This window comes from Klebsiella sp. MISC125 (genome assembly GCF_051131775.1).
In the GTDB taxonomy this organism is placed as follows: Bacteria; Pseudomonadota; Gammaproteobacteria; order Enterobacterales; family Enterobacteriaceae; genus Klebsiella.
In genome coordinates this window covers 1-112,333 of the sequence record NZ_CP180448.1, presented here as the reverse complement: position 1 = coordinate 112,333, position 112,333 = coordinate 1, and the positions used below count along the sequence as shown (strand labels likewise).

106 protein-coding genes, 2 pseudogenes and 1 other annotated feature are annotated in these 112,333 nt (G+C 55.0%); of the genes and pseudogenes, 35 read left to right on the top strand and 73 right to left on the bottom strand.

All coding sequences use genetic code 11. From position 1 onward, the window contains the following. Positions 1–43: 43 nt before the first annotated feature. The 3 genes from ACMYSL_RS00540 to ACMYSL_RS00530 form a co-directional block, all read right to left on the bottom strand. On the bottom strand, positions 44–625 hold the full coding sequence (locus ACMYSL_RS00540) for a shikimate kinase (RefSeq protein ID WP_434661091.1): 582 nt from the start codon (positions 623–625) through the stop codon (positions 44–46). A gap of 83 nt (positions 626–708) precedes the next feature. After that, positions 709–1,950, bottom strand: coding sequence for an O-antigen ligase family protein (locus ACMYSL_RS00535; protein WP_434661089.1), 1,242 nt, complete (start codon positions 1,948–1,950; stop codon positions 709–711). Then, positions 1,938–2,843 carry a glycosyltransferase family 2 protein gene (locus ACMYSL_RS00530; RefSeq protein ID WP_434661087.1) on the bottom strand — a complete coding sequence of 302 codons (906 nt, stop codon included), beginning with the start codon at positions 2,841–2,843 and terminating at the stop codon, positions 1,938–1,940. The genes ACMYSL_RS00535 and ACMYSL_RS00530 overlap by 13 nt, the downstream gene beginning before the upstream one ends. Before the next feature lie 775 nt (positions 2,844–3,618). Between ACMYSL_RS00530 and ACMYSL_RS00525 the strand changes: the two genes are divergently transcribed. Next, complete coding sequence (locus ACMYSL_RS00525) at positions 3,619–4,668, top strand: NAD(P)-dependent alcohol dehydrogenase (protein WP_434661086.1); 1,050 nt, start codon at positions 3,619–3,621, stop codon at positions 4,666–4,668. On the opposite strand, the gene ACMYSL_RS00520 is transcribed toward ACMYSL_RS00525, so the two are convergent. After that, a complete protein-coding gene (locus tag ACMYSL_RS00520) occupies positions 4,665–5,618 on the bottom strand; it encodes a GlxA family transcriptional regulator (RefSeq protein WP_434661085.1) in 954 nt (317 codons plus the stop codon). The two genes, ACMYSL_RS00525 and ACMYSL_RS00520, sit on opposite strands and share 4 nt — an antisense overlap. Positions 5,619–5,632: 14 nt before the next feature. Continuing rightward, complete coding sequence (locus tag ACMYSL_RS00515) at positions 5,633–6,412, bottom strand: MBL fold metallo-hydrolase (protein ID WP_434661084.1); 780 nt, start codon at positions 6,410–6,412, stop codon at positions 5,633–5,635. Positions 6,413–6,581: 169 nt separating this feature from the next. Here ACMYSL_RS00515 and ACMYSL_RS00510 point away from each other — a divergent pair, with 169 nt between their 5' ends. Next, entirely contained in the window at positions 6,582–7,136 is a 555-nt protein-coding gene (locus ACMYSL_RS00510) for an NUDIX hydrolase (RefSeq protein WP_434664326.1), read from the top strand. On the opposite strand, the gene ACMYSL_RS00505 is transcribed toward ACMYSL_RS00510, so the two are convergent. The 4 genes from ACMYSL_RS00505 to ACMYSL_RS00490 all read right to left on the bottom strand — a co-directional run bounded on the left by ACMYSL_RS00505 (position 7,128) and on the right by ACMYSL_RS00490 (position 10,159). After that, positions 7,128–7,988, bottom strand: coding sequence for a DMT family transporter (locus ACMYSL_RS00505; RefSeq protein WP_182235349.1), 861 nt, complete (start codon positions 7,986–7,988; stop codon positions 7,128–7,130). The genes ACMYSL_RS00510 and ACMYSL_RS00505 overlap by 9 nt on opposite strands. A gap of 24 nt (positions 7,989–8,012) precedes the next feature. Then, positions 8,013–8,822 carry a lipoprotein NlpA gene (gene nlpA / locus ACMYSL_RS00500; RefSeq protein ID WP_434661083.1) on the bottom strand — a complete coding sequence of 270 codons (810 nt, stop codon included), beginning with the start codon at positions 8,820–8,822 and terminating at the stop codon, positions 8,013–8,015. 240 nt (positions 8,823–9,062) lie between these two features. Beyond that, positions 9,063–9,533, bottom strand: coding sequence for a DUF1348 family protein (locus ACMYSL_RS00495; RefSeq protein ID WP_110275929.1), 471 nt, complete (start codon positions 9,531–9,533; stop codon positions 9,063–9,065). Further along, the gene (locus tag ACMYSL_RS00490) at positions 9,533–10,159 is read right to left on the bottom strand and encodes a pyridoxamine 5'-phosphate oxidase family protein (RefSeq protein ID WP_434661081.1); all 627 of its coding nucleotides are present in this window, start codon (positions 10,157–10,159) and stop codon (positions 9,533–9,535) included. Before ACMYSL_RS00490 ends, ACMYSL_RS00495 begins: the two co-directional genes overlap by 1 nt. Positions 10,160–10,261: 102 nt before the next feature. Here ACMYSL_RS00490 and ACMYSL_RS00485 point away from each other — a divergent pair, with 102 nt between their 5' ends. Then, positions 10,262–11,176, top strand: coding sequence for a LysR family transcriptional regulator (locus ACMYSL_RS00485; protein WP_434661079.1), 915 nt, complete (start codon positions 10,262–10,264; stop codon positions 11,174–11,176). Here the strand turns inward: ACMYSL_RS00485 and ACMYSL_RS00480 are convergent. After that, positions 11,173–12,669 carry an MDR family MFS transporter gene (locus ACMYSL_RS00480; protein ID WP_182235353.1) on the bottom strand — a complete coding sequence of 499 codons (1,497 nt, stop codon included), beginning with the start codon at positions 12,667–12,669 and terminating at the stop codon, positions 11,173–11,175. The two genes, ACMYSL_RS00485 and ACMYSL_RS00480, sit on opposite strands and share 4 nt — an antisense overlap. An 80-nt stretch (positions 12,670–12,749) precedes the next feature. On the opposite strand from ACMYSL_RS00480, the gene ACMYSL_RS00475 reads away from it, so the two are divergent. Beyond that, a complete protein-coding gene (locus ACMYSL_RS00475) occupies positions 12,750–13,397 on the top strand; it encodes a TetR/AcrR family transcriptional regulator (protein ID WP_182235354.1) in 648 nt (215 codons plus the stop codon). A 62-nt stretch (positions 13,398–13,459) separates the two neighbouring features. Here the strand turns inward: ACMYSL_RS00475 and emrD are convergent, their stop codons facing one another. From emrD to tisB, 4 genes are all read right to left on the bottom strand, one after another. Further along, positions 13,460–14,644, bottom strand: coding sequence for a multidrug efflux MFS transporter EmrD (emrD, locus tag ACMYSL_RS00470; RefSeq protein WP_182235355.1), 1,185 nt, complete (start codon positions 14,642–14,644; stop codon positions 13,460–13,462). A gap of 177 nt (positions 14,645–14,821) precedes the next feature. Then, positions 14,822–15,655 carry an EamA family transporter gene (locus ACMYSL_RS00465; protein ID WP_434661077.1) on the bottom strand — a complete coding sequence of 278 codons (834 nt, stop codon included), beginning with the start codon at positions 15,653–15,655 and terminating at the stop codon, positions 14,822–14,824. Between the two features lie 70 nt (positions 15,656–15,725). Further along, complete coding sequence (locus ACMYSL_RS00460) at positions 15,726–16,172, bottom strand: GNAT family N-acetyltransferase (RefSeq protein ID WP_434664323.1); 447 nt, start codon at positions 16,170–16,172, stop codon at positions 15,726–15,728. Positions 16,173–16,242: 70 nt separating this feature from the next. Continuing rightward, positions 16,243–16,332 carry a type I toxin-antitoxin system toxin TisB gene (gene tisB / locus ACMYSL_RS00455; RefSeq protein ID WP_182235358.1) on the bottom strand — a complete coding sequence of 30 codons (90 nt, stop codon included), beginning with the start codon at positions 16,330–16,332 and terminating at the stop codon, positions 16,243–16,245. A 583-nt stretch (positions 16,333–16,915) separates the two neighbouring features. Here tisB and ivbL point away from each other — a divergent pair. The 4 genes from ivbL to ACMYSL_RS00435 all read left to right on the top strand — a co-directional run bounded on the left by ivbL (position 16,916) and on the right by ACMYSL_RS00435 (position 19,707). Beyond that, positions 16,916–17,011: an ilvB operon leader peptide IvbL gene (gene ivbL, locus ACMYSL_RS00450; protein WP_112216085.1), complete on the top strand. Its 96-nt coding sequence runs from the start codon at positions 16,916–16,918 to the stop codon at positions 17,009–17,011. Between the two features lie 228 nt (positions 17,012–17,239). Continuing rightward, positions 17,240–18,928, top strand: coding sequence for an acetolactate synthase large subunit (gene ilvB / locus ACMYSL_RS00445; protein WP_434661074.1), 1,689 nt, complete (start codon positions 17,240–17,242; stop codon positions 18,926–18,928). 3 nt (positions 18,929–18,931) lie between these two features. Continuing rightward, a complete protein-coding gene (gene ilvN / locus ACMYSL_RS00440; protein WP_110275937.1) occupies positions 18,932–19,222 on the top strand; it encodes an acetolactate synthase small subunit in 291 nt (96 codons plus the stop codon). Between the two features lie 44 nt (positions 19,223–19,266). Beyond that, positions 19,267–19,707 (top strand): SMI1/KNR4 family protein, encoded by a 441-nt coding sequence (locus tag ACMYSL_RS00435; protein WP_434661073.1) that lies wholly within the window; start codon positions 19,267–19,269, stop codon positions 19,705–19,707. A 12-nt stretch (positions 19,708–19,719) separates the two neighbouring features. Here the strand turns inward: ACMYSL_RS00435 and ACMYSL_RS00430 are convergent, their stop codons facing one another. Together ACMYSL_RS00430 and ACMYSL_RS00425 are read right to left on the bottom strand one after the other, a co-directional pair. Beyond that, positions 19,720–20,589, bottom strand: a complete 870-nt coding sequence (locus ACMYSL_RS00430; RefSeq protein WP_434661071.1) for a DUF6708 domain-containing protein — start codon at positions 20,587–20,589, stop codon at positions 19,720–19,722. A gap of 64 nt (positions 20,590–20,653) precedes the next feature. Further along, entirely contained in the window at positions 20,654–20,947 is a 294-nt protein-coding gene (locus ACMYSL_RS00425; RefSeq protein ID WP_434661069.1) for a hypothetical protein, read from the bottom strand. Here ACMYSL_RS00425 and uhpA point away from each other — a divergent pair. The 4 genes from uhpA (at position 20,918) to uhpT (ending at position 25,873) form a co-directional block, all read left to right on the top strand. Further along, positions 20,918–21,511, top strand: coding sequence for a transcriptional regulator UhpA (uhpA, locus tag ACMYSL_RS00420; RefSeq protein WP_142464207.1), 594 nt, complete (start codon positions 20,918–20,920; stop codon positions 21,509–21,511). The genes ACMYSL_RS00425 and uhpA overlap by 30 nt on opposite strands. Positions 21,512–21,528: 17 nt before the next feature. After that, positions 21,529–23,010, top strand: coding sequence for a signal transduction histidine-protein kinase/phosphatase UhpB (gene uhpB / locus ACMYSL_RS00415; protein ID WP_304261159.1), 1,482 nt, complete (start codon positions 21,529–21,531; stop codon positions 23,008–23,010). Between the two features lie 9 nt (positions 23,011–23,019). Beyond that, on the top strand, positions 23,020–24,339 hold the full coding sequence (locus ACMYSL_RS00410) for an MFS transporter (RefSeq protein ID WP_434661068.1): 1,320 nt from the start codon (positions 23,020–23,022) through the stop codon (positions 24,337–24,339). A 142-nt stretch (positions 24,340–24,481) separates the two neighbouring features. Further along, entirely contained in the window at positions 24,482–25,873 is a 1,392-nt protein-coding gene (gene uhpT, locus ACMYSL_RS00405; protein WP_110275942.1) for a hexose-6-phosphate:phosphate antiporter, read from the top strand. Positions 25,874–25,919: 46 nt separating this feature from the next. Here the strand turns inward: uhpT and ACMYSL_RS00400 are convergent, their stop codons facing one another. Beyond that, positions 25,920–26,825 (bottom strand): LysR family transcriptional regulator, encoded by a 906-nt coding sequence (locus ACMYSL_RS00400; RefSeq protein WP_434661067.1) that lies wholly within the window; start codon positions 26,823–26,825, stop codon positions 25,920–25,922. 105 nt (positions 26,826–26,930) lie between these two features. Here ACMYSL_RS00400 and ACMYSL_RS00395 point away from each other — a divergent pair, with 105 nt between their 5' ends. Together ACMYSL_RS00395 and ACMYSL_RS00390 are read left to right on the top strand one after the other, a co-directional pair. Further along, positions 26,931–27,383 (top strand): DUF1198 domain-containing protein, encoded by a 453-nt coding sequence (locus ACMYSL_RS00395; protein ID WP_112216093.1) that lies wholly within the window; start codon positions 26,931–26,933, stop codon positions 27,381–27,383. A gap of 102 nt (positions 27,384–27,485) precedes the next feature. Continuing rightward, positions 27,486–28,013 (top strand): SRPBCC domain-containing protein, encoded by a 528-nt coding sequence (locus tag ACMYSL_RS00390; RefSeq protein WP_434661066.1) that lies wholly within the window; start codon positions 27,486–27,488, stop codon positions 28,011–28,013. Positions 28,014–28,037: 24 nt separating this feature from the next. Here the strand turns inward: ACMYSL_RS00390 and ACMYSL_RS00385 are convergent, their stop codons facing one another. After that, on the bottom strand, positions 28,038–28,361 hold the full coding sequence (locus tag ACMYSL_RS00385) for a helix-turn-helix domain-containing protein (protein WP_434661064.1): 324 nt from the start codon (positions 28,359–28,361) through the stop codon (positions 28,038–28,040). After that, positions 28,345–28,704 carry a type II toxin-antitoxin system RelE/ParE family toxin gene (locus ACMYSL_RS00380; RefSeq protein WP_181484380.1) on the bottom strand — a complete coding sequence of 120 codons (360 nt, stop codon included), beginning with the start codon at positions 28,702–28,704 and terminating at the stop codon, positions 28,345–28,347. Before ACMYSL_RS00380 ends, ACMYSL_RS00385 begins: the two co-directional genes overlap by 17 nt. A gap of 212 nt (positions 28,705–28,916) precedes the next feature. On the opposite strand from ACMYSL_RS00380, the gene nepI reads away from it, so the two are divergent. Then, complete coding sequence (gene nepI, locus ACMYSL_RS00375) at positions 28,917–30,104, top strand: purine ribonucleoside efflux pump NepI (protein ID WP_434661063.1); 1,188 nt, start codon at positions 28,917–28,919, stop codon at positions 30,102–30,104. Positions 30,105–30,147: 43 nt separating this feature from the next. Here nepI and ACMYSL_RS00370 read toward each other — a convergent pair whose 3' ends face one another. The 5 genes from ACMYSL_RS00370 to phnW all read right to left on the bottom strand — a co-directional run bounded on the left by ACMYSL_RS00370 (position 30,148) and on the right by phnW (position 36,803). Then, positions 30,148–31,464 (bottom strand): MFS transporter, encoded by a 1,317-nt coding sequence (locus ACMYSL_RS00370; RefSeq protein WP_182235364.1) that lies wholly within the window; start codon positions 31,462–31,464, stop codon positions 30,148–30,150. Between the two features lie 231 nt (positions 31,465–31,695). Beyond that, positions 31,696–32,553, bottom strand: coding sequence for an arabinose operon transcriptional regulator AraC (gene araC / locus ACMYSL_RS00365; protein WP_181484377.1), 858 nt, complete (start codon positions 32,551–32,553; stop codon positions 31,696–31,698). Between the two features lie 17 nt (positions 32,554–32,570). After that, a complete protein-coding gene (locus ACMYSL_RS00360) occupies positions 32,571–34,610 on the bottom strand; it encodes a beta-galactosidase (protein WP_434661061.1) in 2,040 nt (679 codons plus the stop codon). Between the two features lie 270 nt (positions 34,611–34,880). Then, on the bottom strand, positions 34,881–35,690 hold the full coding sequence (phnX, locus tag ACMYSL_RS00355; protein WP_434661059.1) for a phosphonoacetaldehyde hydrolase: 810 nt from the start codon (positions 35,688–35,690) through the stop codon (positions 34,881–34,883). Between the two features lie 9 nt (positions 35,691–35,699). Further along, entirely contained in the window at positions 35,700–36,803 is a 1,104-nt protein-coding gene (gene phnW, locus ACMYSL_RS00350; protein ID WP_434661058.1) for a 2-aminoethylphosphonate--pyruvate transaminase, read from the bottom strand. Between the two features lie 139 nt (positions 36,804–36,942). Here phnW and phnR point away from each other — a divergent pair, with 139 nt between their 5' ends. The 6 genes and pseudogenes from phnR to phnV all read left to right on the top strand — a co-directional run bounded on the left by phnR (position 36,943) and on the right by phnV (position 42,450). Continuing rightward, positions 36,943–37,662 carry a phosphonate utilization transcriptional regulator PhnR gene (phnR, locus tag ACMYSL_RS00345; RefSeq protein WP_434661057.1) on the top strand — a complete coding sequence of 240 codons (720 nt, stop codon included), beginning with the start codon at positions 36,943–36,945 and terminating at the stop codon, positions 37,660–37,662. 5 nt (positions 37,663–37,667) lie between these two features. Continuing rightward, positions 37,668–37,874 (top strand): hypothetical protein, encoded by a 207-nt coding sequence (locus tag ACMYSL_RS00340; protein ID WP_434661056.1) that lies wholly within the window; start codon positions 37,668–37,670, stop codon positions 37,872–37,874. Between the two features lie 784 nt (positions 37,875–38,658). Beyond that, positions 38,659–39,672, top strand: a pseudogene (gene phnS, locus ACMYSL_RS00335) (2-aminoethylphosphonate ABC transporter substrate-binding protein). A gap of 5 nt (positions 39,673–39,677) precedes the next feature. Further along, the gene (gene phnT, locus ACMYSL_RS00330) at positions 39,678–40,787 is read left to right on the top strand and encodes a 2-aminoethylphosphonate ABC transport system ATP-binding subunit PhnT (protein ID WP_434661055.1); all 1,110 of its coding nucleotides are present in this window, start codon (positions 39,678–39,680) and stop codon (positions 40,785–40,787) included. A 2-nt stretch (positions 40,788–40,789) separates the two neighbouring features. Next, entirely contained in the window at positions 40,790–41,650 is an 861-nt protein-coding gene (gene phnU, locus ACMYSL_RS00325; protein ID WP_434664321.1) for a 2-aminoethylphosphonate ABC transporter permease subunit, read from the top strand. A 2-nt stretch (positions 41,651–41,652) separates the two neighbouring features. Then, complete coding sequence (phnV, locus tag ACMYSL_RS00320; protein WP_434661054.1) at positions 41,653–42,450, top strand: 2-aminoethylphosphonate ABC transport system, membrane component PhnV; 798 nt, start codon at positions 41,653–41,655, stop codon at positions 42,448–42,450. Between the two features lie 110 nt (positions 42,451–42,560). On the opposite strand, the gene selB is transcribed toward phnV, so the two are convergent. From selB to ACMYSL_RS00270, 10 genes are all read right to left on the bottom strand, one after another. Continuing rightward, complete coding sequence (gene selB / locus ACMYSL_RS00315; RefSeq protein ID WP_434661053.1) at positions 42,561–44,402, bottom strand: selenocysteine-specific translation elongation factor; 1,842 nt, start codon at positions 44,400–44,402, stop codon at positions 42,561–42,563. Further along, positions 44,399–45,787, bottom strand: a complete 1,389-nt coding sequence (selA, locus tag ACMYSL_RS00310) for an L-seryl-tRNA(Sec) selenium transferase (RefSeq protein ID WP_434661052.1) — start codon at positions 45,785–45,787, stop codon at positions 44,399–44,401. Before selA ends, selB begins: the two co-directional genes overlap by 4 nt. 106 nt (positions 45,788–45,893) lie before the next feature. Next, on the bottom strand, positions 45,894–46,502 hold the full coding sequence (locus ACMYSL_RS00305) for a glutathione S-transferase (RefSeq protein WP_304254356.1): 609 nt from the start codon (positions 46,500–46,502) through the stop codon (positions 45,894–45,896). Positions 46,503–46,679: 177 nt separating this feature from the next. Further along, entirely contained in the window at positions 46,680–48,767 is a 2,088-nt protein-coding gene (locus ACMYSL_RS00300) for a TonB-dependent receptor domain-containing protein (protein WP_434661051.1), read from the bottom strand. 261 nt (positions 48,768–49,028) lie between these two features. Beyond that, positions 49,029–49,910 carry a MurR/RpiR family transcriptional regulator gene (locus tag ACMYSL_RS00295; protein WP_110275961.1) on the bottom strand — a complete coding sequence of 294 codons (882 nt, stop codon included), beginning with the start codon at positions 49,908–49,910 and terminating at the stop codon, positions 49,029–49,031. A 36-nt stretch (positions 49,911–49,946) separates the two neighbouring features. Next, the gene (locus tag ACMYSL_RS00290) at positions 49,947–50,819 is read right to left on the bottom strand and encodes an aldose 1-epimerase family protein (RefSeq protein ID WP_434661050.1); all 873 of its coding nucleotides are present in this window, start codon (positions 50,817–50,819) and stop codon (positions 49,947–49,949) included. 9 nt (positions 50,820–50,828) lie between these two features. Beyond that, complete coding sequence (locus ACMYSL_RS00285; protein WP_434661049.1) at positions 50,829–52,556, bottom strand: sulfatase; 1,728 nt, start codon at positions 52,554–52,556, stop codon at positions 50,829–50,831. A gap of 13 nt (positions 52,557–52,569) precedes the next feature. Next, positions 52,570–54,108: a PTS transporter subunit EIIC gene (locus ACMYSL_RS00280; protein ID WP_434661048.1), complete on the bottom strand. Its 1,539-nt coding sequence runs from the start codon at positions 54,106–54,108 to the stop codon at positions 52,570–52,572. 409 nt (positions 54,109–54,517) lie between these two features. After that, positions 54,518–55,654, bottom strand: coding sequence for an HlyD family secretion protein (locus ACMYSL_RS00275; protein WP_112215661.1), 1,137 nt, complete (start codon positions 55,652–55,654; stop codon positions 54,518–54,520). Between the two features lie 3 nt (positions 55,655–55,657). Next, positions 55,658–56,029 (bottom strand): DUF3302 domain-containing protein, encoded by a 372-nt coding sequence (locus ACMYSL_RS00270; protein WP_181484361.1) that lies wholly within the window; start codon positions 56,027–56,029, stop codon positions 55,658–55,660. A gap of 535 nt (positions 56,030–56,564) precedes the next feature. Here ACMYSL_RS00270 and ACMYSL_RS00265 point away from each other — a divergent pair. The 3 genes from ACMYSL_RS00265 to mtlR all read left to right on the top strand — a co-directional run bounded on the left by ACMYSL_RS00265 (position 56,565) and on the right by mtlR (position 60,360). After that, positions 56,565–58,475, top strand: a complete 1,911-nt coding sequence (locus tag ACMYSL_RS00265) for a PTS mannitol transporter subunit IICBA (protein WP_434661047.1) — start codon at positions 56,565–56,567, stop codon at positions 58,473–58,475. A gap of 140 nt (positions 58,476–58,615) precedes the next feature. After that, entirely contained in the window at positions 58,616–59,764 is a 1,149-nt protein-coding gene (gene mtlD / locus ACMYSL_RS00260) for a mannitol-1-phosphate 5-dehydrogenase (protein WP_182235378.1), read from the top strand. Then, complete coding sequence (mtlR, locus tag ACMYSL_RS00255; RefSeq protein WP_181484358.1) at positions 59,761–60,360, top strand: mannitol operon repressor MtlR; 600 nt, start codon at positions 59,761–59,763, stop codon at positions 60,358–60,360. The genes mtlD and mtlR overlap by 4 nt, the downstream gene beginning before the upstream one ends. On the opposite strand, the gene ACMYSL_RS00250 is transcribed toward mtlR, so the two are convergent. Continuing rightward, positions 60,349–60,573, bottom strand: coding sequence for a hypothetical protein (locus ACMYSL_RS00250; RefSeq protein WP_181484357.1), 225 nt, complete (start codon positions 60,571–60,573; stop codon positions 60,349–60,351). The genes mtlR and ACMYSL_RS00250 overlap by 12 nt on opposite strands. A gap of 275 nt (positions 60,574–60,848) precedes the next feature. Here ACMYSL_RS00250 and ACMYSL_RS00245 point away from each other — a divergent pair, with 275 nt between their 5' ends. Then, positions 60,849–61,211 (top strand): YibL family ribosome-associated protein, encoded by a 363-nt coding sequence (locus ACMYSL_RS00245; protein WP_434661046.1) that lies wholly within the window; start codon positions 60,849–60,851, stop codon positions 61,209–61,211. A gap of 285 nt (positions 61,212–61,496) precedes the next feature. On the opposite strand, the gene ACMYSL_RS00240 is transcribed toward ACMYSL_RS00245, so the two are convergent. The 4 genes from ACMYSL_RS00240 to ACMYSL_RS00225 form a co-directional block, all read right to left on the bottom strand. Beyond that, positions 61,497–62,882, bottom strand: coding sequence for a carbohydrate porin (locus ACMYSL_RS00240; protein WP_434661045.1), 1,386 nt, complete (start codon positions 62,880–62,882; stop codon positions 61,497–61,499). 95 nt (positions 62,883–62,977) lie between these two features. Then, complete coding sequence (locus ACMYSL_RS00235; RefSeq protein WP_434661044.1) at positions 62,978–63,280, bottom strand: PTS lactose/cellobiose transporter subunit IIA; 303 nt, start codon at positions 63,278–63,280, stop codon at positions 62,978–62,980. 102 nt (positions 63,281–63,382) lie between these two features. Next, positions 63,383–64,705, bottom strand: a complete 1,323-nt coding sequence (locus ACMYSL_RS00230) for a PTS sugar transporter subunit IIC (protein WP_434661043.1) — start codon at positions 64,703–64,705, stop codon at positions 63,383–63,385. Between the two features lie 11 nt (positions 64,706–64,716). After that, on the bottom strand, positions 64,717–65,031 hold the full coding sequence (locus tag ACMYSL_RS00225) for a PTS sugar transporter subunit IIB (RefSeq protein ID WP_085045337.1): 315 nt from the start codon (positions 65,029–65,031) through the stop codon (positions 64,717–64,719). 294 nt (positions 65,032–65,325) lie between these two features. On the opposite strand from ACMYSL_RS00225, the gene ACMYSL_RS00220 reads away from it, so the two are divergent. After that, positions 65,326–66,267 (top strand): LacI family DNA-binding transcriptional regulator, encoded by a 942-nt coding sequence (locus tag ACMYSL_RS00220; RefSeq protein WP_182240580.1) that lies wholly within the window; start codon positions 65,326–65,328, stop codon positions 66,265–66,267. A 22-nt stretch (positions 66,268–66,289) separates the two neighbouring features. Here the strand turns inward: ACMYSL_RS00220 and ACMYSL_RS00215 are convergent, their stop codons facing one another. After that, the gene (locus ACMYSL_RS00215) at positions 66,290–66,586 is read right to left on the bottom strand and encodes a YicS family protein (RefSeq protein WP_304254392.1); all 297 of its coding nucleotides are present in this window, start codon (positions 66,584–66,586) and stop codon (positions 66,290–66,292) included. 210 nt (positions 66,587–66,796) lie between these two features. Between ACMYSL_RS00215 and ACMYSL_RS00210 the strand changes: the two genes are divergently transcribed. Together ACMYSL_RS00210 and ACMYSL_RS00205 are read left to right on the top strand one after the other, a co-directional pair. After that, complete coding sequence (locus ACMYSL_RS00210; protein ID WP_434664319.1) at positions 66,797–67,759, top strand: Rpn family recombination-promoting nuclease/putative transposase; 963 nt, start codon at positions 66,797–66,799, stop codon at positions 67,757–67,759. After that, entirely contained in the window at positions 67,759–68,016 is a 258-nt protein-coding gene (locus ACMYSL_RS00205) for a hypothetical protein (RefSeq protein WP_434661042.1), read from the top strand. Before ACMYSL_RS00210 ends, ACMYSL_RS00205 begins: the two co-directional genes overlap by 1 nt. 3 nt (positions 68,017–68,019) lie before the next feature. Here ACMYSL_RS00205 and ACMYSL_RS00200 read toward each other — a convergent pair whose 3' ends face one another. The 9 genes from ACMYSL_RS00200 to ACMYSL_RS00160 all read right to left on the bottom strand — a co-directional run bounded on the left by ACMYSL_RS00200 (position 68,020) and on the right by ACMYSL_RS00160 (position 79,076). Further along, positions 68,020–68,922, bottom strand: coding sequence for a carboxylate/amino acid/amine transporter (locus tag ACMYSL_RS00200; RefSeq protein WP_181484352.1), 903 nt, complete (start codon positions 68,920–68,922; stop codon positions 68,020–68,022). 160 nt (positions 68,923–69,082) lie between these two features. Further along, positions 69,083–69,391, bottom strand: a complete 309-nt coding sequence (locus ACMYSL_RS00195) for a CcdB family protein (RefSeq protein ID WP_139538430.1) — start codon at positions 69,389–69,391, stop codon at positions 69,083–69,085. A 2-nt stretch (positions 69,392–69,393) separates the two neighbouring features. Continuing rightward, positions 69,394–69,630 carry a type II toxin-antitoxin system CcdA family antitoxin gene (locus tag ACMYSL_RS00190; protein ID WP_139538429.1) on the bottom strand — a complete coding sequence of 79 codons (237 nt, stop codon included), beginning with the start codon at positions 69,628–69,630 and terminating at the stop codon, positions 69,394–69,396. A 104-nt stretch (positions 69,631–69,734) separates the two neighbouring features. Further along, positions 69,735–71,168 carry a PTS N-acetylmuramic acid transporter subunit IIBC gene (murP, locus tag ACMYSL_RS00185; protein ID WP_434661041.1) on the bottom strand — a complete coding sequence of 478 codons (1,434 nt, stop codon included), beginning with the start codon at positions 71,166–71,168 and terminating at the stop codon, positions 69,735–69,737. 24 nt (positions 71,169–71,192) lie between these two features. Further along, on the bottom strand, positions 71,193–72,095 hold the full coding sequence (gene murQ / locus ACMYSL_RS00180; RefSeq protein WP_434661040.1) for an N-acetylmuramic acid 6-phosphate etherase: 903 nt from the start codon (positions 72,093–72,095) through the stop codon (positions 71,193–71,195). A 161-nt stretch (positions 72,096–72,256) separates the two neighbouring features. Then, complete coding sequence (locus tag ACMYSL_RS00175) at positions 72,257–73,423, bottom strand: multidrug effflux MFS transporter (RefSeq protein WP_434661039.1); 1,167 nt, start codon at positions 73,421–73,423, stop codon at positions 72,257–72,259. 50 nt (positions 73,424–73,473) lie between these two features. Next, positions 73,474–74,838 carry an efflux transporter outer membrane subunit gene (locus tag ACMYSL_RS00170; RefSeq protein ID WP_434661038.1) on the bottom strand — a complete coding sequence of 455 codons (1,365 nt, stop codon included), beginning with the start codon at positions 74,836–74,838 and terminating at the stop codon, positions 73,474–73,476. 3 nt (positions 74,839–74,841) lie between these two features. Further along, entirely contained in the window at positions 74,842–77,949 is a 3,108-nt protein-coding gene (gene eefB / locus ACMYSL_RS00165) for a multidrug efflux RND transporter permease subunit EefB (RefSeq protein ID WP_434661037.1), read from the bottom strand. Next, complete coding sequence (locus ACMYSL_RS00160) at positions 77,949–79,076, bottom strand: efflux RND transporter periplasmic adaptor subunit (RefSeq protein ID WP_434661036.1); 1,128 nt, start codon at positions 79,074–79,076, stop codon at positions 77,949–77,951. The genes eefB and ACMYSL_RS00160 overlap by 1 nt, the downstream gene beginning before the upstream one ends. Positions 79,077–79,529: 453 nt before the next feature. Here ACMYSL_RS00160 and ACMYSL_RS00155 point away from each other — a divergent pair, with 453 nt between their 5' ends. Further along, positions 79,530–79,946 (top strand): GNAT family N-acetyltransferase, encoded by a 417-nt coding sequence (locus ACMYSL_RS00155; protein WP_434661035.1) that lies wholly within the window; start codon positions 79,530–79,532, stop codon positions 79,944–79,946. 113 nt (positions 79,947–80,059) lie between these two features. On the opposite strand, the gene dsdC is transcribed toward ACMYSL_RS00155, so the two are convergent. Beyond that, complete coding sequence (gene dsdC, locus ACMYSL_RS00150) at positions 80,060–80,989, bottom strand: DNA-binding transcriptional regulator DsdC (protein ID WP_434661034.1); 930 nt, start codon at positions 80,987–80,989, stop codon at positions 80,060–80,062. A gap of 223 nt (positions 80,990–81,212) precedes the next feature. On the opposite strand from dsdC, the gene dsdX reads away from it, so the two are divergent. Next, positions 81,213–82,550, top strand: a complete 1,338-nt coding sequence (gene dsdX / locus ACMYSL_RS00145) for a D-serine transporter DsdX (protein WP_110275985.1) — start codon at positions 81,213–81,215, stop codon at positions 82,548–82,550. Positions 82,551–82,566: 16 nt separating this feature from the next. Further along, complete coding sequence (gene dsdA, locus ACMYSL_RS00140; protein ID WP_434661033.1) at positions 82,567–83,895, top strand: D-serine ammonia-lyase; 1,329 nt, start codon at positions 82,567–82,569, stop codon at positions 83,893–83,895. A 55-nt stretch (positions 83,896–83,950) separates the two neighbouring features. On the opposite strand, the gene ACMYSL_RS00135 is transcribed toward dsdA, so the two are convergent. From ACMYSL_RS00135 to ACMYSL_RS00125, 3 genes are read right to left on the bottom strand one after another with little or no spacing between them, the layout of a single operon-like run. Then, positions 83,951–84,481 carry a radical SAM protein gene (locus ACMYSL_RS00135; protein WP_434661032.1) on the bottom strand — a complete coding sequence of 177 codons (531 nt, stop codon included), beginning with the start codon at positions 84,479–84,481 and terminating at the stop codon, positions 83,951–83,953. Beyond that, on the bottom strand, positions 84,478–84,840 hold the full coding sequence (locus ACMYSL_RS00130; RefSeq protein WP_181484341.1) for a DUF202 domain-containing protein: 363 nt from the start codon (positions 84,838–84,840) through the stop codon (positions 84,478–84,480). Before ACMYSL_RS00130 ends, ACMYSL_RS00135 begins: the two co-directional genes overlap by 4 nt. Beyond that, positions 84,830–85,177: a YidH family protein gene (locus ACMYSL_RS00125; RefSeq protein ID WP_004107145.1), complete on the bottom strand. Its 348-nt coding sequence runs from the start codon at positions 85,175–85,177 to the stop codon at positions 84,830–84,832. Before ACMYSL_RS00125 ends, ACMYSL_RS00130 begins: the two co-directional genes overlap by 11 nt. A 109-nt stretch (positions 85,178–85,286) precedes the next feature. On the opposite strand from ACMYSL_RS00125, the gene ACMYSL_RS00120 reads away from it, so the two are divergent. Then, on the top strand, positions 85,287–85,736 hold the full coding sequence (locus ACMYSL_RS00120) for a hypothetical protein (RefSeq protein ID WP_434661031.1): 450 nt from the start codon (positions 85,287–85,289) through the stop codon (positions 85,734–85,736). 50 nt (positions 85,737–85,786) lie between these two features. On the opposite strand, the gene ACMYSL_RS00115 is transcribed toward ACMYSL_RS00120, so the two are convergent. Then, entirely contained in the window at positions 85,787–87,280 is a 1,494-nt protein-coding gene (locus ACMYSL_RS00115; protein WP_434661030.1) for a sulfatase-like hydrolase/transferase, read from the bottom strand. Then, the gene (locus ACMYSL_RS00110) at positions 87,277–88,992 is read right to left on the bottom strand and encodes a solute:sodium symporter family transporter (RefSeq protein ID WP_182235399.1); all 1,716 of its coding nucleotides are present in this window, start codon (positions 88,990–88,992) and stop codon (positions 87,277–87,279) included. Before ACMYSL_RS00110 ends, ACMYSL_RS00115 begins: the two co-directional genes overlap by 4 nt. Positions 88,993–89,159: 167 nt before the next feature. Between ACMYSL_RS00110 and ACMYSL_RS00105 the strand changes: the two genes are divergently transcribed. Beyond that, on the top strand, positions 89,160–90,053 hold the full coding sequence (locus ACMYSL_RS00105) for an AraC family transcriptional regulator (RefSeq protein ID WP_434661029.1): 894 nt from the start codon (positions 89,160–89,162) through the stop codon (positions 90,051–90,053). On the opposite strand, the gene ACMYSL_RS00100 is transcribed toward ACMYSL_RS00105, so the two are convergent. Then, positions 90,050–91,372: a 6-phospho-alpha-glucosidase gene (locus tag ACMYSL_RS00100; RefSeq protein WP_182235401.1), complete on the bottom strand. Its 1,323-nt coding sequence runs from the start codon at positions 91,370–91,372 to the stop codon at positions 90,050–90,052. The two genes, ACMYSL_RS00105 and ACMYSL_RS00100, sit on opposite strands and share 4 nt — an antisense overlap. Further along, positions 91,369–92,991 carry an alpha-glucoside-specific PTS transporter subunit IIBC gene (locus tag ACMYSL_RS00095; RefSeq protein ID WP_110275994.1) on the bottom strand — a complete coding sequence of 541 codons (1,623 nt, stop codon included), beginning with the start codon at positions 92,989–92,991 and terminating at the stop codon, positions 91,369–91,371. The genes ACMYSL_RS00100 and ACMYSL_RS00095 overlap by 4 nt, the downstream gene beginning before the upstream one ends. A 341-nt stretch (positions 92,992–93,332) precedes the next feature. Between ACMYSL_RS00095 and ACMYSL_RS00090 the strand changes: the two genes are divergently transcribed. Further along, positions 93,333–94,079 carry a GntR family transcriptional regulator gene (locus tag ACMYSL_RS00090; RefSeq protein ID WP_304254432.1) on the top strand — a complete coding sequence of 249 codons (747 nt, stop codon included), beginning with the start codon at positions 93,333–93,335 and terminating at the stop codon, positions 94,077–94,079. Here ACMYSL_RS00090 and ACMYSL_RS00085 read toward each other — a convergent pair. The 4 genes and pseudogenes from ACMYSL_RS00085 to ibpA form a co-directional block, all read right to left on the bottom strand. Beyond that, positions 94,047–95,708 carry a putative transporter gene (locus tag ACMYSL_RS00085; RefSeq protein WP_304254435.1) on the bottom strand — a complete coding sequence of 554 codons (1,662 nt, stop codon included), beginning with the start codon at positions 95,706–95,708 and terminating at the stop codon, positions 94,047–94,049. The two genes, ACMYSL_RS00090 and ACMYSL_RS00085, sit on opposite strands and share 33 nt — an antisense overlap. Positions 95,709–95,809: 101 nt before the next feature. Next, positions 95,810–96,239: pseudogene (locus tag ACMYSL_RS00080) on the bottom strand (BRO family protein). Between the two features lie 137 nt (positions 96,240–96,376). Then, positions 96,377–96,805 carry a small heat shock chaperone IbpB gene (gene ibpB / locus ACMYSL_RS00075; RefSeq protein ID WP_182235406.1) on the bottom strand — a complete coding sequence of 143 codons (429 nt, stop codon included), beginning with the start codon at positions 96,803–96,805 and terminating at the stop codon, positions 96,377–96,379. 119 nt (positions 96,806–96,924) lie between these two features. Beyond that, positions 96,925–97,338 carry a small heat shock chaperone IbpA gene (gene ibpA, locus ACMYSL_RS00070; RefSeq protein WP_181484335.1) on the bottom strand — a complete coding sequence of 138 codons (414 nt, stop codon included), beginning with the start codon at positions 97,336–97,338 and terminating at the stop codon, positions 96,925–96,927. Further along, positions 97,332–97,407 (bottom strand) — a sequence feature (ROSE (Repression Of Heat Shock gene Expression) occurs in the 5'-region of heat shock genes and acts as an RNA thermometer to modulate expression.). Its footprint overlaps the gene before it by 7 nt. A gap of 240 nt (positions 97,408–97,647) precedes the next feature. Between ibpA and ACMYSL_RS00065 the strand changes: the two genes are divergently transcribed. Next, complete coding sequence (locus tag ACMYSL_RS00065; RefSeq protein ID WP_110275999.1) at positions 97,648–97,980, top strand: YceK/YidQ family lipoprotein; 333 nt, start codon at positions 97,648–97,650, stop codon at positions 97,978–97,980. 1 nt (position 97,981) lies between these two features. Here ACMYSL_RS00065 and ACMYSL_RS00060 read toward each other — a convergent pair whose 3' ends face one another. The 12 genes from ACMYSL_RS00060 to dnaA form a co-directional block, all read right to left on the bottom strand. Continuing rightward, positions 97,982–99,208: a DUF3748 domain-containing protein gene (locus tag ACMYSL_RS00060; protein WP_434661028.1), complete on the bottom strand. Its 1,227-nt coding sequence runs from the start codon at positions 99,206–99,208 to the stop codon at positions 97,982–97,984. A gap of 60 nt (positions 99,209–99,268) precedes the next feature. After that, entirely contained in the window at positions 99,269–100,213 is a 945-nt protein-coding gene (locus tag ACMYSL_RS00055; protein ID WP_434661027.1) for a 2-hydroxyacid dehydrogenase, read from the bottom strand. A 14-nt stretch (positions 100,214–100,227) separates the two neighbouring features. Continuing rightward, positions 100,228–101,538, bottom strand: coding sequence for an MFS transporter (locus ACMYSL_RS00050; RefSeq protein ID WP_434661026.1), 1,311 nt, complete (start codon positions 101,536–101,538; stop codon positions 100,228–100,230). Between the two features lie 93 nt (positions 101,539–101,631). Further along, a complete protein-coding gene (gene dgoD / locus ACMYSL_RS00045; RefSeq protein WP_434661025.1) occupies positions 101,632–102,780 on the bottom strand; it encodes a galactonate dehydratase in 1,149 nt (382 codons plus the stop codon). Further along, positions 102,777–103,394: a 2-dehydro-3-deoxy-6-phosphogalactonate aldolase gene (locus ACMYSL_RS00040; RefSeq protein ID WP_434661024.1), complete on the bottom strand. Its 618-nt coding sequence runs from the start codon at positions 103,392–103,394 to the stop codon at positions 102,777–102,779. The genes dgoD and ACMYSL_RS00040 overlap by 4 nt, the downstream gene beginning before the upstream one ends. Continuing rightward, complete coding sequence (locus ACMYSL_RS00035) at positions 103,378–104,256, bottom strand: 2-dehydro-3-deoxygalactonokinase (RefSeq protein WP_434661023.1); 879 nt, start codon at positions 104,254–104,256, stop codon at positions 103,378–103,380. Before ACMYSL_RS00035 ends, ACMYSL_RS00040 begins: the two co-directional genes overlap by 17 nt. Beyond that, a complete protein-coding gene (dgoR, locus tag ACMYSL_RS00030) occupies positions 104,253–104,942 on the bottom strand; it encodes a D-galactonate utilization transcriptional regulator DgoR (RefSeq protein ID WP_434661022.1) in 690 nt (229 codons plus the stop codon). The genes ACMYSL_RS00035 and dgoR overlap by 4 nt, the downstream gene beginning before the upstream one ends. Before the next feature lie 245 nt (positions 104,943–105,187). Then, positions 105,188–106,000, bottom strand: coding sequence for a sugar-phosphatase (yidA, locus tag ACMYSL_RS00025; protein WP_434661021.1), 813 nt, complete (start codon positions 105,998–106,000; stop codon positions 105,188–105,190). Between the two features lie 172 nt (positions 106,001–106,172). Continuing rightward, positions 106,173–108,587 carry a DNA topoisomerase (ATP-hydrolyzing) subunit B gene (gyrB, locus tag ACMYSL_RS00020; RefSeq protein ID WP_110276009.1) on the bottom strand — a complete coding sequence of 805 codons (2,415 nt, stop codon included), beginning with the start codon at positions 108,585–108,587 and terminating at the stop codon, positions 106,173–106,175. 28 nt (positions 108,588–108,615) lie between these two features. Beyond that, positions 108,616–109,689, bottom strand: coding sequence for a DNA replication/repair protein RecF (gene recF / locus ACMYSL_RS00015; protein ID WP_182235413.1), 1,074 nt, complete (start codon positions 109,687–109,689; stop codon positions 108,616–108,618). Positions 109,690–109,827: 138 nt separating this feature from the next. Next, complete coding sequence (gene dnaN / locus ACMYSL_RS00010) at positions 109,828–110,928, bottom strand: DNA polymerase III subunit beta (protein ID WP_181484326.1); 1,101 nt, start codon at positions 110,926–110,928, stop codon at positions 109,828–109,830. 4 nt (positions 110,929–110,932) lie between these two features. Further along, entirely contained in the window at positions 110,933–112,333 is a 1,401-nt protein-coding gene (dnaA, locus tag ACMYSL_RS00005) for a chromosomal replication initiator protein DnaA (RefSeq protein WP_110276012.1), read from the bottom strand.

Here is a 112,333-nt window from a genome sequence, read left to right as displayed (position 1 = left end):
AACCTGTTTTATCCATTGTGCTCGCATTTCTGCCGGGCGGCGGCTAGCGCCTTGCCCGGTCTACGCGATCTGAGATTATCTGTAGGCCTGTGCAATCCGCAACCACTTTCTCTCCCACCCGCTCCGCGACCCTCTCCGGCTCCTCAGACGAAACCACCCAGCAATCGGCTAATCCACAATACTCCTTAAAACGCTGGCGGAACTTCGCCTCTTCTTTTTCTCTGACCAGGCCAAAACCGCGTGCCAGCTGGCGTTCAACCACAATGCGCATAGCGATATCGATATCTTCTGAAGGCAGCAGCAGTATGGAATACCCGGCCTGTCGCACAAGCTGCCGATTACTGGCAACAATCTCCGGGCAGACGTCAGTAGCAAGAAATCCCGAAGACAGCACCACCACTCGTTTTTCATCTGGGTTATCTGCCAGCAGGCGAGCGCATAGCGCGGCGTTCTCACGCACATAGCTTTCGTATCCATCACGCTGAATATATTCGCGGATATTTAAAATCTGCTCGCAAAACTGACTATCAAGATCGATAAGCCGATAACCCAGCGCCTGTGCCAGCAGCGCCCCAACAGTGCTTTTTCCCACCCCGCCGGGGCCAATCAGAAATAGCGTATTCATCTTTGGTTTCTCGCGTCCTTGTGACATTGTTTTTTCACCAGAATACGGCGATAGTAGCCGTTTTTTTGCGCAAGCCCAACTCTTCAGGCACGCTTCCCCGACTGCCCCACACAGGCCGGAGCAGTATTGTCCTCTGTGATAACAGTACTGAACGCCACCAGGATAATAAAGAAAGCGACAAATTCAGCGCTGATCAACAATACGTCCGTCAAGCCATAAACGAACATCGACAGCATAATAAAAAGCAGCAGCAGATTATTACGCCGAACGGCAAGCAGCGCGCCGCCGATATAAAACCCCAAAATCAGCGCCAGTCCAATCACGCCCTGTAGCGAAAAGGTATCGATTATCTCGTTATGCAGATGGACGTTAATGTACATCATCGCGGTTTTATTCTCCGGATGATCCTGCACATAATCGGCGCTCAAGCGTTCGCGGCTCTCCATTGATTGCCCCAACGGTTTATGAACGCCGTTATAAATGCCTACCGTCCACATTGAGAAACGCGCGCCCAGTGACGTATCGTCATTACCGGTCTGGTAAGTCGAGATTTCATGTACCGTTTGGGTGATTTTCGGTTTGATATGGGCGTTAAAGTTGATGCCCACAATACAGAGAACCACCACCGCCACGCCCAGCATCGGCTTGAGCTGAATCTTTTTGAAATTAAACAGCGTGAGCAGGAAGATCAGCACTGGATACAGCCCCATCGCCGCGCGCGTACCGGTGAAGATAATATTCAGGTACGAGATAAGCATCACCGCAACAGCCAGTATATAGGCCGGTCTTTTGCGTAGCTGAAACAGCGCATAGATAAACGCCAGCGACAGCGTTGAATAGATATAGGCGGCAACCGTAGGCCGATTAATCGCCATCTCAACCCGCGAAATACCCTGCCATTCCTGGATAAAACCATATACGGTTGCCAGGAGCAGGCTAATACCCACAACGATGAGGAAAATTTTCTTCAGGGTGTTGCGGTGAAGATGATGTTTAAAGCTATCCAGATACAGCACCAGGATGCTGCCAAGCAGCAGCTTTTTACCACCGAGAAAGTGATCGTTATAGTGATTGATATGACCGTGCTTCACCTCGTAAAAGAGAAACCATAGCATCTCCATCGCCCCAACGATCAGCGGTAGAAAGGCGACCTTCAGGCGTATTTCGCCAAAGTTTTTCCTCTCCAGAAATAGTCCCAGCACACTGGCATATATCGCCAGATAGAAAAACACTCGCTGCTGGGCAGAGTTCAGCAGCAGGAAGAATAGCGATATTGCCGCCAGTATTATTGTTAGCGTATAGATATTGCGGTTTATCTTTTCCATAATGCCTGAATAGCCTTTTTCTTATAACTTAATCTCACGTCAGGAGACATAAAAAACCCCGGAGATAAGGTTGATTTTATTTTTTCTTCAACAATACTGATTTGTTCATGAGTTAACAACTGAGCATGTTTCAGATAAATATCCAGCCAATGGCAACATACCAGCCAATGAAATGAAGAGGGAAACACTCTCTCCATTCTTTTTGTGCAGTTAATTAAATGGCGGATTTTTGTTTTATCCAGCACGCTGGAGAGGCTATTCGCCCGTTTGACGTAGTGATAATGCCCTTCTTTCTGAAACCAGATATTCTGCGAATGCATCAGAAAAGCAGGAAAAACGGCAAAGTCTTCATAGCAGGTCATTGATGGAATCGGCGCGCAGAGGTAAATATCCTTGCGAATAAACTGGCCGATTAAATGCGCCTGAAAGTCTTTATGGATCAGAAAACGACGCACGGCCTCATTCTGCGGTAGCTTAATCGGCGAAAAGCCCGCCCAGTTGCTATTGATAGCGCTGAGGTTGCGGGTTTCAATCAGGTGCGTCAGCAGCAAATCGGGCCGATGCTGTTTAAGAAATACCACCGCATCGCGCAAGCTTCGCGGCTTAAGCAGATCGTCACCATCAACCATGGTGATATATTCACCACGGGCCATCTGCACCGCAATATTTCTGACTCTACCGACATTTTTCAGCTGAACTTCTCTTATCTGAACCGAAGAAAACGTCTCTGCATAACGCTCAATAATTTGCTGCGTCTTGTCATAAGAGCTGTCATTAAGCACAATGACTTCAACATCCTTTTCAAAATCAATGGCCTTTTTCACACTTTCCAGCGTCTCAGCAAGCGTTAGCTCACAATTATGCGCTGTAATAATAATGCTCAAAAAGGGCATGGGCACTCCCGTTGAATAGTCTGGCTTTATCGTTTTTGAGGGAAGCGGAGAAATATAGCTTAGAAATAAGCGACCGATTCTATTCTTACTACCAATGATTCAACGCAGAAAGGAGTAACAAAGCGTAAAAAGAAGGATAAAAAACCGTGAGAAAACAACAATCATTCATAACAAATTATAAAAGCATGAATATACAACAACATAACAAACCAATACATTCACGCCACAAATCAATAAATAAAAATCAATCAACCTCAACAATTTGTTATACTGTAAAAGCGTTTTTTTAAATATTAATTAAGCGCTACACCACTTCTATTTATGGGCAATAAAAAAGTCCACAAGCCTTCAGGCAAACAGGTCTTGCGTATTTTCTCATTTGGAATAATGATAATTATTTCTTTTTATCAATAACGAAACTCTTTACCAAAAGACACGATTCGTTACTTATTGCAGATCTGATTAAGTTTAAAAATCAGCCCGTACTATACCCTAAATAATTCGAGTGGCAGGAAGGCGGCGACGCAGTGAGTCCCCAGGAGCTTACTGAAGTAAGTGACTGGGGCGAGCGAGGAAAGCCAACGCACATGCAACTTGAAGTATGACGGGTATATATTAATAACTAACGAAATCCCCTCTCGCCTCAGCAGCTCTTTAACCCTTTGAGCTTTCCCCCTCCCATCCCGCTTCAACCAGGCTACGCTTAACGCTACCGCGCAAAAAACGCTCTCCCCCTCCGTTTTATTCAACTCCGTTACACAGAAGAGGTTTTGCTATGCAGATCAACGCTATTGGTACGAATGCCGCCAGCCAGCCGCTGGGCGCTATGGCCATCACCCGCCGTGAACCGGGGCCGGATGATGTGCAGATCGCCATTGATTATTGCGGCGTCTGCCACTCCGATTTACACCAGGCGCGCTCCGAATGGGCCGGAACGCTCTACCCCTGCGTGCCGGGCCATGAAATCGTTGGCCGGGTGACCGCCGTGGGCAACCGGGTCTCCGGCTATGCCGTTGGCGATCTGGTGGGCGTCGGCTGCATGGTCGATAGCTGTAAACAGTGCGAGGAGTGCCAGGACGGGCTGGAAAACTACTGTGACCACATGGTGCTCACCTACAACGGCCCAACGCAGGATGACCCCGGCCACACCCTGGGGGGTTACTCCCAGCAAATCCTCGTCCATCAGCGCTACGTGCTGCGCGTGCGCCATCCTAAAGAGCAACTGGCCGCTGTCGCACCGCTGCTGTGCGCGGGTATCACCACCTACTCGCCGCTGCGCCACTGGAACGTCGGACCGGGCAAAAAAGTGGGCGTTGTCGGGATCGGCGGGCTGGGGCATATGGGGATCAAGTTGGCCCACGCCATGGGTGCCCACGTGGTGGCATTCACCACCTCAGAATCCAAGCGTGATGCGGCGCGAGAGCTGGGCGCGGATGAGGTCGTAGTGTCGCGCAACGAGGACGAAATGGCGGCGCACGTGAAAAGCTTCGACTTTATTCTCAATACCGTGGCGGCACCGCACAATCTCGATGCCTTTACCACGCTGCTTAAACGCGACGGCACGCTAACCCTGGTGGGCGCGCCCGCCACGCCGCATCCGTCTCCGGAAGTGTTTAACCTGATCTTCCGCCGCCGGTCGATTGCCGGGTCGATGATCGGCGGCATTCCTGAAACCCAGGAGATGCTCGACTTTTGCGCCGAGCACGGTATCGTCGCCGATATTGAGCTGATTCGCGGCGATCAGATCAACGAAGCCTGGGAGAGAATGGTCAAAGGCGACGTGAAATACCGCTTCGTGATCGACAGCGCCACTCTCGGGGGCTAAGCGCCACGGCGAAAGGTACGCCGCCACTCCGCCGGGCTGACGCCAAAACGCGATTTAAACTGCTGGCGATAAGTCACGGCGGAGAGATAGCCCACTTCCTCTGCCACCTGTTCGATAGGTAAATCCCCGGCCTCCAACAGAAGCTGGCTGCGTCGCAGGCGTTCGGCGGAAAGCCAGTCGGCGATACTCATACCGGTCGCTTTGGCGAAATGGCGGGTCAGGGTGCGGCGGCTCATTGCCGCCACCTGCGCCAGCGAATCAAGATTATGTGGTTCGCGGATATGCTGCTGGAGATACTCAAGCAGGCCGTTAATCCGCGCGTCGCGGGTGTTTTTCGGCACCGGCTGAGCAATAAACTGCGCCTGGCCGCCCTCGCGGTGCGGCGGGACGATCATCCGCCTGGCAATCTGATTGGCGACAAGGCTGCCGAAACGCTGGCGGATGATATACAGGCAGCAGTCGAGCGCTGCCGCGGTGCCCGCCGAGGTAATAATGCGCTGGTCATCGACGTACAGTGCATTGATATCCAGCTGCACCTGCGGAAACAGGCGCTGAAAATCCTGCTCGAACTCCCAGTGGGTCGCAGCCCGCTTACCGTCCAGCAGCCCGGCGTAGCCCAGCACAAATGCCCCGAGGCACAGGCCGACGATTTCAGCGCCGTTATTACGCGCTCGTACAAGGCTGTCGAGCAGCGACTGCACAGGTCGTTGGTTCACCGCGCCCCAGTAAGGCACTACCACAATATCTGCCTGTTCAAGGGTCGCAAAGTCGCCGCTGGCGTTCAGCGCAAAGCCGTCGCGAGCGGTCAATAGCCCCGGTCGTTCGGCGCAAATATGCAGGTTAAAGCGTTTGGTTTCCGAGACCGTATCGCCAAACAGCATACAGGGCACCGAGTAGTGGAACGGGCTAAACCCGTCCACCGCCACAATCGCCACTTCCGTGAGTTTCATCGCCCGCTCCGGCATTAAAAGACCAACGTTTCCCCATCCTGCGGGATGCTGACCACATCGGCAATCTGATTATCAGCCACGTACTGACGCAGCTCATCGCGGCTCAGCAGGCAGTGGTTTACCGCTTCCATATGACTTGCGACAATTTTGGCTTCCGGCAGGGTGAAATGCGCCTTCAGCACATCTTCTTTGCCCATAATAATCGGCCCAAAACCGATAACATGGGCATATCCGGCATTCAGCACCACCACGTCCGGCTGTAGTCTGACCATATCGGCTTCTACTTCATCGCGCCAGATGGTATCCCCCACCAGCCACAGGGTTTTCTCCTGTGGATGACGCAGCACCACGCCGCAGGCTTCGCCCAGGCGTTCGGCCATCGCCGCAACCGCATAAGTGCGGTCGCTACCGTGCTGCCCAGAAGTGGTTTTCACCAGGGCAACATCGGCAAACGCGCTGTCCTCAGAGAGCAGACGAATATCACTGAACCCTTGTCCGCGCAGCAACTGAGCATCGGCCTCATGCTGAATATAGATCGGCAGCGTTTTGGGGATCGCGGCGATCGCCGCCTCGTCCCAGTGATCTTCATGGGTGTGGGTGACGATAACGGCATCAACATCAACAATCTTTTCAACAGAGAAAGGTAGCGCCACCAGCGGGTTGCGCAACTCGCTGCGCGCGGTTCCGGCGAAGCCTGCCCAGGCACCTTTGTCAGAAAGCATGGGGTCAATAAGAAATTTTTTACCAGCATATTCAATAATCTGCGTGGCATTACGGATGTGGGTTATTTTCATGATGCTCATTCCTCTTCGCGGTTATCTGGCGAACATCGTACGTGCCACAAGCCTGGCGCAATATGGGCGTTTGGGCAATGATCGATGGGATTGGGCCAATCTACAGTGGTTGCCATCCGCTCCCGGCTATGGTGTGCTGAACGCTCAATTTTCAGGAAGAGTGGCTACGATGAAGAAGAAGTTAACCGCCGCCGATATGCACGACGCCGAGGTTATGGCGGACACCCCGTGGTTCAGCATGCGCAAGGTCGGCATTGATATGGCCCCCGGCGATCGGCGGGATTTTTACTCCATCCACTACCCGCGACCCGCTGTGGGGATTGTGGCGATGCAGGATGACAAAGTGCTGCTAATCCGCCACTACCGTTATCTAATAGACCAGGTGGTGTGGGCCGTTCCTTCGGGCGGCGTTGATGAAGGGGAAGATCCGCGCGAGACGGCCCTGCGTGAACTACGGGAAGAAACCGGCTGGCAGGCGAAAAATGCCGAAGAAATCATCCGCTATAACCCTTCCTATGGCAGCAGTGACCAGCTGTTTATCACCTGGCTTGCCAGTGATTTAACCTGGGTGGGGATGGATGAAGATCAGGATGAGGTGATGGAAACCGGCTGGTTTACCCTCGAAGAGATTGGCCAGCTGATAGCCCGCGGCGAGATGCCGGACGGGCTATCGCTGGTGCCGCTGCTGCATCTGATGGCGCAGCGGCGGACCGGTTTAGCGTAGCGGTTTCAGCATCCGCCAGCGAAACCACAGCTGGGCGACGAGGATCAGCACGCCGCCGATAATCTTCTGCAACGGCAGCTGTTCGCCGTACCACAGCGCGGCGGCAATCACCGTCAACAGCGGCTCAAGCACCATAATGATTGCCGCGCTGGCGACCGCTGCGTACTTCTGCCCCTTCATTTGCAGGCCGAAGCGCAGGCTGGTCGCGATGACAATGCTGGCGAGCAGCCAGCCGAAGGTCGGCAGGGTAAACGGCTGATCCCAGGTCTCGACGGCGGCGGAAATCCCCAGTCCGACAATCCCGGTGATGCCTAGCTGCACGGTAGTTAGCGGGATCAGCGGCACCTCGCGGGCGCAGTTGCTGGTGTAGCAAAACCAGATTGATTGCACCAGCGCGGTCAGCAGAAACCAGCCCTGACTGGGGTGAAACTCAATCGGCATATGCAGGCTGAGCAAACCGAGGCCGACAATGGCAATCGGCAGGCACTCCCAGTAGGCCCGCGCCGGACGCGCCTTCATCATCGCCCACGCGGTAAGCGGCACGAACAGCATCGACAGGCTCATAATAAACGCCCCTTCGCCCAGCGACGGAGTTGTCGATACCGAGTAGATCCACAGGCACAGGTTTAACGCAAACCACAGGCCGCTGATAATAATGCGCGGCCAGTACTGCTTGTCGACGCGAAACCCGCGACAGAACGGCAGCAACAGCAGCGCGGCGAAGAAAAAGCGCAGGCCGAGGAAGGCGAAAACCGGCATGCCGGCAATCGCTTCACGGGAAAAAATCCATCCGCAGGCGGCGATAACCGTCGCGGCTATTAGCAGCAAATCTGCCTGGCGTTGCCGGGTCATCGCCACATCTCCTTGTGTCAATAATTACCAGCCGGGAACCGCGCCGCCGTTGAAGATAGTCTCTGCCGCCTTTGCCACTTCCGGCGACTGGTAGGACTGCATAAACTCTTTTACGTTTTCCGCGTCTTTGTTGTCTTCGCGGGTCACGATAATGTTCACATACGGCGAGTTTTTGTCTTCGATAAAGATGCCGTCGCGCACCGGCGTTAACCCGGTCTGTTGGAGGTAAGTCGTGCTGATGATCGCCACATCGACTTGCGGGTCGTCAATCACGCGCGGTAGCTGCGCCCCTTCCAGCTCCATGATTTTCAGGTTATGCGGGTTGTCGGTGATATCGACCGCCGTCGGCAGCAGGCCGGTGCCCGCCTTGAGCGTAATCAGCTTCTCCTGCTGGAGCAGAAGCAGCGCGCGGCCCAGGTTGGTCGGGTCGTTAGGAATGGCGATGGTCGCGCCGTCTTTCAGCTCGGCGACGGATTTAACTTTGCGCGAATAGCCCGCCATCGGGAAGACGAAGGTATTGCCGACCGCCACCAGGCGATAGTTGTGGGCTTTGTTATCCTGGGCGAGGAACGGACGGTGCTGGAAGACGTTCGCGTCCAGATCCCCGGCGTTAGTGGATTCGTTGGGCAGCAGCGAGCCGCTAAAGCCCACCAGCTCAACGTCGAGGCCATATTTCTCTTTGGCTACTTTCTTCGCCACTTCTGCTACATCCTGTTCCGCGCCGTTAATCACGCCAACTTTAATGTGTTTGGCATCGCTGCCCTTCTGGTCGCAGCCCGCCAGCAGCAGGCCCGCCAGCACCACGGCGGCGGCTGTCCGTAAACGCAATTTCATTGTTATTACCCCGTCAGTCCATAGAGAATCGTTATTATTTTTTCGTCTGAAACTATAACGACTTTGGGGTGAGGTTTTAAACGCAAAAACGGCAACTGGAAATAAAATCATCTTCCCCCTTTCTCCCGGGGGCAGCGCGATGCGCCTGCCCGGGCTACGGGTTCACCGTCGGCTGCGATCGAGTAGCCCGGACAGGTGCGCAGCGCCGCCTCCGGGGATCTCTAGAGCGGGGGACGCACCTTACAGCCCCAGCTCACTCAACCCCGGGTGATCGTCCGGGCGACGGCCCTGGGGCCAGTGGAACAGGCGCTCGCTCTCGGCGATCGGCAGGTCGTTGATGCAGGCGTAGCGCGTGTGCATCAGACCGCGTTCATCAAACTCCCAGTTCTCATTGCCGTAGGAGCGAAACCAGTTGCCGCTGTCATCGTGCCACTCATAGGCGAAGCGCACCGCAATACGATTGTCGCTCCACGCCCACAGCTCCTTAATCAGACGGTATTCCTGCTCTTTACGCCATTTTCGCTGCAAAAAGTCGATAATTTGCGTCCTGCCGTGCACAAACTCGCTGCGATTACGCCATTCGCTATCGACGGTGTAGGCCAGCGCGACCTTTCCGGCATCACGGCTGTTCCAGCCATCTTCGGCGGCCCGCACTTTTTGCGCGGCGCTCTCGCGGGTAAACGGCGGCAGCGGTGGGCGTTGTTCGGTCATCATTGTTCTCCTGTATGAATAAGCTGTTGCAGGCGCTGGTTTTCCCGCTCCAGATCGTCAATACGCTGTTGCAGCGTCTGGCTATACTCCGCCACCTGCTGGGCGGTGTAGCGCGGGGTAATATGCTGAGGGCAGTTCCAGTCAAAAGCCTGTAAATGAAAGCGAAAAATGCGCTCGATTCTGGCCCGATAGTTCTCCGGCGTGACCCGCGCCAATAATTCCGGGTCGCTCTCCGCCGCCACGACTTCTACGGTGGCGTAGATTTTCAGCCTGGCACGGCGCGGGTAATCCATCAAAAACAGACACGCCCGGTCGCTACCGCGCAGGTTGCCGGTGGTGATGTACTGGCGATTTCCAGAGAAATCCGCCATCGCCAGAGTGGTCTCATCCAGCAGATGCAGGAAACCCACCGGGCCGCCGCGATGCTGAATATAGGGCCAGCCGGTTTGCGAAATCGTCGCCAGGTAGAAGCTATCGCGGGTGACGATCATCCCCTCTTCGCTGTCGCTGAAGCGCTCTCCTCTACGCGGGCGATGCGGCGACTGCCACATCCCATCGCTGCCCATCTCATGCTGAACATCCATCACGTTAGGGGTCATGGCGATATCAAGAAAGTCTACTGACATAATTTCTCCGAAGGCGATGTGGCATGACTCATCATGGACTGTGTCGACAAAAAAGATAATAGTGGGGATCTGGCAATCATATTTCCGAAAAACGGGATAATTATGGACCGACTCAGCGCCATGGCGCTGCTGGTGAAAGTGACTGAACTCGGCAGTATGTCGGCAGCGGCGCGGGCGCTAAATACGCCGCTGACCACCGTCAGCCGCAATATTGCCGAGCTGGAAAATGCGCTCGGCGTGCGCCTGCTCATCCGTACGACCCGCAAGCTAACGCTGACCGACGCCGGAGCCGATTATGTCGCCGCCGCGCGACGGATCCTCGAAGAGGTGGAGAACGCCGAGCGCCAGGCGGTGGGCGAATATCAGGAACCAAAAGGCGAGCTGACGATCTCCGCGCCTATCATGTTTGGTCGTTTGCACGTTTTACCGGTAATCACGGAATTTCTTGCCCGTTACCCGCAGATTCGCGTCCGTTTACTGCTTAGCGATCGCAACGCCAACCTGGTGGACGAGCATGTTGATTTAGCGGTACGTATCGGTGCCTTGCCGGATAGCGGGATGGTGGCGACCCGCCTTGGTGAGATGCGCATCGTCACCTGTGCGCATCCGGGCTTGCTGGAAAAACACGGCACGCCAGAACGCCCGCGCGATCTGACCATGCTGCCGATGATTCACATTGAGTCGCCGATGCCCTACAGCGGCTGGCGATTTAATACCACAGAAGCGCAAGACCGGCTGGTCGCGCTCGCTCCGATGCTTTCGGTGACCACCCCGGAGAGCGCCGCCGATGCCGCCCGACTGGGGGCTGGCGTGGCGCGCCTGCTGCATTACCAGGCTATCGATGGCCTGGTGTGCGGCGAACTGAAGCTAATTTTTCAAACGATGGAGCCGGAACCCGCGCCGGTGCATCTGCTCTCTAACGCCCGGGACCTGGCCCCGCTCAAGCTGCGTAAATTTATCGATTTCGCCGCGCCCGCCCTGCGTCGGGCGCTGCTGCGTATTGCCGCCACCGCCTAGCGGGCGGTCGTTTTCAGCGGTGCTTCTTTCAGTAGCCAGGAGAGCACAAACGCCACCGCCATAATGCAGGCCGCCATCAGGAACGCCGCGTGGATAGCGGCCCCGAAGGAGTCGAGGTAATCCAGACGAATCTCCGCAGGCAAATTCTGTACCGCCGCCGGATTCAGCGCCCGCGGCAGCTGCGCACCTTCCGGCAGCAGGTGTTGCAGGTTATTTTGCAATACATGAGTGAATACCGCGCCAAACAGCGCCACGCCGATAGAGCCGCCAATCGAGCGGAACAGCGTCACGCCGGAGGTTGCCACGCCGTACATTTGCGCAGGCATCGCGTTCTGCACTGCCAGTATTAGCACCTGCATCACCAGTCCCAGACCCGCTCCCAGCACGCTGGTGAAAAGATACAGCTGCCACATCGGCGAGTGGATGGTTATGCGCGTCAGCAGCACCATTCCCACCACGCCCAGCAGGGTGCCGATAATCGGAAACACCCGGTACTTACCGGTATGGCTGATAACGCGTCCGCTGATGATCGAGGTCAGCAGCAGACCACCCATCAGCGGGATTAGCTGTAGCCCCGCCTCGGTCGGCGTCGCCGCTTTTACCACCTGCAAATAGAGCGGCAGGAAGGTCACCGAACCAAACAACGACATCCCAACAACAAAGCCAATCAGGCTGCAAAGCAGAAAGCTGCGGTTGCGGAACAATGAGAGCGGAATAATCGGCTCTGCGGCCAGTCGTTCTTCATGAATAAAACCGATAATCCCCACCACGCCAAAGGCCAGAATGCACCACAGCTGCGGGTCGCTCCACGCGCGAACGCTGCCACCCTCGGAGGTAAACAAGATGATGCACAGCAGCGCCATGCTGAGGTAAATTGCCCCCAGCCAGTCGATCTGGTGCTGGCTGCGCTTGTTGCTGCTGTGAAAAACCGCGCCGATCACCAGCAGCGCGAACAGGCCCAGCGGCAGGTTGATGTAGAAAATCCAGCGCCAGGAGGCGTGCTGCACCAGGAAGCCGCCGATTAACGGCCCAATCACCGTCGCCAGGCCAAAAACACCACCGAATAACCCCTGATAGCGACCGCGATTAGCAGGCGGGATCACATCGGCCACTGCCGCCATGCTGATCACCATCAGGCCACCGCCGCCCAACCCTTGCAGGGCGCGCATCAGCACCAGTTGGGTCATGTTCTGCGCCAGCCCGCACAGGGCGGAACCGGCAAGGAACAGCACGATCGCCACCTGCAGGACGATTTTCCGCCCGAACAGGTCGCCAAATTTGCCGTACAGCGGCACCGCGATGGTCGAACTGAGGATATAGGCGGTCACTACCCACGAGAGTTTATCCAGCCCGCCGAGTTCGCCGACGATGGTCGGCAGCGCGGTTGAGACAATAGTCTGGTCCAGCGCTGATAGCAGCATGACCAGCAGTAGAGCGCTGAAGAGCAGGCGGATTGAGGGTACCGCCGGTTGGCTCGCGACTTCAGATGTCATAGCATCACTCGCTTGAAATTAATTAAATACATAATTAATATTTAGGGAAATGATGAATCAGGTCAAGGGATCGCCATACGATGTCAGCACAAAAAGACAATGAAGCCCCACGTCGCCCCGGTCGCCCGCGCGGGCAGAAATCCGGCTCCGCCAACCGCGAACAGTTGATGGATATTGCCCTGGCGCTGTTTGCCCGCCACGGGATCGCGCGAATTTCACTGAACGCCATCGCCAAAGAAGCGGGGGTGACGCCCGCGATGCTGCACTACTATTTCAGTTCGCGGGAGGCGCTGGTGGAAAAGCTGGTTGAAGAGCGCTTTATGCCGCTGCGCAACGACATCGGCCTAATTTTTGTAGAACATAGCGATGAGCCGGTGACCGCTTTTACCCTGCTTATTGAAACCCTGGCGGCGATGGCGGAGAAAAATGCATGGTTCGCACCGCTGTGGATGCAGGAGATCATCGGCGAGATGCCGGTACTGCGTCAGCATATGCACGCGCGTTTTGGCGATGAGAAATACCACAAAATGCTGGCGACGGTGCGCCGCTGGCAGCAGGAGGGCAAACTCAACCCGGCGCTGTCGCCGGAGCTGCTGTTTACCACCTTAATAAGCCTGGTACTGGTGCCGTTTTCCCGTACCCATACCGATGTGCGGTTGCAATCAGTGAACAAGCAGATGATTGTCAGCCACGCGCTGGCACTGATTAGCCACGGAATTGGCGGCTGATTCCCCCTACAGGTTCACCGCCATCTGCGGGCCGGTAGCCCGCGTCGCGAACCGGCGAAGCTTTAAACCGGCTGCTGGTGGCGGCTAAACCGCGATGCCAGCGGCAGCCAGCACAGCAGAATCAGCAAGCCCATCAGCATCATTAACAGGCCCAGGCTGCCCTGACCGGTCTGCGGCATCATCGCCGACAACCACGCCAGCACGCCGGAGCCAATGTTTTGCAGCCCGCCCACCAGCGCCCCGGCGGTTCCGGCGAGGAACGGAAATGGCTCCATCGCGCCGCTGGTCGCCAGCGGGAACAGCATCCCCGCGCCAAAAAAGAACAGCGCGGCAGGTGCCAGCAGGGTCCAGACGGTCATTATGCCCAGCAAGCCCGGGATCCACATCATCACCCCCGCCAGCAGGCAGCAAATCACCGATTGCCACATCAACGTCGGGAAGCGTTTATTCGGGCGTCCGGCAAACCACGCACCAAAGAACGCCGCCGGAATTGGCAGAATAAACAGAATGCTCACCGACAGGCTGCTCAAGCCCAGCACCGCGCCCATCAGCACGCCGGAACAGGCTTCGAACACAGCAATACCCGCCAGGCCGCCGATTAGCATCAGCAGATAGCAGTTAAACGCGCTGGTGCCGAACAGCGTTTTGTAATTGGTGATAAGCCGGGTACGCGGTGCGCCGGTTGGTCGGGTTTCCGGCATCCAGCGCGCCATGCTGAAGGTCACGCCAGCACAAAGCACCAGCAGGAAGACGTAGCAGGCCCGCCAGTTCCACAGGGTATCGAGAATGCCGCCGATCAGCGGCGCGAGCAGCGGACTGACCAGAATACCCATATTCAACAGACTGTTAGCGTGCCTTAGCTGTGCGCCTTCATACAGATCGCGCGGCAGAGTTCGCGCCATCACGCCACCGACCCCGGTGCCCATCCCCTGCATTGCGCTGGCGGCGATCAGCACCGGCAGGCTATGGGTAGTGATGGCAACCAGCGTCGCCAGCATAAAAATAGACATTCCCACGAGGATCACCGGGCGACGACCAACACGATCCGATAGCGGGCCGTAGAATAGCTGCGATACGCCGTAGGTCAGCAGATAAGCGGCCATCACGCTCTGCACCGCGCCCTCACGGACGTTGAGCGATACCGCCATATCAGCAATCGCCGGGATATATATGGTCTGCGCCATCTGGCCGACGGCCACCAGCAGTACCAGCATCAACAACAAATTGAAGTTCTTATGCCGTTTCATGTCGATGAATACTTTGTGAAATATGGAAGATAAAGAATATGTGACTAACACACCCGCAAAACGATGGAGGAATCTACCACATAAAAATGACAGAACAACCCTGAGCGGAGGGATTATCGGGGTATTTCAGGCAGGTTTTGTAAACGAAAATCGGCAACTAATGTTGCCATATCCAGATTAAGACAGCCGTAGCAGAATCGCCCCGGCGGCGATACCGCAAGCTGCAACAATGCGCAGTGGAACGACCTTTTCTTTCAACAGGATAAAAGCGATAACTGCGCCGAACAGAATCGACGTCTCACGTAGCGCGGCGACGACCGCCAGCGGTGCCTGAGTCATTGCCCACAGCGCCAGACCGTAAGAGCCCATGGTACCGACACCGCCGACCATTCCCTTCTTCCAGTGCTGGCGTAAATAGCGGCTGGCCTGCGGGCGTCGGGCGATCATCGCCCAGCTCAGCAGACAAAAACCGTTCATAAAAAAAGTCCACAGCGTATAGCCCAGCGCGGTTTCTGAAAGCCGCACCCCGGTTCCGTCCACCAGCGTGTAACCGGCAATAAAACAGGCGTTAATCAGCGCCAGTACGATGCCGGTACTTGAACTGGATCGACCGTTAAAGGCCATCGCCAGAATCGCCAGGCAGATTACGCCAATCCCCAGCCACGCCAGCGGCGAGAGATGGTCGCCAAGGAAAGTGACGCTGATTATCGCCACCAGCAGCGGCGCGGTTCCGCGCATCAGCGGATAGGTCTGGCTCATATCCGAGACCTGGTAGGTTTTCGCCACCAGCACGGTGTACACCACCTGTAACGCGCAGGAGACGGCAAGAAACGGCACGCTGGCGAGTGTGGGTTGTGGGGCAAAGGGGAGTAAAGCGAGGGCGATTAATGCGGCTGAACCGCTAACGCCGATTGCCGCATACATCTTATCGCCGCTCGCTTTAACGATAGCGTTCCAGCTGGCGTGAAGCAGAGCAGCGAACAGCAAAATACAGAATACGGTGATGGTCATTACGGCCCGGATATGGGGAATAAATCGTCACTGGACTGTAACATGCGCTCTCCCCGGCAGCCAGCGATGACTAGAGCGAACAGAACAGACGATGTGTGACCTGGGGTTCATCGAACACCGGGCGAAATCCCAGATTTTCATAAAACGACCAGGCCGTTGACGGCGCATGGGTGTTGAGGAAATCAAAGCTGGTGCCTGAGTGGGTAATAACCGAGACCAGTAGCTGATGCCCGATCCCCTGCCGGCGGTGGCTCTCACCAATGTATAAATGGCGGATGCGTCCGGCCCGCATCTGCTGGCTAAAAGGGTCGATATTCAGTCCGCAAACGCCGACCAGCTGCCCATGCGCAAAGGCCCCCAGCAGCTTTTCTCCAGGTGCGTCAAAGCGGTTTTTCCCACTCTGCCAGTTCTCCGCCAGGCGGCGAAGCATATTCAGATTTTGCGCCAGGCTTTCGACTCGCAGCGCCGTAAAACCTGGGTCATCTGGGGTTACTGCGGCAATCAACAGCGGTGCCATGGTTTTCTCCATCGGGTTAGCCTGTAGAGGGGCGGTTTCCCGCCCCTCCCAGGTGCGACTTGAACCTGAATCAGCGGAACTGCTTCAGGACTGCATCAAGCAGTTGCAACACAGCAACTATGAGTTTCAGGATCAGAACAACGATATCCACTCCGCCCATACGCGTCTCCTCTGGTTCAGGAGCACGACCGGCTGGCGTACCTTTCCGCCGCCTGTTGCCAGCCAGGGTATACCCGTCATATTTCAGGCGCGGCCTGTCGGCTACAGCCCAAGTTATTCAGGGTATTTGTTGACGTAACACAGTGTGCTCTTCTGGGGTTAAGGCACTGACGGCACCACCCGTTTCAGCCAGGACTTCATTGCGCCGGTAAAAGTGCGGCCCCCAGATGTCACTCTGCGTACCCCATCAGTATAGAATGATTACTGTATAAATGAACAGTATATTTTGGACAAATCTGCGAGTGCGATCCATACTCTAGATCAGCAAAAACCGTCGTGAAATTGCGCCTTCTTCGTCGATCGCGTATACTTTTGTCGTTGACGTAATACAGTGTATTCGCGACTACCAACCGCAAAGACACCATTCAAAAGACCTCGCCGTGCGCGGGGTTTTTTGTTTTATCCCTCCGCAAATTAATGTGATCCTTCACGCAGTTTCTCGTGGTTGAAAATAAATCCGTTGTGAAATGGCAAAAGCTGTGTTTGTATAAATTCATTCACTTTTTTAAGACAACAGGTCCCTAATGAACGCATCCATCCTGACTTCGACTCTACTACTAACCGCGCCTGCCGCGGTGGTCGTCGTGTCTGTGGTGGTCGTCGTCGGCAACGCGCCGTAGGGTCCGGAACAACACGAATTCCAAACCCCGCCGGCGCAAACCGAGCGGGGTTTTTCGTTTAAGAGCCCCGCCCGGATACGCTAAGTAATTCGGGTTGCAGGAAGGCGGCAAGTGAGCGAATCCCCAGGAGCGTACATAGGTACGTGACTGGGGTGACCAAGCGCAGCCAACGCACCAGCAACGTGAAGTACGACGCGTAAAGTCGGCCCAGAATAAAAGGACTGGAGCATGGCAAGTTCGGGCACAACATCACAAAAAATGCGCTTCACTGGCGCACAGTTAGTCGTTCATTTACTGGAGCGTCAGGGGATCACCACGGTCAGCGGCATTCCGGGCGGCTCCATTCTTCCCATTTACGATGCATTAAGCCAAAGCACGCAGATCCGCCATATTCTGGCGCGTCACGAGCAGGGGGCGGGGTTTATCGCCCAGGGCATGGCGCGCACTGAGGGCAAACCGGCGGTGTGTATGGCCTGTAGCGGCCCGGGGGCCACCAACCTGATCACCGCGATCGCCGACGCCCGCCTGGATTCGATTCCGCTGGTTTGCATTACCGGCCAGGTTCCGGCTTCGATGATCGGCACCGACGCCTTCCAGGAAGTCGACACCTACGGTATTTCTATCCCCATCACTAAGCACAACTACCTGGTGCGCAATATCGCTGAACTGCCTCAGGTGATGAGCGACGCGTTTCGCATCGCGCAGTCCGGACGACCGGGGCCGGTGTGGATAGATATTCCTAAGGATGTGCAGGCGGCGACCATTGAGCTGGATGTCCTGCCGGAACCCGGAACCCGCATGGCGGCCCCGGAGTTCGACAGCGCCAGCGTGCGCGAAGCGGCGGCGATGATTAACGCCGCACAGCGTCCGGTACTCTATCTGGGCGGCGGGGTCATCAACGCTCCTGAGCAGATTCGCCAGCTGGCGGAGAAAGCCAACCTGCCGACCACCCTGACCTTAATGGCGCTGGGGATGCTGCCGAAAGCGCACCCGCTGTCGCTGGGCATGCTGGGGATGCACGGCGCGCGCAGTACCAACTTTATTCTTCAAGAGGCTGATTTACTGATTGTTTTAGGTGCGCGTTTTGATGACCGGGCGATTGGTAAAACCGAGCAGTTCTGCCCGAACGCGAAGATTATTCATGTTGATATCGACCGCTCAGAGCTGGGTAAAATCAAGCAGCCGCACGTGGCGATCCAGGGCGACGTTGCCGAGGTGCTGGCTCAGTTGATCCCACAAGTCGAGGCGCAGCCGCGCAGCGAATGGCTGCAGCTGGTGGCGGATTTGCAGCGTGAATTCCCCTGCAACATCCCGCAGGAGAAAGACCCGCTCAGCCATTATGGTTTGATTAACGCCGTGGCCGCCTGCGTTGACGATGAAGCGATCGTGACCACTGATGTGGGCCAGCATCAAATGTGGACCGCTCAGGCTTATCCGCTGAACCGTCCGCGCCAGTGGCTGACCTCCGGCGGGTTGGGTACGATGGGCTTTGGTCTGCCCGCGGCGGTTGGCGCGGCGCTGGCGAACCCGCAGCGCAAGGTTATCTGCTTCTCTGGCGACGGCAGCCTGATGATGAATATCCAGGAGATGGCGACGGCGGCGGAAAATCAGCTGGATGTGAAAATCATCCTGATGAATAACGAAGCCCTGGGGCTGGTTCATCAGCAGCAGAGCATGTTCTATAAGCAGGGCGTGTTTGCCGCCACCTACCCGGGAATGATCAACTTTATGCAGATCGCCGCCGGCTTCGGCCTGCAAACCTGTGATTTAAATAACGAAGCCGACCCGCAGGCGGCGCTGCAGGCGATTATCGACCGCCCAGGCCCGGCGCTGATCCATGTGCGTATCGATGCTGAAGAAAAAGTGTATCCGATGGTACCGCCGGGTGCGGCCAATACTGAAATGGTGGGGGAATAAGCCATGCAACAACCAACTCATGAAAACGTTATTCTACAGCTCACCGTGCGCAACCATCCTGGCGTGATGACCCACGTTTGCGGCCTGTTCGCCCGCCGCGCCTTCAACGTGGAAGGCATTCTTTGCCTGCCGATTCAGGACAGCAATCAGAGCCGCATCTGGCTACTGGTCAACGACGATCAGCGCCTCGGGCAGATGATTAGCCAGATCGAAAAGCTGGAAGACGTTGAGAAAGTGGTGCGCAACCAGTCCGACCCATCCATGTTCAGCAAAATTGCGGTGTTCTTTGAGTAATTGATATCATCGTCCGGACAGGACGCTCCCGTCCGGACGATGATATGGATGACGTAATGCTTGAACGTTTTGAATATATTTACCTGCAGTTTCCCGGGGCAACAGTAGTTGAATTACAAACATTAATGGCGCAATTGCATCTACTTGAATTCCCCATAGACGTTTTACCTGCTGCTTATCTTTCATTACTGTCAGAAAGCAATGGTGGCGGATTTATGTGCGGTAAAAGGGAGTATCAGCTATTTTCTACAACAGAGGTTATTCAAAATTATGCTGGTTATCGCTTCGCAACCTATATGCCTTTTGCATTACCTTTCGCGCTAGATGGTTGTGGGAATTTTTATCTTTTTGACCTCAGAACTGGTAATGATGAAAGAATATATTATACGGCTGCCGGGAATATGGGCTGGCAGGAGGATGAGGTATTTTTTATCGCAGATAATTTTGTTGAGCTGCTGAAACAGAAAATACCTCTGTGGGGATAGCAACTTTCCGAGCTAGTTGGATATCTTATTATATTCATCCAAAGATGAAGCTTTAGATTTTTTATCCATCTTATCAGGCCACTTTACTTCACGGCCATAAATGCCCACTTTCGTATTAACGGACATATCTAATAACGCATCGTTGAAATTCATATAGTTACTAATCCATAGCCACAGCTTGTAATTATGCATAAATAGCGCGTCCGTACCTGCATCGGTCGATATCAGGTTAAAGGAATCGATCATAGTGGTGCTGACGCTGGAGTCATAAACGATGCAGCGAATGGTAGAATATGATGAGTGCTTATTGCGTGAATATATACTGATGGCTTGTATCTGGCTCCAGTCATACTCTTTGCATTCGGGTTTAGTTCGCTTATAAAAAGGACGATGCCACCAGAAGGTATAGGTTAATTTATAAGTAATACTGTACAAAACATAATCGTAAACATAGACCTTGCCGGTCTTTCTGTTAAAGCGAACCGGATAGTGTCGGGGAGCGAAGATAAAATAATTTACGACAGCCGCGAAAACAAACGTCATGAAAAGTATAATAAAAAATGCAAAATGCAGTAAAAGCTGATCGTCTGCTCTGGACTCCCAGGTTTCAACATATCGCTCAAAATTGGATGCTGTGTCATATAAGAGAAACAACACTACACCAAAGCATAAAATAATCACAGGTAAGAAAAACACAACACCCAGAATATTCATCCCATAAAATGAAGTGTAGTTACGCGTTATCTCGCAGTAGTCATCATTGACATAAGCTAACTTCCCGCTGTGCGATAGCTTATCCGTTTTACTCTGTGTTGTTTTATTTATCTTATTGAGCTGGTGCTCATCGATCGTTTGTTTTGCTAAGTGAGGTCGTTGATGCATATATATTCCCTTGCTGATTCTTTAGGGACAATATCACGCAGACCACGCTCTGTACATAATATACTCAGTGAGCTTTGGCAGAAATAACCGTGATATATTTCACGTGTGAATAATTTTCAGATTTATATTGCGATTGTGCCAATAAGACATAAAAATTAAATATCTCTCCCGCCGTTTTGAATGACATGTTGGCTACGCAAGCCGGCGTGTCGTCAAGGCGGCATCCCCAGTCGCTACCTAAGTAAGCAACTGGGGGAGCAGAGGCAGCTTGAAGGATGAAGTTTATATCGTTAAGGTAAGCGCGTTTTTTAACCCGCCAGGAAACGCCATGACCACTATCGCCCTTATCGACGATCACCTTATCGTCCGCTCCGGCTTTGCCCAACTGCTGGGGCTGGAGGCGGATTTTCAGGTCGTCGCCGAATTTGGTTCCGGTCGCGAGGCGCTGGCGGGGCTGCCCGGTCGCGGGGTGCAGGTTTGTATCTGCGATATCTCGATGCCGGATATCTCCGGGCTTGAGCTGCTGAGCCAATTACCGAAAGGGATGGCTGTCGTCATGCTGTCGGTCCACGACAGCCCGGCGCTGGTGGAACAGGCGCTTAACGCAGGGGCACGCGGCTTTCTCTCTAAGCGATGCAGCCCGGATGAACTGATCGCCGCCGTACGCACGGTGGCGACAGGCGGCTGCTACCTGACGCCGGATATCGCCATAAAGCTGGCGGCCGGGCGGCGGGACCCGCTCACCAAACGCGAACGCGAAGTGGCGGAAAAGCTGGCGCAGGGGATGGCGGTAAAAGAGATTGCTGCTGAACTGGGGCTGTCGCCGAAAACCGTTCACGTCCATCGCGCTAATCTGCTGGAAAAACTCGGCGTCAGCAACGACGTTGAGCTGGCGCGCCGGATGTTCGATAGCTGGCAATGAAAGCGATTCTCTCCCAACTGCTCTCGGTAATCGGCTGTTTCTTTATCTTCTCCGCCGCCTGGTTCTGCCTGTGGAGCATCAGCCTGCATCTGGTGGAGCGTCCCGACCTTGCGGTATTGCTATTTCCCTTCGGCCTGCGTCTTGGCCTGATGCTGCAATGCCCGCGCGGCTACTGGCCGGTATTGCTGGGCGCGGAGTGGCTGCTTCTCTTCTGGCTGGCGCAGGAAGTGGAACTGGCGCACCCGATAATATTGATGACCGGAAGCCTGCTGACCCTGCTGCCGGTGGCGCTGATCTCGCGCTATCGCCACCAGCGTGACTGGCTGACCTTGTTGCGCCAGGGCGCAGCGCTTATCGCCGCCGCGCTGCTGCAATCGCTGCCGTGGCTGGCGGAAGGCAAAGAGGGGCTGAATGCGCTGCTGCTGACCCTGACCGGCGGCCTGACGCTGGCCCCGACCTGCCTGGTTATCTGGCACTATCTCACCAGTACAGTCTGGCGGCCGCTGGGGCCATCGCTGGTTTCGCAGCCGGTGAACTGGCGCGGGCGGCACCTTATCTGGTATCTGCTGCTGTTTACCATCAGCCTCTGGTTACAGCTCGGGCTGCCTGCCGAACTCTCGCGTTTTACCCCCTTCTGCCTGGCACTGCCGATCATCGCTCTCGCCTGGCACTACGGCTGGCAGGGCGCGCTGATTGCGACATTGATGAACGCCATCGCGCTGATTGCCAGCCAGACCTGGCACGATCATCCGGTTGATTTACTGCTTTCGCTGCTGGCGCAAAGCCTGATGGGGCTGCTATTGGGGGCCGGAATTCAGCGGCTACGCGAGTTGAATCAATCTCTGCAAAGTGAGCTGGTGCGCAACCAGCGTCTGGCAGAGCGCCTGCTGGAAACCGAAGAGAGCGTGCGCCGCGAGGTGGCCCGCGAGCTGCACGATGATATCGGCCAGACCATCACCGCGATTCGCACCCAGGCAGGGATCGTTCAGCGTCTTGCTCCCAACAACGCCAGCGTTCGGCAGAGCGGCCAGCTGATTGAGCAACTTTCGCTCGGCGTCTACGACTCGGTGCGCCGCCTGCTGGGCCGCCTGCGTCCTCGTCAGCTGGATGACCTCACTCTTGAACAGGCGGTACGTTCGCTGATGCGTGAAATGGAGCTGGAGGATCGCGGTATGGTCAGCCACCTGGAGTGGCGCATTGATGAATCGCTACTGAGTGAAAACCAGCGCGTCACCCTGTTCCGCGTCTGTCAGGAGGGGCTGAATAATATCGTCAAGCATGCTTGCGCCAGCGCCGTCACGTTACAGGGCTGGCAGCAGGAGCAGCGGCTGATGCTGGTTCTGGAGGATGACGGCTGCGGCCTGCCCCCAGGCTCCGGCCAGCAGGGCTTCGGCCTTACCGGCATGCGCGAGCGCGTGACGGCGCTGGGCGGTAGCTTAACCATCTCCTGCACCCACGGCACCCGCGTCTGCGTTAGCCTGCCGTTGCGTTACGCCTAAGGAATGATGATGTTTGCCTTTTTAAAATCCCCGCCGGACGCTCAACCGATAGCCGATAAACAGGCGCTGGACGAGCGCTATCGCTACTGGCGTCGGCATATTTTGCTGACCATCTGGCTGGGCTACGCGCTGTTTTACTTCACCCGTAAAAGCTTTAACGCCGCCGTACCGGAAATCCTCGCCAGCAACGTGCTGACGCGCAGCGACATCGGCCTGCTGGCAACGCTGTTTTACATCACCTACGGCTTGTCGAAATTTTTCTCCGGTATCGTCAGCGACCGCTCTAACGCTCGCTATTTTATGGGCATCGGCCTGGTCGCCACCGGCGCCGTGAATATCCTGTTTGGGTTTTCCACTTCACTGTGGGCCTTCGCGCTGCTGTGGGCGCTGAACGCCTTTTTTCAGGGCTGGGGATCGCCGGTCTGCGCCCGCCTGTTGACGGCATGGTATTCGCGCACCGAACGCGGCGGCTGGTGGGCGCTGTGGAATACGGCGCATAACGTTGGCGGAGCGCTGATCCCGATGGTGGTTGGCGCGGCGGCGCTGCACTACGGCTGGCGAACGGGGATGATGATTGCCGGGATGCTGGCGATCTTCGCCGGACTGTTCCTCTGCTGGCGGCTGCGCGATCGGCCGCAGGCAGTAGGGCTACCCGCGGTGGGCGACTGGCGGCACGATGAGCTGGAGATTGCCCAGCAGCAGGAAGGCGCGGGGCTGACCCGCAAGGAGATCCTCACCAAATACGTGCTGCTGAACCCCTATATCTGGCTGCTCTCCCTGTGCTACGTGCTGGTGTACGTGGTGCGGGCGGCGATTAACGACTGGGGCAACCTGTATATGTCGGAGACCCTCGGCGTCGATCTGGTGACTGCCAACTCAGCGGTGACCATGTTCGAGTTGGGGGGATTTATCGGCGCGCTGGTGGCTGGCTGGGGCTCAGATAAGCTGTTTAACGGCAATCGCGGGCCGATGAACCTGATTTTCGCCGCCGGAATTTTACTCTCCGTCGGCGGTCTGTGGCTGATGCCATTTGCCAGTTACGTAATGCAGGCAGCCTGCTTCTTTACTACCGGCTTCTTCGTTTTTGGCCCGCAGATGCTGATCGGCATGGCGGCAGCGGAGTGCTCGCACAAAGAGGCGGCGGGGGCGGCAACCGGCTTTGTTGGTCTGTTTGCCTATCTGGGGGCATCGCTCTCCGGCTGGCCGCTGGCGCAGGTGATGGAGATCTGGCACTGGACCGGATTCTTTGTGGTGATTGCCATTGCGGCAGGTATTTCTGCCCTGCTGTTGCTGCCGTTTTTAAACGCCCAGGCACCGCGCGAAGCGTGACCGACTTCACCTTTCTCAGTCGAATGGCGTAAAACTAAGAAATTTTCCCGGTTTCGCCTGGACGCTGTCTCAGGCGTGTCTCCTGGCTGATTTTTACAATGCCTGCCATTCGCAGGTATAAAAATTAGCTCGGGAGTGTCAAATGCTGGCCTTTCTAAACCAGGTGCGCAAGCCGACCCTGGATCTGCCGCTCGAAGCGCGGCGCAAAATGTGGTTCAAACCGTTCATGCAGTCGTACCTGGTGGTTTTCATCGGCTACCTGACCATGTACCTGATCCGTAAGAACTTTAACATCGCGCAGAACGACATGATCTCCACCTACGGGTTGAGCATGACGCAGTTGGGGATGATTGGCCTCGGCTTCTCCATCACCTACGGCGTGGGTAAAACGCTGGTCTCCTACTACGCCGACGGCAAGAACACCAAGCAGTTCCTGCCGTTTATGCTGATCCTCTCCGCCATCTGTATGCTCGGCTTCAGCGCCAGCATGGGCGCGGGGTCGACCAGCCTGTTCCTGATGATTGCTTTCTACGCCCTGAGCGGCTTCTTCCAGAGCACCGGCGGTTCGTGCAGCTATTCGACCATTACCAAGTGGACGCCTCGGCGTAAGCGCGGCACCTTCCTTGGCTTCTGGAATATCTCCCACAACCTCGGCGGCGCGGGCGCGGCGGGCGTGGCGCTGTTTGGCGCCAACTACCTGTTCGACGGCCACGTCATCGGTATGTTTATCTTCCCGTCAATCATCGCGCTGATTGTGGGCTTTATCGGCCTGCGCTTTGGTAGCGACTCCCCGGAATCCTACGGCCTCGGCAACGCTGAAGAGCTGTTTGGCGAAGAGATCAGCGAAGAAGACAAAGAGACAGAAGAGAACGCCATGACCAAGTGGCAGATCTTCGTCGAGTACGTGCTGAAGAACAAAGTTATCTGGCTGCTGTGCTTCTCTAATATCTTCCTGTACGTGGTGCGCATCGGTATTGACCAGTGGTCTACCGTCTACGCTTTCCAGGAGCTGAAGCTTTCTAAAGAAGTGGCGATTCAGGGCTTTACCCTGTTTGAGGTGGGCGCACTGGTCGGCACGCTGCTGTGGGGTTGGTTGTCGGATCTGGCGAACGGACGTCGCGCGCTGGTGGCCTGCGTTGCGCTGGCGCTGATTATCGCCACGCTTGGCGTTTATCAGCACGCCAGCAACCAGTACGTTTACCTGGCATCGCTGTTTGCGCTTGGCTTCCTGGTGTTTGGCCCGCAGCTACTAATCGGCGTTGCCGCCGTGGGCTTTGTGCCGAAAAAAGCCATTGGCGCTGCCGATGGGATTAAAGGCACCTTCGCCTATCTGATCGGCGACAGCTTTGCCAAACTGGGCCTCGGGATGATTGCCGACGGTACGCCGATTTTCGGCCTCACCGGCTGGGCGGGCACCTTTGCCGCTCTGGATGCGGCGGCGATTGCTTGTATCTGCCTGATGGCTATCGTCGCGGTCTTTGAAGAACGTAAAATCCGCCGCCAGAAAAAGACACAAACTTTGCAGACTGCCTGAGTCATTGGGTGTGAGTCACTTTGCCCGGCCTTTGCGCCGGGCTTTTTTATGCTTCCTGCTGGGCCGTCTGGTGCAACAGCTCCCGCAGCCACTGCTGCGCCGGGTCGCGATGGCTGCGTTCGTGCCAGGCCATGCTTTTGGTAAAACCTGGAACAGGCAGCGGCGGCGGCGAGATTTTCATCCCTGATGCCATCTTCGCCAGCCGACGCGGCACCACGGCTATCATATCGCTGACCGCCAGCACCTCCGGCAGGACCAGAAAACTGCTCACCGACAGCCCAACTCGCCGGGAACAACCCAGCGTCGCCAGCGCATCATCGGTGACGCCGCGAAAACTATCGCCCTGCCAGGAGACCAGCACATGTTCCAGCTCGCAGAATAAATCCAGGGTCAGCGGCGCGGCAGCCTGCGGGTGATCCGCGCGCATCAGGCACACGTACTCTTCCTGATACAGCGCCCGGCTGTGCAGATCCGGCGGCGTAGAGTGCGGAGTCAGCAGCGCGATATCCACTTCGCCGCGCTCAGTCTGGGCGAACAGCGTGGTAGGCGATTCCGGAATAATGCGCACGCGGATGCCCGGAGCCAGCGGCTTCAGAGCCGCGATAAACGGCACGATCACCGCTTTCAGCGCATAGTCGGTGGCGGCGATAGTCCAGGTGAAATCGGCATTGAGCGGTTCGAAAACGGCGGGCTGCAGCAGGGCTTCGGCATCGGTCAGCAGCTGTTTGACCGGTGAGGCCAGCGCCTGAGCGCGCAGGGTCGGCACCATCCCGTGCGGGGCGCGAATAAACAGCGGGTCGTTAAAGGCTTCGCGCAGCCGGGTCAGCATACCGCTCACCGCCGGTTGGGTGAGCGAAAGCCGCGTCGCCGCTCGGGTGACGCTGCGTTCATCGAGCAGCGCGTCCAGCGTTTTCAGCAGGTTAAGATCGAGGTTTCTGATATCAGATTTCATGATAGCTATCCGCAGCCGCGATAAGTCACATTATGGTACGTCCGACAGTCGACAGCAGGCAAATTCCCATTATGATAGTGGGGCTGCGATTAAGTGAGAGGATGCATGATCTGGTTAGGACTGGCCACGCTGATAGTGGTATTTGTTGTGGGATTTCGGGTGCTTACCTCTGATTCACGCCGTGCAATTCGCCGTCTGAGCGAACGATTAGGGATTACGCCGGTGCCGCTGGAATCGATGATCGATCAGCTGGGAAAAACCGCCGGTCACGAGTATCTGCGCTACCTTGAGCGGCCTAATGAAGCGCATTTGCAAAATGCCGCTCAGGTGCTGCTTATCTGGCAGGTGGGGATCGTTGATGGCAGCGAGCAGAACCTGCACTACTGGTATCGGTTGATGCAAAAGGCCCGCCTTGCGGCACCGATTACCGAAGCGCAAATCCGCCTCGCGCAAGGTTTCCTTCGCGAGCTGGAGCCGGAAATCAGCGAGCTGCATGCTCTGCAAGAACGCTATAACACGCTGTTTTTACCGGAAGATGGCGTCCACTGGCTGCACTGATATCACTATCTGTAATGATGTTTATAAAAGATGGTGATTCGATTTATATCACTCTCCGGCGCATAGTTGACCTCGTTAAAACACACACTGACGAGGTCCACCATGCAACAGCCATCGCAACAAAGCGCCATCATCTGGCCGCAAGATTACCTGCCGGGCACCACCGATAACTTCGCTTCCAACGAAATCATCGTTAGCGGCCTGACGGCGGCACAAATCTGGGCGCAGCTTGACGATACTACCCTGTGGCCGGGCTACTACAGCAACGTCGCCGATATCCGTTTTCACGACGGCAGCGGCCCGAAGCTGAGCGCCAACGCCCGCTTTCGTTTCTCCACTTTCGGCTTCCCGATTGAAGCACAGGTCACCGAGTACGTTCCACCGGTCGCCGGACAAGCAGCGCGCGTGGCCTGGCACGGCTGGGCGGAAGGCGATGAGACTACGCGCCTCGACGTGATCCACGCCTGGCTGTTTGAGGATTTACCCGGTAACCGGGTGCGTATTTTGACCCAGGAGTCGCAGAAAGGCGTACCGGCGCAGGAGCTGGCGCGAACCGTACCCAATCCGATGATAAACGGCCATCAGGAGTGGATTTGCGGTCTGGCGACGGCGGCGCGTAAGGCTAAATAATCGATAGTGGCCCAGAGTAATCTATTACGCCAGCACCTCTAGCCCATGTTTTTGCACGATGTTGAGTAATTTCAGCGCCAGCCCACCGGGGCGTTTTGCCCCGCTTTCCCATTTTTGGATCGTGGAAACGCTGGTGTTCAGATAGCGCGCAAAAACGGGCTGGCTGACGTTGAAATGCTCCCGCAGAGCCTTAATTTCACCAGGTTGAAGATCGCTTACGTTGCTGAGACAGGCTTCATCGAAGCTGCGCATTGTCTCCTGTGGAATGGCATCAACACTGTACAAACCCGCAGCGGCGCTATGGATAGCTTCAAAAGCTGGGCTTTTGAATTTAGTTCTTGCAATCATGACAAATCTCCACCAATTCTTTTCGCTTAACCAATGCGGCCATTTTCTCCTCGCTGAGAAGGGAATAATGCCTGGCTAACTCACGGAATGCCGCTAGCTCTCGATTATCGATATTGGCGATATCCTGTTTGGCGTATAAAAACGTGTAAAACCAATGCTCAGCCCCCTTTGCCAGGATAATTGCGCGATCGCGATTCTTATTGAGGCGTTTTTTGTAAACCCCGCCACCAAGGTTATCTGCTTTTCCCTGAATGGTTGCCTCAATCGCTGTACATAATTCATCATCATCAATCGCATGGGTTCGGGCTTCCCTGGTAAACCATTTAGTTTTGAAAACACGCATCGGCTGACATCCTGTAACCTTAAATATAGCACCAGGTGCTATAATATTTCTTCCTCTTACTCTTCTTAAATACCTAAAAACACGTTTTTCTGATTATGCGAGCAGCCACGCAAGCGCTTTGAAAAGCCTGAAAAGTTGTCAAAACGTTAAATTCGTCACATTTAAAATGTTACACTGCGCGGCTTCTCCGTATTCAACCCTGCAGGTAACTTATGACTCCTTCGAATGCATCCACGCCACACGCTAGCCCGGCAGCGCGGCCAAACTGGTCGGCGGTCTTCGCGGTGGCCTTCTGCGTTGCCTGCCTGATTACCGTTGAATTCCTGCCGGTGAGCCTGCTCACGCCGATGGCGCAGGATTTGGGTATTTCTGAAGGCGTCGCCGGGCAATCGGTCACCACCACCGCGTTCGTGGCGATGTTTGCCAGCCTGTTTATCACTTCGATTATTCGCAGCACTGACCGCCGCTATGTAGTGATTCTGTTTTCAGTCTTGCTGACTGTCTCCTGTCTGCTGGTCTCCTTTGCCAACAGCTTTGCGTTACTGCTGGTGGGACGCGCCTGCCTTGGCCTGGCGCTGGGCGGCTTTTGGGCGATGTCGGCGTCGTTGACCATGCGGCTGGTGCCGATGCGCGTGGTGCCCAAAGCGCTATCGGTAATTTTTGGTGCAGTGTCGATAGCATTAGTGATCGCCGCGCCGTTGGGCAGCTTCCTTGGCGGGATTATCGGCTGGCGTAACGTTTTTAACGCCGCGGCGGTAATGGGCGTGGTGTGTACGATTTGGGTGCTGAAGGCGCTACCTTCGCTGCCGGGCGAGTCGTCGTCGCAGCAGCAAAATATGCTCGGCCTGCTGAAGCGTCCCGGTGTGATGGCCGGGATGTGCGCCATCTTTATGGCCTTCGCCGGTCAGTTCGCCTTCTTTACCTATATTCGCCCGGTATATATGACCCTCGCGGGCTTTGACGTTGACGGCCTGACTCTGGTGCTGCTGAGCTTCGGTATCGCCAGCTTTGTTGGTACCTCGCTCTCTTCCATGCTGCTCAAGCGCTCGGTAAAAACAGCGCTGGCGGTTGCGCCAGTAATGTTGGCTATCAGCGCTGCGGTGCTGGTGCTGTGGGGCGAAAGTAAAATCGTCGCATCGACGGTGGCGGTTATCTGGGGCTTTGCCTTCGCGCTGGTGCCGGTAGGCTGGTCAACGTGGATCACCCGCTCCCTTTCCGATCAGGCAGAGAAAGCCGGGTCGATTCAGGTGGCGGTGATCCAGTTAGCCAATACCTGCGGCGCGGCGGTCGGCGGCGTGGCGCTGGACCATCTCGGCCTGCTGTCGCCGCTGGTGATTTCCGGTACTTTGATGCTGCTCACCGGCCTGCTGGTGGCGACGAAAGTGCGGATTTCATCATAAATATTCGCCCCCCGACGGCGCAGTGCTCGCCGGGGGATAATGTTCAATCTACCTGTTTTATCATCATAATCAGTCCCCCACCTGCCAGCGCGATAACGGCCAGGATAGGCAGGATGGGCAGGTACTGGTTACCCACCACGCTAAACAGAATCGCGCCTAATACGGGCCCAAGAATTTGCGCGCCAGTATTGGCAAAATTCAGGATGCCGAGGTCTTTTGCCGAGTTTTCGGGATTAGGCAGCACCTCCAGATTCAGTGCCTGATCGACCGAAAAGAAAATCCCCGAACCAATACCCGCAATAACTCCGTACCAGATCATCGCGGCGGGCTGCCCGTAAATAAAAGGGATCACCGTCCCGGCGGCAATCAACACGGCGGCGAGAAACACCGGTTTTTTGCGAGTGCGTAGTTTGTCGGAAATCGGGCCGGAAATAGGCGCAAAGATCAGCGCGGTTATCATCGTGGCGACCCCCGCCAGAGAAATATACTTCCCGGCATCGGCGCTATTGAGCCCCATTCCGCTGGTCAGGAAAAAGAGCTGATAAACGCTAAAAGCGGTAATGGTGATGGCAATCAGCATCTTGCCAAACAGCGCCAGGTAAAAGTCGCGCGCATTGCGTACCGGAAAAATAAAGTACTGGGCAAAGTTGCTGCGGTCGATTTTTTGCCGCGGCATGCCGAGGCTGGATGGCTCTTTGATGATGACTGCCGCAATCGGGCCGGAGAGCAGCATCGCCACCGCCAGAACGTAATAACCGGTATTGACCAGCTCTGGATGGCTATCGCTAAGAAAGAACCCGCCAACCACCGGGCCGCCGTACTGACCGATAATGAAACCTGCCGCATAAATGGAGGAAATTAACCCCCGGTGTTTTGGCGCGATGCGGTCAGCAATGACGGCAATCAGCGGTGCAACGACAAAGTTTATAAAGGTCTGTAATAAGCACCAGAGAAGGATAAAAATCCACAGTTGCTCTTTGGTTTCAATCATTCCCAGACCCACCATCACCAGGGCGGTCAGGACCGAACCGGATAAAATCCACGGAGTCCGACGGCCCCAGCGGGAGCGCGTGAGGTCAGACAGCGCGCCGATAATAATGGTGGTAATCGTTGAGGTGACCGCGCCAAGAGTGCCAAGCAGAGCAAGAAAATTATTAACCTCTGAACCCCCGCCGATAATTCGACTGAGCTTGGCCGGGTTCAGAACGGAATTGAGTCCCATAAATGGAGCCAGCCACAGCAGCGCGCCGATTCCGACGGCAAGACCTAAAAGTACAGGAGGTTTCGGCTGTTTTTCATTACTGACTGACGCAGACCACCCACCCAAATTAATGGTTTTATCGGTGCTATTCGTGTTCATTAGAGTAAACCTTTTATTTTAAAGGTAGTGTTTATACCCGTCATACTTCAAGTTGCAGGTGTGTTGACTGCGCTCGTTCACCCGAATCACTTACCAGAGTAAGCTCATCGGGATTCACTCCCTTGCCGCGTTACTCGGCCTATGGCCTCGCCCCTTCGGGGCCAGCGCAAGCGCTGTTCAAGGCACAAGTGCCTTGTCCTGCAACTCGAATTATTTAGGGTATATTAAAATTCAAGTGCCACTGGAGTTGCTGCTTTTATCCGGAATAAGCTTGATATAATTATTTCTGTATCGCCGAGGGGAGACCCCACAGTGGCGACGAAAAATTCTTGAGAAATAAAAGGCATCGTTATATCCGCTTAATTGTGCAATATCAGAGATAGACAGCACGGTATTTTGCAGCATATTTTTAGCGCGATATATCCGCTGTTCTTCTTTCCATTCATTAATGGTCTGCCCGGTCTCTTCGCGGAACAAATGAGACAGACGAGACGGCGACAAGCAGACCTGCGCGGCGAGGTCGGCGATGCTCAAATCCTCGGTGATATGCCGGTTCAGATAGAGACAGACCTCTTCCACCCTGGCATCGCGCGTTTTCTTTTGTGTATCTTCCTGTAGTCGATAACAATTCAGGATGATACGTTCAAGGACGTTCATCGATATCGCCTCTGACAGCGCGTCGCCTTCAGAAAAGAAGGTAATCGCCTCGCTGAACAGCGTCTTCATTAATTCACCATCGTGCTCACTTTTTAACGTAAGTTTGCCTGGTTCACCCTCGCTACCTTGCCAGGTGAGCCAATTATGCCAATAAGGACGGGGAATAAAGTAAATCCAAAAGTGATCCCAGCAATCGCTGCTTTCATCTCGCCCATAATGATGCGGCACACCGGGTGGAAAAATGAGTAAGTCATTTTTTTCGCAGGTAATGTATGTGCCTTCTTTGGTTTTTACCCACGCTTTTCCCCTCACGGTAATATTAATAATATACCCTTCCATTCCGTCCGGACGGTCTATCGGGGTATCGAGAGGACCGCTGCGGATAACCGGTGTGAATCCAGCCACCAGATACGCATCAAAGGTAAAACACATACACCACCTCGCGAAAATTACCGTGATTTCACAAACAACCGCATGCCCCAGGCATCAATCTCAACGCGTTCTCCCTGATGATACCGTTTCCCGCTCAGTGGTTCCGTCACTTCGGCCTCAGTACTGATTGTTGCAGGCGTGGCGCAATAATTGAAAACAAATTGCACCCCCTCGCCCTGGCTGTTTACGGCGCGGCGAACAACCAGCGGCCACTGATACTCTGGCGTAGAGGAGGCCAGCGGCGTATCTGATGAGAGCGCGCTAAACAGGTCAAATATCACCTTGCTGGAGGGCAAACAGCCAACATAGAGCGCTTGCCCTTTGCCGTAATTCGACAGCGTGGCGGCGGCATATTTTCCCCAGACCGGGTGGTCATAACGCAGCAGAACGGCGGTCTTTTCAGCGTTCGGCGTCAGCAGCTCCATCCACATTTCCGGGCGTTCATCAGGGGCGCAAATCAACGTCTCTGCTTCGGCCCGAAGCCCCACGTTTTCCGGAATGACGAACTGGCTATAGCTGACGCCGCAGCATTTATTCAGTATTGCAGGCTGGGTTTCAGCGCGCACTCTGACATTCTCATCACAAAATCCGGACTTAAAGCCAATCAGCACTTTGCCGCCGTTTTCAACAAACTGGTTGATACGCTCAAGCTGTTCATCGGTTGCACAGTAGAGCGCCGGGATAACCACGACCTTGTATTGACTGTTCTGCGGGTCAAGGGCGTTGATGATATCCACCGTGACATTATTGTCATAAAGCGCATCCCAGAACCGTCGCAGGATATCGTTGTAAACGTAATGACCGTGGTTGTTCAACCCGGGCTGCGGCGTATCGGGTTTAAACCAGTTCATGGCTTCCATCGCATCATTGCTGACCAGAATCGCAACATCGTTTTCCACGCGCAGTTCGTTAAGAACGCCGGACAACTGAGCCATCTCCTGACCGATAGTCATCGCCTCCTGGTAAGTAGGGCCCGGGGCGAAATCATGGCTGATAAGCCCTTTCCAGTAGGTTTCATAGGAGTTGTGGATGGAATGCCAGTGCCAGTAAGAAACCATGCTGGCGCCGCTGGCGATATGGCTAAAAGCTTGCAGACGCAATTGACCGGGCCACGGCGTCCATTTAGCAAATCCCTGGGCCTGCGTCTCCATAACATAATAGTTACGCCCATTTTTCAGGTTTCTCGCCACATCGCCGCTGAAAGCTATTTCCCGCCCGCTAAGATGATCCTGACCTGGGTGATAAACGTCGACGCTGACAACGCTCATTGCCTGCGCGGCAGAGAAATGATCGACCTGCGGCTGAAGGCCAAAAGAATAACCGCGCCATTCAAAATCGAAGTTTTGCGTAACAAACTGCTCTGGCCGCGCGTATTCCCGCACGATATCGGCCTGCCAGGCCAGATACTCCGCGACCTTCTCCCGACGAAAGCGGGCAAAAGCGCAGCCCAGGCTGGCGTTGATGGTGCTGGCGACAGGGGGAAAATCTTCCCAGCAATCAATGCGATTACTCCAGTACTCAAGCCCAAAGGCATCGTTCATCTGGCGGATATCCGGGAACTGTTTTTTCAATGATGCCTTAAACGCCGTCTCTATATATTCGCCGGTATTGTCATAATGCTTTGTTTCATTATCAACCTGATAGCCAATAATAGCCGGATGATGGCGAACATGATTAAGCAGAGCGCGAATAACCTTTTCGGCATGCTGAAGAAAATGCGGGTTAACGATATCCATAATCTGCCGACGACCATATTTTTCATGACCGCCTGGCGTGGTGACCAGCGCATCCGGGTGCTTGCGCGCCAGCCAGCCTGGGATGGCGTAGGTTGGCGTGCCGATAATAACGGAGATGCCCGCGCGGTGCATGGCGTCGAGCACGCGATCGATATGGTAGAAATTAAACCTATTCTCTTCAGGCTCCAGCGTGCTCCAGGTGGATTCCGCAATTCTGACAACGTTAATGCCAGCGGCAACCATCATCTCGATATCTTTTTCCAGGCGCTCCTCACGAATGTACTCATCGTAATAGGCCACACCATAATAAAGACCTGCCATATTTAGCTTTCTCCGTGGTTTCGTTATTCGCCAATGCTGGTGACTGGAATAGCGTTAATATATTCCGGGCGTGGAGAAAAAAGCTTAATGATCCGGCTGTCTTTCCTGAACAAATCCGTTGCCAGCAGTAAAGTGTGATCGGCATTACAGGATGGTCATATTTGCTAAAAAGAGCCGGATTTCGGTATGAGAACAGCGGGGAGTTATCGCAAGGATGACGAGATACCGCCGGGCGACGCGTTTATGCCGCCCGGGGAAAGATGGTGAAGTCTACGGACGTTCGCCGTTTGCCAGACGGGCGTTAATGGCGGCAATCACGCCTGGCAAATCCGCCAGCGTATCCACAACATAATGGGCACCAGCAGCGTACAGCTTCCCGACGGCATGCTCGCGGCGGGTGGCGATCTCTTCGGCGGTCATCTGCTGATACTCCTCCCAGGTGGCACCGAACTCGTTGCCGGAAACCGCCAGGCCCACGCTCCACATCCCGGCGTTTAATCCCTCGGTAATTCCCGGCGCGGAATCATCGACCTTGACGCAGTGGGCAACCGCATCGATCCCTAAAGCAATCACGTTCTGTAACGCCATCCACGGACCGGGACGCCCTCCGGCGGCGAGGTCATCAGTCGCCACCCAATAGTCTGGCGCATAGCCCTGCGCGGCGGCTGCGGGAACCAGTTTTTCCATCACCGGACGCGGGTAGCCGGAGCAGGAACCAATCTTCACGCCATCAGCCCGAAGCGCGGCAATCGTGTCGATAACCCCGGCGATCGGCGCGGAAAAATCGACGACTTTGGCGATTTGCAACGGCATAAAGGCGGCGTAAATTGCATCGATATCGGCGGCGGTCATCGCGCGACCAAACTTCGCCTGCCAACGAGTATCCACAGAAGGCAGTTTCCCCAACGCTTCAATGTGCTGCCATTTGCCGAGGCCCATTGGCACCCGAGCTTCTTCAAGGGTAATTTCCACATCAAAAGCCTGGCGGAAGGCTTCAACGAAAATCTGCGTTGGCGCAAAGGAGCCAAAGTCGACGGTAGTGCCTGCCCAGTCAAGAATCACGGCGTTAATACGGTTCATGGCGGTTCCTTAATGTTGCCAGTACATGGCGTTTTTGATGGCCGCCAGCAGGGCGGTAATGTCGGCGTCGTACACTTCACCGATGTTGCCGATGCGGAAGCAGTCGCTCTGCGATACTTTGCCCGGATAGATAACGAATCCCTGCTCTTTGAGCCGCTGATAGAAATCCTTAAAGCGATACTGCGGGGCTCTCGGGGAGTAAAAAGCGGTAATAATCGGCGAATGCAGGCTGTCATCGAGCAGCGGCTGGAAACCTAACTCGCGCATTCCCGCCACCAGACGCCGCTGATTCGTGCTGTAACGCTGGTGGCGCGCGCTCACGCCGCCTTCTTCCGCCAGCTCCTTCAGCGCCTGGGCGAAGGCCAGCACGGTATGGGTCGGCGAGGTAAAACGCCACTTGCCGTGATTATCCTCCATGCAGCGCCACTGGGCGTAAAGGTCCAGCGACAGCGAGCGCGAACGGCCTTTGCAGGTTGCCAGTTCAGCTTCCCGGGCGATGACGAACGCAAATCCCGGCACCCCCTGGATGCATTTGTTGGCGGAGCTGATCAGGTAATCGATATTCAGTTTAGCAATATCCATCGGGATACCACCGAAGCTGCTCATCGCATCGACGATATAGCGTTTGTCGTAACGCTGGGCGAGGACCGCGACTTCTTCGATGGGGTTAAGCATCCCGGTGGTGGTTTCGCTGTGTACCATGGCGATATAAGCGATCGCCGGGTCAGTTTGCAGGATCTGCTCGATCGCCACCACGTCCGGGCGAGAGACTTCGCCACAGTCGTAGGGGTGATACGCGATGCCCATCAGCTCCGCCATCTCGATCATCCGTGCGCCGTAGGCCCCGTTGCTGATAATCAGCACCTTGTCCTGAAGGCCGATAGCGCTGCCGAGCACCGCTTCGACCGCGTAGCTGCCGCTGCCTTGTAGCAACACCGAGGTGTAGCCGTCGGCTGGCGTCGCCAGCTCAACCAGCTGCTGGCGGATGAACTGGACCACGCCGAGATTGTAGTCGTCGTCCCAGGTACAGCTATCGAACAGCATCGCCTCTTTCACCGTACGGGAAGTGGTCAGCGGGCCGGGGGTCAGCAGCAGGTAATTGCGAGCAGTCATTTTTATCACCATTGGTCTATACCAGATGTTTTTTATGATGACGATCGTCGCCTGCAAAGGTCAAAGGAAAAGTGGCGCTGCAACAAAAAATTCATCTGATTATGTATAATGGCCGCATCAAATTTGGTCGCGAGCGAACATGAAATCACCCTCTGGCGAGACCCCGCAGTACCTGCTGATCAAGGCGCAGCTTCAGGCGCGTATTCAAAACGGCGCGCTGAAGAGCGGCGACAAACTGCCGTCCGAACGCGAGCTGTGCGCACTGTTCAATACCACGCGCATCACGGTGCGCGAGAGCCTGGCGCAGCTGGAGGCCAGCGGCGTTATCTACCGCGCCGATCGCCGTGGCTGGTTCGTGACGCCGGAGCGTCTGTGGCTGGATCCGACGCAGAATACCAACTTCCATAAGCTGTGCCTGGAGCAGGGGCGGGAGCCGAAAACGGTGCTGCTGGATGGGCGTTTAACTGCGGTACCGCTGGATGTAATGGCCCCGCTGGCATTGCAGCCGTTCGACCAGGTTTACCTGCTTACCCGCCTGCGCCACGCCGACGGACGGGCAATTTGCTACTGCGAAAACCACTGTCTGCCCACCAGGGTTCCGGAACTGCTACGCCACGACCTTAACGGCAGCCTGACCGAGATTTATCAGACTCATTATGATCTGATATATACCAGTATGCATTTGTCGTTCTGGCCGACCTCGATGCCGCCGCAGGCCGCCGAAGCGCTGGGAGTGATGGAAGGGCGTCCGGCACTGCTGCTGCGCCGCCTCAACTACGATCAGCACGGTCGAATTCTCGATTACGACATCGAATACTGGCGTCACGATAGCCTGCGTATCGAAGTCGATACTCATTGATTTTATTGGCTCCGCTCGTGGGTTTTCCCCGGGTCGCGGCTTCGCCTTACCCGGGCTACGGGTTCACCGCCGTCTACGATCGCGTAGCCCGGACAGGCGCGTCAAGCGCCGCCTCCGGGATCGGCTTCTGCGTTGAAATCCTCTGCACCATGCTTCCCGGTGGCACTGCGCTGATCGGGCTACAGGTACACAGCAGCCTGCTGGTTTGGTAACCCGGACAGGCGCGTCAAGCGCCGCCTCCGGAATCGGCCTCCGCGTTGAAATCCTCTGCACCATGCTTCCCGGTGGCACTGCGCTGATCGGGCTACAGGTACACAGCAATCTACTGGTTTGGTAGCCCGGACAGGTGCGTCAGCACCGCCTCCGGGATCGGCCTCCGCATTGAAATCCTCTGCACCATGCTTCCCGGTGGCGCTGCGCTGACCGGGCTACGGGATCGAGCAGCCTGCTGGTTTGGTAGCCCGGACAGGCACGTCAAGCGCCGCCTCCGGGATCGGCCTCCGCATTGAAATCCTCTGCACCATGCTTCCCGGTGGCGCTGCGCTGACCGGGCTACGGGATCGAGCAATCTGCTGGTTTGGTAGCCCGGACAGGTGCGTCAAGCGCCGCCTCCGGGATCGGCTTCCGCGTTGAAATCCTCTGCACCATGCTTCCCGGTGGCGCTACTGTATGACCGGGCTACGGGATCGAGCAATCTGCTGGTTTGGTAACCCGGACAGGTTCGTCAAGCGCCGCCTCCGGGATCGGCCTTCGCATTGAAATCCTCTGCACCATGCTTCCCGGTAGCACTGCGCTGATCGGGCTACAGGTACACAGCAGGCTGCTGGTTTGGTAGCCCGGACAGGTGCGTCAGCGCCGCCTCCGGGAAAAGCAACGCACTGCTGTTTTTTAACTCTTTCGACACACTTCATTCATCGTTTTGTCATAAACCCCCGGTAGCGTGAAACCCAACCTGGTATAGACCACTTAATTCACTTACCCGAAAAGGCTGACACGATGAAACTCTCCCGACTCGCTCTGCTATCCGCTATCGCCCTCGCCAGCGCCCCGGTTTGGGCCGATGGCGTGGTTACCGTCTATTCCGCTGACGGCCTGCACGATGGCGACAACAGCTGGTACAAAAATCAGTTCGATGCCTTCACCAAAGCGACGGGCATTAAAGTACAGTATGTGGAAGGCGGCTCCGGGGCGATTGTCGAGCGTCTGGCGAAAGAGCGCACCAACCCGCAGGCTGACGTGCTGGTGACGGTCCCGCCGTTCATTCAGCGCGCCGCCAAAGAGCAGCTGTTAGCCGAATTTAAGCCGCAGAGCAGTGAACAAATCCCCGGCGTCCACGACCGCTACTCGCCGCTGGTTAACAACTACCTGACCTTTATCTACAACAGCAAGCTGCTGAAAGCCGCCCCGGCCAGCTGGCAAGATCTGCTCGATAGCCGCTTCAAAAACAAGCTTCAATACTCCACGCCTGGCCAGGCGGGCGACGGCACCGCCGTGATGCTGCAGGCATTCCACAGCCTGGGTAGCAAAGACGCGGGTTTCGACTATCTCGGCAAACTTCAGGCGAACAACGTTGGCCCGTCGGCTTCGACCGGCAAGCTGACCGCGCTGGTCAATAAAGGCGAGCTGTATATCGCTAACGGCGACCTGCAAATGAACCTGTCGCAGATGGCGCGTAACCCGAACGTACAAATCTTCTGGCCGGCGGATGCCAAAGGCGAACGCAGCGCGCTGGCGCTGCCCTACACCGTCGGCCTGGTACAGAACGGTCCGAACAGCGAAAACGGCAAAAAGTTGATTAACTTCCTGCTCGATAAACCGGCTCAGACCAGCATCAGCGCGCTCTCCTAGGGGCTGCCGGTGCGTAGCGATGTCGCGCCGGAAGATGCCAACTTCAAAGCAGCAAAAGCGGCGATTAGCGGCGTGAAAAGCTGGGAACCGAACTGGGACGATGTGGCGGTTTCACTGTCGGCGGATATTGCCCGCTGGCATCAAGTGACGGACAGCGAGTAAACGTAATGTTGATGAAAACGACCGCTTCCCACTCCCCATCGCTGGCGGGAACCACCGGGATTACTCTCGACTCGCTGCGCGTTTCTTATCACGGCAACGTGGTGCTAAAGCCGCTGTCATTAACCATTGAACCGGGTGAAGTGCTGGCGCTGATTGGCCCCTCCGGCTCCGGGAAAACCACGGTGCTGCGGGCGATAGCCGGATTTGTGCAGCCTGCGGGTGGTCGAATTTTGATTGGCGACACCGACGTCACTCATCTGCCGCCGTATAAACGCGGCCTCGGAATGGTGGTGCAAAACTACGCCCTTTTCCCGCATATGAAGGTGGAAGATAACGTTGCTTTTGGCCTGCGGGCGCAGAAACAGCCGAAAGCCTTGATCGCCGAGCGGGTCAAAGAAGCGCTGAAAATCGTCGGTATGGCGGATTACGCCAGCCGTTATCCGCATCAGCTCTCAGGCGGCCAGCAGCAACGCGTCGCCATTGCCCGCGCTATCGCCGTGCGCCCACGAGTATTGTTGCTCGATGAACCGCTCTCGGCGCTGGATGCGCAAATCCGCCATAACATGGTGGAGGAAATCGCCCGACTACACCGCGAACTGCCGGAGCTGACGATTCTCTACGTCACCCACGATCAGACCGAAGCCCTGACCCTGGCGGATAAGATTGGCATCATGAAAGACGGCTCGCTAATTGCCCACGGCGCAACCCATCAGCTCTACCACTATCCACCCAACCGTTTTACCGCCGAGTTTCTCGGGCGCGCCAACATCCTGCGGGCGACGGCGCTGAAAGATACCGTGGGGCCAGGGCTGGTCAGCGTCAGCTGCGGCGGCGGATTGATTAACGCTTTCAGCCACGGCGGCCAGCACGGTAACAACAAGCTGTTGTGCATACGTCCGCAGCATATGAGCCTCGCACCGCGAACGGCCACCAGTAACCGGCTTAACGCCACCCTGACGTCGGTGCACTGGCAGGGCGATCTGACCCATCTGCTGTGCGATGTGGCGGGGGAAACCGTGCGCATTGTGATGACTCATGTGAACCCGCTGCCGCATGCGGGCGACAAGCTGGCGCTCTATTTTGAACCCAACGATGCGGTCCTGATTGAGGTGTAATGATGTCGCAAACCTTAACCCTCTCGCGCCCGGCCCTGAATCTGCGGCCCTTTCTGTGGCTGCTGCTACCACTGCTGGTGCTGGCGACGCTATTTTTCTATCCGCTGCTGCTGATTGCTGAGCAGGCGCTGCGCGATGCCAACGGTCACCTGAGCCTCGGGACTTTCTGGCAGGTGGTGGAATCCCGCCGTTTTATTAACGCATTGCTCAATACGCTGCAAATCGCGGTCTTTGCCACGCTGGGCTGCCTGCTGCTCGGCAGCGTGCTGGCGCTGATTCTGGTATTTATTCCGTTTCCCGGCAGCCAGTTGATCGGCCGGGTCATTGATACCTTTATTGCCCTGCCGACTTTCCTCATCACTCTCGCATTCACCTTTATCTACGGCTCGGCGGGCTTGCTGAACGGTACGCTGATGTCGCTGTTTGCTTTCGAACTGCCGCCGGTCGATTTTCTCTATTCGATTCAGGGGGTGATTCTGGCGGAAATCACCGTTTTCACTCCGCTGGTGATGCGCCCGCTGATGGCCGGACTGCGGCAGATTGATAAAAGCCAGCTCGAAGCGGCGAGCATTCTTGGCGCCCATCCGCTGCGGGTTATCGGCCAGGTGATATTCCCGGCGGCGCTCCCGGCGCTGATGGCGGGCGGCAGCCTGTGCCTGCTGCTGACCACCAATGAATTCGGCATTGTGTTGTTTATCGGCGCGAAAGGGGTCAATACCCTGCCGATGATGGTCTACAGCAAAGCCATTCTCGAATCGGATTACGGCGTGGCCTGCATGATTGCGCTAATAAATATTCTGCTGTCGCTGGGGCTGTTTATGCTCTACCGGCTGGCCGCCGCGCGTACCGGCGCAAGGAGCTAACGATGTTGATTTGGTCGCGTAAAGGTCGTTCGGCGGCGGGCGCGTTGGCGGTAACGCTGTTTGCCGGGTTCTTTTTTCTGCCGCTGGCGGTGATTTTAATGTCCAGCCTGAGCCAGCAGTGGAACGGCCTGCTGCCGTCCGGCTTTACCCTCGGGCACTTCGTTAACGCATTTCGCGGCGCGGCGTGGGATTCGCTCTTTTCCAGCCTGATGGTCGGTTTCTGCGCCAGCCTGTTTGCTCTGCTGTGCGGCATGTGGGCGGCGCTGGCCCTGCGCCAGTACAGCGCGAAGCTGCAAAAATACCTCGGGCTGATGTTCTATTTGCCGAGCGCCATTCCATCGGTGTCCGTGGGTTTAGGTATTCTGGTGGCCTTCAGCCAGGGACCGCTACAGATGAACGGCACCTTCTGGATCGTGCTGGCGGCGCACTTCGTGCTGATTTCCGCCTTTACCTTCAGCAACGTTTCCACCGGCCTGGCGCGGATTTCCGCCGATATCGAAAACGTCGCCTCCAGCCTCGGCGCATCGCCATGGTATCGCCTGCGCCACGTGACGCTGCCGCTGATGACGCCGTGGATGATCTCCGCGCTGGCGCTGAGCCTGTCGCTATCGATGGGGGAGCTGGGCGCGACGGTGATGATCTACCCGCCGGGATGGACGACGCTGCCGGTCACCATTTTCAGCCTGACCGACCGCGGCAATATCGCCGACGGCTCGGCGCTGACTATTGTGCTGGTGGGGGTGACGCTACTGCTGATGATTAAGCTTGAGCGCATCGCTCGCCGGATGAGCCAGCGTTAGCGCTATTTCCCGGTGGCGCTGCGCTGACCGGGCTACGAGATCTAGCAGCCTGCTGGTTTGGTAGCCCGGACAGGCGCAACGCGCCGCCTCCGGGATTTACCTGATGATACTCAAAGAAACAAAGCCTTATCGCGCAGAATATGATCGTTGCCGCGACGGCGGGTAAAGCCGATGCGGTCGAAATATTCCAGGATCTGAATTGCCAGCTTGCGCCCGACGTTCAGCGTATCGCGGAAATCTGCCGCACAGGTGGAACCCTTTGCCAGATCCAGTTCGCGGATCATTTTGGCGAATTCGACAATCCGATCGTTGCGGTAGTAGCGATCTTTAACGATCGCAGTAATCATCCCCTGCTGCGCCGCCTGGCGTAATACTGCGCGCATCAGTGACTCCTCGACGTTGGCTTCCCGCGCCAGATCGCGCACCCACCATGGCTCATCGGCAAACAGCCCGGCGACCCGCTGCCAGATGGCCTGCTGCTCGTCGGTAAAGCCCGCTTTATGCTCCGGCAGATGCAGCCAGCCGTGATGGCTGTGAACAATACCGCTTTCGCGCATCTGCTCAATCAGCAGCAGCACCAGCGCTTCATCTTCCATCGGCAGCGCAATACGCCGCAGACGTTCGCGGCCCGGACCCGGCTCATCGCGATGCTGATCGTGATAACGCGCCAGGGCGTCGAGCAGCTTCCGCTGCCAGCGTGCCGCCAGCGGAGCGCTAAGCAGACTGTTCCCCGCCTGGAGATAGTCAGGACGGCTAATCAGCGCATTCAGGCCCTCGTCGCTGAGCTGACGCGCCCAGGCGAAATCATCAAGGCGAACCGCATCGCGCTGCAGATGAATATCCAGCGCCTGAACGTCATCGTCCTGCGCGGCTGCTAGCGCATGCAGCCACTGTAAATATTCCGGCTTACGCTTGCCCCGGCGCGGTGGATTCAGCGCCACCACTCGCGCACCGGCTAGCGTCAGGCGAGCGGAAATATCGCGCAGCACCAGACGGTCGTTATCCGCCAGACGCAGCGGCGTATCCAGCACCAGCTCCGCCAAATCGCCCTCCAGCAGCGACACGCGCCCGGTAATATGGCTGGCGGCATGATGGATATGCAGCGGCTGCCACTGGCTCAGCGGCGTGTGGCACTGAAGTTCGACAATCACTCGTTCAGAGGCTTCCGGCGGCTGCACAGAGAGGAGCCAGTCGCCGCGATTCAGTTCCTCTTTTTGCGCATCGCCAGCGATATTCAGAGCGATGCGTTGACCGGCCCACGCTTGTTCGACCGGCTGATTCTGCGCGTGCAGGCCGCGCACGCGCATCGGTTTATCTACACCGGTCAACCACAGCGTATCGCCGATGTTAACCTCGCCGGAAAGCGCTGTCCCGGTGACCACTAGCCCCGCACCTTTGACGGTAAACGCGCGGTCGAGAGCCAGACGAAAACGCTGATGCTGCGGATGCGCCCGCGCACTGAGCTGAAGTAAATGCTCGCGCAGCTCGGCAATGCCCCGGTTTTCCGTGGCCGCAGTGGCAAACAAGGTGGCATCGGTAAAGCCAAACTCCGCCAGCACTGCATCGATTTCCGCCCGAACTTCCTCTACCCGCGCCGCCTCAACGCGATCCGCTTTGGTTAGCGCAACGGTTAGCGTCGGCTTTCCCGTAAGCTGGAGGATTGCCAGATGCTCGCGCGTCTGTGCCATCACGCCATCGTCGCAGGCCACCACCAGCAGCGCGTGATCGATGCCGCCAACGCCGGCCAGCATGTTGGACAAAAACTTTTCGTGGCCGGGAACGTCGATAAATCCCAGCACCCGTCCGTCAGGTTGCGGCCAATAGGCGTAGCCCAGATCGATAGTCATCCCGCGCGCTTTCTCTTCCGGCAGGCGGTCGGCGTTGATACCGGTAATCGCCTGTAGCAGCGTGGTTTTGCCGTGGTCAACGTGTCCGGCGGTGGCAATAATCATCTCAATAACATCTCCATAAACCGGGTTTCATCCTCAAGACAGCGCAGGTCCAGCCACAGGCGGCCATCATAAACCCTACCGATCACCGGCACGGGCAACAGACGCCAGCGGGCCGCCAGAGCCTCCAGTTGGCTGCCGCGACCATCGCGCGGGGTAAAGGTTAGCGCCGCGCTGGGTAAACGGTCCACCGGCAGCGACCCGCTACCAATTTGCGACAGGCACGGCTCAACCCGTAGGTCAAAATCAGCATAATGCGCCGCCAGTACGGACAGTACGCGCTCGCCCTGCTGGCGAATCTCATCCGCCGGGCGGGTCAGCAGGCGCAACGTCGGCAGCTCGGCGGCCAGTTTTTCCGGGTGCAGATAGAGGCGCAGCGTGGCTTCCAGCGCCGCGAGGGTCATTTTATCCGCCCGCAGAGCACGTTTCAGTGGATGGCTTTGCAATTGCGCAATCAGCGCCTTTTTACCAACGATAATCCCCGCCTGCGGGCCACCCAGCAGTTTATCGCCGGAGAAGCTCACCAGGCTGACGCCTGCGGCGATCAGCTCTTGTGGCATCGGCTCTTTCGGCAGGCCGTAGTGACTTAAATCGACCAGCGATCCGCTGCCAAGGTCAACCACCACCGGGATTTTCAGCTCGCGGCCTATCTCGGCCAGCTCGGTTTCATCGACGGCTTTCGTGAAGCCCTCGATGCTGTAGTTGCTGGTGTGCACCTTCATTAACAGGCCGGTATTTTCATTGACCGCCTGACGATAATCTTTGGCATGGGTGCGGTTGGTGGTCCCCACTTCATGCAGGATACAGCCCGCCTGGCGCATCACGTCGGGAATGCGGAATGCACCGCCGATTTCCACCAGCTCGCCGCGCGATACCACCACCTCGCATCCGTTAGCGGTCGCCGCCAGCATCAGCAACACCGCAGCCGCGTTGTTGTTGACGATACAGGCATCTTCCGCGCCGGTTATCCGGCAAAGCAGCTCAGCCAGCGCCCGGTCGCGGTGACCGCGTCCGGCATCGTCGAGATCGTATTCCAGCGTGACCGGCGCGCGCATCGCCTGAGCAACCGCCTCAACCGCCGCCTCCGCTTGAATGGCGCGGCCCAGATTGGTGTGCAATACGGTACCCGTCAGATTGAAAACCGGGCGCAGCGCGCTCTGCTGCGTCTGCGTTAATCGCCGCGTGGTTTCCTGCAACCAGTCATCGCTCCAGTCGGGTAGCGCCTGGCTCTGGCGGATGTGCTCTCTTGCTTCTTCCAGCATCTGGCGCAGCAGCGTCACCGTCTGGGAGTGGCCATATTGCGTCAGCAGCGTGGAAAATGCGGGTTCGCGAAGTAGGCGATCGATGGCCGGAAGCCGGGTGTAAAGCGCACGAATCTCGGTAGTCATGAATGGGCCTGGCGGTAAGTTATTTTCCCCCCTCCCGACGGGAGAGGGAGTCAACAAATAAGCGGTGATTGTAACGCCTCCGGGCAGAAACTGTTACCTGCCTGGGTCAACTCCTCGGCGGTTCGGTGCGCGCAAAGCTGGCGCGCTGAAAGAGCGAATCCACCAGCCTGACCAGCTTAGGGCGGGTGGCGCACCAGCCCGGCGCGACGCGGCGAAAGTTAAGGTAAGCGATAGCGCAGGCCGCCGAAATGGTCGCCAGGTTGACTTCATCCGAGCGTAAAGTCCCGTCACTCGCATAGCCTTCCAGCGCATCCAGACCGCGCGCGACCTTTTCCCGTTGGCGTAGCAGTTCGCTTTCAGACTGCTGCGCTGCCGGGCGCGTTTTCTCTCGCACCAGAGCCAGTGCGGCTTCCATAACGCCATCAGCCAGCGCCTCAAGTTGACGCATTTTCAACGCGGCTTGTGGCTCCGCTGGCAGCATATTCGGCGCGACGCCGAGCTGCTCCAGATACTGCGCGATAATCTGCGAATCGTACCAGCATTCACCATCGTCGGTGACCAGCGCGGGCACTTTCCCCAACGGGTTATACTGCGCTACGCCATTGACGTCGTTGTAAGGGAATTCGTTGACGAACTCGAAGGGAATATCTTTTTCCAGCAGAATGACGGAAATTTTGCGCACAAAGGGACTGGTATAGCTGCCGATCAGTTTCATTGCCTGCTCCTTTCGCCAACAAAAAGGTAAGTATGGTGCAGGCTGCGGTAAAAAACCGCGAAGCAAAAGGAAATTCCGCGAGCCCCGGCGCATTTCCCGGAGGCGGCGCTTGACGCGCCTTGTCCTGGCTACGGGTCCACAGACGGCTGGAAACCTGTAGCCCCGACTTGTTTACGGTTAGAACTGATAAGCCACGCTGGCGCGGAAGCTCCGCCCCGGTTCGTAGTCCGCGCCCAGTACGCCATAGCTGTTGCGCGAGGTGTGGGATACATAGTTTTTATCAAAGATATTGTATAACCCCAGGCTTAAGGTCAGGCCATCCAGCGTACCGGAAGTCGGCGCCCATTCAACCGCCAGATCGTTCACGCCATAGCCGGGCTTTTTCGTTTCCGCATCTTTATAACGTGTGTAGAACAGCGAATTCCAGTGCATAGCAACATCATATTTCGGCAGCAGATACGTCAAACCAACGGTATATTTATCACCGGTATCACGCCCCAGAATATCGCCATATTTCGCGACGCCTTTGACCATCAATGGCGACTTATAATCGGTGCTGATATGGGAATAGCTGAAACGGGTAATAATATCGTTTACCGCATAATTTACCGACGCTTCATAACCATCGACAACCGCATTACCGGCATTGAAACGCTCCGTGAGTTCAGAAACGCCGGGAACCGCCGTCTGGACGATAAGATTGTCGTAATGCGTGCGGAAATATTTGCCGACAATACTGAGTGAGTCGTCTTGCGCAATGAGACCGCGACGGTCGAAGAAAATCCCGACCTCTTTGTTATCACCGGTTTCCGGATCGAGCTGGTTTTTCTGGTTAAACTCGCTGGAATTCACGCGGATCGACTCCGTGGTATCCGGCGCACGAAACAGCTCCGTATAGTTAGCAAATAAGCCAAAACCGGATTCAAAACGATACTCGGCGCCAAAGGCTTTGGAGAACTCAGTGAACGTCTGATCCTGATCGCCCAGCATATCGGCCTGGTAGTGATCGTAGCGGATCCCCGGCGTGAGCGTCAGCCCGCCAAACTGCACGGCATTTTCCAGATACCCGGAGTTGCTGGTCCCCTTTTCGCCGTTCCAGGAGGCAGTTTTTCGGCCGCTGGAATACTGGTAATCATCACGGTGGTTTTTGGTCTGGAACCATTCGTAGCCTACGCGTAGCGTGTGGCCAAAAGCGCCGGTCTGGAATTCTGAGCGGTTATCAACGTTAACGCCCCAGGTTTCCACATTGTTCACCCAACCGCTATCCAGACTATTCCAACGCTTTTTAACGCTGGCGCTCGCTTCGCCGGAACGAATCGCTGCGGCCATATTTTTATGCGGCTGGCTGCGATCGAGTTCATTTTTGGTGTGATAGCCAGCGACTTTCAGATCGATCCAGCCGCTACCATCAACCGCTTCATAAGCGAGGGTTTGGGTTTCGCGGATGAAGTTTTGTGGCGTGTAGTCCTGGAAATTCGCGGTGGTCGTCGGGCGATAAGAGAATTCTGCGCGGAACGGATATTCACCATCCGATTTTACGCGCTCAGCCGAGGCCTTTATTTTCTGCCCTTCAAAAAGATCAACGCCAGCCTTGAATAAATAGCTCTTATCTTTGCCATCTGCGCCGATACGCGTGCCGTTGCCGCTCTCACCGTAGTCGTAATCGCTGCGGCTAATATAGCCCAGCAGGTCAACGCGATCCGCTACCCGCCCAAATAGCGTCAGCGAATTAGACCATTCGTCGTTATTGGTGTCATAGCCGGTTTTTACCCGAGCGCCAAAGCTTTCGCCCGGCCGCAATAAATCAGATGCATCAACAGTGGTGAATTTCACCGCGCCGCCCAGTGCTCCAGAACCATTGACCACAGAGTTCGCACCCACTGAAACGTCAACCTGCTTTAATAACGCCGGGTCAATTAATAAATTACCGCCATGGTGAAAAAGGTCGCCCATCTGGCGCGCACCATCAATGGTGACGTTAATGCCTTTATCACTCACGCCGCGCATATAGATTTGCTGATTGAATCCGTTGGTGCCCCCAACGTCAACGCCAGGAATATCACGCAGAATATCTTTGATTAGCTCCGGCTGACGGGCGGCGATTTTATTCGCGTAAACGCTGGTTTCTTTTGGTGTGCTTTTAACCGATGCCACAACTTTAATCGTCTCAGCATCCTCAATTTTATTATCCGTTTCGGCAAATACCGGCGCGCATAACAGCACGGTTGCGCCAATTAATAATTTCTCACGTCCATATGTGGACATACTCGATCCCTCACAATGTGAATAAAAGTGAGAATCATTTTCATTATTAATTGCAATAAGTTAATCTTACTTACAAAACTTTACTGATTAAGCCAATATATTCGCCATGAACAAATAATTAATTAATATATTTTTTAATTAATTATTCACGCAAGGAATATTTAAGCAAGAAGATTAATACGCTGTCAGTAAATAACAAACAAGGAGAATCATAGGATTACCCGCCGGATTATTTTTGCCTGCGGGTTTTAAACAATATGCTTACTCTGAAGATTCGCGCTTAATACGCTCTTTTATCAATAGTTCTTTAATCGACAAACCGGTAACGCCGCTATCGCGTAAGTTGTGGCGGGTAATTTCGGTGCACAGGAATTCAATGATAAACAGCTGAGCAATACGCGTTGAGATGGAATCACCCTGCATCGGCCCCGCTTCGCCGCTGGTCAGCCAGAAGGTGTTCGCCAGCTCAGTGAGCGGAGAATGGGGGCTATGAGTAATTGCCAGCGTCCAGGCTCCCTTCTTTTGCGCAAGACGGAAGGCGTTAACCACCTCCGGCGTTTCCCCGGAGTGCGAAAAGGCCACCACCAGATCATCGGCCTTCAGGTTTGCCAGCTTTAAGGTCATGGTGAAGCGATCGGTAAAGGCTTCGGAATCAATCCCTAAGCGGTTCATCTTATCCCGCGCTTCCAGCGCCGCCAGCCCCGATGCGCCAAAACCGACAAACATCACCCGTCGCGCGCTTAAAAAGCGCTCGACCACCGGTTTGACGATTTTCATCTCCAGCAGGCCGATGGTTTCCCGGGTTGAGGTTTCAATGGTGAGCGCGATTTTTTGCGCCACGTCGTTGCGCGAATCATCAAGGAAAATATCCGGCGACGAAGGCAGCGATAAATCGCTATCGTCCAGCAGCTCGCGCTTCAGATCCGCTTTCAGGTTCAATAGCCCGGCGTAACCAATTTTCTTGCAAAAACGGATGATGGTGGCTTCGCTTACGCCAATTTCCAGCGCCAGCTTTTTCACCGGTAGCTGCACCACCTGCGCGGGCTGTTGCAGGATATAACCCGCTATTTTGCCGTCCGTTTCCCCGAGGTTACTGAGAATATTGGCGAGGTAGACGCGTACGTTTTTTTTATTCACACTCACTGTGGGCTCTCCTGACCGCGCGTTAAGTCAGGTAGTTTAGCCCGCTTGCCGTTCGCTGTCTGCCGGGAAGCTTAGTGAGAGCTGATGGTGGTGCGTTTCCCCCGCCGCCAGCCACTCAATGCCGCGCTTATGGATTATTTGCCCATCAAAATGGGGATCGTCGGTGGTGCCGTTGAGCGGCTCCACGCACAGCAGATCCGCACCAGGAACGCCCCATAGCGCCAGCCATTTCTGGCTGCCGGAAAAGGCGATTTGTTCCCAGCCATCCGGGGAGCAGACCGCCCAGCGATTACCCTCTCCCAGCGCAAAATAGACCGCGCCTCCGGCAAAGCTATCCGGCGACAAGATAAACGCCGAGACGTCCGGCGCGTCGTCGGGGATCGCCAGCGTGCGCCGCACCGTCGCAAAGGGACCCGCACAGACGCGATCGAAACGCACCTGCCAGCCCGGCTCGCGGGCAATCGGCAGCGCGAAGCCGGGATGCCAGCCCAGCGAGTAGCCCCAGGGCTGGCTGTCCTCGTTAATCACCGCCCAGTCTACGCTGATGCCATCGTCATTTAGCCGCCACGTCAGGCGTATGCGCCACGCAAACGGCCAGACCTCGCGTGTTTCAGCGGTATCGGATGCTTCAAGGACCAGATGAGTGGCGTCCTGAGACACGCAGGTGAACGTCTGGTGGCGCAGAAATCCGTGTGCGGTGAGTGGAAAAAAACGCTCGCCCTGCCATAAGCCATTGTGGATGAGCTGCCCCACAACAGGAAACAGCTGCGTCGCCGAGTTGTTCCATACTCCCGCCTGCGGTTGCCATATCCAGCTGCGCTGGCGATGGTTATCCCACAGCTCGCTTAGCTCCGCGCCAACAGCCTGCACCACTATACGAAAACGCGCGTTTTCCAGATGCCACTCCATGTGATTCTCCTAAGCCGTGCGCAGCAGCAGCCGCGTCTGATAGACCATCGCCCGATGCTTGTCGCCGGTAAACAGGCGGTCAATCAGCGTGAAGATATCAGCCTCATCAATCACTTTATCCTCAGCAAGGTCCAGCGTCTGTGAATCGCTGTTGCGTACAAGGAACGCCAGCGCTTCCGCGACGCCCGGATGCACGCAGGTATAACCCGCCGTTGATTCCTGCTGGCACACAACGAACTGCTGGTCGCGTTCGGGCGACAGAGATCCCAGGTCGAAACGCGTATACAGCTCCGGCGGCGCATCGTGCTGGCGCATCACTGGGATTATCGCGCTGGCGTAATGCTGAGATAGCGCGCTATCAGTGACGGGGTGCAATTGCCGCGGATCGTTTTTGACATCGAACAGCTTGTCGCCAAAGCGCCACGGGTTGAGATAGCCGAAGGTGGCAGGGATCTGCATCACCTGCACGCCCTGGGTGAAATCAAAGCCGGGGTGAATACGAATATCTTTCAGCTCGTCGATTTTAAACGGGCTGTCGATGCGCGTTGGCATCAGCGTGTATTCGTACAAATGCGCTTTATCCTGCTCGCGCGGGCAGCGCATATAGACGTAATCGCCGTCGGTGATATTGATATGCCCGCCAAAATAGCCGAACAACGCGTAGTCGCGAATGGCTTCATCGCGCTCAACCGCCGGGCGCAGCGGCTGCCCGGTCATGGTTGCCGGGCGCGGGACGTCAAAGTACTCCAGCAGCGTCGCCGGGATATCAATGGTCTGGGCCAGCGCCTGGCGCCGCACGCCTTCAGCCTGGCAGCGCGGGTCGCGAATAAAGAACGGCGTATTGGCGATTTCGTTATACACCGGCATGATATTTTTGCCCCACCACTGATGTTCGCCCAGCAGGAAGCCGTGATCGGTGCAGACGATAAACAGCGTATCGTCCCACAGGTCCAGCGCCTTGAGCTTATCCATCACCTGACCGAGATAGTCGTCGCACATGGTGATCAGCGCCTGGTAGAACTTGCGCACCTTGTCGTCGTCTTCACCGCCCGGCGCGCCGCAGTAGTAAGGCACCCAGCCGTCAAAGTCACCCGGTTTGCAGCCATACTGCGCGAGGTATTTTTCCGGGACGAAGAACGGTTCATGCGGGTCGAAACACTCAATTTGCAGGAACCAGTTTTCCTGGTCCCGGTTGGTTTCAAGGAACTCCATCCCGGCGCTGATGGTGCGATGGGTAAAGTGCTCCTCTTGCGTCGGCATCGCCGTGCGGTTGATTAAGTCCTGGGTCATGCGCCCTGCGCGGCGGCGGCGGGTCTCTTCATCTTCATTGCCCTGCCACTGGATCAGCGGCTTCTCCACCTGGCCTTTCCAGCAGTCTCCCTCCTGACCGCGAATAAATTCGAACGTCGAGTAGCGGGTATGGTAGGTGGCGCCGCCGTCGCGCCAGTAGTGTTTATGGTCGGTCACCATGTGCGTGTGGACACCGTGCTGGCGCAGGGCCTGCATCGCAGAGAAGTCGAACGGCTCCAGCGGCCCCCAGCTACGGTGCAGAAAGTTGTAGCGCCCGGTATGCAGCTCGCGACGCGCAGGCATACAGGGCATGCTGCCGACGTAGAAGTTGTCAAACTGCGCGGATTCCTGCGCCAGGCGCGTGAAGTTCGGCGTTATCGCATCCCCGCCGTAGGGCGCAAGGTGATTGCGGGTCAGGGTGTCAAACATCAACATAACTGCTTTCATAAGACTGCTCTCTTTATGAACCGATAAATTCTTCGACTTCGTTTTTAATCAGCGTCACATGCGGGCCATAAACCACCTGTACGCCCTGGCCGCGAATAAATGCGCCTTTACTGCCGAACTGTTTGAAATCATCCAGCTTGACCTTTTCCGCATCGTTGACGGTGATCCGCAAGCGGGTCGCGCAGCAGTCCACATCAACGATGTTGCCCCGACCACCCAGCGCCTCAACAATGCCCGCTGCGCGAACGTCCTGCGACACGCTGACCGTCGGCGTCTCTTCGCTTTCATCTTCACGGCCCGGCGTTTTCAACTGACGCCATTGAATGAGGAAGCGGAACGAGAAGTAGTAGGTGCAGAACATCACCGCGCCCAGCGGGAAGATGTAGATCCAGTTAGTTTTGGCATTGCCTTGCAGCACGCCGAAGAGCAGGAAATCCACCAGTCCGCCGGAGAACGTCTGACCAACGGTAATTTCCAGCATATGGGAGAACATAAACGCAAAGCCGGTCAGGACGATATGCACCGCGTAGAGCAGCGGCGCGCAGAACATAAAGGCGAACTCCAGCGGCTCGGTGATCCCGGTGACGAATGCGGTCAGGGCAGCAGAGAGCATCAGGCTGGCGACTTTCTTTTTGTTTTCCGGCTTCGCACAGTGATAGATAGCCAGTGCCGCGCCCGGCAGGCCAAACATAAAGTCGGCAAAGCGTCCCGCCATAAAGCGTGACACGCCGATGTAGTACTGGGTGACGGAAGGGTCGGCCAACTGGGCAAAGAAGATTTTCTGCGTTCCCTCAACCATGTGCCCGTTGACCATCGCTTCACCGCCGACGCTGGTTAACCAGAACGGCATATAGAAAATATGGTGCAAACCGAGGGGGATGAGGCACTTGAGGATCATGCCGTAAATCAATGTACCGACATACCCGGTCTTCTCAACGAGGATCCCCAGATGCGAAATCCCGGCTTGCACATGTGGCCACACCCAGAACAGCGCGACGCCAAGAAAGATGGCGAAGAAAGAAGTCATGATCGGCACAAAGCGCGAACCGCTAAAAAACGCCAGCATGTCAGGCAGCTGCGTTTTACCGTAGCGACTATGTACCCAAGAGGTCAGCAGGCCGCACATCACCCCGCCCAGCACGCCGGTTTGCAGCGTGGTAATCCCCAGTACGCTTGCCTGCCCGGCGGCGGCCAGGTTCTCGCTGGCCAGCGTGCCGTTCAGCAGCAACAACGCGCTGATGGCCTTGTTCATCACCAGAAAACTGAGTACCGCCGCCAGCCCGGCAGTGCCTTTGTCGCTACGCGCTAGCCCAACGGCAATGCCGACGGAAAAAAGCAGCGCCAGGTTGTCGAACACCACGCTGCCGCATAGGCGCATAACGGTAAAAATCGCCTGTACAACCTCGCCATTAAGAAACGGATAGGTTGATAGGGTCACCGGGTTTGTGAACACGCCGCCAAAGCCCAGTAACAACCCCGCGGCGGGGAGAATGGCTATCGGCAGCATAAACGACTTACCCAGATTCTGTGCTCCAGCAAATAATCTGCTCATACGAATCCCTGATATTGGCAAATGAAGTTTTAGTTTCATATTTATAGTGATTTAATGAAACTATTGTTCCGATCATTTGCGCAATTTGTCAACGCAGGACGCTGAAATAGTGACAGGCATCACCAAAAATTTTCGTCTGCGACGGAAGGGAATCATAAGCAACGCGAAGCCTGGTCATCCATACGATACAGGGATGACCAGGCACGCGATGTCAAAACGGGAAGGGGTTTAGCAGATTGCTCGTCTGGAATTGCCCGGTGGCGGCGAGCGCCTTACCGGGCCTACGGGATACGCAAATGCCATCAAGCCCTAGACAGGCACGGTCACCTGTAGGCCGGATAAGGCGCTAGCCGCCATCCGGCAGAAATGCGAATACAATATCTAAAACAGGTTTGTCATCAATCTCGGTTTAGTGGTCCAGATAAAGATAGTGCATCCAGCTGGTCATGCGCAGTAGCACTTTGCGCATCACCGAAACGTGGGTGAAGTGGTCGGAATAAACCGCCACCTGGGCGTAAATGCCGTCAGGTAGCGCGTCCACGGCGGCATTGGGATCGAGTTCGATGGTTGCCAGCACGCCATCGGTGCCCGGCGTGACCGTCAACGCTTGCAGCGTGCCCTGTGCCTGATACGTTCCCCCCGGCACCACCGGCAGAATACTCACCAGCTTGCCGTGAAAGACCTGGCCCGGCAGCGCGTTGAACACCGCTTCAGCATCATCGCCCGCCTCAAGTCTGAGCAACGAATTTTGCCGGAACTGCGCCACAATCAGCCGTTTTTGCTGTGGGATAAACACCATCACCGGGCGCAGCGGCAGCGAGGCCGCATAGGTTCCAGGGCGAATCAAAACCTGGGTGATATAGCCGTCGCTGGGCGCACGCACGGTGGTCTGGTCGAGGTTATATTTCGCCTCCGCCAGCTGCGCGCGCAGGCTCACCACCTGCGACTGCTCGCCGTTAACCATACTGTCGAGCTGACTCTGGATTTGCGCCTGCTCCGCAACCGACGCTTTCACCATCGCATCCTGAGCCAGATAGTTTTGCCGGGCGTTATCGATATCGCTTTCCGAAAACGGGTTTACCCGCGCCTGGCTGCCCTTCAGATAACGCTGATAGTCTTTATAGAGCCGGTCGCGCTCCGCTGAAACTCGGGTGGTATTTGCCTGGGCCTCAGAAAGCTGGGCTTTCAGCGTGTTGATGCCGTGAAGTGCGGTGACAAGGTCAGCCTGGAGCCTGTCGACCCGCGCCTGATAGCGTACCGGGTCGATGGTAAACAGAACTTCACCCTTTTTAACCCGTTGATTTGCTTTATCCGTGACGCTGCTAACCACCCCGGTCACCTGCGGGGTAATCGGAATAGAAATAACCGCTTTTTGCGCGGTAAAGGTGTAAGGATGGTTGTAGTTCATTAATAAAATAAGCGCGCTAACAATAAATACCCCGCCCAGCGCCGCGGTGGGAACCGTCCATTTATTTACCGGGATCTTGAATATTTTAAATATCGACCAGGCAATCGCCACGTAGGTTAAAATAATCAGCAGATCCATGAGTTATTTCTCCACCGAAGGGGGTTGGGCTGACGGCTGAAGACCGGTTATTCGCTGTTCGAGCGCGCTGACCCGCTGGCGAAGTTCGCTAATTTCATCCTCATCTTCTGTCGCTTCTGGCGGCACGCCATCCCGCCGGTGCTGCATCCCCCAGCCGCGCTCCGGTTGATAAAGCGTGGCCCAGATCCATAAGAACGGCCAAATGACGTGCAAAGTAAACAGACTCACCCAGCCCGCGACGTGAATCGCATCCGAGTGCGGGTGGTTGCGTTTCTTCGCAATCAAATAAGGGATGTCATGGAGAATGATGATTCCATAAAAAATCACCAGAAAAACGAAGATCAGAACGCCGAGCGCAAAATAATTGAGAAACATAATTTCCTCGGATTTACGCTAATTATTAATAGGATTTGTTTTGTGGCAGATAAAAAAACGGCCGACAGATTGAGCATAATTCACCGATTTCATTTTCGCCATTGACGGCTAAAATGTTCTTTAGCGGATCGAGTTACTTAGTTACACGCTCTCGCGCTGAATGCGGCATAACCTGCCGGAGATCACACCAGGAGAAATCCAGATCAAAATATTTTGTGATTAACATCACAAATAAATAACAAACACTCAAAGATAATATGTGATGCACATCACACAAAACCCCTTAATTGCCTCGAAAATGCCCAGCTGTTGTTTTTTTACACATACATTTTGTGACAACGATCACTACATACACCTACCAGTCACCTATATTCATGTGATCTGAATCACACAAAAGTCCATCGACTGGACAGCTTAACGATTCAGTGCCAGATTTCGCACTATCAAACAGGGTCCGGCTACCTCTGCCGCCACATTAACAACGAGCCTCGGGCTTTCAGCCTGCCGATAGCAAAAACAGAAGAAGGGGTGTTTTATGTCATCCGATATCAAGATCAAAGTGCAAAGCTTTGGTCGTTTCCTCAGCAACATGGTGATGCCAAATATCGGCGCGTTTATCGCGTGGGGTATTATCACCGCATTATTCATTCCGACAGGATGGTTACCGAACGAAACGCTGGCGAAGCTGGTTGGTCCGATGATCACCTATCTGCTGCCGCTGCTGATCGGTTATACCGGCGGTAAGCTGATTGGCGGCGAGCGCGGCGGCGTGGTCGGCGCAATTACCACCATGGGCGTGATCGTTGGCGCAGATATGCCGATGTTCCTCGGTGCAATGATTGCCGGTCCGCTAGGCGGCTGGGCGATTAAACGTTTTGACGTCTGGGTTGATGGCAAAATCAAATCCGGCTTCGAAATGCTGGTGAACAACTTCTCTGCCGGCATCATCGGGATGATCCTCGCCATCCTGGCGTTCCTCGGCATTGGTCCTGCAGTTGAAGTCCTGTCCAAAATTCTGGCGGCAGGCGTTAACTTCATGGTTGTCCACGACATGCTGCCGCTGGCGTCCATCTTTGTTGAACCAGCGAAAATCCTGTTCCTCAACAACGCTATCAACCACGGTATCTTCTCGCCGCTGGGTATTCAGCAGTCACATGACCTTGGCAAATCGATCTTCTTCCTGATTGAAGCTAACCCGGGTCCGGGTATGGGCGTTCTGCTGGCATACATGTTCTTTGGTCGCGGTAGCGCTAAACAGTCTGCGGGCGGTGCGGCAATCATCCACTTCCTCGGCGGTATTCACGAAATCTACTTCCCGTACGTGCTGATGAACCCGCGCCTGATTCTGGCCGTTATCCTCGGCGGTATGACCGGCGTATTCACCCTGACTATCCTTAACGGCGGTCTGGTTTCTCCGGCCTCTCCGGGTTCTATCCTGGCCGTGCTGGCGATGACGCCAAAAGGTGCCTACTTCGCTAACATCGCCGCGATTGTGGCTGCGATGGCCGTTTCCTTCGTAGTTTCAGCCGTTCTGCTGAAAACCAGCAAGGTTAAAGAAGAAGACGATATCGATGCAGCGACCCGTCGCATGCAGGATATGAAAGCGCAGTCCAAAGGCGCAGCCACTCCGCTGGCCGCCGGCGATGTCGCTAACGACCTGAGCCACGTGCGTAAAATCATCGTGGCTTGCGACGCCGGTATGGGTTCCAGTGCTATGGGTGCAGGCGTGCTGCGTAAGAAAGTACAGGATGCCGGTCTGAGCAACATCTCCGTCACTAACTGTGCGATTAACAACCTGCCGCCGGATGTTGACCTGGTCATCACCCACCGCGACCTGACCGAGCGTGCGATGCGTCAGGTACCGCAGGCGCAGCATATTTCTCTGACCAACTTCCTCGACAGCGGTCTGTACTCCAGCCTGACCGAACGTCTGGTTGCGGCGCAGCGCCATACTGATAACGAAGAGAAAGTCCGGGACAGTCTAAAAGACAGCTTTGATGCGGCTGATACTAACCTGTTCAAACTCGGTGCAGAGAATATCTTCCTCGGTCGTAAAGCGGCCACCAAGGAAGAAGCGATTGTGTTTGCCGGTGAGCAATTGGTGAAAGGCGGCTACGTTGAGCCGGAATATGTCCAGGCGATGCTGGACCGCGAAAAACTGACTTCGACCTACCTGGGTGAGTCCATCGCGGTACCGCACGGCACCATCGAAGCTAAAGATCGCGTACTGAAAACCGGCATCGTGTTCTGTCAGTATCCGGAAGGCGTGCGCTTTGGTGAAGAAGAGGATGAGGTCGCTCGTCTGGTCATCGGTATCGCTGCTCGCAATAACGAGCACATTCAGGTGATTACCAGCCTGACCAACGCGCTGGACGATGAGTCAGTGATTGAGCGTCTGACCAAAACCACCAGCGTTGAAGAAGTTCTGACGCTGCTGAAAGCGTAACCTGTAGCCCGGACAAGGCGCGTCAAGCGCCGCCTCCGGGAAACGCCCACTCTCTCCTCATGCATGGGGAGAGGGTTAGGGTGAGGGAAAAGCCTCACCCCAGCCCTCTCAGGTAAAAACATTAATTGAAGGTTAATACTATGAAAGCATTACATTTTGGCGCAGGTAATATCGGACGTGGCTTTATCGGCAAACTGCTGGCAGACGCGGGGATAAAGCTGACGTTTGCGGATGTAAATCAGGTTGTGCTTGATGCCCTGAATGCCCGTCATAGCTATCAGGTTCACGTGGTCGGCGAAAATGAGCAGGTTGATACCGTTTCCGGCGTCGATGCCGTCAGCAGCATCGGTGATGAAGTCGTTGAGCTGATTGCCAGCGTTGACCTGGTCACTACTGCCGTCGGTCCGGTTGTGCTGGAACGCATTGCTCCGGCCATTGCTAAAGGTCTGGCTAAACGCAAAGCGCAGGGCATTACAGCCCCGCTGAATATTATCGCCTGCGAAAACATGGTCCGCGGCACGACTCAGCTCAAAGGCCACGTTTTTAACGCTCTGGCTGAAGAAGATAAAGCCTGGGTTGAAGCCAACGTCGGCTTCGTAGATTCCGCCGTTGACCGCATCGTTCCACCTTCTGCATCTGCTACCCACGATCCGCTGGAAGTGACCGTAGAAACCTTTAGCGAGTGGATTGTTGACAAGACCCAGTTTAAAGGCGAGCTGCCGAATATCCCAGGAATGGAATTAACCGATAACCTGATGGCATTTGTCGAGCGTAAGCTATTCACCTTAAACACCGGACATGCTATAACCGCCTACCTCGGAAAACTGGCGGGTCACCAGACGATTCGCGATGCGATTCTCGATGAGAAAATCCGCGCGGTAGTTAAAGGGGCCATGGAAGAGAGCGGCGCGGTGCTGATCAAGCGTTATGCCTTTGATGCACAGAAACACGCAGCCTATATCCAGAAGATTATTGGTCGTTTCGAGAACCCGTATTTGAAAGATGACGTTGAGCGCGTTGGCCGTCAGCCGCTGCGCAAACTGAGTGCGGGCGATCGTTTAATTAAGCCGCTACTTGGTACGCTGGAATACGGCCTGCCGCATCTGAACCTGGTGAAAGGGATCGCTGCGGCGATGCATTTCCGCAGCGAAGAAGATCCGCAGGCGCAAGAGCTGGCGACGCTGATTGCAGAAAAAGGCCCTCAGGCCGCGCTGGCGCAGATTTCAGGTCTGGACGCGGCAAGCGATGTGGTGGCGGAAGCTGTTAACGACTATAACGCCACCAAATGAGGCAAGATCTGGCGCGGTCCGAACCGCGCCCATTACTACTCCTGTCAGATATGCAGGCAATAATGGAAGAAACACAGGCATTTGAAAACCGTGTGCTTGAGCGTCTGAATGCTGGCAAAACCGTAAGAAGCTTCCTGATCGCTACCGTTGAACTGCTGACGGAAGCGGTCAATATCCTGGTGCTTCAGGTGTTCCGTAAAGACGACTATGCGGTGAAATACGCAGTGGAGCCCTTGCTAGACGGCGAGGGGCCGCTGGGTGACCTTTCTGTACGCCTGAAGCTGATTTATGGCCTCGGGGTGATCAGTCGCGCCGAATACGAAGACGCCGAGCTGCTAATGGCCCTGCGCGAAGAGTTGAACCACGATGGTAATGAGTACAGCTTTACCGACGATGAGATTCTCGGGCCGTTTGGCGAGCTGCACTGCGTCGCTGCGCTGCCGCCGATGCCGCTATTCGACGATAGCGATGCGGAACTGCTGGCAATGCAGAAACTGCGCTACCAGCAGGTTGTACGTTCAACAATGATGCTGTCTCTGACCGAGCTGATTTCTAAAATCAGCTTAAAAAAAGCCTTTCAAAAATCAACGCTCTGATTCGGTCTCTTGCTGGTCACACGTCGGCTGATAAAGCTGCCGATAATACTCCAGACGACGCAGAAACAGCTCCTCTTTGTCCGCCGGAATGTCTTGCGGTATATGCTGCAAACGCGGGGACTTTTTTAGATATTCCATAAAAGCCTGGCTTGAAGCCATAAAATCTACGGCCTTATCAATAATACGCGGTACACCGTCGCCGATTTTCGCCATCACGCTCTCCTCTGCTCGGGGATCATCTTGTTAAGAATTAGCCAAAAGAAGGGATTTAGATGAGGAAAACGTGCTTAATGGCTGACAGGCTTCACAGAAATGAACATTCACCCACTCTGGTGGGAAATCCGTATAATATTCAAATTATTATAATTACTCACGCCGATTGTTATTGCGGGAAAAGTCGTGACGTTTTGATAAATAGCTACCCACAACGGAAGCGACAGCACATACTATAGTCTGATAACGCCCATTTCTTAATAGATTAAACCACCATGAAAGAAGTCGAAAAAAATGAAATTAAGCGTCTGAGCGACCGTCTCGACGCCATCCGTCACCAGCAGGCCGACCTGTCGCTGGTTGAAGCCGCAGACAAGTACGCCGAGCTGGAAAAAGAAAAAACCACCATTGAGGCGGAGCTTGTTCGCCTGCGCGAAGTTCAGGGTCAAAAACTGAGCAAAGAAGCGCAGAAACTGATGAGCCTGCCGCACCGTCGCGCCATCACCAAAAAAGAGCAGGCCGATATTGGCAAACTCAAAAAAAGCGTGCGCGGGCTGGTTCTTGTCCATCCGATGACCGCTCTGGGTCGCGAAATGGGCCTCAAAGAGATGACCGGCTTCTCAAAAACCGCGTTCTGATCTTTTCGCTGCGAAAATCCCCCGGTAGCACTGCTGTTTGATCGGGCTACGGGATCGAGCAGTCTGCTGGTTTGGTAGCCCGGACAGGCGCGTCAAGCGCCGCCTCCGGGATCGGCCTTCGTATTGAAATCCTCTGCGCCATGCTTCCCGGTGGCGCTGCGCTGACCGGGCTACAAGTTCACAGCCGTCAGCGGTTTGGTAGCCCGGACAGATGCGTAGCATCGCCTCCGGGAATAAGTCGCCGGGTCAGGCATTCATGCCATGACCCGGGACTGCTTCACTCGCTTAGAACCACGCTTCAAACATGCCGCCAACGTTCAGCGAATCCAGCTGATCGTCTTTGGTGCCGTTGACCTTCGCAGTGCGCTTATTATCCACCTGACCGCCGGTCACGTAGAAACGTAGCATTGGGCGGAACTCTGGCCCCATACCGATCGCAATGTTCTGCGACAGCGTCAGCTTCCAGCCATGGTTGTCTCCGCCCTGATCGTAATCAACGCGCTGGTAGCCTGCTTCCAGCCAGGTCGAATGCACATCGTTCCAGAAGTACATTGGACGGACAATCGCGCCGTAGTTTTTACGGTTGTCGGTGTCGTCCTTGCTGTTGTCATAGTCGTGGAAGGCCAGCAGATATTCGATCTGCGCCTGCTGGGTAAACTTATAGTTGCCTTCGAAGCTGGCATAGATAGCGGTCAACCCGTCCGTTTTGTTGTAAACGCTGTTATCCGAGTTATCGGAGTAGCGCAGGATAACCTTATTCACGCCGCTGTCATCGCTGTTGGTGTGGCTTAACAGCAGGCCGCCCTGCCAGGCATCGAGCTGCTCGTCGTTATCCACCGCTTTTGAATCAAAGCCGTAGTTGGCGTAGACCTCAACGTCGATCGGGCCCGCTTTGATATTGTGAGTTTTGGTGGTCAGCGCATAGTGACCATCATCGCCAGTGCCGGAGCCACCGGTACAGGTGATACGCGATGGGTTAGCCTCATCGGCCATCACTTCCGGGCTACAGGACTCCACCTGCGAGACCGCCGCCACGTCAAACTGTACGCCACCGATATCGAAGTTTTTCACCCCTGCGCCCTGACCATCGTGGTTCATCCAGAAGTAGTCGTTGATCCCCTGTTGCGGACGCTGGTGGAAATCACGACCCGCCCAGATATAAGCGTTAGGATTGGACTCCAGCACGTTGGTGACGCCGACGTAGGCTTTTTTCAGGTTAACTTCATCGCTCCAGTGGTCGAACATCACGTTGATATCCCAGATAGCGCCTTTGCTGCTCTTAAAGGCTTTAGTTATCTGGAATTCGCCGCCGTTGCCTTCGTTACCCAGACGACCGATTGCCGACGCGCCGTTATAGGAGCCATCCACGCCAACAAATTTCTGATCGCCGGTCTGGAATTGCGCGCCGTAACGGGCGTAACCGCTAAACTTCAGCCCAAACGGAACCGCCATATCCGGCGATTGTGCGGCGGTTTGCGGGTTGGTCTCCAGATCCACCTTTTTCGCGGCGGCGGCGTCCATCTTAGCCTGACGGTCGGCCAGCGCTTTATCGACGGCTTTAGCCACAATGGCGTCAATTTGTTCCTGAGTAAAATCTTGTGCTAATACGGAAATTGGGCACAGCGCGGCGACGACCGCCATAGCTAATGGCAGCATTTTTACAGTTTTCATAATTATCTCGCTTTTAATAATTCATATATTCAGATAATAGCTATCCCGCCAGGATAAGCTGGTGATACTTATTTAGGGTACTGTTGGGTTATATATTAACGTTGATACAGATAAATTAACTCTTCTGAAAATTCGCGAGCCAGCAGAGAATTCATCAGATGGTCCTGGGCGTGCACCATAATCAGCGTCATCGGCTGACGCCCTTCTCCCGCGTCCTGCTCGATAAGCTGGGTTTGCATCTGGTGCGCCCGGCGGGCATAGCCATCGGCCTCATTAAGGAGCAACCGCGCTTCATCTATATTACCGCTACGGGCACAATGAAGCGCTTCAAAACATAATGAGCGTGACTGTCCCGCGTTGACGATAATTTCCATTACCGCATCTTCTAATTCAATCATGTTATGTCCTGAGATCATTAACTTTATTATTTAAATAATGTGGCGAAAGTCCTTTTTCTGCATTATTTACGCTGTCATCTTAAAAATATATTCGTTTAATTATTAGCTGACGGTTTCAGCAACCGGTGCCGCGTTTTTTGCTTTTTCGACTTCAGTTTTCATTAAGGAGCGTTCATAAGCGCGCAGGAATGGCAGATAGATAACCGCCGACATCACCATACAAATCACGCACATGACCACCGGGCTTAAGGTCCAGTTGGCAGCCCACGATGCGCCAATGGGAGCTGGCGTTGTCCATGGGGTCAGGGAAACGACCTGGCTCAGCCAGCCGAGACGCGTCGCGCCGTAAGCCAGCACGGCGTTGATCATCGGCACGAAGACAAACGGGATAAACATCATCGGGTTCATAATAATTGGCGCACCGAACAGAATCGGCTCGTTGATATTAAAGAAGCTGGGTACGATGCCCATTTTGCCAATGGTACGCAGGTGCGCCACGCGGCTACGCAGCAGCAGGAACGCCAGCGGGAGCGTGGAACCGACACCGCCGATTAGCAGGTAGTGGTCCCAGAAACCTTGCAGATAGACGTGGGGCAGAGCTGCGCCAGCCGCCAGCGCCGCCTGGTTTGCCGACAGGTTGGCCATCCAGAACGGGTTCATAATTCCGGTGACAATCAGCGAACCGTGGATCCCGGCAAACCAGAAAATCTGGCACATCAGGACGGAAAGCAGAATCGCCGGCAGTGAGTCAGAGGCGGAAACCAGCGGCTCCAGAAGGTGCATAATCGCCTGCGGCAGGATCATCCCGGTCTGCGCTTCAATAAACAGGTTCAGCGGATGCAGCGTCGCTATCACCACCAGCACCGGGATAAGGATTTCAAACGAGCGCGCAACGCCGGTCGGCACCTCTTTCGGCAGACGAATGGTGATGTTGTTCTGCTTCAGCCAGGCGTAAACGCGGGTGGAATAAATCGCGGTGATCAAGGCAGTGAAGATACCCTGACCAGAGAGATACTGAGTGGAGATTTTGCCATCCGCATACGGCGCGGCAACCAGTAAAAAGGCCATAAACGCCAGCAGACCGGACATCACCGGGTCGAGCTGGAACTGGCGTCCCAGGCTGGCGCCAATACCTACAGAGATAAAGAACGTCATCACGCCCATGCTGAGGTTAAACGGCAGCATCAGCTGTTCACGATACTGTTGGGAGAAATCCAGCCAGCCGCGGGCGAAACCGTTGGTGGTATCCGGCGAAAAAGGAGGGAAGATAAATACCAGCATGAAAGAGCCGATGATCATAAACGGCAATGCGGCAGTGAAGCCATCGCGAATGGCGATAACGTATTTCTGCTGCCCAAGGCGTCCTGCCAGCGGTGTAATTGATTGCTCGATCACGGCAATCATGGACTGATACAGAGAACTCATTTGCACACCTCTTAATGCGCCGCTTCTATCAGCGACAGAGCATAATCCAGGACGTTATCTCCCCGCTGCATCCCGTAGTCCATGGTATTGATTGGCTGGACAGGAATATTCAGGGAAGCGGCTTTCTCAGATAAAGTTTTCAGCATGTATTTCACCTGGGGGCCAAGAAGCACCACCTGGTACTGTGGAAACTGCATGTCAAATTCGGAAACACCATAAGCATCAATCTGCACCGGCAGGTTACGTTCCTTTGCGACATCGACCATCTTTCTGACCAGCATACTGGTGGACATCCCGGCAGAGCAGCACAGCATAATCTTGTACATCGACGACCATCCTCAAAATGTAAAAAGTTATTGCGTGGATGATTTGATATCAGACGGAAACCGGTTTCCATTTATAAAAAACAGAACTGTGATAACCGTCAAGATCTGTCAGCTATAGGGCTGATTAATTAGATTTGGCTCACATATTCCTGTGGTTTTTGCTACGTTTTCCCATGAAACGGAGAATCGGTTTCCAAATAAAAACGGAAACGGATATACTGCTGCTGGTTATTATTGAAGCGATTCAGGTCCAGGGATTTACAGGGATCGGACTGGCCCTGTCAGGGGAAAATGATGTCTACAATCAATGATGTATCACGCTTAGCTGGGGTATCGAAAGCCACAGTCTCTCGGGTGTTGAGTGGTTCGCGCGGGGTGAAGGAAGCCAGCCGACAGGCGGTGTTACAAGCGGCGGAAGAACTTAACTATCGGCCAAATATGATTGCGCAATCTTTGCTTAGTCAAACCACCGGCTGCATTGGCGTAATTTGCGCTCAGGACAATATTAATCAAACCACCAGCTACCTCTATGCCCTGGAAAAACAGCTCAGCCAGCACCAGAAACATCTACTACTGCGTTTCGCAAATTCCCGTGGCAGGGTGATGCATTCACTGGAAGAGCTGACCTGCGGCCTTTGCGATGATGTATTGATTATTGGCGCACGGTTTCCACTAAATATCGACCGGCCTGACGTGGTGCTGATTGACTGCTTGGAAAGCGAAGGTGTGAACAGCATTCATTTTGACCATGCCTTTGCGGCGGAAACAGCCTGTAACTATTTGATAAGTCAGGGGCGGCGACAGATTGCGCTGATCCACCCGCAGGGCAGCGGCTTTGCCGATCAGGTACTGCTCGGATACAAACATGCTCTGGAAAAGAGTTTCCTGCCGTTTAATCGCAACCTGATCTTTCTCGACAGCCATTCGCCTTCCGTGGCGGTGCAAGAGTTGGTAAACAACGCAACCACGCTGAATTTCAACGCATTGCTGGTGGCAAACGAGCAGCAGGCGCAGCTGGTGGTCCCGCAGCTTCAGGCATTCAATCGCGCAGTGCCGGAAAAAGTGATGGTGTTTAGCCTTGCGGGCTCGTTACAGCTACCCGGTATTCCGACCATTCCGGCGATTGAATATTCAATGGACGCAATGGCGAGTCGAATCGTCAGCTGGCTGACCGAAAAAACGCAAATGCTCGGCAGCAGCCCGCTGCGCGGGGATTTGATTATTCCAAACCGCTAATTACAACGCTTCGCCGCGGGCGCTACTGCGTCGGGCACTGAATGCCGCCGATCGCTTTCTGATAGGCGGCGCTATTGTTTTTGTCCAGCGCCAGCGCTGCGCTTTGTACTGCAGTCTTATTCTCTGGTGATTCCAGTACGCGATTGGCAAACGTTGTATCGTCCAGACCACTACTAGCAGGGCAGTTTTTCCTCACATCCTTCACTATCTGCTGCTTTTGTTGCTCAAACTTCAGTCCGGAGAGCGGTGCGGCTGTTGCCACGGCAGGTAGCGCCAGGCAGATAGCCAACGACAGCGCAATACTTATTCTTTTCATCATGGATATCCTTATTTTTATTAAAGCGTTCCTCTAACTATAGACGCATTCCTGAGTGAGCCATTTTGCGTGCGGCTTTCCGCAAAAATGAAGCCGTTTCAACGGGCGAAATTTATCTTCCGTAGCGGCAAGCAAAGCGGATAAATCCCGGGTGCCCGCCGTCATTCGAGCGGGTACATTCCCGGCATTACGCTTCCAGGATGGCGAACCATGATGAAAAAAGGGACGACCTCAACACCGCATGATGCGGTTTTTAAACAATTTTTATCTCATCCCGATTGCGCCAGGGACTTTATCGAGATCCACCTGCCCGCTTCGCTGCGCCAGTTGTGCGATCTGCAAACGCTCAGGCTGGAGTCCGGTAGCTTTATTGAAGCCGATTTACGTGCCAGCTATTCCGATGTGCTGTGGTCGCTGAAAACCAGCGATGGCGATGGCTATATCTACGTAGTGATTGAACATCAGAGTACACCGGATGCCCATATGGCGTTCAGGCTGATGCGCTATGCGTTAGCCGCCATGCAGCGCCATCTGGACGCCGGGCACAAAACGCTGCCGCTGGTGGTGCCGATGCTGTTCTATCACGGCGCTAAAAGTCCTTACCCCTTCTCGCTGTGCTGGCTGGATGAGTTTGCCGATGCAATTACCGCGCGTCAGCTCTATGCCGCCGCTTTCCCGCTGGTGGATATCACCGTGGTGCCGGATGACGAAATCATGCAGCACCGCCGCGTAGCGCTGCTGGAACTGATCCAAAAGCATATCCGCCAGCGTGATTTACTTGGCCTGGTGGAAAAGTTAGCGGAGCTGTTGGTTAAAGGTTGCGCTAATGACAGCCAGATGAAAGCGCTGTTTAATTACATGCTGCAGTGTGGAGATGCGCCTCGTTTTGATGAGTTTCTTCACGAGGCAGCACGGCGCGTTCCTCAACATAAGGAGACACTGATGACCATTGCGGAAAGACTACGGCAGGAAGGGAGACAAGAGGGCAAGTTGGAGGGCAAGTTGGAGGGCAAGTTAGAAGGTAAACAAGAGGGTAGACAAGAAGAAGCGTTACGTATTGCCTGTTTATTTCTGGAGCAGGGGTTTGAGCGCGAGCTGGTACGGATGACTATCGGGCTTTCGGATGACGATCTGAATGCATTCCAGGATACATCACTCAAGATGGGGGAAAATTAATGACGATTGTAGAGAGGCTACGGCTGGAAGAGATACCACAGGAGTTACAACAAGAGTATTTGCTGGGATATCTATTGGAATTTTACCTGAATTTTTATGAAGGATTTCAGGAAGGTAAACGAGAAGAAGCGTTGCGTATTGCCCATTTATTTCTGGAACAGGGGTTTGAGCGCGAGCTGGTAAGGGCTGTTTGCCAGCTATCAGATGACGATATGAAGATGCTGCAAACTCAGGCCACAGCATCCTCAGCCAGATAATCGTCAGGCCGTTTTAACCCTACGCCGCGAATCCATGGCGATCAGCACCACCGACGAGAGAATCAACAGCGTGCCCAGCCAGTCCGGGAGGGTAAACGTAATGCCGAGCAGCAGCAAAGAGAGCAAGGCGCTGCTCAGCGGCTCTGCGCAGCTGAGAATACCCGCCTTTGCGCCGCCAATCTTCTGCGCGCCGTTCAGGTAGAGGCTGAAGGTCAGCGACGTACCGATAACCACCAGATAGAAAAATGCCAGCAGCAGGCTGCCGTTAACCACAAAATGGTTGTCCTGACCGGCGTAGAACGGCAATAACATCGCGCCGCCGAGCAGCATGCTCCAGCCGACGATCGGCAGCGTGCCGTAGCGGGCAATCAGCGTTGAAGGATAAGTGGTGTAGAAGGCAGCAGCAAACGCCGAGGCAATACCCCAGAATAACGCGGCGGGGGAAATCGACAGCGTTGTCGGGTTGCCATGGGTGACCAGCAGGAAAGTACCCGCCAGCGAGGTACCGATAGCCGCCAGCACCAGCGGACTGGGGCGTGTTTTTCGGGCGATAGCAAACCAGGCGACGATAATCGTCGGCGACAGGAACTGCAGTACCGTCGCGGTGGCGGCGTTGGATTTCTCGATAGTCATCAGGAAGGTGTACTGCACGGTGAGCGCGCCGAACAGCGAGAAGATCAGCAGGCTAATCGCATCTTTGCGGTTTTGCAGAACGCGAAATATTTTGTCGCCATGAACGAACGAGAGCATCAGAAGAATCAGACCCGCGAACAGCAGGCGCGTCATGGTCAGAAACGGCGATGACATCTGACTTTGCTGCATAATATATTGCGCACAGACGCCGGAACTGCCCCACAGCACGGCGGCTATTAGTACGTTCAGCATCCCTTTTTTGCTGGAGCCCATCTTTCCCTCAAGTGAAATATCGCAAAAGCGGCATCATAACATGAGCGCGTCCGGGCGGCGGGGCAGGAAATGGTAGTTGGAGTATTTGGTATGCTGGTTCGCTGCCATCGCGGCGAAAGAACCCAAGGTTTGGCTATGCGCCGCGTAATCTTGAAGCGAGTTAGATCCCGTCGAAAAGAAAATCCATTGATGCTTTAACGACCTCACGCTGGTGATTCAGATTACAGACTTCTTCACCCAGAACACGATGCGGGATACTGGCGAGTTCGTGGGTCATCACGACGTACTCTTCCCCTTCTACGGTGACAACCGGTGTTAAACGATCGGCACGTGGACCTTTATAATTTATCAGTGGAAACAGTGGGATCACGACCCGAGTATTACGCTTACCGATAATGTCACTTTGTACATCAAGGAGGTAAGGATACGCAGCAATTCGACCTGTATTTTTATAAACGTAATACTGCATATTCAGAACGTCCTGTATTCGTCAGAAAGAAGTCCGTTTTCCTCTGTTAAATCATTGAGGTAGTCGATTGCCTGGGCATTTTCTTTTTGCCAGCGGGCTAATTCAAGGCTGTGAATTTCGCTTTTTAGGGCGTTAGTCAACGTTAGAGAAAGATTAATGCCGACCTCACGGGCCTGTTTGACCAGGACAGGGTCCAGCGTCACGCTGACGTTCTGTTTATTGCGTTTTGCGGTTGGCATAGGAATCTCCTGTGTAGTATACACGTGTAGATTACACGTAAATAAATTAACCCGCCATTCGGCGGGTTAAAAAATGTTCAAGCTTTATACATCAGACGTGCGTCTTAGCTCAAATCAACGTTTTTACTGCCGAACAGCCAGGTCAGGGCAAATCCACAAAGATAAGAGACCGCCAACCCGGCAGCATATACCGCCATTCCGGCGTAAATTCCGCTGCCGGAGGTCATCAGCGGCAGCGCCACCAGACCGGAAGGACCGAACACGGTATTGAGGCCAACCGGCAGACCCAGCCATGCAATCAGGCCGAGGAAGAAACCGCCGCAGGCGCCGCCGAGGCAGGCAGTGATAAACGGCTTCATGCGCGGCAGCGTCACACCGTAAATCAGCGGTTCGCCAATACCGAGGAAGCCGGGAATAATCGCCCCTTTAATCTGGGTACGCAGCAAAGAGCCGTGTTTCGCCCGCCAGAACAGCGCCAGCGCTGCGCCCACCTGCCCGGCTCCGGCCATCGCCAGAATCGGGAACAGCGAGTTAAACCCTTGCGCATCCACCAGGGCGAAATAGACCGGCACAAAGCCCTGATGCACGCCGAACATCACCGCCAGCAGGAACAAACCGGCCAGCACCGCAGAGCCGAACGGGTTGCCGTTAAGGTGCAGGAACAACCACGACATTCCGGTAAACAGCCAGCCGCCGATAGGCATAATCACGATAAAGGTTACCGCGCCCATAATCAGCAGCGTTACGGCTGAGGTGAGGATCATATCGAGGTTTGCGGGCATCACCCGGCGCACTTGTCTTTCCACCCATGCGCCAATAATTGAGGCGATCAGCACGCCGATAATATTGCCACGCGGATCGATACCGTGGCCGAAGAAGGTAGTGATCCCGGAATAGAATCCGCTGGTGGCCTCGGGGTTATAGCCGAGAACAAACAGCGCAGCGATAATCGCGCCGTTAACGCCGGACCCGCCGAACGCCTTCTGGGCGTTATAGCCGATCAGGATGCTCAGGAAGGTAAACATTCCCTTGCTGAACACCTTCATGTAGCCAATCAGCGCCACCACCGTGGCGTTCGGATGGGCGTTTTCCAGCACAAACATCTGTTCTGCCAGAGTGGCAAAACCCAGCAGCAACCCAACGGCAATAAAGCCGGGGATCAGCGGAGTAAAAATGGTGGCAAATTTGGCGAGAAACTTCTGAACACCGCTGGTTTGCTTACTCTTCAGCGCTTGCTTTTTCTCTGCTGCCACATCGGCCAGAGACGGCGCGTCCGCCGGAGCCTCTTCCAGTAACGCATTCATCATTTCCGCTGCGGTTTGCGCCTTGCCAGGGCCAAGCACCACCTGGAACTGCTCATCGCTAACGATAACACCCATCACGCCCTCAATTTGACGGATGGCGGCGCTATCGGCCCGCGACTCATCGCGCAGGGCCAGGCGCAGTCGGGTCATACAGTTTCCCGCTTGCGCTATGTTTCCGGCTCCGCCAACATGATTGAGGATCCGCACTATCATCTCTTTATTTATTTTTGCCATTGCAGATTACCTGTTGGTCAGCGGTCAGGAGTGGCTCAGCGCCTTGCGGATATAGCCGTCGTTTTTGGCCAGCAGCGCCTGGGCTTGCGTCGCGCTTAAACCAGCCAGCACCATCACAATCGCCGTTTTACAGTGGCGACCGCAGGCATCCAGCGCGCTTTGCGCCGTCGCACGGTCACATTCGGTGGCCTCCATGACGATAGAAACCTGGCGCTCAATCAGCTTGGCGTTGGTGGCTTCAACGTCCACCATCAAATTGCTGTAGACCTTGCCGATGCGGATCATTGCCCCGGTGGAAATCATATTCAGTACCAGCTTCTGCGCGGTACCGGCCTTCAGACGGCTTGAACCGGTGACAACTTCCGGGCCGACCACCGGCATAATGGCAACATCCGCCAGTTGAGCCATTTCGCCATGTGGGTTGCAGCTAACGATAGCGACAAAAGCGCTCTGGCTGCGGGCATATTCCATCGCGCCAATCACGTACGGGGTGCGCCCGCTGGCGGCCAGGCCGACCAGTACATCGCGGCTGCTAAAGTTAAGGTTCTGCAGGTCCATCGCGCCTTGCGCTTTGTTATCTTCGACGTTCTCCACGGCGCTCAGAATCGCTTTATGGCCGCCAGCGATAATACCGACAACCTGCTCCGGACGAGTGCCGAAGGTCGGCGGACATTCGCTGGCATCAAGAATCCCCAGACGACCGGAGGTCCCCGCTCCGATATAAATCAGCCGCCCGCCAGCCTGTAGCGCCGCTGCGACTTTATCCACCACCTGGGCAATCTGCGCCAGATAAGGGGTGATAGCGTGAGCCACCTGCTGGTCTTCCTGGTTAATCACCGTCAGCATCTCTTCGGTGGAGAGGGTATCAATGTTGGCGCTATTGGCGTTGCGGCGCTCGGTCAGCAGTTTGCTCAGGTCGATAGTCATAGGAACCTCATTATTCACAGTGGCAGGCAGTATAAGGAATTAATTATTCCTTTCATGTGAAGGCTATCACGATTGATGTTGAATGAATAATAAGAGATTTCAGTCGTAGCGGGAAATATGGCGGTAATAAAATTGGAATTTTTTATTACCACCAGGAGAGTTTACTCAATAGTGCGCGGTTTTTTCAGGCCAATCAGCAGGGCGGCCAGATAGCAAAGGGTCATCGCGAGGCTCATTTTCAGCATTGTTTCACCACCTAAACCAGACAGCGGCGCGGCAATACCGCCGAACACAAACATCAGCGTGCCCATCAGCGCCGATGCAGTGCCGGACTGGCGGGCGCTAATCGCATTCATCGCTTCCGCGCCGGCGACGGTGCTGATGCCGCTCATCATCGAGACGGTAAAGAACAGACCGACCAGCGCCAGCGTCGGCAGCTGTAGCCAGGCAAACAGCAGAGTGACTGCCGCAAAGGTCACCGCCAGCAGCTGGCCGCCGCGCAGCAGGGCTTCTGCGCTAAATCGCTGCGCCAGGCGGGAAAAGATCAGCGCCGCGATAATCAGCCCAATGCCGTTAAGGCCGAACAACAGGCTGAACTGCATCGCACTCATGGCGTATTCACTCTGAATAACGAACGAGGATGAACCGATATACGAGAACAACCCGGCCATCATAAAGGCCTGAATCAGGCAGTAGCGCATAAAGCGGCGGTTTTTCAGCACCGGGGTATCGTCCTGCGGCTGGGTAACCGAGGCGGTGCTTTTTGCCGGCAGCGTTTCGTGCAGCACAGTCAGGCTGAGCAACAGTAATACCACGCCGATCGCCGCCATCGCCCAGAACAGGATACGCCAGTCAAAAGCGGTGATGATCCAGCCGCCGAGCACCGGCGAAAGCACCGGCGCGATGCCGTTTACGGTCATCAGCAGGGCGAAAAACTGGGTCAGCAGGGTGCCCTGATAGCGGTCGCGGGCGATGGAACGTGACAGCACCGACCCGCCTGCTCCGGCGAAACCTTGCAGAAAGCGCCAGGCGATCAGCATGTGAATGTCGTAGGTTATCGCACACATTGCCGAGGAGAAGATAAACAGTAGCAGCGAGAACGCCAGCGGCTTTTTACGGCCAATCCGGTCGCTCAGCGGGCCAAAAAACAGCTGACCGAGGCCGAGGCCAATCAGCGCTGCGGTCAGCGACAGCTGGGTCTGCGTACCGGTGGCGTTAAGCTGTTGGGTGATTTCCGGCAGCGCGGGCAGATAGAAGTCGGTACACAGGGGCCCAATGGCGCTGAGTAAACCGAGAACCACTACCCAGGAAAGAGAAATTCGGGACATACAAACAGGCTCCTTGTCAGAATGCCGGGCGTTGCCGCCCGGAAAAAACATTAGCTGGCGCCGCCTCCCAGCGACTGCCAGAGGGTGATACGGTTTTCCAGGTCCGTTTGCTGGAGGGAGATAAGCGTAGCCTGCGCCGACCACAGCGTGCGCTGGGCGGTCAGCACCGACAGATAATCCCCTACCCCGGCCTGATAGCTCTTCATCGCAATATTCAACGATTTCTGCTCCGCCGCGACATATTTATTCTGCGCATCCAGCTGCTCACTAAGCGTTTCCCGCCGCGCCAGCGCGTCGGCGACATCCTTGAAGGCGCTTTGAATCGTCTTCTCATAGGTGGCAATGAGCCCCTTTTTCTCCGCTTCAGCATAACGCAGTTGCGCCAGATTACTGCCGCCGGTAAACAACGGCAGGCTGATCGATGGCGCGAATGACCACACCTGCATGCCGTGACTGAACAGTGAAGAGAGCGAATCGCTGCCGACCCCGGCGCTGGCGGTCAGCGAGATAGACGGGAAGAAGTTGGCCCGTGCCGCACCAATATCAGCGTTAGCGCTTTTCAGATTATGCTCTGCTTCCTGGATATCCGGACGACGCAGCAGGACCGATGAAGAGACGCCCGCCGGAACCAGGGTGATACTGCGATCGCCGAGGCTTTCCAGCGTGCCGGGCAACAGGCTATCCGGCACGGTTTCCCCGGCCAGCAGATTGAGGGCATTTTTATCCTGCGCTACCAGCGTGCGGTAGCTGGCGACGCTGGCGCGCGCCTGCTGGTAAACGCTTTCGGCATCGCTCAGGTCGCTTGCCGAGGCGGTGCCGACCTCCATCTGGCGAGTGACAATTTTGCGCGAGTTCTCCGCGCTGGCCATGGTTTCCTGAGCCAGCGCCAGGTTGCTGTTATCCGTCGCAAGCGTTACCCAGGCGGTGGTCAGGTCGGCGATCATCGTCAGGCGTGTATTCTGGGCGGTGAATTCGCTGGCAAGCCAGGTTTCTCTCGCCGCGCGCGTCAGGCTTTGATTCTTACCAAACAGATCCAGCTCGAAGCTGGAGACCGCGCCGTCGGCTTCCGATGACGACGTCAGGCCGCTGGCGACCGTTTTACTGCGGGTATGGCTTAGCTCGGCGTCGAGAGTCGGAAACAGCGCGGCGCGCGTTTCGCCAAGCTGGGCGCGGGCAGCTTCAATATCGGCCAGCGCTTTCTGCACGTCGCGGTTGCTGGTCAGCGCGATGCTCACCACTTTTTTAAGGCGGGCGTCATTCACCACCTGCTGCCAGTCGCTGACCACCGCGGTGGCCTCGCCGTGACCGCCCGGCAGAGTGGCCGGGACTGGCGCGGCCGGGCGCTCATAGTTCGGGTCGAGGGAGACACAGCCCGCTGTCAGGAGCGCGACAAAAACCAAGGTAAAACGAAACATAACTTACTCCTGAGAAGAGCGATGGCGGGTGAAGAAGCGTTTCACCAGCACAAAAAACAGCGGCACGAAGAACACCGCCAGCAGCGTTGCCGTCAGGGTCCCGCCGATAATCCCGGTACCGATTGCCACGCGGCTGTTAGCCCCGGCTCCGGTAGCGATCGCCAGCGGCAGAACCCCGGCGATAAACGCCAGCGAAGTCATCACAATGGGTCGCAGTCGGGTCTGCGCGGCGCGCATCGCGGCTCGCGATAGCGAATACCCCTCTTCCACCGCCGATTCGGCGAATTCGACGATCAGAATGGCGTTCTTCGACGACAGGCCGATGGTGGTCAGCAGCGCCACCTGGAAGTAAACGTCGTTGTTCAGACCGCGCATCCATGCCGCCAGCGCCGCGCCGAGCAGCCCAAGCGGGATAACCATGATGACCGAGAATGGTACCGACCAGCTCTCATACAGCGCTGCCAGGCACAGGAAGACCACCAGAATTGAGATGGCGTAAAGGCTCATCGCCTGGCCGCTAGCCAGTTTTTCCTGCAGCGACATGCCGCTCCATGCCCAGGTGGTACCGGCAGGCAGGTTATTGGCTAAGGCTTCCATCTTGTCCATTGCCGCGCCGGAGCTAAAGCCGCTGGCGTTCTCGCCCTGGATTTCAAAGGCGGCGGAGCCGTTGTAGCGTACCAGGCTTTCCGGGCCATATTGCCAATGGGTGGTGGCGAAGGCGGAGAATGGCGTCATGCTATCGTCGCTGCCGCGCACGAACCATTTACCGAGGTCGGACGGCACAGCACGGGCATCGCTTTCGCCCTGGATATAAACCTTTTTCACGCGACCGCGATCGATAAAGTCGTTGACGTAGGTACCGCCCCAGGCGCTGGAGAGGGTATCGGTGACATCGCTTAAGGACAGCCCAAGCGACACGGCTTTATTGTTATCGATATCCACCTGCAGCTGCGGCATCTGCGGCAGATCGTTGGCGCGCACCGATTGCAGTTCAGAACTTTGATTGGCCGCCACCAGCAGTTGGCTGCGCATTTTCATCAGGCTATCGCGATCGGTGCCGCCGCTGGCCATCAGCTCGAAGGTGAAACCGTTGCTCTGCCCCAGACCATCCACCGACGGCGGGGTCATGGCAAACAGGGTGGCATCGCGAATGCTGCCGAGCTCTTTGGTGGCGCGCAGGGCGATAGCCTGAGCGGTATTGGCTTCGCCTTTACGTTCGGACCAGTTTTTCAGCGATACGAAGGCCATCCCGGCGTTCTGTCCACTACCGCTAAAGCTAAAGCCGTCAACGGTAAAAATCACATCGGTATTAGCTTTTTCTTTGCTCAGGAACCAGTCTGTGACCTGGCGGCGAACCTCGGCGGTGCGCACCGCCGTTGCCCCGGCGGGCAGCGTGTACTGGACCATGATTTCGCCCTGATCCTCGGTCGGCAGGAAGCTGCCCGGCAGTTTCCACATCGCCAGCGCCATGCCGCCGCAAATCAGGACAAAAGCGCCCATCATCATCGCCGAGCGGCGCAGGCCGCCGACAACACGATGCTGATAGCCCTGCTCGGTGCGTCCCCACAGGCGGTTAAAGGCGCCGAAGAAGCCTTTGGTATGCGGTTTAGAATGGCTCAGCAGCGCGCCGCACAGCGCCGGGGTTAAGGTTAGCGCGACCACCACGGAGAGCATCATCGCCGAGATAATGGTCACCGAAAACTGGCGGTAGATAACCCCGGTGGAGCCGCCGAAGAAGGCCATCGGCAGGAATACCGCCGAGAGCACCAGCGCAATGGCGATCAGTGCGCCGGAGATTTCACCCATCGATTTTTCAGTGGCTTCGCGGGCGGGCAGCCCTTCGTCGCGCATAATACGCTCGACGTTTTCCACCACCACGATGGCATCATCCACCAGCAAGCCTATCGCCAATACCATCGCAAACAGCGTCAGAGTATTGATGGAGTAGCCGAACAGCGCCAGTACGCCGAAGGTGCCCAGTAGCACGACCGGAACCGCCACCGCCGGGATCAGCGTGGCGCGGAAGTTTTGCAGGAACAGATACATGACGCAGACCACGAGGATGATGGCCTCGAAAAGCGTCTGAATCACGTCCTCAACCGAGATTTTGATGAACTCGGTGCTGTCTTTCGGGTAGGCGATATCGTAGCCCTGCGGCATCTGACGCTGGAATTCGGCAATCTTACTTTTCACCAGCGTCGCGGTGTTCAGTGCGTTGGCGCCGGGGGCCATCATCACCGCGATCCCGGCGGCCGGGTGACCGTTGAGGTTGGCGGAGGCGGTGTAATCTTCGCTGCCCATTTCGACGCGGGCGACATCGCTCAGGCGTACCACCGAGCCGTCGGTTTTACTCTTAACGATAATCTCTTTGAACTGGGCGGCGGTTTGCAGGCGCGACTGGGCGCGCACGGTGGCGGTCAGCTGCTGAGCGTTAGAAGCGGGCAGCGCACCGATTTTACCGGCGGAAACCTGCACGTTCTGCGCTTCAATCGCCGATTGCACATCGGAAGGCATCAGCGAATAAGAGGCTAGTTTGGTCGGGTCCATCCAGATGCGCATGGCGTACTCCGCGCCGAACACCTGCAGGCTACCGACGCCTTCAATACGCGCCAGTGGGTCTTGCATGTTGCTCACCAGCCAGTCGGAGATATCGGAGCTGGTGGCTTTGTTGTTTTTGTCATACACCGAGAGGATCAGCAGGAAGCTGCTCTGCGATTTTTCTACCGTCACGCCGGATTGTTGAACTTCGCTCGGCAGGCGTGATTCCGCCTGCTGCACTTTATTCTGTACCTGAACCTGCGCGGTATCCGCGTCGGTGCCCTGCTCGAAGGTCACGGTAATGCTGACCGAGCCGTCGGAGCTGCTGGTAGACGTAAAGTAGAGCAGGTTATCCAGGCCGGTAAGCTGCTGTTCGATAACCTGGGTGACGCTGTTTTCCAGGGTTTCCGCAGAAGCCCCGGTATAGGTGGCGGAGATTTTTACCGCTGGCGGCGCGACATCAGGGTACTGGCCAACCGGCAGAGTGCGGATCGCCAGAATCCCGGCAAGCATAATCAGAATGGCGATAACCCAGGCGAAAACCGGGCGTCGCACAAAGAAACGAGAGAACATCAGGCGTTGCCTCCGTCGTTTTTAACGTCGACGGCTTTCACCTGCTGGCCCGGCGCAACGTTGCTGGTACCTTCAACAATCAGCTTATCGCCGCTCTTCAGGCCGTTGACGATCAGCCATTTGTCACCGTAGGTGTCTCCTGTTTCCACGCTACGCTGCTCAACTTTGCTGCTGGCGTCGACCACCAGCGCGGTAGCATCGCCTTTAGCATCGCGGGTGATACCCTGCTGCGGGGCAAGGATTGCATCATCCATAATGCCTTCGTCGACGCGGGCGCGAACGAACATTCCCGGCAGCAGTACGTGCTGCGGATTAGGGAAGACCGCGCGCAGCGTGACCGAGCCGGTTGATTCATCCACCGCCACTTCGGTCAGCGCCAGACGACCTTTTTCGCTGTAGGTACTGCCGTCTTCAAGGGTCAGCGTGACGTTAAGGGTATCGCTGTTGCTCGCCAGACTTTGCTTGCGTAAGTGCAGCAGATCGACGCTGGATCGGGTGAGATCGACATACATCGTATCCAGGCCGCGGATCGTCGCCAGCGCGGTATCCTGATCGGCGGAAACCAGCGCGCCCGGCGTCACGGAGGAGATACCGATACGCCCGGCAATCGGCGCGGTGACAGTGGTCCAGTTCAGGTTAATGCGCGCGCTCTCCAGCGCCGCCTTTTTCGACTCAACGCTGGCTTTGTCCTGATTACAGGTCGACAGCGCGTCGTCGGCATCCTGGCGGGAGACACCGTTATCTTTCACCAGCACCGCGTAGCGCTGGGCTTTTTGGCAGTCGGCGGTGACCAGCGCCTGAGCCTGTTTCAGCGACGCGGCAGCTTCATTAAATGTTGCCCGATAGCTGGACGGGTCGATTTGGTACAGCGCTTGTCCGGCTTTGACCATGTCGCCCTCGGTAAACAGGCGTTTTTGTACGATACCGCCGACCTGCGGGCGCACTTCGGCGCTTAGCGAGGCGGTAGTGCGGCCCGTAAGGCTGCTCACCACCGGAACGGGCTGGCCTTGCAGGGTGACGACGCCGACTTCCGGGACCATTTGCTGTGGGGCGGAAGTTTGCGCGTTATCGCATCCACTAAGGAGAAATAATGCAGCTGCTGCGATGGGTGTGATGGTGTATTTCATTATATTTTCTCAGGATGAACGACGTCCGCCCCGCAAATTTATTGGCGGGGTGATGGGCCGGGCGATGATGCATCTCCGGGCAAGCACAAATAACAAATGGAAAATAAATATTCCTGTTTGCAGTAAATGACTCGGTTATTACCGCTATGAATTAAACGGTTTTTCCGAGAGTTCCCCCGAACGGCGAGTACGGTGTCAGACGGCGGTTACAGACTCTGACCCGAGCAGTTATGCCTGCTACAGGGTATGACTCATGGGTTTCTCCATACTTTATGATTTTGAGAATGATCATTCTCATTTTTGTCCATTATACGTCTATGCCGAATGATGGGAAGGTTTTTTACACAACATTTAGTGGGTGAAATTTAGTCAGGAAATAATGGAGAAAATAAGAATATTTTGTGAAAGTAGAGTGGTGAATGGTCTGTGAAAAATAAAAAATGGAGATAATTAATGGCATTGATAATAACAGATAGCATTAATCCCGCCGACCAGGAGGAGCTGCTGACAGGGCTGCGGGAATACAATTTACGTTTTCTGGACCCGGCGCAGTTTGGTGAGCTGGGCGTTTATTCACGCGATGAAGCCGGTGCGATGCGCGGAGGATTGATAGCCAAACGCAAAGGCAGCTGGCTGTGTATTGAGTATCTGTGGGTCAGCGAGGCTTCGCGCGGCACCGGGCTGGGCAGTGAGCTGATGCAGGAAGCGGAAAACCAAGCGCGGGAGCACGGTTGTAGCCACGTACTGGTGGATACGTTCAGCTTTCAGGCGCTGCCGTTTTATCAGAAATTGGGTTATCAAATGCAGATGTCGCTGCCGGATTTCCCGCATGTGGGTATGGAGCGCCATTATTTATCGAAGGTATTATAAGCCTGCTCTTTTCCCGGAGGCGGTGCTGCGCACCTGTCCGGGTACCCGATCGCAGGGGCAGTGAACCCGTAGCCCAGTCAGCGCCTGCCTGGGCTAGCAAAACAATCCGGTCATCATAATTGCGCCTGACTCTGCAACCAATTGATAAACGCGTCGATTTTCGGCCACTGACGGCCCGGCAGTGTCGTCACATAATAGTGCTGGTGGCATTTCAGCATCATGTCGCCGAACGGCGCGATCAGCTCCCCGCTATCGAGGCGCTTTTGCACAAGCCGTTTACGCCCCATTGCCACACCAACGTGGTTCATCGCCGCAATCACCGCTAAATCGGAACGATCGAAGCCAATTCCCGACGATTGCGGCAAATTAATCGCAAATTGTTGCGCCCAGCTAAACCACTCATCGGTACCGGAATCGTTGCTCCAGGCCTGACGGTCATGCAATAGCGTACAGTGACGAAGGTTATCGGGACTCTGCTGAAGCTGATGCTGGCGTGCGTAATCCGCCGTACAAACCGGCACGATGGACTCATCCATCAGAAAATGATGGCTGAGCTGCGATGAGGGCGCATCATCAAAGTAAATCGCCAGGTCGATCCCCGCACGCTGCATATTGACGTTATCGTTGCCGGTCAGCACGGTGAGCGAGATCGACGGGTAGCGACGGGTAAAATCACCCAGCGCCGGAACCAGCCAGCACTGGGCGATGGACGGGCGCGAATAGACGGTTAACGTGCCCGACAGCTCCTGGTTTTTTATATCCAGAATCTCCTGATTGAGGCTGTCCAGCGAGGATTTCAGCGCCCAGAACACCCGCTTGCCTTCATGCGTCAGTTCCACCTTGCGATGCGATCGCACAAACAGCTGGATCCCCAGCTCCTCTTCAAGCTGGTTTATTCGGTGACTGACCGCGCTCGGGGTCAGCGATAGCTCTTCCGCCGCCAGCGCAAACGACTCATGCCGGGCAGCGACTTCAAAGGTATAGAGCTTCGACAGCTGCCAGCCGTTAAGCAGCCGGTTACCCAGATCTTTTAGCGTTTCCATTTCTTGCTCCTTCGCTTTTCAGCGTCGATTGTAAGAAAATTTTCGCCCTGACCGCACTTTAAAGATGAATAAAAGTGATTCATAACACAATAAACAGACTATTTTAGAGCCAAATCACCTTTTTGATTCAATCTGATTCATCTGAAGCGTCGTTTATATCGTTTGTCAGCGCATGCTGTTTTTCTGTTCAATAACCACAGATTATTCACAGGCGAGGTGGGGTATGGAATCTCAGATCTGGGTTGTGAGCACGTTGCTTATCAGCATCGTGTTGATTGTGGTAACTATCGTCAAACTGAAGTTTCACCCATTCCTGGCGCTGCTGCTGGCGAGTTTTTTTGTTGGCGCAATGATGGGGATGAGCCCGCTGGATATGGTTAACGCCATTGAGAGCGGGATTGGCGGCACGCTGGGCTTCCTGGCGGCGGTCATTGGGCTGGGGACCATTCTCGGCAAGATGATGGAGGTTTCCGGCGCGGCGGAACGCATCGGCCTGACGCTCCAGCGCTGCCGCTGGCTGTCGGCGGATGTGATTATGGTGCTGGTGGGCCTGATTTGCGGGATTACGCTATTCGTTGAAGTGGGCGTCGTTCTGCTTATCCCACTGGCGTTTTCCATTGCCAAAAAGACCAACACGTCGCTACTCAAGCTGGCAATCCCGCTGTGTACGGCGCTGATGGCAGTGCACTGCGTGGTGCCTCCGCATCCGGCGGCGCTGTTCGTTGCCAACAAGCTGGGCGCGGATATCGGCACGGTGATCGTCTATGGTCTGCTGGTGGGCCTGCTGGCGTCTCTGGTCGGCGGCCCCTTGTTCCTGCGTCTGCTCGGCAACCGTCTGCCGTTTAAAGCGGTTCCGGCTGAGTTTTCCAACCTGGAAGTGCGCAAAGAAGAGACGCTACCGTCGCTCGGCGCCACACTATTTACGGTGCTGCTGCCAATCGGTCTGATGCTGGTAAAAACCGTTGCCGAACTGAATATGGCCAAAGGCGGCACGCTGTACATGCTGTTGGAGTTTATCGGTAACCCAATCACCGCGATGTTTATCGCCGTCTTCGTGGCGTACTACGTGCTGGGCATTCGCCAGGATATGGGGATGAGCACCCTGCTGACGCATACGGAAAACTGCTTCGGTTCGATTGCCAATATTCTGCTGATTATCGGCGCTGGCGGGGCCTTCAACGCCATTCTGAAAACCAGCGGCCTGGCCGATACGCTGGCGGTGATTTTGTCAAACCTCGACATGCACCCAATTCTGCTAGCTTGGCTGGTGGCACTGATTCTGCACGCCGCTGTCGGTTCCGCCACTGTGGCGATGATGGGCGCAACAGCTATCGTCGCACCAATGCTGCCGCTCTATCCCGGCGTGAGCCCGGAAATCATTGCTATCGCCATCGGCTCAGGCGCGATTGGCTGCACTATCGTAACGGATTCCCTGTTCTGGCTGGTTAAACAGTACTGCGGCGCAAGCCTCAACGAAACGTTCAAGTACTATACAACGGCGACCTTTATCGCCTCGTTACTTGCACTGGCCGGTACATTCCTGCTTTCTTTCATCATCTGAGCGCGAAGGACGTAATATGAAAAACGCTGACATGACCACTTTAATCGCACAGTTTCCTCTGCTGGAGGAGCTGATTGCCCTGAAAGAAACCACCTGGTTTAACCCGTCAACAACATCGCTGGCGGAAGGTTTACCCTATGTTGGTTTAACGACTGAAGACGTTCAGGACGCCCACGCCCGGCTCGATCGCTTTGCACCGTATCTGGCGCAAGCCTTCCCGGAAACCGCCGCGACCGGCGGTATTATCGAGTCGGAGCTGGTCGCTATCCCGGCAATGAAAACCCGGCTGGAAAAAGCCTTCAGCCAGCCGATTAGCGGCGATCTGTTGCTGAAAAAAGACAGCCACCTGCCGATTTCCGGCTCGATTAAGGCCCGCGGCGGCATTTACGAGGTGCTGACCCATGCGGAGAAGTTGGCTATCAACGCAGGCTTGTTAAAAACTTCCGATGACTACCGCAAGCTGCTGACCCCGGAATTCAGGCAGTTCTTTAGCCAGTACAGCATCGCCGTTGGATCCACCGGCAACCTCGGGATGTCGATTGGCATTATGAGCGCGCGTATCGGCTTTAAGGTGACGGTACATATGTCCGCCGACGCCCGGGCGTGGAAAAAAGCCAAACTGCGCAGCCACGGCGTTACCGTGGTGGAGTACGAAGAGGATTACGGCGTGGCGGTCGAGCAGGGGCGTAAAGCCGCCGAATCGGACCCGAACTGCTTCTTTATTGATGATGAGAACTCGCGCACCCTGTTCCTCGGCTACGCCGTGGCCGGTGAGCGGCTAAAAGCGCAGTTTTCTCGCGCAGGACGCGTGGTGGATGCCGATCATCCGCTATTTGTTTACCTGCCGTGCGGCGTCGGCGGCGGCCCCGGCGGGGTGGCATTTGGCCTGAAGCTGGCCTTCGGCGACCACGTGCACTGCTTCTTCGCCGAGCCGACCCACTCGCCTTGTATGCTGCTGGGGGTCTATACCGGCCTGCATGATGAGATTTCGGTTCAGGATCTGGGGATTGATAATCTGACTGCCGCCGACGGTCTGGCCGTAGGCCGCGCGTCGGGCTTCGTTGGCCGGGCGATGGAGCGCCTGCTGGATGGGTTCTATTCTCTAGATGACCAGACCATGTACGACATGCTGGGCTGGCTGGCGCAGGAAGAAAACCTGCGTCTGGAGCCGTCCGCTCTGGCGGGAATGGCCGGGCCGCAGCGGGTGTGCGCCAGCCAGGCGTATCAGCAGATGCACGGTTTCACCGCTGAGCAGATGCAGAACGCCACCCATCTGGTGTGGGCGACCGGCGGCGGTATGGTGCCGGAAGAGGAGATGGCGCAGTATCTGGCGAAGGGGCGTTAAGCCAGTCGACGGGTAAACAAAATGGCGACGAAGAGGTGCTTTCGTCGCCATTTTTTTAGCGCAGCAGATGCATCAGTTCAACCGGCGAGCGGTGCTGATTGAGTAAATCACGCAGGACGCGCATATAGGGGGCGCTCCAGCTGTAAAACTGCCGGTATCCCTCGCATAGCGCATTGGAGCCTTCTTCCAGACGCAACTGCGGGCAGCCGCCGCCGCATAATCTTAGCCAGGGGCAGCCCGCGCAGGCCGGCCCCGGTGGATTGTTAGCATAACTCACCGCCTCACCGCGCCAGGCACGTAGCGTGGCCTCAAACAGCGGCACCACAATGCGGTTCGCGTCTTCCTTGACCCAAATAGCAAACACCGCGCAGAGAAAATCCCCCCAAAGTCGGGCATCGGTGGGCTGCAGATGAGGAATAAACTTGATAGCCACGGCCCCCTTCGCGCTCAGTTGAAGGTAGACACGCTCGGGGTTTTCACACTCCTGACGATAAATAACCACTTCCTGCACCGGGATATTGCTCACCAGAGATTTGCAGTTACCGCAGTGCTGATCGTCACCGTAATCGGCCTGACATCCTGTCATATCACATCCTTAATAAACAAAATCACCTGTCGTATGTGCGTTATAGCAAACAGCAATGACAGAGAAAGTACTGCGAATGCGATCAAAAATTTGTCACGAACCGCCTGCCGCTGAACAAAATCACTCTGCTCAACGTCCATCAAATTACGGCTGCGGGTATAACGCCAGAGGATGATGGCGACGAACGGCAATATGCACAGCGAGATCCAGAACGGTAGCCCCGCCTGATGCCAGTGGTGCTTGATCGCCAGCGCCAGCAGCGCGCCATAGCCTAAAAGCGTGCGAAACCAGGCCAACGACGTGCGCTCCGGCTGCAGGCCCGGGTCGCTCTCGCGACGCGCCCGGCGATTATCCGGCATAGAGCACTAACGCCATGACCACCACGATAACAATCGTCAGCAGAATACTGATCAGCAGCAAAGTGCGGGTGTAGGGAAGGTCCTGCTTGAGCCGCATCGCCTTTTCGTTGCTCAGCCAGCGCAAATAGCCGTAGATCGCCAGACCACCGGCAAACAGGCACAACAGTAGAGCGAGGATTTCGCGAATCAGCGGCGTGGCAAAATCCGGCGCCAGCTGGTCCAGACCAACGCCACCGGCCAGAAAGCCAAGAGAGGTGCGGATCCACGCCAGAAAGGTACGTTCGTTGGCCAGCGAGAAACGGTAGTCCGGCGCTTCGCCAAGGCGGGATATTTTCATCATGACTCCTTGATTTGTGTTCACAGGTAAAACGCCATCCCTGCTCATTTTAATTATTGTAAACACCGTTACCTTGATATGCTTTTGCTATCCACCACAGGGAGGTTAGATGGAAACCATATCGCAAAATAAATGTAGTTCATTGGGTATGCTCTTCGGCGCCATAGCACTGATTCTTGGCATATTCCATTTCTCCGTTGGCCCCTTTTCTGCTCCACCACCAACGCTGGAAGGCGTGATTGCCGAAAAAGTCTCTTCCGTCAAAAAAGGCATTATCGCCGGATTGAAGGGAGAGAAGCCACAGATTATCGCAGAGAAAAAAGCTGTCGATATCGATAAAATACTTGATAACGCGGGGATTTTACTCGCAGTTATTGCGCTGGTTTGCGCCTTCATTGGCGGTATGCGCAAGGAAAATGGCTGGAGCATCAGCGGTGCATTAATCTTTGGCGGCGGAACTCTCGCTTTGCATGCTCTGCTTTTTGGTATCGGCCTGGTTTGCGGCATCATTCTGTTAATCCTGATATTTTCCTTTCTCGGCGGTGGTTCACCGATTTAGCCGCCTGCGGAAAACGGCCTGCAGGAATCTCCGCCTGCAGGCTTCTCAACTCAGAACTTCTGCTTTTTCTCCTCAACCTTCACGCCCTGGGTCGGCAGGCCGGTGTCGTAGTCACGTACTACCGGGGAATAGCCGTCCTGCGGACGCGGGCGGAAAGCGCCCATCCAGCGCGGCTGGGCCTCAGGCCGCCACGGGCGCAGGCTCCACTGATAGGTGCGGAACGGGTCGCGGATTTTATCCATATAATCCAGCAGCGCATCGTGCATTCGGCAGCGAACGTCGGCGAATTCATGGACATCGATCAGGTTATGTAGCTCATCCTGGTCATTTTTCCGATCATACAGTTCATCACTGGTAAACAGATTGAGCACCAGTTTGTACTCATCGGTCACCCAGCAGCGCACCGGGATAAAACCGCCAAAGCTGTCATGCTCAATCTCATAACGGTTGAATTCCACCATCACACCGCGCGGCGTTTCGGCTTGCAGGATGTTTTCCCCCGGCAGGATATCCGGCTTATCGATGCCCGCCAGCGCCATCATCGTCGGCAGCAGGTCGATATGGCTGACCGGCGTATCGATCTGCATGGATTCCCCCTGCGGCGGGCGCATTATCAGCGGGATACGGGTGATGTCGTCATACATCGCCGCGCCTTTGCTGATGAGCTTATGCGCGCCCATCATCTCGCCGTGATCGGAGGTGTAAATCACCCAGGTATTCTCCCGCTGTTCCGGGGTTAAGGCATCGATCACCCGACCAATCTGGTCATCAACAAAGTCGTTGCAGGCAAAATAGAGCGGATGGTGATAGCGCCCGTCTTCGCCCAGCGGGGACGGCATAGCCTCGGACCATAGCCGATGGTGCTCGGGTTTGTTCGCCAGCGAGTCATGAGCCTTCGGCCCGAGGTCGTAATAAAAGTCCTGATACTTCTCCAGATACTCCACCGGGCAGGTAAACGGATGGTGCGGCTCGTCATAGGACACCACCATCAGGAACGGCTCGTCGGCGCGCGTGGGTTGATGCAGGAAGTCTACCGCCCGATTGCTGATGCGGTGCGCCCAGGTAAAGGTTTCGTCGATACCGTGTCGCTGTAAATCTTCAACCGAGTTCAGGCCGTTGCGCCACAGGCTGATCTCTTCCTCGGTCAGTTCCGCGAGGTAATTCGCGCCATCAAACCAGTAGTCAGCATCCCACTCAGAAGGGCACTCGCCGGTGCCGAAATAGTCGTGGCCGTCGAGATGCCACTTGCCGATATAGCAAGTGTGGTAGCCCGCATCTTTGAAGTAACGTCCCATGGTGGAGATGTTTTTCCCCGGCGCGACGTTATTAGTCCATGGGCCGGACTGGTTGGCGTAAATCCCGGTAAACAGCCCGGCGCGCGCCGGGGTGCATACCGGCGAGCAGGTGTAGGCGGAATTGAAGCGGATACCTTCAGCGGCCAGATTATCAATATTATTGGTATTCAGCGGCTTACCGCTGTAACAGCCCACCATATTGGTGGCCTGGGTATCGGTCATAATAAACAGGAAATTGGGGCGACTCATGATTTTTCCTTAACGTCAGAAACACCGTTCACATTGGTTGTGCGGCCTGTTTGCCAGCTGCTGTAGATCAAATAGATCACGACCGCGGCGGCGATGGCGTAGCTAAGAACCGTCAACCACTGAGAGTTGTAACCACCAAACTGCGCCAGACCGGAATAGACGCCAATCATTGCGAAAAGGACACCAATTGAGGCGATCTTCACGTTTTTCCACGGTTTCATATCTACCGCAAAGGCATCATGGAATTTAAACGGCGTTGCGCGCGGCTTAATGAGGCCGATAATCAGCATCACCACTACGTTGATGCAGAAAGTACAGGCCAGTACGTAGAGGAAGTGGAAATCGAACTTCACCAGATAGTTGATAGTGATATAGCTGACGATGCCGAGCCCCATCGCAACCTTTGCTGCCAGCGCTGGAATGCGCGGGAAGAAGAAGCCCATAATGACGATGGTAACCAGCGGGACGTTGTATATGCCATTGAGCTGTTTCATCCAGCTGTAAAGTCCCTGCGGCGCATAGGCAATCCACGGCGCAACCAGCACGGAAACCACCGCCACGATGAAACCAAAGCGACGACCTACACTAACCAGTTTGTCAGGGCTGGCTTGCTCATTAATCAAACGGCGATAAATTCCCAGGCTAAACAGCGTCGAGGCGCTGTTGAGAAAGCCGCAGAACGCGCTGATAATCGCGCCGAATAACACCGCGCTAAAAAAGCCGATCAGCGGCAACGGCATCACTTTGTTCACCAGCGCCGGATAGGCCATATCCGCACTCGGCAAATCCTGGAAGAGGTGGAAGGCAATAACCCCGGGCAGAACCAGAATCAGCGGATCCAGCATCTTCAGCACCGCCGTCAAGAGCGCCCCTTTTTGCCCTTCCGACAAGCTTTTTGATGCCAGGGTACGCTGAACAATCCCCTGGTTAGTACACCAGTAGAAGGTATTCACCAGGATGAGCCCGGTCAGCGCCGCGCCAATCGGTACCGGGTCGTTACTGCCGCCGATGGAGTTCAGCATCTGGCTGTGGTCCTCGGTTAAGCGCGTAATGCCTTCACTCAGGCTACCTTTGCCCATTGCCATCAGGCCGAATAACGGCACCATCAAGCCACCAATCACCAGGCCAATACCGTTGATCACATCGGCAATCGCAATCGCGCGCATTCCGCCGACGACGGCATATAGGATGCCGCAGAACCCCAGCACGACAGCCATCAACCAAATGGCGGTGTGTTGCGAAATCCCAAATGTTTCAGTGACATGGAACATACTGTTAAAGGCAAGTGCGCCAGAGTACAGGATGATGGGCAGAAAACAGATCCCTGTCGCAATCAAAAAGCAGCAGTCGATAATGATACGGGTGGTTTTGTCATAGCGTTCTTCAATAAAATCCGGAATGGTCGCAATGCCGCGTTGTAAATAGCGCGGCAAAAAAATCAGCGCCAGAAAAATCAGTGGAATCGCGGAGATCACTTCCCACGCCATCACCGACATCCCGCTACGATAGGCCTGGCCGGTCAATCCCACCAGCTGTTCCGTCGAGAGATTGGTTAGCATCAGCGATGCGGCAATCACCGGCGCTTTTAACGAACGTCCTGCCAGAAAATATCCCTGTTGCGAACCGGTATCCGCCTTTCGCAACTTCCACCAGGTGATTACCGCCACCAGTAGCGTAAAACCCACAAAGCTCAGAATTTGAAGCGTATTCATCTCATAGCCCTTGTTTTTCATTATGTCCCGGCAGCTGTAGAGCCAACATGAGGTATTGCTCACCGGGTCAGGCAGTCAGATTTCTTAAAATACAAACGTCATATCCCTGAACGAATTTTTTCTGTTATGTTCAGGTTGTGGGCATAATTCTCCGACGGGGAAATAAAATGAATGGAAACTTGCAAAATTCGCATGTAAAAAACGAAACTACGTACAATATTCCCCTGTTGATTAACGAAAATGTGATCTCAAGCGGAATTTCTTTGATCTCACTATGGCATACCTACGCCGATGAACATTATCGGGTAATTTGGCCTCGCGATAAGAAAAAACCCCTCATCGCCAACTCATGGGTAGCGGTCTATACCGTTCAGGGCTGTGGGAAAATTCTGCTAAAGGATGGCGAGAAAATCACATTAACCGGAAACTGTATTATTTTTTTAAAACCAACGGATATTCAGTCCTATCACTGCGAAGGTTTAGTCTGGGAACAGTATTGGATGGAATTTACTCCAACCAGCATTATGGATATTCCGCTTCGGCAACAAAGCGTTATTTATAATGGCGAAAATTATAATCAGGAACTGGCGGAGGTTTCACGTTTAATTACATCTCCTGATTCAATGAAAAATAATCTGGCGGTTGCCTTTCTTACCAAAATAATATATCAGTGGATTTGCCTTATTTATGCTGAAGGTAAAAAAGACCCTCAGCGGATACAAGTTGAAAAACTGATAGCAGCACTGCATGGCAGCCTGCAACGGCGCTGGAGCGTCGCGGATATGGCTGCCACCATCCCCTGCAGCGAGGCATGGCTGCGCCGTTTGTTCTTACGCTATACCGGTAAAACGCCGAAGGAATACTACCTGGATGCCCGGCTGGAACTGGCGCTTTCGCTATTAAGACAAGAGGGGAATTCGGTGGGTCAGGTGGCGGATATGCTCAACTTCTTTGACTCATTTCATTTCAGCAAAGCGTTTAAGCATAAGTTTGGCTACGCGCCATCATCGGTCCTGAAACATGCAGACCGGCACCCATTGGATGCCGGTCGACAAGGTTAGCGCAGTTCCGGCCAGTACTCTTTGTTGGCCGCAATCAGGTCGTCGAGAATCGCTTTAGCAACGGAGGCGCTCGGTACGGTTTTCGACAGCGCAATGGCCTGCCACAGCTTGTGGTAAGAGCGGTGTTCCCAGGCATCCACCACCAGTTTTTCCACCGCCACCTGCTGGCTCATCATCCCTTTCTGGAAGTGAGGAATATCGCCGACCGTTAGCGGCTCCGGTCCGTTGTGGCCGACCAGGCATGGAATTTCCACCATCGCATCAGCATCAAAGTTATGAATCGCGCCGTTGTTCGGCACAATCAGCAGCATGCGTTCCTGGGTATTAAAGGCAATAGCCGCCGCCAGATCGACGATATAGGAAGCATGTTCGTCGATTTCCAGATCGCCTGCCGAAGAGTTACCCGCTTCAATAATCGCCCGACAGGCGCTGAAGACGTTTTTCTCACGATGATCCATCACTTCGTTCGCTCGGGTGCGTTCCGGATTGGAGTGCGCCACCACATAGTCCGGGAACAGATAATACTTGAGGTAAGTATTCGGCATCGTATCCGGATCCAGCGCCTGCACGTCTTTCGCTTTGGCGAAGGTATCGTTCCAACTCGCTTCGGTGTGCGGGTCGTTCGATGGCGGAACATAGCCATATTTCGCCACATGTTCGCGCAGCTTCGGCATCAGATCGTTACCCTGCAGATCTTCAATCGAGGTCCACCAGCCAAAGTGGTTAAGGCCGTAGTAGCGCACGCGCATCTGCTTGCGATCCTTGAGACCGACGATTTGCGCCATCCGCCCTTCAATGCCGATCGGCATATCGCAAATGTTGAGAATTTTAGCGTTCGGACGCAGGCGACGAGTCGCTTCCGCCACAATTGCCGCCGGATTGGAGTAGTTGAGCATCCAGGCATTCGGTGAATATTTTTCCATATAATCCACCAGCTCGAGTACGCCGCCGATAGAACGCATACCGTAGGCAATACCGCCAGGGCCGCAGGTTTCCTGGCCCAACACGCCGTGGCGCAGCGGGATTTTTTCGTCTTTTTCACGCATCGGATATTTGCCCACGCGGATGTGCGCCATCACGAAATCAACGTCGGTAAAGGCCGCCTGCGGGTCGGTGGTGTAGCTGAATTCAATCTCCGGTGCCTGCTCTTTGAGAATTACTTTGCACGCCTCGGCGATGGTCTCCTGACGCGCGCCGTCGTTGTCGTAAAATTTCAGCGCCCGCAGCGGGAAGCGATCCTGGTTTGCTAACAGCATCAGTACGATGCCCGGGGTAAAGGTACTGCCGCCGCCTGCGATAACAACTGAGAATTTTTTCATGATACTGCCTCCGTCATGGTGGTTTGTTCGGTCTGTAGAGAATCTTTCATTAGGGTTTCAAGCTGGTCGCGGACCTGGGGAACATGCAGGCCGACGATGACCTGAATCCCGTTACCGCGGCGCACAACGCCGTGGGCGCCCAGCGCTTTAAACACGTCATCACTTTGCGTTTTCGCCATGTCGACCAGCGCAATACGCAGCCGGGTGGCGCAGTTATTAATACTCTCGATATTGCCCGCCCCGCCCAGCGCCTGCAGGAAGCCTGCGGCCTGACCCAGTTTGGTATCCGTTGCCCCTGCGGCGCTGGTTTTGCCGCGCGCGGCCTGGTAATCGGCTTTGCTGTAGAGTTTGATTTCGCTCTCTTCACGGCCCGGCGTTTTCAGGTTCAGGCGCAGAATCAGCGCACGGAAAATGACGAAATAGAGCGCGGTGAAGCACACGCCAACGCCTATCTGGATAAACATCATCGACGCGTGGTTGTGGAACATGGGGATCCAGTTTTGCGGCAGGAACTGGTCAAGCAGGCCGCCGCCAAAGTTGCCCACCACGCCGCAGATATACATCACCGTCGCCATGGTCGCCGCCAGTACAGCGTGGACGGCAAACAGCAGCGGCGAGATGAACAGGAAGGTGAATTCCAGGGGTTCGGTTATCCCCACCAGCATGGCGGTCAAAGTGGCAGGAATCAGCAACCCGGCAACCTTGACGCGGTTTTCCGGCGCGGCGGTGAAGTAAAGCGCCAGCGCAATGCCTACCGAACCAAAGACCTTCGAGTTACCGTGCAGCGCAAATCCGCCTTCCGGGAACAGGGTTTTCAGCGCTTCGGTGCTTTGGCTGAACTCCTGTAAATGCTGTGCCCAGTAGACCTGAATACCGCCTTCTACCACCGCAGGACCGAAGATAAATGGGCCGTAGACGAAGTGGTGCAGACCGGTCGGGATCAGAATGCGTTCGAGGAAGATGTATACCCAGACGCCCAGCGCCCCGGCGGAGCGTAAAAAGGCCTGTAGCGACTCAATGCCCATCTGCACTTTTGGCCAGCCGAGCAGGGTGAGCCAGGCGCAGGGGATCATCGCCAGGAAAGCGACAATCACCACAAACGAGGAGCCCTGAAAGATGCCGAGGAATACCGGCAGCGGTTTATCGAAATAGCGGTTATGCAGGGCAGTCACCAGCCCGGAAATAACGATCGCGCCGATAATGCTGGTATCGAGCGTTTTAATCCCGGCCATCATCGTCAGGCCGCTGCCTGCGGTCGGTTCAACGGAAAAGTCGACGCCGAAGAAATGGCCCCAGGTCATCCCCATGGCGTTGATGAAATAGTTCCAGGTGAGAAAACTCACCAGTACCGCCAGACAGGCCCGGCCCTGAGCCTGTTTCGCCAGGCCGATCGGCAGACCGACGGCAAAAATCAGCGGCATATTACGAAAGACGGTCCAGCCGCCCTCTTCGATAATGTGAACGATCTGAGCAAATAAACTATCGGGTGCTGTGAGCGCTTCGCCGACGAACATCGGGTTACGCAGCATAATGGCGATACCCACCACGATCCCGGCGAAAGGAAAGAGTAAAACCGGGGTAAACATGGCGCCGCCAAAGCGTTGTATTTGACTGAGCATTTGAAAATCCTCATGTAACAACTCGTAGGGTGAGTGGCCTTATTCATACCCGGCATACTTCACGTACAGCGGTGAATTATTCAGGGTAACTATTTGTACTGGCCTGAAACGAGGATAGAAATTTGCCCGAGCGGTAACATGCAGCACCGTTGCGATTCGTGATCGCTTTCATGGTTTTAATTACGTCAATGTTGTCTACTTTTTTATAAAAAAATAGACATGATGAATTCGGCTTATGAAATCACCATGACGAATAGTTTTTATCTTTATGTATTCATTTAATTTTTATAGACAATTGTCCATTCATCATCGTTTTCAACATAGTGAATAGAGGTCTACTGGTGATCTACAAATCCATCGCCGACAGATTGCGTCTGCGGCTGAATTCCTCCGATTTCGATATCGGCAGCCCGCTTCCAGGCGAAAAAAAGCTGGCGGAAGAGTTCGGCGTCGCGCGCATGACCATCCGTAAAGCCATCGATCTGTTAGTCGCGTGGGGACTGGTGGTGCGTCGGCACGGTTCCGGTACCTATGTCGCCCGCAAAGACTTACATCATGAAACCACCAATCTGACCGGGCTGGCCGAGGTACTACGCAAGCATGGCAAAGAGGTGATGAGCCGGGTACTGGTTTTCGAGGTGATGCCCGCGCCTCCGGCTATCGCCAGCCTGCTGCGGATACAAATTGATGAACGTATCTACTTCTCGCGCCGGGTGCGCTATGTCGATGGCAAGCCGCTAATGCTGGAAGACAGCTATATGCCGGTGAAGTTGTTTCGTAATCTATCGTTGGTGCATCTGGAGGGGTCGAAGTTCGATTATATCGAGAAGGAGTGCGGAATAACCATCAGCGGTAACTATGAAACGCTGTCGCCAGTGCTGGCGGACAAGCAGCTGGCGCAGTCGATGAACGTACCAGAACAAACGCCGCTGCTGCGCATTACCTCCCTTTCCTACAGCGACAGCGGCGAGTTTCTTAACTACTCGGTGATGTTCCGTAACGCCAGCGTGTATCAGGTGGACTACCATCTGCGGCGCGTCCACGCGGAAAATCCGTTAACCCATTCCCCAGAACAGCACCGCCAGTAGCTGCGGAGTGATGATACGTAGGAACATGACCAGCGGATAAACGGTGGCGTAAGAGAGCGCCGCCGCGCCGCTGGTGGCGTGCAGGTTGTTGGCAAAAGCCAGTGCCGGGGGGTCGGTCATTGAACCGGCCAGCATGCCGCATAGGGTCAGGTAGTTCATCTTCGCAAACATACGCGCCAGAATCCCGACTGTCAGTAGCGGTATACCGGTGATAAAGATGCCGTAGACAATCCAGCTCATACCGTCGCCTTCAATCAGCGTCGCCACAAAGTCGCCGCCGGATTTTAGCCCGACTACCGCCAGGAACAGCACAATACCCAACTCGCGCAGCGCGAGGTTGGCGCTGGGCGGCATAAACCAGTACAGCTTACCGATACTGCCGATACGCCCGAGGATTAGCGCCATAATCAGCGGCCCGCCGGCCAGACCCAGCTTCAGCGCCGCCGGGAATCCAGGAATAAACAGCGGTATAGAGCCCAGTAGAACGCCCAGACCAATGCCGATAAACACCGGCAGCATCTGCACCTGCTGGAGTTTTTGCTGCGCGTTGCCAAGCTCGGCGGCAACCGCGTCAATCGCTTCCGGGCGGCCCACCAGATTCAGGATATCGCCGAACTGCAGGCTGGCATGGCTGCTGGCGACCAGCTCAACCCCGGCACGATTGAGGCGTGAGATAACCACGTCATAGCGCTGTTTAAAGTGCAGATCGCGAATTCTTTTACCCAATACCTTCTCGTTGGTGACCACCACGCGTTCAACTTTCAGGTCGGTACCGCGAGTGGAAAGTGAGGTAGAGACTTCTTTGCCAATCACCAGTTGAGCGTTATGTAAATCCTCTGGCCGCCCAACCAGATGCAGCAGGTCGCCAAGCTGAATCAGGGTATTCGGCGCAGGCACCATCAGCATCTCCTCACGCTTGAGACGCGAGCAAATCAGCTTATCGCTGTTAAGCATTGGCACATCCTGAATCGCCATATTATTCAGGTTGGGGTTTTCCACGCGAACGTTGATGGTTTGCAGATGAGAATGACCGTTGCCGCTGTTCTCATCAAACTGCTGGGCCTCTTTTTCGACATTAATGCGGAAAAACAGCCGAACCAGCCACATCGTCAGCAGAATGCCGCAAATACCGAACGGATAGGCCATGGCATAGCTCATCCCCATCTGGTCGACGGTATCAAACGGCACGCCAAGGTCGCGCAGGATCTGCTGCCCGGCCCCCAGTGCTGGCGTGTTAGTAACGGCCCCGGAGAAGATGCCAAGCACCACAGGAAGAGGGATATCGAACAGTTTATGCAGGACTGCGGTGACCAGACCGCCGAGGATCACGATAAGAATCGCGAAGAGATTAAGCCGCAGGCCGGAGACGCGCAGCGAGGCGAAGAAGCCCGGTCCCACCTGGATACCGATGGTATACACGAAGAGAATCAGGCCAAATTCCTGAATAAAGTGCAGCATTGGGCTGCTGAGCGTAATGCCCGCCTGGTCCACGAAGTGGCCGACGATGATTCCGCCAAACAGCACGCCTCCAATACCAAAGCCGACACCGCGCACTTTTACATTGCCGATCCACAATCCAACTACCGCAACCAGCGCCAATACGCTAACGGTCAATGCTATATCACTCATCGTCTCTTCCCTGTGAATAACATTATCAACAAAGAGGATTATGACTGGCGCTCAATAGACTGTATGCCGCCTGGCGCACAATAATCACGGCATCAGGTTCGCTATTCCGGCGCGTCTTTACTTTTCACCGCAATTTTCAGCTGCTGAATGCTTTTATCTGGAGAAGGCAGCGCTTCCGGCATCGTGCCGCCAAGATCTTTAATCGTCTGACGCACTTTTGCCCCACTTCATAATGGGTTTGTTGACGGATCGCCATTTTGCACAACCAGATAGCAGGCGTAGCGGGATAGATGAACATCTTCAAGATTCCTGCTAGCACCGGAACCCAATTCAACCATTTTGTTGGACTCAACAAAATGGTCGCCGGATTGCTGACCGCTCGCTTCACATGAAATTATCGCTTTAGAAATAACCTTTTGAAAATTTCTCCACTCTATAGTCCAGTAAAGATCCAAGGTTTCGGGCAGACCAATACTCTCTTCCCGCCTCATCTCTATTTTTAATCGCTTCAAATGGCTGCTGTTCGTTCATCACATATCCTTTGTTTCAGTAAGCCTATAAAATCTGATTATTTTTTAAACTGAAACATCTGTTGCAGCAAGGGCATTTTATGAGCACCAGCGCACAAAAAAGCCCCGAAAATCGGGGCTTTATAGGTGTTCACTTAATTAGCTATTCAAGGCGGGACGATCGCTGATGGCGATACGCTGCGGAGCTATCTGTTCCGGCTCGTTACGAGTCAAATCGATATGCAGCAGGCCATTGGTAAAGGTTGCCCCGGAGACTTCCATATTTTCGGCGAGCGTAAAGCTCAGGCTAAATGCCTGGCTCACCAACCCCTGATGCAGCCATTTGGTCTCTTTTTCCGGCTGCTGCGGCGTACCTTTTACCGTCAGGCGCGTACCTTCCAACTGGACATCCAAATCTTCCTGACGGAAACCGGCCAGCGCAAGAGTTATGCGATAGTGGTTATCGTCGCTTTTTTCGATGTTATAGGGTGGGAAGGTCTGACTTTCACCGGCGGTTTGCAGGGCATTGGCCAGTTTGTCAAAACCGATCCATTGACGCAGCAGTGGGGATAAATCGTAGTTACGCATAGTATGTTTCTCCTTCTAAGAAGCGAGTTGATATCTGCAAATCCTGTGGATTTACATTTGCCTCCTGACGGCAGGCAGATTTTTAGTTTTATATCGGGCCGCATTCGCGACCCACGTAATTAGTTGATTTCGATGCGGCGCGGTTTATTCGCTTCAGGAATAACTCGCTCCAGGTCGATATACAGCAAACCGTTGACCAGGTTAGCACCGCGGATATGAATATTTTCCGCGAGCTGGAATTTACGCTCAAAGTTACGCTCGGCGATACCCTGGTACAGATAGGTACGCTCTTTCTGCTCGGCCGTATGGGAACCTTTAACAATCAACAGGTTGTCCTGAGTGGTAATCTCCAGTTCACTCTCTGCAAAACCCGCAACCGCAATCGCGATGCGGTAGTTGTTCTCGTCTACTAACTCAACGTTGTACGGAGGGTAGCCGCCATTACTCTGGCTTTGATTATTTTCTAACAGATTGAAAAGGCGGTCGAAACCAATAGCAGAACGATACAGCGGGGAGAGATCGAAATTACGCATAATAAATAGCTCCTGAAATCAGCGAGAATTATCTGACCTTCCATCATGGACAGGCCGTTATTACCCAGAATACCCATTCGGCGTATTCTCAGCGGGACACATTCCTAAAATGGGTTTAATAACGTTATTTTCAAGATGAAAAGGGCAATTTTTTTTGCAGTTTGTTGTCTATTGCTTAGACTGGAGTCACAGCACAAAAGGCAAAGTGCGACGCCTGCCACAGTGCAGCGCAATAACACTATGCATCCATGGAATGGCTCGATATAACCGATAGAAGGTTCTATCAACGCCCGTAACAATGACGGAAGAATGATGAAAAGCGGTCTGTTAAAGCTAATCCTGTTCAGCGGGATAATAATTTCAAGCGGGTGCTCCAGCGTCATGTCACATACCGGCGGCAAAGAAGGAACCTACCCGGGGACCCGCTCCAGCGCGCAAACGCTGGGTGATGACGATACTAACTGGGGAGTCAAATCTCTGGTCGCTCTGGATATGCCGCTCACCGCCGTGATGGACACACTGCTGCTGCCGTGGGATATGTTCCGTACCGATAGCTCGGTCAAATCGCGCGTGGAAAAGAGCGAGAAAGAGACGCTGGCCACCAACTCCGTGATCCCGCCAGCGCCAATGCCTAACCCGTAATTTAGCGTGCCGTTGCGGTTATCCAAAGCTGGCGATAACCGTCCACCTCTTCCATCCAGGCAAGCTGTTTGCCGTCTGGCGAAAAGACGATCGCATCGGCTGAGGGCGGATTTTCGTGTCCGGCAGTTAAAAAGGTGATCACCCCACTCTGCGCATCGCAGAGCGCAATTCGACTCTCCAGCACAAAGCCCAGCCATTTTCCTGATGGATGCCAGTTAAACGCCGATTGAATATCTGCGCTATTGTGGGTTAGCTGCCGCGGTTCGCCGCCTTGTGGCGAAATAATCCATAGCTGAACGACGCCGGTATCATCACGCATCAGAAAAGCAATCTCCGTGGCCTGCGGGTTGGCCCGCACCCAGTGGCGCGGCGTATTCGCAAGCCCAGGGTAACGACGTTCATGAGTAAACGTTAAGCGACGCTGAACAACGCCAGCCGGAGGTGCGGGCATCGTCGTTTCTGTACCTGCCAGAGGCCCATCGCCCAGCAGCTTCCAACCCTTTTCAGTCTTCGGCAACTCGACAATAAAAAGCTCCGGTACTTTATCGCCATTCATCGACTGCGTATCGCCGATAAACGCCAGCGCATGGTTGCCGACCCAGCCCTCTTCATAGGCCCGGTTGATGTCGTCGCTACCCGGGGTGGGCGTCGGCGTTGTCCGACTGACCAGTACGCACCAGTGGCTGCCGCCATATTCTCGCGGATGCTGCCCACGCGGCGTGACCGGGCCATAGGGCGCCGCCACGCCAACGTTGCGCAGATCGAGTAATGGATCACGCTCGTGCAGCACATGGTCGTTATAGGTAAAGCTGACAAATTCGCCGTTTGGGCTGAAGACATGCACATGGCTGCCACCGCGCAGCGCCCCTGGCGTATACGGGGCGGTGATATCCATCGCATCAAGATTGTGCGTTTCTCCCCGATATGTCACCACGCCGCGACGATGGTGGAAATCGTAATGCCAGTACTCATCCGGGTTTTCCGGGCCATGGATAAAAACGTACTGGTCTGCCGAAGGATGAACGGTCACCACGCCAACGTGCGCATTGTTTGTCGCACGATAGATCACTTCAACATCGCCGCTTTCAATATTGACGCGTTCAATGGTTTCGCCGGTAAACGACGACCCGGACGGACGGACGTCAAAAACCAGCCACTGGCTATCCGCCGTCCAAGTGCGTGTATTGGTAAGCTGATGATTACGTGGAGCAAAGGTGACTTGTTTCATAGACGGATAAACTCTGAAGCCTAATTAGCGCTTCAGAGTAGTTGATCTGCCAAAAGATGACTATGGTTCAAGCGCAGGAACAGGAGTAACTAAAGTCTTATCTCTTACCCAACCCGACACATTATCAAGGACTAATCGAGACATAGCCTCCCGGGTACTCCAGGTCGCGCTTGCCATATGCGGAGTCACCACAACATTCGCACGGTGCAACAGTCCCTGCGGAACTTCAGGTTCGTGACTAAAAACATCCAGCCCTGCTCCAGCAATGATTCCTACTTCCAGGGCTTTAACCAGTGCAGGTTCATCCACTACACTACCGCGAGAAATGTTAATTAAAATACCGCTCGCTCCCAGAGCTGTTAGCACCCGGTCATCAATAAGTGCCAGGTTTTCTGCGCAACCTGGTGTACATACCATCAAAAAGTCGCTGTGTGACGCCAGAATAGAAATATCCTCAACCCAAGTATAATCCAACCCGGGTATTGCTTTACGGTCGCTATAGGAAACCTGTATCGCAAACCCTTCGCACCGTCGCGCGATTGCCTGCCCAATTCTCCCCATTCCAACAATCCCAACTCGCGAACCCGAAACCTTGTGTGTCCATGGAAAACCACCCTGACGCCAGCCCCCTTCTTCAATAAACTTCTGTGCAGCAACGATTTGCCGCGACGTCGCCAACATCAACCCCATGGCTAAATCAGCAACATCATCAGTTAATACCCCTGGCGTATGGCTGACGGCAACATGATGATCGGCTGCGGCACGAACATCTACGCCATCGTAACCCACGCCAAAAACAGCGATCAGTTCCAGAGACGGTAGGCTGGAAATAAGTTGACGTGTTACGATAGCCTCACCATTCGTAATCATAATAGTGAATTGTTCCGCCAAAATATCTAACTCGTCGACTGTAAGTGACTCATATTCATAAACTTCGTACAATCGTTCTAGTTCTGCTGTCAGTTGTTCAGGTAATGATGCTTGTTTTAATATTTTCAATTTCATGCTTATTTATTCACTTATAATGAAGAATGGACTGACTGCTTTATTGACGTGCTTTTACCGGGTCGGGAAACGGCTATGCCGACAATCCCTCCTAATATCAGAGCGATGGCAACAATAAGCAGACCGTAGTGATAGCTATTTGTCAGATCTTTAATCTTGCCTAAAATTGGAGGCAGACCCAACCCAACAAAATTTGCGATAGTATTAATAAAAGCAATAGATGCAGCAGCAGCAACACCGGCAAGCTTTTCAGTGGTGACAGCCCAAAAAACTGGAGTCAAGGCAAAGTTAAATCCAACCGTAAGTACCAGAAGAATATAGGAGACCAGCAGATTACCTGAATAAATAGCAATCCCTAGAGATATCCCGGCCAAAATCAATGGCAATCCCATATGTAATGATCGTTCTTTCGTCAGATCAGAATGACGCCCATTAAGATACATAAATAAACATGCGAAAATGAATGGCACAGCAGCTAGTAAACTAATAACAAAATTACTCTGCTCGCTGGCAATACTTTTTATAATCAAAGGTAAGAACAAAGTAATACCGATAGACCCGAAAGCCTGCAAAAACCATACTAAGCTTAACAATAAGACAACTTTATTTTTCAATGCACTTAGCCATGAGTGGTTTTTGTTAACCATGACACTTCGGTTATCTTCAGCTAACTGTGATACCAACCATTCTTTTTCTGAACCCGATAGCCAATGAGCCTTTTCAGGACTCGATGGCAGCAGCCATAAAACCATAATACCAAGAATAATTGCCGGTATCCCCTCAATCGCAAATAACCAGCGCCAACCCGCGATATCTGCAATACCATGCATATTTAAAATAAATCCTGAGACCGGCAACCCAATTATCGATGCAAGAACTGACCCCATATAAAAAAAGGACATAGCCCGAGCTCTATTACTTTTAGGAAACCAGCAGGAAATATAGTAAATAATACCTGGAGTAAATCCAGCCTCAGCCATTCCCAATAGAAAGCGCATCACGTAGAGCTGCGTTGGCGTATGTACCAGTGACATCCCGGCGCTTACAACTCCCCAGGTAATCATTATCCTCGCAATCCAGATACGAGCACCTACTCGGGTCATAATAATATTGCTGGGAATTTCAAAAATGATATAGGAGATATAGAACATCCCCACACCAAGCCCATACATACTGGCTGTCAACCCTAAATCGGCATTCATTTGTAAGGCCGCGATAGATATATTAGTTTTATCTAAGTTCGCGACAAAATAACAAATAATGACAAAAGGTATTATTTTGATGTTAAGTTTTTTTAATGTAGATGTATAGAGTTCAATGCTCATGTATTATTACCTCACCACCTTGCCTTCAAGAATAAAAAACTATCGTCAGAAGGCAAAGTTTGATATAGAGAAACTAATAAACTGATTAGAATATTACCACTCAGCAACAACACCATCTTCCAGGCGCCACAACGGATTACGCCAGTCCGGCGCATTTTTACTTAACTCTATAACCCTTGCTTCATCGATTTCTACGCCAAGCCCCGGCTTCATTAGCGGTTTAAAGAAGCCGCCTTCCATATTGAAATCTTCTTTATTCTTCACAAAGTCGAGTAATTCCGCGCCTTTGTTATAGTGAATGCCCATGCTTTGCTCCTGGAATACGGCGTTATAGGAAACAAAGTCAATGTGCAGGCAGGCGGCCAGCGCGATAGGCCCCAGCGGGCAGTGCGGTGCCAATGCCACATCATAAGCCTCTGCCATACCAGCGATTTTGTAGCATTCGGTGATACCACCGGCATGGGACAGATCAGGCTGCAAAATGGCCAGACCGCCCGCTTCCAGCACGCGTTTAAATTCAAAACGCGAGAACATGCGTTCGCCTGCGGCAATAGGAATTGAGGTTTGTGCTGCCAGCCGTGGGTAATATTCCGCTTGTTCCGCCAGAACCGGTTCTTCAATAAATAATGGGCGATACTGTTCCAGTTCTTTAATTAATACTTTTGCCATTGGCGCGCTAACGCGACCGTGGAAATCGAGACCGAATTCAATTTCAGTGCCAAAAGCCTCGCGAATTTGCGCTACGGTGTTCACCGCCGCATCTACCGCACGTGAGTTATCGATAAGTCCCAGCTCTTCACAGCCATTTAATTTAAAGGTATCAAAACCGATCCCGCGCAGTTTCTTGATACCATCAATCACTTCTGCCGGACGATCGCCGCCGACCCAGCTGTAGGCTTTGATTTTGTCTCGTACCAGGCCGCCCATCAGCTGCCAGACCGGCGCATTCAGTACTTTGCCTTTAATATCCCACAGCGCCTGGTCGATACCGGCGATGGCGCTCATTAGGATCGGGCCGCCGCGATAAAAACCCGCACGGTACATCACCTGCCACAGGTCGTTGATACGCGCCGGGTCCTGACCTATCAGATAGTCACCAAGTTCATGCACTGCCGCTTCTACGGTTCGCGCACGCCCTTCGATAACGGGTTCGCCCCAGCCGACCACGCCCTCGTCGGTTTCAATCTTCAAAAACATCCAGCGAGGGGGTAAACGATACGTGGTGATTTTGGTTATTTTCATTGCACTGCCTCTCGATACGCTTTAACAAATGCTGCCGCCTGCTGTGCGGTACGTTCTACGGATTGCCCGGCGCGATAGAGGTCGCTACCCAGCCCGGCTCCAATACAGCCTGCCTTTAACCACTGCGCCAGATTCTCCGGCGTGACGCCGCCCACGGCGAAAACGGGAACATCCGACGGTAAAACGGCTTTCAGCGCCTTGATATAGTCAGGGCCAAACGCCGAGGAAGGGAACACTTTCAGCGCCTGAGCACCCGCATCCAGCGCGGTGAAAGCCTCGGTCGCCGTCGCGCATCCTGGGCAAACCGTCATGCCGTAGCTCACCGCACGGCGAATCACCTCAGGCTGAATATTTGGCGTGACGATAAGCTTGCAGCCCATTTCGGCAAGCTGGTCAACCTGCTCAGCCTTAAGAACGGTGCCTGCGCCAATCAGCGCTTTATCGCCGTAAGCATCCACCACGGCGGGAATGCTTTTTTCCCACTGCGGTGAGTTAAGCGGGATTTCGACTGCGTCGAACCCGGCCTCAATCACGGCGCCCACGTGCGCCAGCGCATCTTCCGGCGTAATGCCGCGCAAGATAGCGATAAGGGGTAGATTAGTTTGCCACTGCATGAGCGATGCTCCTTATTCCTGTCTGAAATGCCGTATCGCCATCCACCGCACAGACTTCACGCCCGATAGCGTGAAAAGCCTGAAGATAGCGCGACGTGAGTGATGACCCCGCAACAAGCGTGATGGACTGCTGCCCGGAGAACTGTTCACTCAGGGTGGCAACTTCCGCGCCAATCAGCAGGCCTGATAAAAACTCGCTAACCTGCTCGCGCGGCAGTGAGCCCAGCACATGCGAAGCGCGAACCTCAAAAAGCTGCGGCAGTACGGCTGGCGAATTAAGACCACGTTCGAGTCCGGCACGGAAAGCTTCCATTGAGGATTCCTGCTCTGGCAGACCCGCGCCCACCAGCGAGTAGCGCAACAGCAGGTGATGTAATTCTCCGGTCATCACCGTACGAAAATCATGGATTTGTTGGCGGTCAGCCTGCACCCATTTGCAGTGGGTGCCGGGCATCACATAGACAGAAGAAGGGGCAATCGCCTGCGCGCCAAGGAGCTGAGTCTCTTCGCCGCGCATCACATTATGGTTATCGTCACGAGAAACGCAGAGCCCGGGAATAATCCAGACGTTGTCGCTAACGGACGTCAACTGTTGCCCAATGGCAGAGAAATGAACGGGAACCGGCAGGTAGGGCGCAATCTTCCAGCCCACGTTGCTGCCAACCATTCCCGCCATCACTACCGGGGTAGCGCTGTCGCGCCAGTTTTGGGTTATCTCGCTAAACACCGCTGCGGGAGATGTTCCGTTCAGGCGCGTGACGCCTGCTTCTGATTGCCTGCTCTCCAGGCACTGGTCGCCCTGATAAAGCCAGGCGCGAAGATTGGTCGATCCCCAGTCAATTGCGATGTAGCGAGATGTCATGTGATTTCCTTCAACCTTCGTGTGGAGCTGGCAATCATGTCGAGTGCTGCCTGCTCTGCCGCTTCGCTGTCCTGATGCCGGATGGCGTCAAACAGTGCCTTATGTTCCTGGAGCGTTTTCGGCATGTTGGCCTCATCGCCCATCCAGGTCCTTTCAAATACGGCTCGCTGTAGCGAGCTGATCGCGACGCTGAGCTGTTGCAAAACCGGGTTATGTACCGATTGCAGCACCGCCTCGTGATAGCGAATATCCGCTTCGTTAAACGCGTCTCTGTCCTGGTTATTGGCGATCATGTCGTTGAGCGCCTCTTCGATTTGCGCCAGATCGCTCGATGTCGCGCGTTCTGCCGCCCAGCGGGCGATTGCCGGTTCCACCAGGTTACGCACTTCGCTCATCGCGCCAATTAACCGTGGGTCATAATCGTTCTCCAGCACCCACTGTAAGACGTCGGTATCGAGATAATTCCACTGGTTACGCGAGGCGACAAACGCGCCGCGATAACGCTTCATTTCAATCAGTCGCTTGGCCATCAACGAGCGGAAGACTTCGCGAATGATATTGCGCGAGGTTTCAAACTCCTCACACAGGTCGGCTTCCGCTGGCAGCGCAGAGCCGGGAACGTATTTACCGCTAACAATCTGCTTGCCTAGCGTAATGACGATGCGATCGGTTTTGTTGAGAGTCATGGAGAGTCCTTGTGCTCTGTATGTACTTCCCTACTTTACCGCGATCGGCGCATTTCACCGCAACTTTGTAGTACTACCGTAATAGCATTCTTTCTCGTCACGAGCCTAATGTAGTACAATACAATCATGTTGTACTACAATTTAGATCACAAAAACGACAATTGAGTGTAAGGATTTTCTTGAGTGGTAAACTGGGGGCATAAAAAAACCCGCGATCGACGCGGGTTGTTCATGTGCGAGATGATTTAATTTAGTACGTATTTTTCAATGGCATACGCGACACCATCTTCCAGGTTAGATTTGGTGATAAAGTTTGCCGCTTCCTTCACCGCCGGAATGGCGTTATCCATCGCGACGCCGACGCCAGCGTATTCAATCATCGCAATATCATTTTCCTGATCGCCAATCGCCATTACTTCTTCCGGTTTGATGCCCAGCGTATCGGCCAGCGATTTCACGCCGGTGCCTTTAGTCACGCGTTTATCAAGAATTTCAAGGAAGTACGGCGCGCTTTTCAGCACGGTATATTTCTCTTTCACTTCCGCCGGGATGCGAGCGATGGCCTGGTCCAGAATCGCCGGTTCGTCGATCATCATCACTTTCAACAGCTGGATGTTCGGATCCATATTTTCCGCTTCGCAGAACACCAGCGGGATCGTCGCCACGTAGGATTCATGCACCGTGTAATAGCTCACATCGCGGTTAGCGGTGTACAGGGTATTACGATCGAGCGCATGGAAATGGGAACCGACTTCGCGGGAAAGCTGTTCCAGATAGCGATAGTCATCGTAGCTCAGCGCGGTTTGCGCAACGGTACTGCCGTCGCTCGCCTTCTGTACCAGGGCACCGTTATAGGTGATGCAGTAATCTCCCGGCTGCTCCATATGCAGTTCTTTCAGATAACTGTGCACGCCAGCATAAGGGCGACCGGTGGTCAGCACCACATTGACGCCGCGTTCGCGGGCTGCGGCAATCGCGGTTTTCACCGCAGGTGAAATGGTATGGTCTGGCAGCAGCAGCGTGCCGTCCATATCAATTGCAATCAGTTTAATAGCCATGAAATCCCCGGGTAAGATGAGTCCTTACTCATGCTAACGCGATTCCGCTCAAAAAACAGCAATAGAAATCGGGATAAAGGAGGATAGAATTGAGAGGAGGGATTCCTCTTTTGCGGACAAAAAAACGCCCGGTTGCGCAAGACACTACCGGGCTGATTTTACGCAACTACGATTAGATATCGATGTTCGCCGCTTTCAGGGCGTTCTCTTCGATAAAGGCGCGGCGCGGTTCAACGGCGTCGCCCATCAGAGTAGTAAACAGCTGATCGGCGGCAATTGCATCCTTCACGGTCACGCGCAGCATACGGCGGCTGTCCGGGTCCATGGTGGTTTCCCATAGCTGGTCCGGGTTCATCTCGCCCAGACCTTTATAACGCTGGATAGAAAGGCCACGGCGGGACTCTTTCACCAGCCATTCCAGCGCCTGTTCGAAGCTGGCAACCGGCTGGCGGCGCTCACCACGTTCGATGAATGCATCGTCTTCGATCAGGCCACGCAGCTTCTCGCCGAGGGTGCAGATGCGATTATATTCCGGCCCGGTCACAAACTCGTGGTCCAGCGGGTAATCGGTATCCACGCCGTGGGTACGCACACGGACAATCGGTTCAAACTGCTGCAGCTCGGCGTTCTCACGAATATCGAATTTCCACTGGCTACCGTGCTGCTCTTTCTCATTCAGCTCGCTCACCAGGGTGTTAATCCAGCGAGTTACCGCCTGCTCGTTGCCCAGATCGGCCTCTGCGAGCGTTGGCTGATAGATAAGCTCTTTCAGCAGCGATTTCGGGAAGCGACGCTCCATGCGGCCAATCATTTTCTGCGTAGCGTTGTACTCAGACACCAGTTTTTCCAGCGCTTCGCCCGACAGGGCCGGCGCACCTTCAGTGGTATGCAGAGTCGCGCCATCCAGAGCAATGGTGAGCTGATACTGATCCATCGCCTCATCATCTTTGATGTACTGTTCCTGCTTGCCTTTCTTCACTTTATACAGCGGTGGCTGCGCAATGTAGACGTGGCCGCGCTCAACGATTTCCGGCATCTGACGATAGAAGAAGGTCAGCAGCAGCGTACGGATGTGCGAGCCATCGACGTCCGCATCGGTCATGATAATAATGCTGTGATAGCGCAGTTTGTCCGGGTTGTACTCGTCACGGCCAATGCCGCAGCCCAGCGCGGTAATCAGCGTTGCCACTTCCTGAGAGGCGAGCATTTTGTCGAAGCGCGCTTTCTCAACGTTGAGGATTTTACCTTTCAGCGGCAGAATCGCCTGGTTCTTACGGTTACGCCCCTGTTTAGCAGAGCCGCCCGCAGAGTCCCCTTCCACTAAGTACAGTTCAGAGTGAGCCGGGTCGCGTTCCTGACAATCAGCCAGTTTGCCCGGCAGACCAGCCAGATCCAGCGCGCCTTTACGGCGGGTCATTTCACGTGCGCGACGAGCTGCTTCGCGCGCGCGCGCAGCATCGATAATTTTGCCGACCACGATTTTGGCATCAGACGGATTTTCCAGCAGGTATTCGTTCAGCAGTTCGTTCATCTGCTGTTCTACCGCCGTTTTCACCTCGGAAGAAACCAGCTTATCTTTGGTCTGCGAGGAGAATTTCGGATCCGGCACCTTGACGGAAACCACGGCAATCAGGCCTTCACGGGCATCGTCACCGGTGGCGCTGACCTTCGCTTTTTTGCTGTAGCCTTCTTTATCCATGTAGGCGTTCAGGGTACGGGTCATCGCCGCACGGAAGCCTGCAAGGTGAGTACCGCCATCACGCTGCGGAATGTTGTTGGTAAAGCAGTAGATGTTTTCCTGGAAGCCATCGTTCCACTGCAGCGCCACTTCTACGCCGATACCGTCTTTTTCGGTGGAGAAGTAGAAGATATTCGGGTGGATCGGCGTTTTGTTTTTGTTGAGATACTCAACAAACGCCTTGATGCCGCCTTCGTAGTGGAAATGGTCTTCTTTGCCATCACGCTTATCGCGCAGGCGAATAGAAACCCCGGAGTTCAGGAACGACAGCTCACGCAGGCGTTTTGCCAGGATTTCATATTCAAATTCAATAACGTTGGTGAAGGTTTCATAGCTCGGCCAGAAACGCACCATAGTACCGGTTTTTTCGGTATCGCCGGTTACGGCCAGCGGGGCCTGCGGCACGCCGTGCGCGTAAATCTGACGGTGAATTTTATTGTCGCGCTGAATCACCAGCTCCAGTTTCTGCGACAGGGCGTTAACCACGGAAACGCCTACGCCGTGCAGGCCGCCGGAAACTTTATAGGAGTTATCATCAAATTTGCCGCCTGCGTGCAGCACGGTCATGATAACTTCCGCCGCCGATACGCCCTCTTCCGGGTGGATCCCGGTCGGAATACCACGGCCATCATCCTGTACGGAGACGGAGTTGTCGCTGTGGATGGTGACAACGATGTCTTTACAGTAACCTGCGAGCGCTTCGTCGATAGCGTTATCCACAACCTCGAATACCATGTGGTGCAGACCGGTGCCGTCATCCGTGTCGCCGATATACATACCAGGGCGCTTACGCACCGCATCCAGCCCTTTCAGGACTTTGATACTGGAGGAGTCATAAGAATTCGACATCAACGTTTCTCGCTCATTTAATCTTAGGTTAATCCGCTATTTTACCCTTTTCCACGGTAAACATCTTCGAATTTTCGTCCGACATGTCTATAACGTGTTCAGCGCTGATGGCGCTGACGAAAACCTGCGACTGCGTCGCTTTTAAACGGCTGGCAAGCAGCCCGCGCCGCGCGTCATCAAGTTCCGAGGCAAAATCATCTATCAAGTAAAGGCAGCGCCGACCGCTCTCGCGGGTCAGAAACTCGCCTTGCGCCAGTCGTAGGGCGCACATCAGCAGCTTAAGCTGCCCGCGCGATAAGGTGTCCTCCACCGGCGCACCGTCGGCACGAATGCGGAAATCCGCCTTGTGCGGGCCGTGGGCAGTGTAGGTCAACATGCGATCGCGCTCGAAACTTCTCTCCAGCACCTCGGCATAATCCGTTTCTTTCTCCCAGCCGCGCTGGAAAGAAAAGGTGAGAGCGAATTCCGGTAAAAACTGCCGACAGGTATCCGCCATATCTTCGACGATAGCGGCGCTGTATTCGGCACGCCAGCGGCTGATTTGTTCCGCCAGCGGGATCAATTCCAGATCCCATGGTCGCAGTTGGGCATAGCGGCTGACCTGACGCAGCGCGGCGTTGCGCTGCTTCACCAGGCGCTTCAGGTTGCTCCACGCGGTAAAGAATCCGGCTTCATTGTGGAAGCATCCCCAGTCAAGGAAGGCTCTTCTGTATTTGGGGCCGCCGTTGAGTAAAGTAAAGCCCTCGGGTGTAATCAGCTGCATCGGTATCAGATGCGCCAACTCCGCCACTTTATGACCGTCGGTACCGTCGATACGAACCTTGCTGTCGCCCTGCTTATCTTTGGTCAGGCCGATAGAAACTTCGCGCTCTTCACCCTGCAGGCGTCCGTGCAGAACAAACGATTCCTGCTCGTGACGGATCACGCGACCAATCTGCAAACTGCGAAACGCCCGACCGTGACCGAGCGTATAAATAGCTTCCAGCACGCTGGTTTTACCGCTGCCGTTGGCGCCAACCAGGAAGTTAAAGCCGGGGGATAAAGCGAGATCCGCATTTTCAATATTGCGGAAGTCTTTGATTAGAAGTCGGGATAGCGACATATCAGCTCATAGCCAGGGCGTTATCGGCGCAGTTAGTCTGGTTTCGGCCAGCGCGCAGCAACCGGAGCGTACTAAAGTACGTGAGGATTGCGAGCACTGCCCGGAGCCAGAATAACAAGCAAGATAGCCCGATATTTTCTACAACCGCATTGGCATAACAACATAGGCTGCGGATTGAGAAGCCGCATCCTCAATCTGCACGCTCGATACGGAATCGGTCAGCAAAATACGCACGTTCTCGCACTTCAGCGCATTAAGCACATCCAGCACGTAGCTAACGTTAAAACCGATTTCCATCTCTGTCCCGGCATAGGTGACATCCAGAATTTCTTCTGCTTCTTCCTGCTCCGGGTTATTAGCGGTGATTTTCAGCTGATTTTCACTGACGTACAGGCGCACGCCGCGGAATTTCTCGTTCGAGAGAATCGCCGCGCGGGCAAATGCCTGCTTGAGAATATCGCAGCCGGCATCCAGGTGTTTATCCGGATTTTTCGGCAATACGCGGCGATAATCAGGGAAACGGCCATCAACAAGCTTCGATGTGAAGATAAAGTCACCAACGTGGGCTCGGATGTTGTTGCTGCCGATCTGCACGCGCAGCGGCGTTTCGCCGCCGTCGAGCATACGCATCAGCTCAATCACCCCTTTACGCGGCACGATCACCGAATGGTTCGGCAACGATTCTTCCAGCGGCATAGAGCAAACTGCCAGGCGGTGGCCGTCGGTCGCTACTGTACGCAGTTCGCTACCTTCGGTTTCAAACAGCATGCCGTTTAAGTAGTAGCGAACATCCTGGTGAGCCATCGAAAACTGAGTGGCTTCGATCAGGCGCTTCATCGTCGCCTGCGGCAGGGTGAATTCGACTTCACTCTGCCAGTCATCGAGGTTCGGGAAATCAGCGGCGGGCAGGGTCGACAGCGAGAAGCGGCTGCGCCCGGAGCGTACCAGCATGCGGTCGCCTTCCAGCTGTACCACGATCTCCGCACCTTCAGGCAGTCCGCGGCAGATATCAAAAAATTTACGCGCTGGAACGGTCGTTGCTCCCGCTTCGTGCGGTTGAATCAGCGCCACGCGCGCGACCATTTCCATTTCCAGATCGGTACCGGTCAGCGACAGCGCGCCATCGGTAACCTGCAGGAGCAGGTTGCCGAGAATCGGCAGCGTCGGACGACCACCTAACGGACCGCTCACCTGTTGCAGCGGTTTTAATAAATGTTCACGTTCTACGGTAAATTTCATAGCGTCACGAGGATAATGTTCTGATTAAATTGGAAAAATCTTCTTTGATGTCGTGGCTTTCTTCACGCAGTTGCTCAATTTTACGGCAGGCGTGCAGGACGGTGGTATGGTCACGACCGCCAAACGCATCGCCGATTTCCGGCAGACTGTGGTTGGTCAGCTCCTTTGCCAGCGCCATCGCCATTTGACGAGGGCGCGCCACCGAACGGGAGCGGCGTTTAGACAGCAGGTCCGCTACCTTAATCTTGTAATACTCCGCCACCGTCTTCTGAATGTTGTCGATGGTGACCAGTTTTTCCTGTAACGCGAGCAGATCGCGCAGCGCTTCGCGCACGAAATCGATAGTGATCGCTCGGCCAGTAAAGTTGGCGTTGGCGATAACACGGTTCAGTGCGCCTTCCAGCTCACGTACGTTGGAACGCAGACGCTTAGCGATAAAGAACGCCACTTCACCCGGCAGGCGAATATCATTTTCATCGGCTTTTTTCATCAGGATCGCCACGCGAGTTTCCAGCTCTGGCGGCTCGATCGCTACCGTCAGGCCCCAACCGAAGCGTGATTTCAGACGATCCTCAACCCCGTTGATCTCTTTCGGATAGCGATCCGACGTCAGGATGATCTGCTGATTGCCTTCCAGCAGGGCATTGAAGGTGTGGAAAAACTCTTCCTGCGAGCGCTCTTTATTCGCAAAGAACTGGATATCATCGATCAGCAGGGCATCAACGGAACGGTAGTAACGTTTAAACTCTTCAATGGCGTTGTTTTGCAGGGCTTTTACCATGTCCTGCACAAAACGTTCGGAGTGCATGTAAACCACTTTCGCGTTCGGTTTGCGCGCTACAATGCCGTTACCAACCGCATGCAAAAGGTGGGTTTTACCCAGACCGGTGCCGCCATAAAGGAATAGTGGGTTGTAGGCTCCGCCAGGGTTATCAGCAACCTGGCGCGCCGCCGCGCGAGCCAGCTGGTTAGATTTACCTTCAACGAAGTTATCAAACGTGTGCTTAATGTTAACGTTGGAGCGATAAGTCGGCTCTGCGGGTGCCGGGACGTTGTCCCAGCCCGGACGCACAATTGTCGGCGCAACGCGCGCCGTCTGAACCTGAGCCGCAGGCGCGGTGGCCGCAACGCTTACTGTGCTTCTGTGCGGCTGAACCGCAGGCTTAGTGCCAACTTCAAAACGCAGCTGTGGGGCATCAACACCGCAAAATTCATTGAGGAGGCCATTGATATTATTGAGGTATTTATCCCTTACCCAATCGAGCACAAAACGGTTTGGCGCATACAGTGCCAGCGTGTTATCGCTCAATTCCGCCTGCAAAGGGCGTATCCACATACTGAATTCTGTGGCTGGTAACTCATCCTGCAATCGGGCAAGACACTGCTGCCAAAGCGAAAGTGACAC

What these genes read in the sequence shown, in the direction of transcription:
- ACMYSL_RS00540 (WP_434661091.1), bottom strand. Translation starts at nt 625, where the DNA reads ATGAATACGCTATTTCTGATTGGCCCCGGCGGGGTGGGAAAAAGCACT.
- ACMYSL_RS00535 (WP_434661089.1), bottom strand. Translation starts at nt 1,950, where the DNA reads ATGGAAAAGATAAACCGCAATATCTATACGCTAACAATAATACTGGCG.
- ACMYSL_RS00530 (WP_434661087.1), bottom strand. Translation starts at nt 2,843, where the DNA reads ATGCCCTTTTTGAGCATTATTATTACAGCGCATAATTGTGAGCTAACG.
- ACMYSL_RS00525 (WP_434661086.1), top strand. Translation starts at nt 3,619, where the DNA reads ATGCAGATCAACGCTATTGGTACGAATGCCGCCAGCCAGCCGCTGGGC.
- ACMYSL_RS00520 (WP_434661085.1), bottom strand. Translation starts at nt 5,618, where the DNA reads ATGAAACTCACGGAAGTGGCGATTGTGGCGGTGGACGGGTTTAGCCCG.
- ACMYSL_RS00515 (WP_434661084.1), bottom strand. Translation starts at nt 6,412, where the DNA reads ATGAAAATAACCCACATCCGTAATGCCACGCAGATTATTGAATATGCT.
- ACMYSL_RS00510 (WP_434664326.1), top strand. Translation starts at nt 6,582, where the DNA reads ATGAAGAAGAAGTTAACCGCCGCCGATATGCACGACGCCGAGGTTATG.
- ACMYSL_RS00505 (WP_182235349.1), bottom strand. Translation starts at nt 7,988, where the DNA reads ATGACCCGGCAACGCCAGGCAGATTTGCTGCTAATAGCCGCGACGGTT.
- nlpA (WP_434661083.1), bottom strand. Translation starts at nt 8,822, where the DNA reads ATGAAATTGCGTTTACGGACAGCCGCCGCCGTGGTGCTGGCGGGCCTG.
- ACMYSL_RS00495 (WP_110275929.1), bottom strand. Translation starts at nt 9,533, where the DNA reads ATGACCGAACAACGCCCACCGCTGCCGCCGTTTACCCGCGAGAGCGCC.
- ACMYSL_RS00490 (WP_434661081.1), bottom strand. Translation starts at nt 10,159, where the DNA reads ATGTCAGTAGACTTTCTTGATATCGCCATGACCCCTAACGTGATGGAT.
- ACMYSL_RS00485 (WP_434661079.1), top strand. Translation starts at nt 10,262, where the DNA reads ATGGACCGACTCAGCGCCATGGCGCTGCTGGTGAAAGTGACTGAACTC.
- ACMYSL_RS00480 (WP_182235353.1), bottom strand. Translation starts at nt 12,669, where the DNA reads ATGACATCTGAAGTCGCGAGCCAACCGGCGGTACCCTCAATCCGCCTG.
- ACMYSL_RS00475 (WP_182235354.1), top strand. Translation starts at nt 12,750, where the DNA reads ATGTCAGCACAAAAAGACAATGAAGCCCCACGTCGCCCCGGTCGCCCG.
- emrD (WP_182235355.1), bottom strand. Translation starts at nt 14,644, where the DNA reads ATGAAACGGCATAAGAACTTCAATTTGTTGTTGATGCTGGTACTGCTG.
- ACMYSL_RS00465 (WP_434661077.1), bottom strand. Translation starts at nt 15,655, where the DNA reads ATGACCATCACCGTATTCTGTATTTTGCTGTTCGCTGCTCTGCTTCAC.
- ACMYSL_RS00460 (WP_434664323.1), bottom strand. Translation starts at nt 16,172, where the DNA reads ATGGCACCGCTGTTGATTGCCGCAGTAACCCCAGATGACCCAGGTTTT.
- tisB (WP_182235358.1), bottom strand. Translation starts at nt 16,332, where the DNA reads ATGGGCGGAGTGGATATCGTTGTTCTGATCCTGAAACTCATAGTTGCT.
- ivbL (WP_112216085.1), top strand. Translation starts at nt 16,916, where the DNA reads ATGAACGCATCCATCCTGACTTCGACTCTACTACTAACCGCGCCTGCC.
- ilvB (WP_434661074.1), top strand. Translation starts at nt 17,240, where the DNA reads ATGGCAAGTTCGGGCACAACATCACAAAAAATGCGCTTCACTGGCGCA.
- ilvN (WP_110275937.1), top strand. Translation starts at nt 18,932, where the DNA reads ATGCAACAACCAACTCATGAAAACGTTATTCTACAGCTCACCGTGCGC.
- ACMYSL_RS00435 (WP_434661073.1), top strand. Translation starts at nt 19,267, where the DNA reads ATGGATGACGTAATGCTTGAACGTTTTGAATATATTTACCTGCAGTTT.
- ACMYSL_RS00430 (WP_434661071.1), bottom strand. Translation starts at nt 20,589, where the DNA reads ATGCATCAACGACCTCACTTAGCAAAACAAACGATCGATGAGCACCAG.
- uhpA (WP_142464207.1), top strand. Translation starts at nt 20,918, where the DNA reads ATGACCACTATCGCCCTTATCGACGATCACCTTATCGTCCGCTCCGGC.
- ACMYSL_RS00410 (WP_434661068.1), top strand. Translation starts at nt 23,020, where the DNA reads ATGTTTGCCTTTTTAAAATCCCCGCCGGACGCTCAACCGATAGCCGAT.
- uhpT (WP_110275942.1), top strand. Translation starts at nt 24,482, where the DNA reads ATGCTGGCCTTTCTAAACCAGGTGCGCAAGCCGACCCTGGATCTGCCG.
- ACMYSL_RS00400 (WP_434661067.1), bottom strand. Translation starts at nt 26,825, where the DNA reads ATGAAATCTGATATCAGAAACCTCGATCTTAACCTGCTGAAAACGCTG.
- ACMYSL_RS00395 (WP_112216093.1), top strand. Translation starts at nt 26,931, where the DNA reads ATGATCTGGTTAGGACTGGCCACGCTGATAGTGGTATTTGTTGTGGGA.
- ACMYSL_RS00390 (WP_434661066.1), top strand. Translation starts at nt 27,486, where the DNA reads ATGCAACAGCCATCGCAACAAAGCGCCATCATCTGGCCGCAAGATTAC.
- ACMYSL_RS00385 (WP_434661064.1), bottom strand. Translation starts at nt 28,361, where the DNA reads ATGATTGCAAGAACTAAATTCAAAAGCCCAGCTTTTGAAGCTATCCAT.
- ACMYSL_RS00380 (WP_181484380.1), bottom strand. Translation starts at nt 28,704, where the DNA reads ATGCGTGTTTTCAAAACTAAATGGTTTACCAGGGAAGCCCGAACCCAT.
- nepI (WP_434661063.1), top strand. Translation starts at nt 28,917, where the DNA reads ATGACTCCTTCGAATGCATCCACGCCACACGCTAGCCCGGCAGCGCGG.
- ACMYSL_RS00370 (WP_182235364.1), bottom strand. Translation starts at nt 31,464, where the DNA reads ATGAACACGAATAGCACCGATAAAACCATTAATTTGGGTGGGTGGTCT.
- araC (WP_181484377.1), bottom strand. Translation starts at nt 32,553, where the DNA reads ATGTGTTTTACCTTTGATGCGTATCTGGTGGCTGGATTCACACCGGTT.
- ACMYSL_RS00360 (WP_434661061.1), bottom strand. Translation starts at nt 34,610, where the DNA reads ATGGCAGGTCTTTATTATGGTGTGGCCTATTACGATGAGTACATTCGT.
- phnX (WP_434661059.1), bottom strand. Translation starts at nt 35,690, where the DNA reads ATGAACCGTATTAACGCCGTGATTCTTGACTGGGCAGGCACTACCGTC.
- phnW (WP_434661058.1), bottom strand. Translation starts at nt 36,803, where the DNA reads ATGACTGCTCGCAATTACCTGCTGCTGACCCCCGGCCCGCTGACCACT.
- phnR (WP_434661057.1), top strand. Translation starts at nt 36,943, where the DNA reads ATGAAATCACCCTCTGGCGAGACCCCGCAGTACCTGCTGATCAAGGCG.
- phnT (WP_434661055.1), top strand. Translation starts at nt 39,678, where the DNA reads ATGTTGATGAAAACGACCGCTTCCCACTCCCCATCGCTGGCGGGAACC.
- phnU (WP_434664321.1), top strand. Translation starts at nt 40,790, where the DNA reads ATGTCGCAAACCTTAACCCTCTCGCGCCCGGCCCTGAATCTGCGGCCC.
- phnV (WP_434661054.1), top strand. Translation starts at nt 41,653, where the DNA reads ATGTTGATTTGGTCGCGTAAAGGTCGTTCGGCGGCGGGCGCGTTGGCG.
- selB (WP_434661053.1), bottom strand. Translation starts at nt 44,402, where the DNA reads ATGATTATTGCCACCGCCGGACACGTTGACCACGGCAAAACCACGCTG.
- selA (WP_434661052.1), bottom strand. Translation starts at nt 45,787, where the DNA reads ATGACTACCGAGATTCGTGCGCTTTACACCCGGCTTCCGGCCATCGAT.
- ACMYSL_RS00305 (WP_304254356.1), bottom strand. Translation starts at nt 46,502, where the DNA reads ATGAAACTGATCGGCAGCTATACCAGTCCCTTTGTGCGCAAAATTTCC.
- ACMYSL_RS00300 (WP_434661051.1), bottom strand. Translation starts at nt 48,767, where the DNA reads ATGTCCACATATGGACGTGAGAAATTATTAATTGGCGCAACCGTGCTG.
- ACMYSL_RS00290 (WP_434661050.1), bottom strand. Translation starts at nt 50,819, where the DNA reads ATGGAGTGGCATCTGGAAAACGCGCGTTTTCGTATAGTGGTGCAGGCT.
- ACMYSL_RS00285 (WP_434661049.1), bottom strand. Translation starts at nt 52,556, where the DNA reads ATGAAAGCAGTTATGTTGATGTTTGACACCCTGACCCGCAATCACCTT.
- ACMYSL_RS00280 (WP_434661048.1), bottom strand. Translation starts at nt 54,108, where the DNA reads ATGAGCAGATTATTTGCTGGAGCACAGAATCTGGGTAAGTCGTTTATG.
- ACMYSL_RS00275 (WP_112215661.1), bottom strand. Translation starts at nt 55,654, where the DNA reads ATGGATCTGCTGATTATTTTAACCTACGTGGCGATTGCCTGGTCGATA.
- ACMYSL_RS00270 (WP_181484361.1), bottom strand. Translation starts at nt 56,029, where the DNA reads ATGTTTCTCAATTATTTTGCGCTCGGCGTTCTGATCTTCGTTTTTCTG.
- ACMYSL_RS00265 (WP_434661047.1), top strand. Translation starts at nt 56,565, where the DNA reads ATGTCATCCGATATCAAGATCAAAGTGCAAAGCTTTGGTCGTTTCCTC.
- mtlD (WP_182235378.1), top strand. Translation starts at nt 58,616, where the DNA reads ATGAAAGCATTACATTTTGGCGCAGGTAATATCGGACGTGGCTTTATC.
- mtlR (WP_181484358.1), top strand. Translation starts at nt 59,761, where the DNA reads ATGAGGCAAGATCTGGCGCGGTCCGAACCGCGCCCATTACTACTCCTG.
- ACMYSL_RS00250 (WP_181484357.1), bottom strand. Translation starts at nt 60,573, where the DNA reads ATGGCGAAAATCGGCGACGGTGTACCGCGTATTATTGATAAGGCCGTA.
- ACMYSL_RS00245 (WP_434661046.1), top strand. Translation starts at nt 60,849, where the DNA reads ATGAAAGAAGTCGAAAAAAATGAAATTAAGCGTCTGAGCGACCGTCTC.
- ACMYSL_RS00240 (WP_434661045.1), bottom strand. Translation starts at nt 62,882, where the DNA reads ATGAAAACTGTAAAAATGCTGCCATTAGCTATGGCGGTCGTCGCCGCG.
- ACMYSL_RS00235 (WP_434661044.1), bottom strand. Translation starts at nt 63,280, where the DNA reads ATGATTGAATTAGAAGATGCGGTAATGGAAATTATCGTCAACGCGGGA.
- ACMYSL_RS00230 (WP_434661043.1), bottom strand. Translation starts at nt 64,705, where the DNA reads ATGAGTTCTCTGTATCAGTCCATGATTGCCGTGATCGAGCAATCAATT.
- ACMYSL_RS00225 (WP_085045337.1), bottom strand. Translation starts at nt 65,031, where the DNA reads ATGTACAAGATTATGCTGTGCTGCTCTGCCGGGATGTCCACCAGTATG.
- ACMYSL_RS00220 (WP_182240580.1), top strand. Translation starts at nt 65,326, where the DNA reads ATGTCTACAATCAATGATGTATCACGCTTAGCTGGGGTATCGAAAGCC.
- ACMYSL_RS00215 (WP_304254392.1), bottom strand. Translation starts at nt 66,586, where the DNA reads ATGATGAAAAGAATAAGTATTGCGCTGTCGTTGGCTATCTGCCTGGCG.
- ACMYSL_RS00210 (WP_434664319.1), top strand. Translation starts at nt 66,797, where the DNA reads ATGAAAAAAGGGACGACCTCAACACCGCATGATGCGGTTTTTAAACAA.
- ACMYSL_RS00205 (WP_434661042.1), top strand. Translation starts at nt 67,759, where the DNA reads ATGACGATTGTAGAGAGGCTACGGCTGGAAGAGATACCACAGGAGTTA.
- ACMYSL_RS00200 (WP_181484352.1), bottom strand. Translation starts at nt 68,922, where the DNA reads ATGGGCTCCAGCAAAAAAGGGATGCTGAACGTACTAATAGCCGCCGTG.
- ACMYSL_RS00195 (WP_139538430.1), bottom strand. Translation starts at nt 69,391, where the DNA reads ATGCAGTATTACGTTTATAAAAATACAGGTCGAATTGCTGCGTATCCT.
- ACMYSL_RS00190 (WP_139538429.1), bottom strand. Translation starts at nt 69,630, where the DNA reads ATGCCAACCGCAAAACGCAATAAACAGAACGTCAGCGTGACGCTGGAC.
- murP (WP_434661041.1), bottom strand. Translation starts at nt 71,168, where the DNA reads ATGGCAAAAATAAATAAAGAGATGATAGTGCGGATCCTCAATCATGTT.
- murQ (WP_434661040.1), bottom strand. Translation starts at nt 72,095, where the DNA reads ATGACTATCGACCTGAGCAAACTGCTGACCGAGCGCCGCAACGCCAAT.
- ACMYSL_RS00175 (WP_434661039.1), bottom strand. Translation starts at nt 73,423, where the DNA reads ATGTCCCGAATTTCTCTTTCCTGGGTAGTGGTTCTCGGTTTACTCAGC.
- ACMYSL_RS00170 (WP_434661038.1), bottom strand. Translation starts at nt 74,838, where the DNA reads ATGTTTCGTTTTACCTTGGTTTTTGTCGCGCTCCTGACAGCGGGCTGT.
- eefB (WP_434661037.1), bottom strand. Translation starts at nt 77,949, where the DNA reads ATGTTCTCTCGTTTCTTTGTGCGACGCCCGGTTTTCGCCTGGGTTATC.
- ACMYSL_RS00160 (WP_434661036.1), bottom strand. Translation starts at nt 79,076, where the DNA reads ATGAAATACACCATCACACCCATCGCAGCAGCTGCATTATTTCTCCTT.
- ACMYSL_RS00155 (WP_434661035.1), top strand. Translation starts at nt 79,530, where the DNA reads ATGGCATTGATAATAACAGATAGCATTAATCCCGCCGACCAGGAGGAG.
- dsdC (WP_434661034.1), bottom strand. Translation starts at nt 80,989, where the DNA reads ATGGAAACGCTAAAAGATCTGGGTAACCGGCTGCTTAACGGCTGGCAG.
- dsdX (WP_110275985.1), top strand. Translation starts at nt 81,213, where the DNA reads ATGGAATCTCAGATCTGGGTTGTGAGCACGTTGCTTATCAGCATCGTG.
- dsdA (WP_434661033.1), top strand. Translation starts at nt 82,567, where the DNA reads ATGAAAAACGCTGACATGACCACTTTAATCGCACAGTTTCCTCTGCTG.
- ACMYSL_RS00135 (WP_434661032.1), bottom strand. Translation starts at nt 84,481, where the DNA reads ATGACAGGATGTCAGGCCGATTACGGTGACGATCAGCACTGCGGTAAC.
- ACMYSL_RS00130 (WP_181484341.1), bottom strand. Translation starts at nt 84,840, where the DNA reads ATGCCGGATAATCGCCGGGCGCGTCGCGAGAGCGACCCGGGCCTGCAG.
- ACMYSL_RS00125 (WP_004107145.1), bottom strand. Translation starts at nt 85,177, where the DNA reads ATGAAAATATCCCGCCTTGGCGAAGCGCCGGACTACCGTTTCTCGCTG.
- ACMYSL_RS00120 (WP_434661031.1), top strand. Translation starts at nt 85,287, where the DNA reads ATGGAAACCATATCGCAAAATAAATGTAGTTCATTGGGTATGCTCTTC.
- ACMYSL_RS00115 (WP_434661030.1), bottom strand. Translation starts at nt 87,280, where the DNA reads ATGAGTCGCCCCAATTTCCTGTTTATTATGACCGATACCCAGGCCACC.
- ACMYSL_RS00110 (WP_182235399.1), bottom strand. Translation starts at nt 88,992, where the DNA reads ATGAATACGCTTCAAATTCTGAGCTTTGTGGGTTTTACGCTACTGGTG.
- ACMYSL_RS00105 (WP_434661029.1), top strand. Translation starts at nt 89,160, where the DNA reads ATGAATGGAAACTTGCAAAATTCGCATGTAAAAAACGAAACTACGTAC.
- ACMYSL_RS00100 (WP_182235401.1), bottom strand. Translation starts at nt 91,372, where the DNA reads ATGAAAAAATTCTCAGTTGTTATCGCAGGCGGCGGCAGTACCTTTACC.
- ACMYSL_RS00095 (WP_110275994.1), bottom strand. Translation starts at nt 92,991, where the DNA reads ATGCTCAGTCAAATACAACGCTTTGGCGGCGCCATGTTTACCCCGGTT.
- ACMYSL_RS00085 (WP_304254435.1), bottom strand. Translation starts at nt 95,708, where the DNA reads ATGAGTGATATAGCATTGACCGTTAGCGTATTGGCGCTGGTTGCGGTA.
- ibpB (WP_182235406.1), bottom strand. Translation starts at nt 96,805, where the DNA reads ATGCGTAACTACGATTTATCCCCACTGCTGCGTCAATGGATCGGTTTT.
- ibpA (WP_181484335.1), bottom strand. Translation starts at nt 97,338, where the DNA reads ATGCGTAATTTCGATCTCTCCCCGCTGTATCGTTCTGCTATTGGTTTC.
- ACMYSL_RS00065 (WP_110275999.1), top strand. Translation starts at nt 97,648, where the DNA reads ATGATGAAAAGCGGTCTGTTAAAGCTAATCCTGTTCAGCGGGATAATA.
- ACMYSL_RS00060 (WP_434661028.1), bottom strand. Translation starts at nt 99,208, where the DNA reads ATGAAACAAGTCACCTTTGCTCCACGTAATCATCAGCTTACCAATACA.
- ACMYSL_RS00055 (WP_434661027.1), bottom strand. Translation starts at nt 100,213, where the DNA reads ATGAAATTGAAAATATTAAAACAAGCATCATTACCTGAACAACTGACA.
- ACMYSL_RS00050 (WP_434661026.1), bottom strand. Translation starts at nt 101,538, where the DNA reads ATGAGCATTGAACTCTATACATCTACATTAAAAAAACTTAACATCAAA.
- dgoD (WP_434661025.1), bottom strand. Translation starts at nt 102,780, where the DNA reads ATGAAAATAACCAAAATCACCACGTATCGTTTACCCCCTCGCTGGATG.
- ACMYSL_RS00040 (WP_434661024.1), bottom strand. Translation starts at nt 103,394, where the DNA reads ATGCAGTGGCAAACTAATCTACCCCTTATCGCTATCTTGCGCGGCATT.
- ACMYSL_RS00035 (WP_434661023.1), bottom strand. Translation starts at nt 104,256, where the DNA reads ATGACATCTCGCTACATCGCAATTGACTGGGGATCGACCAATCTTCGC.
- dgoR (WP_434661022.1), bottom strand. Translation starts at nt 104,942, where the DNA reads ATGACTCTCAACAAAACCGATCGCATCGTCATTACGCTAGGCAAGCAG.
- yidA (WP_434661021.1), bottom strand. Translation starts at nt 106,000, where the DNA reads ATGGCTATTAAACTGATTGCAATTGATATGGACGGCACGCTGCTGCTG.
- gyrB (WP_110276009.1), bottom strand. Translation starts at nt 108,587, where the DNA reads ATGTCGAATTCTTATGACTCCTCCAGTATCAAAGTCCTGAAAGGGCTG.
- recF (WP_182235413.1), bottom strand. Translation starts at nt 109,689, where the DNA reads ATGTCGCTATCCCGACTTCTAATCAAAGACTTCCGCAATATTGAAAAT.
- dnaN (WP_181484326.1), bottom strand. Translation starts at nt 110,928, where the DNA reads ATGAAATTTACCGTAGAACGTGAACATTTATTAAAACCGCTGCAACAG.